Here is a 115,343-nt window from a genome sequence, read left to right as displayed (position 1 = left end):
TGTATTTTTTCTCACCATCTGTTTTATAGCGCTTCACGGCAGCTATTTTATTATAACTGCTGCTGCTAACCTGTGCATTACCCTCCAGCTTACCGTTAGGCTTAATCTCTGCGTTTATAAAAACCGATTCACGGGCCGGAACTTGCTTTGTAAGCATAATGATATCATATTTATTGTTTGCCTTATCAACCCAAAGCCCTGATGAATTAAGCAATTCCGAAGGGGTCTCATTGTACAGGTTATATTTGCCGGTGGCGTCAAGCACATACCTGGTTGCTGTGTCAACAAGCGCATATACTACACCTCTGTTAAACTGCGCTAATGACGTATAAAAGGGCTGCACTTTGCCGTGCTCACGGGTGCTCACTACCATCGGGTAAACTTCGACTCCGGATTGTTTTAGCAAATGGTATAGTATCAGGTTTATTTCGGTTGAGTTACCGGTTTTGTTTTCCCAGGCTCTGTATGTGCCTTGATCCGTATGCCAGTTATCTTCCCCGTTCCATTTCATGGCATTTCTTACTTCATTAAAAATGTAGGCTATCTTCTCGTCGGCAGTTTTCATCGCCTTGGCCTTAGCTATGATAGTCTCCTCTCCGTTTATTTTTCTTTTAAGTTGTCCGCCAAAATCCTCGTTGTCAATAAGGTGCCCGCCTACCTTCGCCCAGGTGTCCGAGTATGATTTTGCAAAGCCGCCAACCGGTTTTATTGAAACCAACTGAAACCGAATACCCTGCACATTGTCGCGGTACGATGACATGTAAGGTTCATCGGGCAGCGAATGAATATTCGCCATTCCGCGCGTTTCATTTTCAAGGCTGTACGGGTATGCCTGCCCACCATCCATAAAACTCCGGCCGTCACCTGATGTGGTGTGCTTTACCAACGGCGACCATATACGGGTGTTAGCCCTAAAATAAAAAATATCCGGAATTGCCGTAGAAAATTCGCTGTAACGCACCGGGATCTTTTCCTGGAAATCCCAATCGGGCATATCATAAAATGCCGTTGAATTTAAATCGTATTTATACTCAATAATACTGCCTGCCTTTACATTAGGAAGGGTAAAGGAAATTTCGCTATAATATTTATCAATTATTTTAGTGTAAACCAGCTTTTTGTCGAGCTTCGTTACTTCGGGCTTTCCATCAACCAAATTAACCGTTTCGGCCTGGATGCCGGTCACGTACTCCAGATGGTCGCCGCTGTAATAGCGAATATGCACATCGGCTACACTTTTCCCATTGTCATTAAAGATCTTAACCCGTTCATGAAACTCTTCGGTAATAGTCCCAAGATCCGCCCCAAAGTATACGTTTCCCTTTTCAAAAAGTACTTCGGCATTAGCGTCCTTTTCAAACTCGCAGGCTTTAAGTTCCAGGTCGGCAGTGTTAATTTTTCCGTAAGCTTGTGTAACTGTAACGTCTGCGGCTACAGGGCTTTGAGCGTTAACAGATAAGGATATGGCACATAGCGCCAATAAGGGTAAAAGTTTATTCATTGCGATAACGATTGGTTATTTTATATAATAATACGATTGTTTTTTTGAATTTTATATTTTTTTTAATACAATTTGTTCAATTAGCATTTCATACATTTTTTTATAAAAATCGCGGACCTCGGGATATTGGTCGGCTGCAAATTCCGCACGTTTAAAATCAATATAATAATGTATGGAGATGGTGTTTCCGTCAGTTACAACCATGCGTTTAAACTCAATGCTTGTATCCGGCATTATCATTGACACACCATGCGGCAACGATTCAATTTTGTACCCGGGAGGGGTTTTATAGATACTCCGGATTGACCATGCATTCAAATTTCCAAAATCTATTGTCGATTGCCTGGTCTCGCTTAAAAATGGATTAGTGTTTAGCGATGTAAGCAGTGTTGGGTTTACATAAATATAGTTTTCATCCGAGCTGGTAAGGTCCAATTTAAAATCTACGCTTTCATTTAGCTGCAGGGTGTCGTTCTGGATATTTTCGCGCTTGTAAGCAAGGATCTTTAGGTTGTTATCGTTATTCCTGAGTTCATCCTTATATTTAGCCTCGCCTAACTCTTCGTATTGCTGCAGATTATGTGTTTTATTGTTGCCGGAGGTAAGAATATTAGCTGAGCCTTCCAACTTTCCATCAGGTTTTATAAGGGCATTCACCGCAATTATTTTCCTGAGCGGCACACTGTCCTTCATCACATTAAAGGCATATTCCTTTTTACCAGGATTGAGCATGAGTGAGTAGCAATTCAGCACATCAAACGGAATGGTATTGTAGCTGTTAAATTTATTGCTGGCATCAAGCACATATGTTTTTTTTGCCGCGGTAGTTACTGTTAACACCATGGTGTTAAATCCTTCCATGCCCGGTAAACCAGGTTCCAGCTTGCCGTGCGTACGGGTGCATACATAGGTAGGGGAGCAATTAATACCCGCCATCCGCAGAAAATTATAAAGTATTAAATTTACCTGGCCGCTGCTTCCCTGCTTTTTCTCCCACGCCTTTTTCAGCCCTTCGTCCGCGCCCGGGGAGTTGTCGCCATTCCATTTAATATTGTTTTTTATTTTATTAAAGATGAACCTTATTTTTTCCTCGTCGCCGTTTAACCTGGCAACCTCGGGCAGCATCTTATACTCGTCCTTCAAGTCAACGGCCAACTCATCTTTAAACCAGTCGCTGTCCATCCTCCGGTTGGCAACAAACCCCCATGAGAACGGCATATATATTATTCGATTAGGTATTACAACGGGGTAAAACCGAAGCCATTGAATATTGTCTTCGGCACATGTTGCAAAAGGCTCATCTTTAAACGAGGGGACGTTTTTTACAGCCCACACATAATGGGTACCTATCGAGTCCTTTTTATGCCTGATCGCTTCCTGTGTTAGCTTTACATAGGGTTCTCTTATCCTTGTAAAAATTTTATATCTAAACCCGACTGGTATATTCGCGTCAAGCTCACTGTAGCGTACCGGCAAGTCGCCCTGTAAATCCCAGGGAGGTATCAGGCCCGCGTAGTCTATCTTAATTTGATAGGAATACTCAATTACAGACCCCACCTTAACGCCCGGGAAGCTTAATGTAATCGTTTTTAAAAATTTATTGGTTACCTGGTTGTAGATGAGCGTTTTATCAACAGGAGTTATTTTAGCCGTGTCATTAAGCAAGTTCATCGTTTCTGCTTCAACGTCGCTTATTTTTTCAAACCCACTTTTGCTGATATACGAAATTGTAAGATTGGCATTGCTCAAGCCCTTTTCGCTCAGAATTTTTATCCTTTTATGCCTTGTTACAAGGGTTACATAGTCTTTGTCGGTTACTTCGGTTTTATCGAACAAAACCATAGCACTTGCTCCCTTTTCAAAATCGCAGGCAGTTAGCTTTAAATCGGCAACGTCGATCTGTCCATAAGGTTGGGTTTGCCCTTTTGAAATTATCATTGCACAAAGCAGCGATAAAAGCACAAGTAATCTTTTCAACTCGTTAATTTTTGGTAATCAAACTGATTATTATGTATGGTTATGTTTTCTTTAATACAATTTGCTCATTGAGCATTTCAAACATCTTTTTATAAAAATCGCGGATAACGGGGTACTCATCTGCGGTGAAAATTGATCTGTTAAAATCAATGGTGTAGCGTATAGTTATAACGCCCTCCTCTGCGGCAACAATTCTTTTAAAGCTGATGCTCTTATCGGGCATAGCCATTGAAACTCCTTGCGGTACCGATTCTGTTTTATAACCGTCTGGCGTCTTGTAAAAACTCTTGATAGAATAGCTATTAACGTTTCCAAAATCAATTACAGCCTGCCTGTTCTCGCTTAAAAAAGGATTGCTGTTAAAGGGGGTTAATACTGTTGGATTTACATAAATGTAGTTTTCATCAGAGCTGGTTAAATCCAGCTGAAAGTCTATCGCTTCATTAAGAGGCAGGGAATCGGCTTCCATATTTTCGCGTTTTAGCGAAATGATCGTCAGGTTATTATCTTTATTCCGAAGCTCTTCTTTATACTTTGTCTCTCCCAAATTAGTATATTGCTGTAAATTATCAGCTTTATCATTGCCTGTACTAAGCACATGCACAGTACCTTCTAATTTTCCCGCAGCTTTAATTTGGGCGTTTATTAAAACAACCTTTTTTAACGGCTGCGGATCTTCTATAATTTTAATTTCATAACTTTTTACTGCCGGGTCAAAAACCAATGCATAACAGTTGAGAAGGTTAAATGGGATGTGGTTATATGTGTTGAATTTGTTGCTGGCATCAAGGATATAGGTATTTTTAGCCCTGGTGGTTACGGTTAATACCTGCGTATTAAAGTTGTCCATCCCGGGCAAATCGCTTTCCAGTTTGCCATTACCGCGCGTTGTTACATATGTAGGGTTACATTTGATGCCCGCCATCCGCAAAAAATTATAAAGTACCAGGTTAATTTCGGCGCTGTTGCCCCACTTTTTTCCCCAGGCAGTTTTTACACCATTCTCAGTATCATTATCGTATTTACCATTCCATTTAACTATGTTTTTTATCTTGTTAAACAGAAACGCTATTTTCTCTTCATCGGTGAACAACAGTTTTGCACGGGTAAGAAGTGTATCATCATCGCTTAAGTTTTTTTTCAGTTGTTCCTCGGTATCAGGGTCATTCATCCAAATCCCCGTAACCCTTGGCCAGGTTTCAGCACGTTTTGTCATGTTATCAAACGGGGTTTTAAAAAGGAAAAAACGAATGTTTTGGATATTATCTTCCCGGCAAGTGGTGTACGGCTCATCTTTAAACGACGGCACATTTTTTACCGCCCATAAATAATGCGTACCTGTGGAGTCTTCATTGCCGCCCCTTGTACGTTCCTTAATGTTTTTTTCAAGCGTGCTGAATATTCTTGGAAAGATTTTGAAAGTAAACCCCCTGGAGATCCGGGTATCCAATTCGCAGTATCGTACAGGAATATCACCCTGGAAATCCCAATCAGAAATTGCCCCAGGAAAATCAATAGTAACTTTATAAGAATATTCAATAACAGATCCGGATTGGGCCGCCGGGAAGCTCACCTTTATGGTTTTCCAGTTTTTGTCTGCAGCCTGTCGATATATAAGTGAATTATCTATCGGGGTAAATTGAAGTGAGTTATTATTAAGATTAATTGTTTGTGCCTGGAAATCACTTATGGTTTCAAGATGATCTTTACTGTAATATCCAATTGTTAGGTTAGCGGCATCAAGCCCCTTATCATTTAAGATCTTGATTCTTTTATGGCGGGTAATAATGGTTAGATCATTTTCGGTGCTAACAGTTTTTTTATCAAACAAAACCATGGCACTCGCACCCTTTTCAAAATCGCAGGCAGTAAGCTTCAAATCGGCAACGTCGATCTGTCCATAAGGTTGGGTTTGCCCTTTTAAAACTACCGCAGCACAAAGCAGCGATAAGAGCACAAATAGTCTTTTCAATCAATAAGGGTTTGACGTAACGAATATAATTATTTATTTAATTCATATTTATTTTTTTTATCGGCTTAATAATTAAACCTTTAAGCAAACTACAAGTCATAAACACTCAAATACCCCACTCATATGGATAATTTAAGGCAAATAAAACATCTGCATGCCCGCGCAGGCTTTGGGTTAAGCTTTGAAGACGAAAAAGCTGCGGGAAAACACTCCATAAAAAAGGCCATAGCTGCCATATTTAAAGCCTCTGAAAACGAGGAACCCATTAACAGCGTGCAGGTCAACACGGATTATGCCATGCTTGCCAAGGGCGATAAGGATGCCAAAAAGCAGCTTATGCAAATGCAGCGGGAAGAGGAAAAGGCCCTTAACGTTGCCTGGATAAATCGCATGAGCACAACCGATGCTGTATTACGGGAGAAAATGACGCTGTTTTGGCACAATCATTTTGCCTGCCGCAGTAAGGATTCCTTTTCGGCGCAACAACTGAACAATATTCAGCGCACAAATGCCCTCGGCAATTTTCGCGAACTGCTGCTGGAGGTTTCAAAATCACCGGCGATGCTGCAATTTTTAAATAACCAACAAAACAAAAAGGGACATCCCAATGAAAATTTCGCCCGCGAGCTGATGGAGCTGTTTACCATTGGCCGCGGCAATTATACCGAGCAGGATGTTAAGGAATCGGCACGGGCATTTACCGGCTGGGGCTTTAACAAAGATGGTGAATTTATTTTCCGACAGCCGCAGCACGACGATGGCGAAAAAACATTCCTGGGCAAAACGGGTAACTTAACCGGCGAGGATATTATTAACCGTTTACTTGAGCAAAGGCAAACTGCGGTATTCATCAGCACCAAGCTGTATAAATATCTGGTAAATGAAATTCCTGATCCCGCCCATGTAAACGCCATGGCCGATGTATTTTATAATGGCAATTACGAAATAAAGCCCTTGCTTGAATTTGTTTTTACAGCCCCATGGTTTTACCAGGAGCAGAATACGGGCAATTTGGTTAAATCGCCGGTGGAGTTTTTGGTGGGCATGAACCGGCAGTTTTTTATCACCTATCAAAAACCGGAAGTACTGCTTCAATTTCAAAAAGTGCTTGGGCAGGTTCTGTTCTATCCGCCAAATGTTGCGGGTTGGCCGGGTGGCAGAAACTGGATCGACAGTTCATCATTGATGTTCCGGCTAAAAATTCCATCAACCGTACTAAACGGTGGCTTGATTGATTTTAAGGGCAAGGCTGACCCTGAAGAGGAAGCTTATATTGCCGCTAACCGCAATCAACAAGTGACCGTAAATTCAAAAGTACAGGCACAGCCCGATTGGGACAGGTTGTTTAAGGCGATCCCTGCAGGCACAACCAATCAGCAGGTAGCCGCTTTTTTGCTGCAAACCAATTTAAGTAAAACATTAACCGGCGAGCTCAGCAACGCACCGGATATTAAAACAGCAATCATACAAACAGTTTCAACACCAGAATATCAATTGACTTAGGTGTGAATTGGCGAATTTGTGAATTAGTGATTTTCTCACCTGCGGCACTTCACTAATTCATTCCCTCACTAAATCACTAATTGTTTCTACTATGAAAAGAAGAGATTTTTTACGGAACACGGCATTGGCTTCGGGGGCGTTGATGATCCCGGCGTTTTTAAAGCCATTTGAGGCAATGGCGATGGATGGCATCACAGGCTACAAAAACCTCGTAGTTATCCAGCTATCGGGCGGCAACGACGGTCTGAATACTGTTGTTCCATACGGCAACGATATTTACTACCAGAAACGGAATACCATTGCCATAAATAAACCCGACGTTATTACACTGAATGAGATGCAGGGATTAAATCCAGCGTTATCGTCACTAAAGGAAATTTACGACCAGGGCTGGATGAGCATCATCAATTCTGTTGGGTATCCAAATCCCGACAGGTCGCACTTCCGGTCGATGGATATCTGGCAAACAGGCAGCGAGTCGAACCAGTTTTTGACCACTGGCTGGATAGGCCGTTACCTGGATGCTAATTGCGCCACCTGCAAAAATCCTTATACTGCTATTGAGGTAGATGATAGTTTGTCGCTTGCTATGAAAGGTGCGAAGATGAAGGGCATTGCCGTTGAAGATCCTTATAAGCTTTATCAAACAACCCGCGAACCATTTTTTAAGGAGTTGGTTCATGATCATACCGATGCAAATTTAAACGAGGATAATCTTGGCTATCTTTATAAAACCATGGCCGAAACTTATTCATCGGCAAGTTATATCCAGCAAACCTCCAAAACTTACCAGGTAACCGGCGAGTACCCGGCTACCCCAATGGGTAACCAATTGAAAACGGTTTCAAAATTCATCAATTCCGGTTTGCAAACACGGGTTTATTATGTGTCATTAAGTGGATTCGATACCCATGTTAACCAGCAAAATCAGCAGGAACGGGTATTAAAAATCTATGGCGACGCGGTCACTGCATTTATTAAAGATTTGAAGAAAACAGGTAAGCTTGACGATACCCTGGTGATGACTTTTTCGGAGTTTGGCCGCCGGGTTGAGCAAAACGCCAGCAATGGCACCGATCATGGTACCGCCAATAACGTAATGATCTTTGGCGGAAAGCTTAAAAAGGCCGGCTTTTATAACGATGCGCCAGACCTTGCACAATTGGATAATGGAGACCTTAAATATGCCGTAGATTTCCGGGATGTATATGCTACTCTGCTTGACAAATGGCTGGATGTAAATAACAGCCAGGTATTGGGCCAAAGCTTCAAGGGCCTGGATTTTGTATAAATAGTGTTAACTTAACTTTAGTTCGACATACAGGTTGATGGCATAGCGCCTAAAATCCGCTTAATTAACAACTGCCTAAATCTTAGCAAAAACAAACATTCTGATAATCAGCATGTTTCATAGCGTTCCGGGTGTTCCACATGTAAAAATGGAACGCTTCGCCAGCGTGGGTACATAAATTAAGATTCCGCCTCAAACAAAAAAGACGCGAAGTATCGCGTCTCTAAAAATTTTGTTGGCTCCCCTTTAGGGGTCGGGGGCATTATTTCGGCATTCTACGCATCATGTTTGCCATGGCTGCTGGATTGCTCATTTGCTTCATCACCTTACGCATATCCTCAAATTGCTTTATCAGGCGGTTTACTTCGGTTAGGTTGGTGCCCGATCCCAGCGCTATGCGGTTACGGCGGCTTTGATTAATACTATCAGGATTGCCTTTTTCATAAGGCGTCATTGACTGGATGATGGCCTCGATAGCTTTGAATGCATTGTCATCAACCTCCACATCCTTCATCATTTTGCCAACACCGGGAATCATGCCCATCAAATCCTTCATGTTACCCATTTTCTTGATCTGCTGGATCTGGCTAAAAAAGTCGTTAAAGTCGAACTTGTTTTTGCGAATTTTCTTTTGCAGCTCGGCAGCTTCCTTTTCGTCGAACTGCTGTTGTGCACGCTCAACAAGGGAGATCACGTCGCCCATGCCCAGGATCCTGGATGCCATACGATCCGGGTGGAAAACGTCAAGCGCTTCCATCTTTTCGCCGGTACCTATGAATTTTATCGGCTTGTTAACAACTGATTTAATTGAAAGTGCTGCACCACCACGGGTATCGCCATCCAGCTTGGTTAACACAACGCCGGTAAAGTCCAGCCTCTCGTTAAATACCTTGGCGGTATTCACGGCGTCCTGACCGGTCATGGAGTCAACCACGAATAAAATTTCGTGTGGTTTAACAGCGGCCTTTACGTTCTCGATCTCCACCATCATGGCCTCATCAATCGACAAACGGCCGGCGGTATCTATGATCACAACATTATTACCGTTTTGCTTTGCTAACGCAATACCTTCGCGGGCAATAGCTATCGGATCCTTTGATTCCAGGTTGGCGTAAACCGGCACATCAATCTGCTTGCCTAAAACCTGCAATTGCTCAATAGCCGCCGGGCGATAAACATCGTCTGCAACCAGCAATACTTTCTTGTTTTTGCTGGTTTTAAGGTAATTGGCCAGCTTACCGGTAAAAGTAGTTTTACCCGCACCGTTTAAGCCCGCAATTAATATAATTGTTGGATTGGTTGTTAAATTTAAATCAGCTGTACTGCCGCCCATCAACTCGGTAAGCTCATCGTTCATGATCTTGGTGAGCAACTGGCCCGGGGAGATCGAGGTCAGCACGTTTTGACCAAGGGCCTTTGTCCTTACTTCATCAGTAAAGGCCTTGGCCGTTTTATAGTTTACGTCAGCATCCAAAAGGGCCTTGCGGATCTCCTTCATGGTTTCAGCCACGTTTATTTCGGTTATAGTTCCCTGTCCCTTTAATACCTTAAAAGCCCTGTCGAGCTTGTCCGAAAGATTTTCAAACATCGTACTTATCTAATTTTGAGGATGCAAAGTTAAACTAAGATTTTTAAGATAGAAAGATTTTAGGATAACACTGCTAATTATATTGATACGATGGCATACTTATACCCACCATCAAAGCAGCGCCAACTTAAAACTGCCAACTGATTACTATTTTACGCTCCTATTTATAACATTATTAACTATATTATAATAAATTTGCGCCTTAACTGTTTAAGCTGGTAGCAAGGCGTATTTTGCTTTGTTATAAGCTTTTCGCTCAAATATCTGCTGCTTATGTTAAAAACCGGCCCCGGGTTATTTCTGTTATTGTTATTTGGCTGTATGTTATCTGCCAATGCACAAAATGCCGACTCATTAAAAGTTGATACCAACCAGTTAAACAAATACCGCATTGAACCCGGAAAAAACGCATTGCCACTCCGTTTTGTGCCGCTGCAGATTCACCGCGAACAGATCCCGGTTACCATGCTCGATTATAAGATCAGCTACTGGCATAAGACTGTTCTGTTTGGGTTAAACTTTAGCCAGAGCGCCTTTAGTAATAACTATAGCGCCGGCGGAATCAGCTCCATCGCACTGGGCTCCAACTTTGATTTTAAGGTTGAGTACAACAAAAGGCCACTCGATTTTACATCAGAACTTAACCTGATCTACGGCATCTCAAAAAACAAAGGCCAGGGGTCGCGTAAAACTAACGACCGCATCTTTTTTGATAATAAGTTAGCTTCGCAAATTTCAAAACACTGGTCCTTCTTTGGGGCGTTAACGTTCGAGTCGCAGTTTGATAAGGGATATAATTATACAACTGATTCCGTTGGACGTAATGTTTCACAGCTCATTTCAAATATCATGTCGCCGGGGTACTTAACCGAGTCAATTGGTTTCGAATATAAGCCCACCAAGTATTTTGATCTTCGCCTTGGTACAGGAACAGCGCGACAGACATTTGTTTTAGATACAACCATTTATCACTACCAGCCTACCAACTACGGTGTGCCAATCGGTAAAACCATATTGAACGAACTGGCTTTCCAGGCTGTGGCTACTTTGGATAAGGACCTATCAAAAACCACACACCTTAACGTGCGCTATGCGTTGTTTATACCTTACCAACAAGCACTGGCCTATACCAGCCACCGCGTTGACCTGTTGCTTACCTCTAAAGTTAGCCGCCTTATAGCCTTTACACTTAACGGCACAATGCTTTACGACAAAAACACCTCATCGCAAGTGCAGGGAACCGAGGGCATAGCTTTGGGAGTTATCTATCATTTCCCGTAAAGCAATAGCCCTTCAGCTTTGATAAAAAAAAGGGTTGTAAAGTTTAACCTCTACAACCCTTAAAATCTTTATAACGCTACAACTCTATATTAAGCAACCATCATCTGGTTAACCAGCATACTCATATCGGCGCGGTTACCGCTCAATTTTGATATGAAGTTGCTTAAGCCAAAGTCGATATTTTTAGCGTCTTTTGACTCCTTTACCAATTCCTCCATAACAGGTGTTATTAAGGTGTTGGCTGCCTGCATAGCAGAAGCGGGCTCAATACCGTAAAAATTGTTCAGCTTGTTAGCAAATTTATTAATGATGCTCGATACTAATGCGTTGTTGTAAATGCCTGAAAATTGAAAGAATTTTATTAAATCCTTTATCTTACCCGTCTCCAGTTGGTTTTTTAACACCTCGATAATGGAACTTGAAGCTTCATTGATTACTGCCTCATGGTATTTTGCAGGAATCGCAGGATTGTCTATAACAGCCGTCCCAGCGTTATTTTTGACAAGCATAAACAGTTTTTCGAACATGGTCAGTTAGTGTATTTAAGTAGATTAATAAATTGATAAAAATTTTCAGTTATTTTATCATTGACACAAATATATTAAATATTTATTTTGAAATTCAAAACAAGATGTAAAAATTGTTATAAATATGACAATTCACTTATTGTAAAACAAACACTAAGTATACCGTGTTGTATTAACACTATCAGTTCAGGCTTTCCGGTTAAAATAACACCATGATGTCATACTTTCCGGATTTAATTTCGCACTAAGTTTTAACTTATTACTTTTGTTTAAAATCCTTTCAATTATGTTGCCAAACACCGATTTTACCACCACCCAGTCATACAAATATTTGACTGACCATTACATTGATATCGTATCAAAAAGCCTTAAGGAATTATTTGAAGCTGATGATCAGCGGTTTGATAAATTCTCACTCCGTTTCGAGGAAATCCTGCTTGATTATTCTAAAAACCGCATTGACGAGCAAACTGTAGCTTTGTTGCTGCAACTGGCACGTGAGTGTTCACTAAATAAGGCAATCGATGCCATGTTTAGCGGCGAGGTTATTAACGTTACCGAAGGCCGCCCGGTGCTGCATATCGCCTTGCGTAACCGCAGCAATACGCCAATTTTGGTTGAAGGTAAAGACGTAATGCCTGATGTTAACCGCGTGCTTGACCACATGAAGGAATTTAGCGAAGCTATCATTTCCGGATCATGGAAGGGCTTTACAGGCAAGCCTATAACCGATGTTGTAAATATTGGTATCGGCGGATCGGACCTTGGTCCGGTGATGGTTACCGAAGCACTAAAAGCTTATAAGAACCACCTTAACATGCACTTTGTGTCCAATGTGGATGGTACACATATAGTTGAAACATTAAAAGGACTGGATCCGGAAACCACGTTGTTCCTGATCGCATCAAAAACATTTACTACCCAGGAAACCATGGGTAATGCCCATAGCGCCCGCGACTGGTTTATTGCAGGAGGCGGAAAGGACGCGGATGTGGCTAAACACTTCGCGGCATTATCAACCAACAGTGAGGGTGTTGCCAAATTTGGCATCGATACAAAAAACATGTTCGAGTTTTGGGATTGGGTAGGGGGCCGTTATTCATTATGGAGCGCGATTGGTTTATCTATCGCCCTAAGCATCGGTTATGAAAACTTTACCGAGCTTTTGGCCGGTGCACATGCTATGGATAACCACTTCAAATCAACCGAGCTGGAGCAAAATCTGCCAGTGGCATTGGCATTAGTCGGCATTTGGTACAACAACTTCTTCGAGGCTGAAACCAATGCGATTTTACCTTACGACCAATACATGCACCGCTTCGCCGCTTATTTCCAGCAAGGTGATATGGAAAGCAATGGCAAACACGTGGACCGTAACGGCAAACCTGTTGATTACCCTACCGGGCCAATCATCTGGGGCGAACCTGGCACCAATGGCCAACACGCATTTTACCAGTTAATTCACCAGGGCACCAAGTTGATCCCTGCCGACTTTATAGCGCCAGCCATATCACACAACCCTCTTGGCGAACATCATAACATGTTGCTTTCAAACTTCTTCGCACAAACCGAAGCTTTAATGAACGGCAAAACCCGCGAAGTTGTGGTTGATGAATTGAAGAAGGCCGGTAAAACTGAAGAGGAAATTGAAAAGATAGCACCGTTTAAGGAATTTGAAGGCAATCGCCCTACCAACTCTATCCTGCTTAAAAAGATCACTCCGCACAGCCTGGGTTCATTAATTGCCATGTATGAGCACAAAATCTTTGTACAGGGCATTATCTGGAACATTTACAGCTTCGACCAATGGGGTGTTGAGCTGGGCAAACAACTGGCCGGGAAGATCCTGCCGGAGCTTAAGGATAACGCCGAAGTGAATACACATGATTCATCAACCAATGGATTGATCAATCAGTATAAGGCTTGGAGATAGCCCCCTGGCCCCCTAAAGGGGGAACGTTAAGGGATATTTATAAAAAATGCCGGGCGCTTGTCCCGGCATTTTTATTTAACTCCTATTTCTTCACAAAACTTACCTGGTACAAGTGCGGCCATTTCTTGCCGGTGATGAAGATCCTTTTGGTGGCAGCATCATAAGCAATCCCGTTCAACACATCAGCGTTAGGCGCACGCTTGTCTTCTGGATACAGGCTGGTCAGATCTATCTTTTGCAATACTGCACCGGTTTTGGGATCAATTACTATGATGTTATTGGTTTTATAAACGTTGGCATACAGCTTTCCGTCTATGTATTCCAGCTCGTTTACTTCGTTTACAGCGCCTTTGTCATCGTACACATCTATGTAGCCGATCTGTCGGTAATTATTTTTATCCAGGAAGTAAATACGATTGGTTTTATCATCCATGTACAGCTTCTTGCCGTCAAAGCACATACCCCAGCCTTCAATTCCGACATTATTTGTAAAGGTGCTTAACAGTTTAAAGGTTTTTTTATCATATACGTATCCTATCTTTTCAAGGTAGGTAAGCTGGATGATCTTATCGTCTACAATCGAGATTCCCTCACCAAAAACTTTAGGATCATTCATTACCTTTTGCACCGGTTTCCCGGTGTTAAGGTCAACTTTGCGTAAGCTCGACTGCCCGGTAACTTCCTGCCCCAGGGGCGGGGTTAAATAGCCGCCGCCGCTTTCGTACAAAAAGCCATCCTCATAAAGTAGGCCCTCTGTGTAGCATGAGGTGTCGTGCGGGAAAACCTTGTCAACCTTATAAGTATATTCAACGGGTGCTTTTGCCGGCAGCAGTACAATGTTAGTAGAAACATCCTGGTTTTTGCCCGCCGTATAAACCTTCGCCGTAATCACCCTTGGGCCCAAAGGCAGCGTATCGGTTTTTAGAGCAAATACGGTTGTGTCTTTTTTTGAACCGACTTTTACAGAATCAAGCAGGTAAACAATTGAATCGGGCTTTGAACCGGCAGCATGCGCCTGGACGTTAACCACATCGCCTGTTTTATAGCTTGAGCCGGCTTCCGGGCTTATCGTTATGCCATTATCCTGCGACTTTGGGGTACAACCAAAAGCAAATAAGCAGGCTGTAGCTATTGTTATTTTAAACTTGAATTTCATTTTATTGTATTTGGCTACTGCCAGAATTCCGATTGAACGTTTTTTGTTTTTAAATATTTCTATACCAACAATTCCTTCCTGCCAAAAATAAAGATATGCTTTACTTTTTTATAAACTTTACCTGGTATAAATGCGGCCACCTTTTGCCGGTTACAAACAGCCGCTTACCTTTTTCATCCCAGGCAATCCCATTCAAAACGTTGTTACCGTTATCGTAAGTTTTTGGCCGATCAGCTAATGGATACAGGTTAGCCATATCCACCCGCTGTAATACGGCTCCCGTTTTTGGGTCGATCACTAATATTGTATCCCTCAGAAAAACATTTGAATAAAGTTTGTGGTCGATATACTCAAGCTCATTCACGCTGTCTATCCGGGTCTTATTATCATAAACATCTATATAACCGGTTTCATGGTAGTCATTCTTATCCAGGAACCAGATCCTGTTTGTGCTGTCGTCAATAAAGATCTTTTTGCCATCGTTACTTACACCCCAGCCTTCTACACCAGCGTAGTAAGGAAACGTACTCAGCCTTTTAAAGGTATTTTTATCATAAACAAAGCCAATTTTTTGCCGATAGGTAAACTGAATGATCTTGTTGCCGATCATCGTTAACCCTTCGCCAAAGTACTTGTCATCAAGTTTAATCACATGTTCGGCCTTCCCGGTTTCAAGGTTATTTTTTCTAAGTGTGGAATGCCCGGCGTTGCCCGTACTTTCATATAAATAGCCGTCATGGTATTCCAAACCTTCCGTATATGAGCTGGTGTCGTGAGGGTAAACTTTTTCAATCTTATAGGTGTATTCTTCCGGCGCCTTTGCCGGAAGCAGGAAGATGGTGGTAGATGCCTCGCTGCTGTTTCCGTTCAAGTACCATTTGGCAGTTATCAGGCGCGTACCCACCTTCATGGTGTCGGTGCCGAGCGTTATGGCTGATGAGTCCTTCACAGAAACGACCCTTACTGAATCAAGCGAATATATTACGGAATCAGGTTTTACATTTTCAGCGTTGTGGATTTTTATTACAACCTTATCACCTGTTTTATACCCGGCTCCTGCGAGGGGTGTCAGACTGACAGTGGCTTGCTTTGGTTCTTGTTTGCAGCTATATAACAGTATTATTATAAGCGCAACCGGGAATGTTTTTAGTAATTTATCCATCTTACATGGCTGTGGGCCAAAATGCGTCTTCTATGTGTTTTAGTATAAAATTGTTATTCCTGTCAAATAATATCGATATAATATCAAACCGTACTTCGCCCTGGTGGTTCATCAGGTAAATATATTCCTCCGCCGCTTCCACCAATAATCTTTGTTTGCGGGCATCTACAAAATCCTCCGGCTCGCCAAAACCGTTTCCGGTTCGGGTTTTTACCTCCGTAAATATAATTATCTTGTTTTTATACGCAATAAGGTCGACCTCTAACCGGCCATGCGTCCAGTTCTCATCCATAATCTCGTAGCCTTCCTTTTCAAGATGAGCTTTTGCGAGGGCCTCCCCGCGGCGACCAAGATCGAGATGTTGCGCCATTATTTCAAAATTACTGAACCCAAGTAATCCGAAATGGTTTTCTCCACCTTCTTCATGTGCATGTATTGATTGAGCAGGATCTCCTGGTCGGCTTCAGCGCTGGTGTTTTGCAATTCCTTACGTAACCCCTCCAATATTTTACCGACCTTTTGTTTTTTGAGATGGAAGATAGCGCCCAAAATGGTAGCCTTCATATTCACCTGTTCGTCATTCACCAGGATCTTGTGCATCTCGTACCAGTTTTCGCTGAGCGTATATTTCGTGGCGATCTGATTTACCGCAAGGTCAACAATTTCCTTGTCGGCATAATGGATAAAATATTGTTCATCTGGCAGCACGCCGTTCTCCACTTCCCTGCGATAAATTTCGACGAATACTTTGCAGGTAGTATTCTCAAACTCTACATCACTTAGCTCGGCTATCATAAACGGACCAATGTACGTGTTTGCGATGCCGTCCCAGTCTATCACTTTGTTGCCATAAAGCAACAATAACCGTATTATTTCCTTTTCCTGTGTAAACTCGTCCGCTCTTTCAATCCTTACTTCAGGCTCATCAAATTGCGGCTCATCAGCAGGCGCTGTACGAAAACCTTGCTGGCCATCCTTTTTCGCCTTCGCCGACCGCATTTTGTTCAACTCGGACAACAGCGCGCGCTCGTCTATCTGTAACTGGTAGCTGCATTCCTTTATAAATACCGATGCTTTTATTGAGTCGGGGATTTTGGCGATGCTTTCAACAATTTCCCTGATCACCTCAGCTTTTTTGATCGGATCGTTTCCGGCCTCTTTTAAAAGGATATCCGTTTTAAAGAGGATAAAGTCCTTTTTATTTTCGTCGATATGCTTCTTAAACCCGTTTGTCCCAAAGTTGCGGACAAAGGAATCCGGATCATGCCCGTCAGGAAACAGTACTACCTTTACGTTGAGACCCTCCTGTAAGATCATATCCAGGCCCCGGAGCGATGCCTTTATACCGGCTGCATCACCATCATATAAAATGGTTATGTTTTTGGTAAAGCGGCTTATCAGCCTGATCTGTTCAACAGTAAGCGAGGTGCCTGATGAAGCCACCACATTTTCAATGCCCGCCTGGTGTACCGATAGTACATCGGCGTAACCCTCCACCAAATAGCAATTATCCTCTTCACGGATGGCCTTCTTTGCAAAGAAAAGCCCGTAAAGTACATTTGATTTATGGTAAATCTCCGATTCGGGAGAGTTTACATATTTGGGAACGTTCTTATCGCTTTTTAGCGTACGCCCGCCAAAGGCTATTACCCTGCCTGTAAAGCTATGGATCGGGAACATTACACGCCCCCTGTAACGGTCATACAGCGAACCATTGTCACGTTTAACTGAGAGCCCTGTTTCCGCCAGGAATTCTTCCTGGTAGCCATCCTTTAGTGCCTGCCCGGTAAAGGCTTCCCATTGATCGGGCGAGTAACCAAGCTCGAATTTCTTTATCGTTTCGTTACTAAAGCCGCGTTCCTTAAAATAGCTCAGGCCTATACTTTGGCCCTCGTCAGTATCCAGCAGGCTTTCATGAAAAAACTTAGCTGCATACCCGCTTACGATCATCAAACTTTCGCGACGATTTTCCTCTTCGCGATTTTCCGTGCTTTCAATCGTTTCCTCAACCTCGATGCCGTATTTTTTGGCCAGCCATTTAAGCGCTTCGGGGTAGGTAAACTTCTCCAGCTCCATTAAAAAAGTAATGGCCGAGCCGCCCTTCCCCGATGAAAAATCCTTAAAGATGCCCTTCGCAGGTGATACCGTGAACGATGGCGTCCGCTCATTGGCAAACGGCGACAAGCCCACGTAATTGGCGCCGCGTTTTTTTAACTGCACAAACTCACCTATCACCTCCACAATATCTGTGGCTTCCATAATACGGTCGATGGTGGGTTTGGTGATCATTAATTAACGCAGTACCTAAAGTGTAATCACAAAAATAGCTTTTTTATGCCGCGTTAAAAAGATGATTTTGCTAAAGTGATGAGGGTGTGGAATAAAAAATTTAGCAGGGTTTTTTCAATAACGATGGGTTTAAAACTTACACCGTTTTTAGCGCAGGCCTGCGACCTACGCTGATTTGTTAGACCCCTTTGGGGTCAGGAACGGTAAAGGTTTCATTGCAATCCCAAGTTCTGAAGGGGCGAAGTTCGATAGCGCAGGTCGCAGGCCTGCCGTGTAATGCAAGATGTTGTATCCTGCCCACCCTTTTCCCTTTCCCCAAAAAAACATACCTTAGCTTGCCAACCCACAATTTTGCAATGAAAACGATTACCTGTTTATCCGCAGCTGTTTTAATTTGCAGCTTTGCTTTTGCCCAACAAATGAATAAAAAAACTATAGCTTACCCCGTTACAAAAAAGGTTGATACTGTTAACACCTATTTCGGCACCACAGTGCCCGACCCTTACCGCTGGCTGGAAGATGATCGCGCCGCCGACACGAAGGAGTGGGTTACAGAAGAGAACAAAGTTACCCAGGACTACCTGGGCCAGATTCCTTACCGCGACGCCATGCACGCGCGCCTAAAAAAGTTATGGAACTACGAAAAATACAGCGCTCCGTTTAAGGAGGGTAAATACACCTATTTTTATAAGAACGATGGCCTGCAAAGCCAGTCGGTTTTATGGCGGCAGGTGGGCGATGGAACGCCTGAGGTATTCCTTGATCCCAATAAATTTTCTGCCGATGGCACCACCTCTCTGCAGGGGATAGATTTCACCAAAGACGGCAGCATGGCCGCCTACCAGCTTTCAGAGGGTGGCAGCGACTGGCGCAAGGTGATCGTTATAAAAACCGGTGATAAAAGCATGATCGGCGATACGCTTATCGACATTAAGTTCAGCGGAATTGCCTGGAAGGGAAACGAGGGCTTTTACTACAGCAGTTACGATAAACCCAAGGCTGGTAGTCAGCTGGCAGGTATCACGCAATACCACAAACTGTTCTACCATAAGCTTGGCACACAGCAAAATACTGACGTGCTAATTTTCGGCGGCGACAAAACACCCCGGCGCTACATCGGTGCGTCACTTACTGAAGATGAGCGCTTTTTGGTGATCTCGGCTGCTAAGGAAACAACCGGCAATGAACTTTATATCCAGGATCTCAGCAACCCCAACAGCTTCATAATTAACGTAGTTGATAATTTTGACAATCAGCATGGCGTATTAGGCAATGTCGGCAGTAAGCTTTATATCCTGACTAATTTATATTCGCCTAATTTTAAAATTGTAACTGTAGATGCAGCTGATCCGAAACCAATAAACTGGAAGGACCTGATCCCCGCAACCAGCAACGTGCTGAATGCATCAACAGGCGGCGGAAAGATCTTTGCCGAATACCTGAAGGATGCAACCTCCCTTGTGTTGCAGTATAATATGGATGGCAAACTGGAGCGTACCATCACCTTACCATCAATAGGAACGGCAAGCGGTTTTGGCGCCAAACAGGAGGAAAAGGAAACCTATTATACCTTCACCAATTATGTGTATCCACCAACAATCTTTAAGTTGGATATTGCAACAGGGGCATCAACTGTGTATAAAAAATCCGGCGTTCAGTTTGATCCGGAACAATACGAAAGCAAGCAGGTCTTTTATCCATCCAAGGATGGAACAAAGATCCCGATGATCATCACCTATAAAAAAGGAACGGTGATGAATGGCAAAAATCCTTTGTTGCTTTATGCCTATGGCGGTTTCAGCATCAGCCTTACGCCAGCCTTCAGCACCTCGAACATTATTTTGCTGGAACATGGTGGTATTTACGCGGTACCCAACCTGCGTGGTGGTGGCGAGTATGGCGAAAAATGGCATAAGGCAGGTATTAAGATGAAAAAGCAAAATGTTTTTGACGACTTTATTGCTGCGGCAGAATACCTCATCAAACATAAATATACGTCTAAGGATTACCTGGCAATTTCCGGCGGATCAAACGGCGGCCTGCTTGTTGGTGCCGTAATGGCCCAGCGGCCCGACCTCTGCAAGGTAGCGTTCCCGGCGGTTGGCGTAATGGATATGTTGCGCTATAACCAATTTACCGCCGGCGCTGGCTGGAGCTATGATTACGGAACGGCAGAGGATTCGAAGGAGATGTTTGAATATCTTTATAAATATTCGCCTTATCATGCCTTAAAACCGGCCAGCTACCCTGCTACGATGGTTACCACAGCTGACCATGATGACCGCGTAGTGCCGGCACATTCGTTTAAATTTGCGGCCCGCCTGCAGGAATATCAAAAAGGTCCTGCTCCAACAATTATCCGCATCGAAACCAAAGCAGGCCACGGGGCAGGCCAAAGCACTGAGCAGGTTATAAGCGGGCAGGTTGATAAATGGGCCTTTATGTTTTGGAATATGGGAGTGGGGTTTTAGTGATTAGTTAATTGGAGATCAGAGATTAGGGGAGAATATTCTGCCGTCTACAACAACAATTATAACAAGTTAAATGAAAGTTAAAGTCTTATTTTTAATCACAGCCGTATTTTTTACCTGCTTACAGCATTCATTTGCCCAGGCTAAAAGAGACGTCAACATTGTATTTATTGGCAACAGCATTACCTATGGCGCCGGGCTGGATCCTGTAACTGAAGCGCCGCCTGCCATAGCTGTAAATTATTTAAAACAGCAGGGTAACATCGGAGACGTTGCTTTTGCAAACCAGGGGCATAGCGGCTACACCACCGTCGACTTCTTGCCTTCAACCCATGGAGTGTTTAAGGACGTGGAGCAGGCTGCACGCGCCTTTGCTAATAAACACGCTTTGTTGATATTTTCTATCAAGCTCGGCACTAATGACAGCGCCATTGAAGGACCGAGAGGCGCACCCGTGTTCCCGGAGGTTTACTACCAGAACTTGAAGGCCATTGCCGATAGCCTGTTGAAGGAATTTCCGGGATGTATCGTTATTTTTCAACATCCGATATGGTATAGCCCCAATACTTATAACGGCGCCAAATACCTGGCTGAGGGACTACAGCGACTACAAGATTATATACCCCAAATTGATCAGTTAGTTGCAGATTACGCAACAGCGTACCCAAAGCGTGTTTTTGTAGGCGACACTAAGGCATTTGATTATTTTAAGAAACATTCACTTACCGATTTGCGCCCGGAGAACGGCCATGCCGGTACGTTTTACCTGCACCCAAATAAGCAGGGCGCTGCTGCATTGGGAACATTTTGGGGCGAGGCAATAAATAAAGTGGTAAAGAAGGTTGCCAAATAGCTTCAATCGTGCCATGGATAAACAGAAGAGCCCCGATAATACCGGGGCTCTTCTGTTTTAATATAATGATATTGTTAGTCACGATCATGGCCTTTGTCACCACGATCCTTGTCGTGTCCATGTCCCTTGTCACCGTGTTCCTTTTGCTGACCATAATGATTTCCATTATCGTGCCAATGGTTACGGTAACGTTCGTCATGGCTCTCACGAATTATAGTCTGGTCATGACGGCCCCTGTAGCTGGCATATCTTGCCCTGATATCAGCATGATGCACCCACGGTGTAGGCTGATTAACAACAACCTTGTAGCTGTGATACCTGTCGAAATGATAACGTGGCGGCAATGCTACGTTACGCACCCAAACATTATTTTCATAATAAACATATTGATGAGCATTTACGTCATAGTACGCATCAACATCGGGCATGTAATAGTAGTCAGCATGATCATAACCTGTAGGGCCCCATTCGGGCTGGCTGCCTATGTTTAAGCTGATACGAATCTGCGCATCGGCTATTTTTATTGATAAACAGCTAAATATTAATGCTGCTATAAAAATTGACTTTTTCATAATATTAATTTTGTTTTTCTTTAGATACGAACTTATCATAAGCCGTTATTTTGTTTATAGCCCGATAAGTTTGTTTATAATTACGTATTGTTTAGATATAGACAGTTTTTTATCTGTTTAGTTTAGGCTGCCTCTGGCATCACACTATAACTATCTATACTTCAGCTACTTTATTTAAATCAAATAGGGTAAATCCTGTTATGCCGACTCAATTGAAAAGGGTAGAGAGCCCACCATGATAAAACTTTTCATTGTGTAATTCGCTGCTTTTTAGCTATGGGATGAAGGCACTTGACCCAGGGAAAATAAAAAAGGCCCCGTAAAACGGAGCCCATTAAAAACATTCGCTTTATTGGCGATTAAATGCCCTTATCATCATTTGGTAAGCTCGCAATCCTGTAAGCAGTGTTGCCATCAGGACCGGTTACCTTCTCGTAGTAAATATTGTTAGGCGAAACATAATATTTCTTCCCGTTCAATGTTACCTTGCGGCAATCATCGGGCAGCTGGTTTACAACGTCGCCAACCTGTGGGGCAGCAACGTCTGCGTTAGGATCGGTAACTGAATCACCCGTGTTTAAAACACCATCCTTACCGGCAACCACGTATATTTTTTTACCCTTGTCGTCAACGGTTTCTTTGTAATACACGCCGCTAAGCTCATAATACTGTACCCCGTCTATTTTTATTGGCTGTGCATCATCCGGCAGACTAGGAACGCCCGCACCAACCGGTGGTTCGGTAACCTGGTAGCCGCCATTATCATATGGGCTGTAAAACACGCCGCCATAATAATAATACAGGGATGATCCCCAGTAAAACGGATAATAACCAAACGGCAATACGCCTAAATAAAAGCCCAGGTGCGGATAACCATAATAGCCTAAGCCCGTGCGGTAAAAAGCACCGCCATGGTAACCTGTTGTGCCGCCAAGGTAGTTTCCTGTACGTCCGCGGTACGCGACAACTGCAGCGCTGGATCGTGAACTTACTGCAACATTGGCGCCAGTGGCCGGGCGTGAAACACCAATACCACTACTGCGAAAACCACCACTGAAGCCACCACCGCCGCCTGCACGGATGCCGCCACCACCACCGCCGTGGCTTGCGCCACGCTGTGCGCTGGCTGAAGCAACCGCCAACACAGAAAGCATCCCGGTTAAAAACAACCCTGATGCATATTTAAATAACCTTTTCATATTTTTATTATAATTATTTAACAGAAATTTACCGGTTTAAGTATCACTGTCTTATAAATTAAGCCGGACAGTATATTAGACAAAAAACCGGCGTAAAGGTTTAATGCCCTCTCAAAAATATTAATAAGCAAATTAAATTCCTAATTCGGCCTGTACAGGTAGTTTTTATTACACAATTTCAACAGCTCCGGGCGGAAAAACAAGCTTAAATGTGCTGCCCCGTCCCTTTTCGGATACTACTTCTATCCTAATGCTGTGAAATGCAGCTATCGATTTTACAATAGGCAACCCCAGGCCAAAGCTGTCCTGCAAAAGAGACTGCCTGAATTTCTTGAACCGGTTAAATATAAACGGCAAATCCTCGACACTAATGCCTATCCCGGTATCAGTTATGCTAACGGTAAAGGCATTATTTTCCCGTTCCGCCGTTATTCTTATCTCACCATCAGGATTGTTGTATTTTATGGCGTTGTTGATAAGGTTAAAAAACAAGTTGAACAGCAGGAACTTATTTACATTAACCAATTGCCAGTTAGTAGGCAGCGAAGTTTCATAGCTGATGTTTTTGTCCTGTAACCTGATGGAGATCTCGTCATAAACATCCTGCAAAATATCATGCAACGAAGCCCTATCTTCCTTTAAAAATTGTTCATTTTCAATCTGTGAGATCAGCAGCAATGTTTTAGTAATGCTTTTTAGGCGATTCAGTATTTTTTGCATCTCCAGCAACCGTGCCTTTACCTCGTCAACAATATCCTCCTGCTCAAACATGTTTTCGATTTTTGATTGCAGTATGGAGATGGGTGTCATCAGCTCGTGCGAGGCGTTTGATATAAACTCACGCTCCTTTTGGAACGTACTTTCAATCGTTTCTATCATTTTATGGATGCTCAGGTCAAGGTGTTGAAAATCGGAAGTGCTGGTTTTTACTTCTTTATACGAACCGAAATTCGGAAATTTTTGGCCGATGAGCTTTGTCTTGATAATCAAACCTAATGGCCGCAGTACGTAGGTAGAGTAGATCTGATCAGCCATGATGGTGAGCAATATCATCCCGACCAGTACCTGGAAGGCAAGGTTTTGCAGCGGGCGGGTGGTTTCGGTTATCGCATCAACACTGATGGCAATCTCCAGCAGGTATTTTTTATTCCCGGCTTTAAAGTTGTGGCTCAATATTCGGTATTCAATAGTATCACCCTGCAGGATCCGCTTCTCATTTTTTATGGTGTCCACATAGCCGGGAACGGAGTCGACATCCAAACTAACATAGTCCTCCTTAAGTGGCGTATACCAGCTGGCATCACTTTCGCCCGATTGAATATAGCTCTTGATCCCCTGGGTATCCACTATCTGCAGCAGCTTGTCCTTTTGTTTGCGCAGCTTATTGTCGGTATAGGTTTGGTTGATCTTTTTTATCAAACTCGGCAATAGCAAAACGAAAATGGTAACGATCACCAGTTTCGAGATGGTATTAAACAGCGTTAGTTTGGTTTTAAGCTTCATGTTTGATTAGAATCAAGATGACAAGAGTCAAGAATCAAGAAAAGTACGGTATCGATAAAAATTGCTTTATTTATTTTCATCTTGATTCCTGACTCTTAATTTCTTGCCCCTCTCTTCTCTAACTGTTTATTTTTATCTTATAGCCTAATCCGCGTACCGTCTCTAACCAGTCGGGCGGGGCAAAGGCATTCAATTTTTTGCGGATGTTTTTTATGTGCGCATCAATATAGTTCGAGTCGTAGTCATCATTAATAATGCTGCCCCAAATATGCTCACTTAATTGAGAACGTGTTAATGTGCGGTTTTTGTGCAATATTAGGTAGGCAATTAAATCAAACTCCTTTTTAGTGATGGTATTTACCTCGGCGTTAAGATAGGTAATGGTACGCTCAGTTAAGTTTATTATAAATCCGCCTAAATCAACCAAACTTTGGTTAAGGCCGAAGCGCCGCCGGGTAATAGCCTGCATCCGGCTTTGCAGCTCCAGTAGAGAGAATGGCTTAGGCAGATAATCATCAGCTCCAAGATCGAGCCCTTTGATGCGGTCATACACCTCTGCCCTGGCCGTTAATATAATACAAATAGCTTCTGAATTATTCTTCTTCGCCTCCTTAAGCAGGTCGAGCCCGTCGTAATCCGGTAGGCCAAGATCTATTAAAATAAAATCGTACAGGTTTACAGCAATCTTCTCTGAGCCCGAGACGCCGTCGTAACACACCTCACAGATGTAATTATAATTGGTCAGAAAAATCTCCAGCTCACCGGCAAGGGCCTTTTCGTCTTCAATTATTAAAACATTCATATATATGCTAGTAAAATAAGTAGTAAAATGTCATGTTAAAAAACACCTCATGTTTGTTTTTTAATTCGCCCTCCACATTTACCGGGATAGAATATTTCCAGGATGCTTCCAACGTGTAATGCGGCCTGTTATAAGCAATAGGTATTTTTACGCTGTAGTTAAGCGAATTAAAACGGCCATTGTTATATGGGTTTTGCGGTGAGCCTTCCGGAGCATGATCAATATCATAAAGCTCAAGCTTGTTAGGGTGGTCCAGTGAATATTTGTGCACAAAATTCTGCGTGCCAAATATGGCGCTGACAGATGGGTTAAACGACAAATAATCCTGGTCGTCAAAAATACTCCAGCTGGTTTCAATATATTTTGAAATATTGAATGTAACGAGGAAATCACTCGACTTACCAAAAAGATAATCGGTGGTGATGCTTGATTTGGCGATCTTCCAATCGTAGCTATTTTTGAAATTAATATCATTGGATGATGCCGACTTTATTACATTAGCGGCATCCTTATTAAAGAAAAAACGGCTGTAGCTTAAGGTTCCGGTTGCTTTTTTTGAATACTTGTAAAAATAGCCGGCGCCAAGGTCGATTTCATCAACAAGCGGATCATATCCCAACACCTTCATTGCGGAGGCATAAACAAAAACTCCCGACTTTGAGTTATAAATAACATCCGTACCCATAAAAGGATATCTAATCGGGCTTGTGCGGCCATAGAACCAAACATCATTCCCATAGTTGATCCCCACAGAAATTGACCGTTTCCTGATAGCCGAATCCGTATCTGCAACCGCGCGACTCCCCGGGCCATTGTAATGCAATGGCAAAGCCGATGCCGCGTTTACAGCAGAACCTATTACAGAAAGAAGCAATACAAAATAGTATTTCATTGGTTTTCGGTATAACGTCTGTTCGATCTGTTAATTGCCATTTCTCCTGGGTATTTCAGGCGGTCGTTCCAACCCTTCCGGCCGGCGCAGCCGTTTCGGCTTTACTTTGGGTTTGGAAGTTGCCGGATTGTCCTCAGGTTCAACCTTTTCAGGTTTCGGTTGTTTCCTAGCCTTGGCTACTTCCTTAATTTTCTTTTTTTCGTCCTGTTCCTGCTGTTTTTTAGTTTTTGCAGTATCAGTTAACGGATCTGCAAAAGGCAAACTTATCCGCAATTTATCAGAAACAAAATCAAAATGATGTTTTTTTATTTTAGCAGATGATAAACATGGTGCAAATATCAATAACAACACAATATACGCAAACCACTTTATCATTGAGGAGTAGAAAATGTTAAAATTCTTTTCAAACAGTAATTAATTAAGCATTACTTATTTAATTATTTGGCGTTAATACCATTACATAACGGTGCCGGCGTTACAAAGTTTAAATTGATCGGAATTTATATAACTGAGGTTTATTATAACAGCCATATTAGTGTTATACATACACTAATATGGAATAAAAATAGCTTTTATTTAGTCAAAAGAAAAAATAAAAGTTTAATTGATACTTACATTTTTTGATGTGTAAACGCGGTCATGATCATCAATGATCACGGCTGCCATTTGATTAAGCTGGTTAATTAAATATAAACCTGCATTAATGCCAATTGACAACACCGGGGTGGCCATTGCATCAGCAAACTCAGCAGTGGTGCTTATAATGCTTACACTTTTAATTTTACTTACCGGGAACCCTTTTTTAGGATTAAACGAGCCCAATAGTTTTTTGTCGATCACGGTAGCATACTTATCGGTATTCACCGATGTTGCTACGGCCATATTGCTGATATCGACATTTGCAAACGGCACGTTTTCCTGCGACGGATCGGCAGTTGCAACCGTCCATGGCTCGTTATCCGGTTGTGCGCCCCATGTTAGTAAATCGCCGCCTGAATTTATTACGCCGCTGCTAACTCCCTGTAATTGTAATACATATTTTGCCCTGTCGGCAGCATAACCTTTACCGTTAGCCGCAAAGCTGATGCGCATGCCCGGCTCCTTCAAAAACACTGTTTGAGCGGCGGCGTCAATTTCAACATTTTTATAGCTTACTTTAACAGCCGTTTTTACAGCAATTCCGCCATTCTGATTGTCTGAATTATTGTCTTTATCTGCGGTAAGATAGGTAATATCAAAAGCGCCGTAAGTAAGTTCTGAAATTTGCAAAGCACGATCAATCAGTTTAAAGATCTCTGCGTTTGTTTTTACCGGTTTAATACCTGCGTTGCGGTTTATTGTATTGATTGCGCTGTCTTCACTAAAAGCACTCAATAGTTTTTCAACCCTGTTAATCTCTGCCACAGCATCAGCAATCCGCTCGTCCGCCCACGATGGGTTATTTCCAACAACACTAATCTCAAACTGGTCGCCCATTAAGCGCAAAGAACGCCTGAAGATGATAGAGTTATTATGGGAGATACTTTTTACAGCCAGCATACGCGTTAATTTTTTAAACGTTAAACCATTAAATTTTAGGCCACTTTATTATTGGTTTTGTAGCCAACAATACAGAATACCGCTAAAATTTATATTGCTAAAGTAGCTGGGCTTTATGAAAATGAGATGAAAACCCCATTTCGAAATATGTAAAAGGGAACTTTCTCCATACCCGGAGCATAAAAAGACAAATGCATGACAGGGGCAAAACAATAAAAAGCAAATCACCCCCGCTTAGCGCGATGCATTGAGCACGCTCTTTATCAGCTGGGCCTTATCGTCGGTTAATGTAACCTTAAGATCGGGGAGTAAAAGGTTGTTCTTCAGGTCGCCACTTGGTCTTATCCATTGCTTTACACCAAAAAGTAGGTTTATTTTAGTGTTGGGCAATTTGGTATTGTACAATTCACCAAAGCCATTGGGGTGGCCTATCATAGGCGTTTCGCCGGCTATGATGGCTAAATGATTGTCTTTTATCCAGGTAGCCATCATCATGGCACTGCTGAAGGTGCCGTTGCCAACTATTATAAATACTTTTCCTTTAAAGCGTTTATCGTTGTGTTCAGGTGGAAAGGTAGTATCTGACGAAAAATGGAAGACTTTCCCCTCGGGCGCTTGTTTATAATAATCATCCGCCTCAACCTTCCATGATTTTAATAGGTTAATATAATCCTGGCTCCTTTTGAAATTCGAACTGAACCCCGCATAAGGCTTATTATTAAAACCATCGATCAGCATCCTGCCCACAACGGATTGCCCGCCACTATTTTTGCTAATATCGATAAAGAGGTATTGCGGATTATCCTTGTTTACCTGTTCAAATATCGCCGAGATCTTTTTTTGAATAGAATCGATTTGTTTTGGCGGGATATTGAATGAGCACGCTGTTACATAACCGGCATTACCAATTTTTTGATAGGCGATTGCTTCATTGCAGGCGTTGTCCCAGCCGGTCTGCTTGTTTAATTCATCCTTCCAGGTTTTTAGCGAAACGCCGGCCATTACAATATTCCTGCCATCCGCGGTTTTAACAACATAGCTTTTCTGAACGCCCGGCAGTGTCCAGGTATACAGATATCCAAATTGCATCAGCGCCTTTTCTAAACGCTGATCGGCGTAGCCTGAGGATAATAAGGCGCATTGATCGAGCAGCTCGGCTATCGGTTTATTATCGATTTTTGTAATGATGTCTCCAGAATTCAAGCTACTACCCGTGGATAATACCTTCTCAACCCGGTATGTGTTGCCGCGTTTTGTTAAGGTAATTGGCAAAAATACATCCTCGTGCTGATAACTTGCCCAAAGCAGCTTTTCGGGTAAATAAACCTGGGCATGCTCGTCACATAAGTGGGCAATAACCGGTTTAATCAATTTCAAAAAGGCGGTGGCGGTGAGCGAGTCGGTTAGTTTTTTATCAATAGCGCTAAAAAGCAGATCATACTGTGCCCGGCTAAATTCGGTATACGGATCAACATGAACAGTATATAACTGGTTTTGCAAATAGGCGAGGTCGCCTTTTAAAGCAGTTGCAGAAAATTTAGGCTCATTGGGCATCTGTCCATAAGTACAGATTGATGCTGTTATCATAACCAGCAGCAGAAATATCAGTCTTTTCATTTGCGTAATAGACGGGCGTTTTAATAAAAACGTTGCAGCGCAAATACCGATAAAATTACGCTACAGTACCTTCCTTCAATTTTTCAGCGTTTTCAGCAAATTGCAAAGCTTCCATTATATCCTGTAAGTCGCCGTTCATTACGCCGGTTAGGTTGTAAATGGTTAGGCCGATGCGGTGCTCGGTTAACCTACCCTGTGGATAATTGTAAGTTCGCACTTTAGCAGAACGGTCGCCGGTTGATACCATGGTTTTACGTTTTTTGGAGGTTATTTCCAGGTGCTTCTGCAGCTCCATTTCATAAACCCTCGAACGCAATACCTGTAAGGCCTTATCGTAATTTTTTAGTTGAGATTTTTGATCCTGGCACTGTGCAACAATACCTGAAGGAATGTGTGTTAAACGCACCGCCGAGTAAGTGGTATTCACTGATTGTCCACCCGGACCAGATGCGCAGAAAAGGTCCTTGCGGATATCGCTTACCTGCAAATCGATGTCAAATTCGTCAACCTCAGGCAACACAACCACGGTTGCAGCCGATGTATGTACACGGCCCTGGGTTTCGGTATCAGGCACACGCTGTACGCGGTGCACACCCGATTCATATTTTAAATTGCCATAGGCGTCCTCGGCATTAACGTTGAATACAATTTCCTTGTATCCGCCAGAAGTACCTTCGGTATAATCAACCAACTCGGTTTTCCAGCCACGGCGTTCGCAATAGCGCATGTACATACGGTAAAGGTCGCCTGCAAAAAGTGCAGCTTCGTCACCTCCGGTACCACCACGAATTTCCACGATAGCATTTTTAGAATCCTCCGGATCTTTAGGGATCAGCATCAAACGGATAGTTTCCTCCATTTCATCCTGCTTAACCAGCAATTCGTCAAGCTCCATTTTAGCCATTTCGCGGAACTCTTCGTCCTTTTCAGTAGCTAAGATTTCCTTATTGCTGTCGATATTACTCATGATGTTGCGGTAGATATTGTACTGGTCAACAACCTTGGCAAGATCTTTATATTCTTTATTTAATTGGGCAAAACGCTTCATATCAGCCATGGCATCAGGGCTGCTTAACTCGGCTTCAACATCCTTCCAGCGTTGAAATATCGCTTCTAATTTCTCTAACATAATTTTGACCGCTTATTTATTGGATGCGGCAATTCTGCTGTTTAAACCAAAATTACACATTAAACAAACAGATCTTAAAATCCATTTATCCTATAAATCTTAGTTTAAAAGCCCACAAAAGTACGAAATTTTGCGCGATTTTTTTTCATAGCGGTGTAAAGAGAATCGTTGATTTTAAGATGATTTGCCTGATTGCGTTGATTTCGATGCCAAGTGGGTAAATTCCTGTTGATGCAGACAGCCAACAAAATGTTGCTAATATTGTATTTTCTATCCGTGAACAAAACGCTATCGCTATGACCAGGAAATCCATTTTGCTCGTTCTTTTTTGTGCCGTTACCCTTTATTCTTCGGCACAACCTAAAATCGACCCAAAAACCATTGCTGATAAAATGAAGTGGTTTGCCGATGCCAAGCTGGGCATATTTATTCATGCCGGCATTTATTCGGTTAACGGCATCGACGAATCATGGAGCTTCCATAACAAAAAGATTAGCTATGCCGATTATATGAAGCAACTGAAAGGGTTTACGCTTAGCAAGTATGATCCCGCGGCGTGGGCCGACCTGATAAAGGAAAGCGGTGCACGTTACGCTGTGATCACCACCAAACATCACGACGGCGTGGCAATGTACGATACCAAGCAGGGTAACCTGAGCATAGTAAAGGCAACTCCAGCCAACAGGGATATGGTAAAGCCGCTTTTTGAGGAGTTACGCAAACGGGATATTAAATGCGGCGCCTATTTTTCGTTGATCGACTGGTCGCACCGGAATTATCCCGGATTTTTAAAGGATAGCTCCCGGTATTCATTACAAAATGATTACGACAGATGGGACAGCTTCAAAATGTATTTCCAGGGACAGATAACCGAGATTAACAATATGTTCAAGCCTGATCTGTGGTGGTTTGATGGCGATTGGGAACACAGCGCCGAAGAATGGCAAGCCGAAAAGATCAGGCATATCATCCTCTCCAAAAATCCCAATGCCATAATTAACGGCAGGCTGCAAGGCTATGGCGATTACACCACACCCGAGCAAAACTTCCCGGTTACCCGCCCGCCGTTTAATTGGTGGGAACTTTGTATGACGATAAACGACAACTGGGGCTACCAACAGGCAGATCAGAATTGGAAAACGCCAAATGAGATCATTACTATTTTTGTTGATGCTGTGGCCAATGGTGGTAACTTGCTTTTGGATATCGGCCCTAAGGAGGACGGTACCATCCCCGACCAGGAAGTTAATGTACTAAAGGAATTAGGTGCCTGGAATAAAGTGCATAGTGAAGCAATATTTAACACAGTTGCAGGTATTCCGGCGGGCCATTTTTATGGCCCGACAACGTTGTCGAAAGATTCAACTACGCTTTACCTGTTTATATCGGGCAAAACCAGCGGCCAGGTAATGCTTAAGGGGCTGGATAATAAAATTGAAGATATAACGGTTGTTGGCACCGACAAAAAGCTCACGCATAAAGTAGTCGGTAAAATATCATGGAGCCCTGTGCCCGGCCTTGTCTACGTTGATTTACCCGAAGGCATGCAGGATAAATATATGACCGTTTTAAAGCTAAAGCTTAACGGCCCGGTAAAATTATATCGTGGACAGGGTGGGTTGTAGGAAAGACGGTTCTTCGCTGCCACTAACCATAAAAAGTTATAATCAATTTTGGGTGAGGTGTCACCCTGAGGCACTCGAAGGGCGACGTGCGCAGAGGCCTATCCATTTGCTAAGCAGGGCGTAAAGGCCTTTGCCCGCATGGTTCGAGTGCCTCACCATGACATCCCGCCCATATCAATTAGCTTGCTATAGCAAATTCCAAAAAACTCAACAATTAATTTCCCTCAGCTACCGCAAACGTCGCCAGCAAATTCACATTTGGGTCGGCTTTAATTTCTGTTGGTTTTGCGGAGGTTTTAAACTGCATTACGGTAATCCTGTCTTTTAAGCTGATGGTATGTTGCTCATTGCCAATTGCAATTTCCAACGGCAATTCATACAACGTGTCCTGGTTTTGCGTAACGGTTACTTCTACTATTCCGGCATTGTATTTCCATTTAATTCCTAAATCCGGATGCCCCGTGGTGTAAAGCCATTGCTGAAAAAATTGCTTCAAATCCTTACCGCTTGCCTGCTCCATAATTTTTTGGAGTCCGCTGGTGTAGGCATTACCACCATTGTATTTGGCATAATAAGCCCTGATGCCTTTCCAAAACGCCTCGTCGCCTAATTTCCTGCGGAGCATGTGCAACACCCAGCCGCCTTTTTGGTAACTATTCGCGTTCAACAATTGCATGTAGTTGCTTTTTACCAGCGTGTCAACTATCGGCGTGTATCTCCTCTTTTCAAAGGAGAACACCGTTAGCCTGTCCTCGGCTTCCCGCTTTTTTAAAGTATCCGGGCCATATTTGCTTTCCAGGTAAAGATTGGTCATGTAAGTGGCAAAGCCCTCGCTTAACCAAACGTGACCAAAATTTCTTTCACTTGCAGCATCGCCAAACCACTGGTGCGCAATCTCGTGTGCCATTAGTTCCTCAATGCCCTTTGTAGTGGTTGAGTTTTCAAAATAGAAAATTGCGCCTGCGTTTTCCATGCCGCCAAATATGGTTTTCGACTGTACATTGGCCAGCTTTTTATAGGCATAAGGTCCAACGTTTTTCATGTAGAACGGCAGGATCTGCGTGGCTACCGCGTAGTTTTTAAAGCCGACTTCCTTGTTTTCGGGGAATACGTAGGTGTAAACAGGTACTCCATTTGCATCGCCGGGATGGTCTATGGCAAAATCGGCAACGCCGATAACCATCACTTTGGTAGGCAGTTGTGCGGTCTCCTTCCAGTGGGTTAGCTTGTAATGATTAGGTAAAACTGTTTCTTCAACCTTTAAACCGTTGGCAACAACTCCGTAATGATCGGGTGCGGTAACTACAAAATCAACCTGCGCTTTATCTACAGGGTAGTCAACGCATGGCAGCCAGTTATGTGCCCGGTTAGGCCAGTTATCGCCGAAAAAAGTACGATGACCAAATTTATTGGTCGAGATGATCAACCCATCGGCTGGAATGCCCTGGTAAATAATGGTATAGCTGTGTGTACTGTTTGCCTTGGCATCTGTTTTGATATCCAGGGTTTCAACATCCTGTGTAAAGGTTACTGCCTTATCATCTTCTGTTACTGATGACACAAGCATACCCTTACCTGCCAGGCCCGCCTTTTTATTGTTTCTAACATGCTCGCTGCCTGCATTACTGCCAGAGTCGGCCGCCGCATCTTTTTGTTTAACCAGGTCGAGCTGCAGGGAGCCTACATCCTTCAAAAATTTGATCCGCACTTTAGCCTGGCCTTTAATGGTGTCGTTTGCATCAGTTAACTGAATGGCGAAGCGGTAGTGCTGCACATCAAAGGCCGGTTCGGTGTTTTGCGCTTTTAGCGACAAACAGCAAATCAACCCAAAAACAAAACAGGAAATAGCTTTATACATGGTGATAATATTTTAGTTTTTAATGTAACTGTAACAGATGGCTTTCTGCATAGCGATGGGTTTCAAACCCATCGCTATAAAAAAACCTAACTCCCTCTTCCGGACTTTACTGACTTTCGGACTTCCCTACTCTCTCCCTACTTCCACCTAAAAGTCTTTATCATCAAATCCACATCCTTTTTTACAAACGTAAGTACGGGTTGAATAGAATCCAGCCGGGGTTCGTTGTTAAAATAAAGCGCGCCGCGGATATAATTTTTTGTACTGTCGGTAAGGAAAAACTGTACAGACGAAGCCGCATTCCCGTCGATGGCATAATAAATACCGTAAACCTTCCGGTCGGGATAATAGATTGAGCCCTGGTCGATAGACGTTGCCTTTATGGTATGCTTAAAGCTTAACTTATGGGCATCCTCAACAAGCTCGTTAAACTCCTGTTTAGATTTGATGTGCTCATAGCTCAGGTGCAGGGTTCCATTAAATTGCGGGAACTGCATATTTAACCAATAAGGTTTCGCGTCCGGATTTTTGTCCGGCTCAATCGTAGCATACTTTGGGTATTCGAAGGTAAAAGGAGCGCTGGAAGTATAAGGCTGATAGGCCTTTTCAGGAAAAACTATCCGGTAATATCCACGCGGTTTGGGCGAATAATCATGATCACCGCTGCAGGCAGCAAATAATGAAACGACCATTATAAACAATACAATTTTCCTCATGGATGTTTTTGTTTGGATGTCCAGATCTCCCAGCCTTTTTCGGCTTGTAGCAAGAGCATTTCGTAGCCGTTTTTTATGGTGGCGCCCTGTTCTTCTCCCTTTTTTAAAAATAAGGTTTTTTCGGGATTATACACCAGGTCGTATAATAAATGATCTTCGGTAATCGCCTCATATGGGATCGGCGGACATTCATCTACGTTCGGCGACGTGCCCAATGGCGTTGTATTAATAATAATGGTATGCTGTTTTATGTGGTGCGGTTTCAAATCGCTAAAAAGTATATTATCGCCATGCGGTTTACGGGTCACCACTTTATAGGCAATTCCCAGGTTTTCAAGCACGCATTTAACCGCCTTTGCCGCGCCGCCATCGCCTAAAACCAGGGCTTTATCATGGTTATCGGTCAGCAACGGCTTCAACGACATCTCGAAGCCATAGATATCGGTATTGTATCCCTCCAGCCTAAAGTCGTGCCCCTTTATCCCAAGCTCGCCTGAAAAAGCAGCCATCACCGGGCTCTCCGCGCTGATGCGGATACAGTTTACAGCACCGGCGCCGCGGGCATCCTCATCAACCCAATCAAGGTATTTTAAAATGCCTATTTTATGGGGCACGGTCACATTTAGTCCGCACAGGTCCGGGTTATCAGCCAGCAATTTCGGCAGATCATGAAGATCTTCCAGCGGGAAAAGATGGTAAACCGAATCAGTAATATGTTCACGTTCAAACTTTTCGGTGAAGTATTTTTTTGAGAATGAATGCGTAAGCGGATAGCCAATAAGCCCGTAATGTTTCATTTTTGTTAGCTATAAGATGTTAGTATAAGGAGCGAGATTTCCCGACACTTTCAAAACGTAATATTAAGAAGAAAACGGGCAAATATGTTTATTGATTTATAAAGTGATGGAAAATTGCAACGTTCCTTAGAACGTAGAATAACAATGCGCCGTTTTATTTCCCCGTTGTTTTTTAAAGCGCGTAAAATAAGGCCCTATTTAACTCACACTTTTCCTAGCCTTTAAAAAAGTAACCGCAATTCCAGCCAGTACAATTACGCTGCCGACAATCTCTTTTAACGCCAATGTCTCATGCAACATCAGCGCGGCTAAAAATCCGGCAATCACCGTTTGGCTTAACAATGCTATGGAAACTTTGGTCGACTCCAAAAAACGCAGCGTATGATTTATGGTCAACCATCCCACTAATTGACATAACAAACCCATTCCGAGGAAGCACAGCCAGGCGTTCATTGTGAAATCAGTAAGCTGGTTATGCAGGAACAGGTTAATGATGAACAAAAAAATACTTCCTGCCAGCATATTATAAAACATAAACGTGATGGTGCTTATCTTTTGCAGGATGCCTCGGGTGATTAAAATGTAGATGGCATAAAACAAACTGGCCAGCAAGGCCAGCGGGATGCCGATATTAAACTGCAGCAACATTAAATTTTGCACGCCTACCAAAATCACCATCCCGAAAATGGCTACACAGGTCCCGATCCAAAACACCCTTCCCGATTTCTTTTTAAATGCCAAATAGCTGATTAATCCAACCCAAACAGGAGCAAGATTTGCTATAAGTGTTGATACGGTGGCAGAGATCTTGATAAGCGATAAGTTCCAAACAGCAATATCTGAGGCAAAAACTATCCCGCCAATTAAGGCTACCATTAATTCTTTTCGGCCAATTTTAAGTTGCTTTTTGATGACGCAATAAGGCAGCAAACAAAGCCAGGCAATAAAAATGCGATAAAAACCCGACGCAATAGGCGAAGCCCCTGCAAGCTTTACAAAAATTGGCGAAAAAGAGATGCAGAGGATGCCAATGATTAGGCTTGCTTTTGGATTCATGTGAAGCAAACTTACTAATTGTCTGAATCAGAATTTTTCACATGTTAACTTTATTTTTTTTAAAAAGCGTTCAAGAAGGCTGCGCCGTTTCCAGAATTAGAGAATTAACAAGATGATTATTTATCGGAATAACCGCTTACCATTCTGAAAATCTTTTAATTCTGCAAATTCTGATTCAGACAACAATCAAATAATGTTATTTTTGCCCCTCAAAATATTTTATATGAGCCAGCGAATCAAGATCAAAGCATTATTAGAAAGCGAACAGACAGGTATTGAGATAATAGTTAAGGGATGGGTACGTGCATTCCGCCAGAATCGTTTTATTGCTTTGAATGATGGCTCCACCAATAACAACATCCAGGTTGTTGTTGATTTTGAAAACACCGATCCTGCTTTGCTTAAGCGCATCACGTTTGGTGCGGCTATCAGTGTTACCGGTGAGCTGATCCCATCCTTAGGACAGGGTCAAAAGGTAGAAGTTATTGCTAAGGATATTGAAATTTTAGGCGATTGCGATCCCGAAGAATATCCTTTACAACCAAAAAGGCAAACACTTGAGTTTTTGCGTGAGAAGGCGCACCTGCGCTTCCGCACGAACACCTTCGGTGCCATCTTTCGGGTGCGTAACAGCCTTGCGTTTGCAGTGCACCAGTTTTTCCAGGAGCGCGGGTTTGTTTACTTGCATACGCCAATCATCACCGCATCGGATGCGGAAGGTGCGGGCGAGACCTTTCACGTAACCAACTTCGATCTCGCAAATCCGCCAAAAACCGAAACCGGGGAGGTTGATTTTTCACAGGACTTTTTTGCAAAGGCGACTAACCTAACCGTGTCCGGCCAGCTGGAGGGGGAGCTTGGCGCAATGGCTTTAAGTGATATTTATACGTTCGGGCCAACATTCCGTGCGGAGAACTCCAATACCACCCGTCACCTTGCCGAGTTTTGGATGATCGAGCCCGAAGTTGCCTTTAACGATTTGAACGACAACATGGACCTTGCCGAGGACATGCTGAAATATGTGATAAAATATGCGCTTGATAAAAACGCAGATGATATAGAATTTTTAACACAGCGCCTAACCGAAGAGGAAAAGCAAAAGCCACAAAATGAGCGTTCAGAGTTGAGCCTTATAGACAAGTTGAAGTTTTGTTTGGATAATGATTTTGAGCGCCTTACTTATACCGAGGCTATCGACATTTTAAAGGAATCCACTCCGAACAAGAAAAAGAAATTCCAGTACCCGGTTGAGGGCTGGGGTACCGATTTGCAGTCGGAGCACGAGCGTTATTTGGTGGAGAAGCACTTTAAAAAACCGGTGATCCTTACCGATTATCCAAAAGAGATCAAAGCATTTTATATGCGCCAGAACGAGGTTGATGCCAACGGCCGCGAAACGGTTCGCGCTATGGACATCCTGTTCCCGGGCATCGGCGAAATTGTTGGCGGCTCACAACGTGAAGAACGTTTGGACAAACTAGAACAACGCATGGACGAAATGGGCATCCCTAAGGATGAGCTTTGGTGGTACCTGGACACCCGCCGGTTTGGCGCTTGTCCGCATGCCGGCTTTGGTTTAGGCTTTGAACGTTTGGTGCTGTTTGTTACCGGTATGGGCAACATCAGGGATGTAATCCCTTTCCCAAGGTATCCAAAGAACGCGGAATTTTAACCGGGAACCGGGATTACACGGATTAGGGTAGATTTCACTGATTTAAAAAAATGTCATTGCGAGGAGGAACGACGAAGCAACCTCGTCGTAATGCGTATTCGCCCTGCCTGCAACGAGGTTGCCGCGCTATCACTCGCAATGACAAACTTTGTTTAAATAACGTTTAATGACCCAAATAGAACTCTCCACCCACATCAACGCCCCAATTGGCCGCTGCTTTGATTTGGCGCGGAGCATTGAGATGCATGTGGAGTCAACCAAACAAACTGGTGAGCGGGCCATTGCCGGGTGCACCAGCGGGTTGATTGAATTGGGTGAAAGCGTAACCTGGCGGGCAAAGCATTTCGGCATCTGGCAAAACCTCACCTCGAAGATCACCGAATTTGAATACCCAAATTACTTTACTGACGAAATGGTAAGCGGCGCCTTTAAAAGTTTCCGGCACCAACACTTATTCTTTGGCGTGGGTGATCAAACGGTTATGAAGGATATTTTCACATTTGAATCTCCATTTGGCAGGCTTGGCGAATTTGCCGACTCACGTTTTTTAGGGCTGTATATGCAAAGATTACTGGAGAAGAGAAATAAAGCAATCAGGAAGGCAGCAGAATCCGGTCTTTAATCCTGTTGTTATTTAGTTGATTATCAATTATATTTACCTTTCTTATAATTATAACCCTGGGTGGCCGCATATAAAATATCCCATCCCTGTAATTATTTCTTTTTTCAACAGTCTTATGGCTTTATCACATTTATGAAAAGATCACTACTTGTAATTGTTTTTACACTCTCCGTTTTTACAAAATTATTTGCGCAGGAGCACATGCTTTGGATGCAGCAGGCTGCTATTTCACCTGATGGAAACTGGATCGCCTTTGAATATAAGGGCACTATTTTTAAGGTTGCCTCAAGCGGCGGCCAGGCAACAGCATTAACCATTAACAGCGCCTACAATGGCTACCCGGTATGGAGCCATGATGGCAAGTCCATTGCCTTCGCCTCAGACAGGTATGGCAATTTCGACGTATACGTTATGCCTGCAAACGGCGGCAATGCAAACCGGCTTACCTATAATTCAAGCAAGGACATTCCTTACGATTTCTCGGCTGATAACCAAACCGTTTACTTCGGCAGCGCACGGCATGACGTTGCCGCGTCTATCCGGTTTCCCGGCGATGGCTACTTTGTAAAACTGTATAAAGTTCCGGCTAAAGGCGGGCGAAGCCTGCTGGTAAATAATGCAGGTAGCGAGTTCGTCCATTTTAATAAAGCAGGCGATAAATTTATCTTCCAGGATAGGAAAGGCTATGAAAACAACTACCGTAAGCACCATACCTCGGCTGTAACACGCGATATCTGGATCTATGACACCAAAGCCAACAGCTATACCAAAGTATCGCCATTTGTGGGTGAGGACCGCGAACCGGTTTGGGGCGATGCCGGTAAATTTTACTACCTGAGCGAACGCAATGGCAATCAAAACCTTTTTGCTTCATCCGAAGCGGATCCCAATACAGTAACACAGTTAACCACATTCACGCAGGACCCTGTTCGTAACCTGTCGCGGGCTGATAACGGAACGTTTTCATTTACGCAGGATGGTGACCTTTATACCTTTAAAGAAGGCGGTCAACCACAAAAACTTACCATCACCGCAACGGCAGATTTTGACGGCGACCAGGTAAAAACTATCCCTGTTACCGGTGACGCTACTGAAATGGCGGTATCTCCGGATGCAAAGGAGGTTGCCTTTGTATACCGCGGCGAGATCTTTGTAACCTCGGCGGATGGGAATGCAACCAAAAGGATCACCAATACACCATACCAGGAACGCATGGTACAGTTCAGCCCGGATGGCCGCAGCATTTTATATTCTGTTGAAAACAATGGTTCGTGGGATATCTACAAGGTATCGATTGTGAACAAAAGCGAGCCTTATTTTTATGCATCAACCACGCTGAAAACTGAGCCGGTTATTGCTACCCCTAAGGATGAGTTCCAGGGGGTTTATTCGCCCGACGGGAAAAAGATCGCTTACCTTGAGGAAAGAAATACCATTAAGGTGTATGACATCGCGGCCAAAACTTCAATTACGCTAATCGCCGAAGGCGTAAACTTTTCCTACCAGGACGGTGACCAGTATTTTGCATGGTCGCCGGATAGCAAATATCTTTTGGCACAATCGAGCGAGGGCCGGTTTGGCAGTAACCAGGTGGTATTGCTGAAAGCTGATGGCAGCGGGAAGCGCATTAACCTAACACAAAGCGGCTTTAATAATGGTGAGCCACAATGGGGAATGGGCGGTAAAATGATGTACTGGCAAAACGATAAGAAGGGCATGAAGAACTTTAGCTCGGGCAGCCAGATGGATGTTTACGGTATGTTCTTCGACCAGGCTACCTGGGATAAGTACCAGCTGAGCAAGGATGACCTCACCCTAAAAAATGAGCAGGAAAAACGCGATACCCTTGAACTAAAAAAAGCGGAAGCAAAAACTAAAAAAGGAAAGGATACTGTTAAAAAGAAGGCACCTGAATTTATCCCAACTTTAGAGAACCTTGAGAACCGCACGGAAAGGTTAACCATCAGTTCGGCAGATATTGCTGACGACAAGCTTTCGTTAGACGGTGAGAAATTATTCTACCTGGCTAAATACGAAAAAGGCTACAACCTTTGGGTTACCATGCCGCGCACAAACGAGACAAAAGTGCTTGCCGACTTAAGTGCGCCAAACGGATCGCTTACCTTAAGCAATGACGGTAAAACCTTATTTGTACTAGCAGGTGGCAATATCATGAAAGTTGGTGTTGATGATGGCAAGGTGACGCCTGTACATATCAGCACAAGTATGGAGTTAAACGCGACAGCAGAAAGAAGTTACATGTTCGACCATATTTACAAGCAGGTTGAAAAACGGTTCTTCGACCCTAAACTACAGGGTGTTGACTGGAAATTCTATCACGAGGATTATGCCAAGTTTTTACCCAATATCAACAATAATTATGATTTCGAGATCCTGCTCAGCGAGTTCCTCGGCGAATTGAATGGCTCCCATACCGGCGGCGGTTATATCCCCGAATTCCCGGATCGTGATGTTACAGCTACATTGGGACTTTTGTATGATGAAAAAGCAGAAGGAAACGGATTGAAAGTAACTGAAGTTATTGCCGGCGGCCCCTTCGACATTGAAAAAACCAAAATGAAAAAGGGCGATATCGTCGACAAAATTGACGGCAATGATATTACCGCTGCTGCAGATTGGTCGAAATTATTGAACCACAAGGCGGGTAATTATACATTGATCAGCTTTCATGATCCCAAAACAAACGAGCAATACCAGGAAACTGTAAAACCAATAACAGCAGGCATGGAAGGCAATATGCTGCTTTATAACCGGTGGATCAAACGAATGGAATTCCTGACAGATAGCTTATCCGGCGGAGAAGTTGGCTACGTACACGTGCGCAGCATGGATGATCCGAGCTACCGCGTTACATTTGACAAGGTGCTGGGACGCAACGTTAATAAAAAGGCATTGATTGTTGACACCCGCTTCAACGGCGGCGGTAATCTGCACGATGAGTTGGTTACCTTTTTAAGCGGTAAACAATACCTGGAGTTTCGCCCGCAAAACAATAAGGTATTGGGTGGAGAATCCCTCACCAAATGGACCAAGCCAACCTGCGTATTGATCAGCGAGGGCAATTATTCGGATGCATTTATATTCCCTTATGTTTATAAGGAGCTGAACATTGGTAAGCTGATAGGTATGCCGGTTGCGGGCACAGGTACGGCCGTATGGTGGGAAACCCAGATCGACAATTCAATTTATTTCGGCATCCCGATGTGGTCTACGTGGGGCACCAACGAAACCCATGCAACAGAAAACCACCAGCTGGAACCAGATATTAAAGTTAACAATGACTATAACCAGGTGCTAACCGGCACAGACCAGCAATTGCAGGTTGCCGTTAAGGAGATGTTGAAGACAATTAAAGGGCAATAATTATAAACACCCAGACTTACGAAGTTTTAAAAACTTCGTAAGTCTTCAAAAATCAACGGTTATAGTCCTTCTGCACAATCAGAAAGCTCGCCCGCTCTGTTTTATGGAATGGCACATCCCAGTTGCCCTGGTAGGTTATTTTGGCAGGCAGCAATTCACCATCTACTTTATTTAGCTCGATGTTCATCTGCACATCAAAGCTGAAAAGCATATTGTGATATTTAAGATCGACGTAGCGGCCGAGGATCTGGAAGGTACGCATATCAAAAATGGTTGTCAGCTCCTTTATCACCACATCATTATCTGCTATGCTTGGTTTGCGGATCACCTTAAAACGGTATACGGGGATGGAATCAAGATACTTTCCCCTTGCAAACTGGTAGAAATAATAGTTCCGCATCTCCTTACCGAAGATCTCGGTTTTGCTGCTGAGGAATGGCAGCCCGGTTACTTTATGGCCCGGTGCAAAGATCAGCGTTTTTAACTTGGACTTATAGCTTTCGTTCTTATCGCCACCACCCTGGCGCATTGCCCCGGGCATAAAATTAGATTTATAAGCATTGGTAAAAATATAGTCGAACATCTCCACGGTGTAAAGCTGCGGCTTGCCATTATTTTTATAAACCGAACCGCTGTCGACCTTGGCGAGGTATTCAATTTTGGGTTTACCACCGATATAGCTGTGCTTTATTTTGCGATAGCTTTTACTGTCTACGCGGTTCTTTTTATCGTAGGTATAAATGCGGTTCTCGGCCATAAAGCCAAACTGTTTCATGTTTTGAAACGCCCGATAAAAGCCGGTGTCGGCCAGTACAGCATCAATAAAATCCTGTGCGTTTAATTTATGCGAAGTGATATTTATTGCAGAATCAATAACGATGGTCCGGATTGTATCAGGATTAAAACGCTTGATTTGCTGCGCTTTTAGGCTGAAAGCAAAAAGGAGAAAGCTGAAAGTAATTAAAAAGAATTTGTTCATGGTTCATGGCCAAAAGAAGGACACATAACTATTGAAATTGAAGCTGCTATGATCTATGAACCATCAACTATGAACTGCAAACTAATTCCCCAACTGCTTAACCGCCAGATAAGCCATTAAACCGGTGCTGATCTTAAACGCATCTTCTTCCACATCAAAGGTTGGCGTATGTACAGATGAAGTAATCCCGCGACTTTCATTACGGGTACCTAAACGGTAAAAACAAGAATCGGCAACCTGTGAGTAATAGGCAAAGTCTTCGGCAGCCATCCAGATATCAAGGTCGAGCACATTTTCTTTACCCAAATAATCTTCGGCATGGCCACGGGTTGCGGCAGTTAGTTTTTCTTCGTTGATCAGGAAAGGATAGCCCCTCATGATATTGAAATCGCAGCTGCCGCCCATACTTTCAGCTATGCCTTCGGCCATTTTTTTCATTTTGATATGGGCCTCATTACGCCATTTCTCATCCATGGTGCGGAAAGTACCTTCCAAATAAACTTCGTTAGGAATCACATTGGTCGCGCCATTGGCAATCACCTTTCCAAATGAAAGCACCGATGGGCTCTTCGGATCTGCAAAGCGGCTTACCACTTGTTGCAGGGCCGTTAATATGTGCGCGGTAATAATTACCGGGTCGACGTTTTGTTGTGGCTGTGCACCGTGGCCGCCTTTGCCATGTACGGTTACATAGATCTCATCTGTAGAGGCCATGTACTTACCCGCACGGAAGCCTACCTTACCCGCTTCAATCAGGGGCATTACGTGCTGTCCCAATACGGCCTGTGGTTTTGGATTTTCCAACACGCCTTCTGCAATCATCAGGCTGGCGCCACCAGGCAGTTTTTCTTCTGCCGGTTGAAAGATCAGTTTTACGGTTCCGCCAAACTCGCTTTTTAAATCGGTTAAGATTTTAGCGGTACCAAGTAAGGATGATGTATGCGCATCATGTCCGCAGGCATGCATTACACCAACGTTTTGTGATTTATAGCTTACCTCGTTTGCTTCGGTAATTGGCAACGCATCCATATCGGCACGCAGGGCAACTACACGATCTGATGGTTTTTCACCCTTAATCAACGCAACAAGTCCGTTATCAGCCATGCGCTCGTAAGTCAGTCCCAATTCATCCAATTTGCCGGCAACAAACGCGGAGGTATTTACCTCGTTAAATGAAAGCTCGGGATGCGAGTGCAAATGGCGGCGGTTAGCCACAACGTCGTTAAATATAGTTTGTGATAACTGCTGGATCTGCTCTTTAATCATTGGATGGATCTGTTTTTGGGGGATTTATTTTTTCGGAAATAATAAACAGGCTGGTAAACATGGGCCTTATTTCCTGTACTAATTTCTGTGCCTCAAGTCGCGTACGAAAATCGCCGGCACGCACTTTAAAATTGGGTTCACTGTAGCTGACATAAGTCCGCAGCTCGGGGTATTCCTCGTTAAACTTTGCCTGGGCGTTGTAGGCAGCCTGCCTGCTGGAACCAAAGAAGATCTGCACGCGGTAACCGCTGGATGATCCGTCTTCTGCACCGCCACCCGCAGCAATGTTTTTACCCAACGACGGGCGTTTGGCTATCAGCGTGTCTATCAACGGATCCTTTACCACCTGCACTGTTCCACGGGTTTGCGCCGAAGCCAGCGCGGGTAAAAGTATTGATATAAAAAAAATGCAGTATCCTATTTTGCTAAGCTTAGCGTGGTAATAAGATAGTGCATTTTTCATAATGATAATTTTCTATATCTATTGTCATTGCGAGGAGGTACGACGAAGCAACCTCGTAGCTGTGCATGGCGAACATGTATGGCTACGAGGTTGCCGCGCTTCGCTCGCAATGACAAGTTTTTTATTTCTTACGCCTGCCCAACACCGTGGCAGTTTTTAAATTTTTTACCGCTGCCACAAGGACAAGGGTCATTCCTGCCTATTTTTTGCTCAACCCTAATCGGGGTAGCTTTTTGCGGCTCGCCCATGTCCATCATCGGCACGCCGTTTGATTCGCTTACCAGCTCAGGCTTAGAGGTGCGCATTTTTTTAAGGTCGAGTTTTGGCTGAGGTTTTGCCTCACGGATCTCTTCAGCTTCCTGCTGAACCGGGATACCGCCCCTGAAAAGGAAGCTAACCAAATCCTTATTCACACTGGCCAGCATTCCGCGGAACAGGTTAAACGCTTCGAACTTGTAAACCAATAACGGGTCCTTTTGTTCATAAACGGCGTTCTGAACAGATTGTTTCAACTCATCCATTTCGCGCAAATGTTCCTTCCATGCATCGTCTATCAGGTACAGGGTAACGTTCTTCTCGAACGATTTAAATACTTCCTGTCCTTTATTAGCAATAGCCTTTTTAAGCGGAACAGACACCTGGATACCGTTAATACCATCGGTAAACGGAACAACTATGTTTTCAACATACTCGCCGCGGGTGTCAAACACATCCTTTAAAACAGGATAGGCTTGCTGAGCAATGGCTTCCTGCTTGCGTTTGTAAAACTCATTTATCTCCTGGAAGGCAATATCAACCAGCGCATTGATGTTTTTTGAAGTAAAATCATCGTGCGAAATCTCTACATCAACAGAGAACAAACGAATCAACTCCAGCGTAAAGCCTTCGTAATTGTTTGATTCCTTATACTCCGTAACCACATCCTCAACCACATCAAAAATGGTGTTGTTGATATCCACTTCCAAACGTTCGCCAAACAAGGCGTTTTTACGTTTTGAGTAGATAACGGTACGCTGTGAGTTCATTACGTCGTCATACTCCAGCAAGCGCTTACGGATGCCGAAGTTGTTTTCTTCCACCTTTTTCTGCGCACGCTCGATAGAGTTCGAGATCATGGAGTGCTGGATCACTTCGCCTTCCTCAATACCCATCCGCACCATCAGGTTGCTGATCCTTTCAGAACCGAACAAACGCATCAGGTTATCTTCAAGAGACACAAAGAATTGCGATGATCCCGGGTCACCCTGGCGGCCTGCACGACCACGCAACTGGCGGTCAACACGGCGCGACTCATGACGCTCAGTACCAACGATGGCTAAACCACCGGCTTCCTTAACGCCTGGCCCTAATTTTATATCCGTACCACGACCAGCCATGTTGGTAGCAATGGTAACGGTGCCAGCTGTACCTGCTTCAGCCACAATATCGGCTTCTTTTTGGTGCAGTTTGGCATTCAGTACGTTATGTTTAATGCCGCGCAGCTTAAGCATTCGGCTCAATAATTCTGAAATTTCAACAGATGTGGTACCCACCAGTACCGGGCGACCGGCTTTGGTTAAGGCTGCAATTTCTTCGGCAACTGCATTGTACTTTTCACGTACAGTACGGTAAACCAAATCCTCGCGGTCATCACGGCTGATATTGGTGTTGGTTGGAATTTCAACCACATCCAGTTTATAGATCTCCCAAAACTCACCGGCTTCAGTTACGGCAGTACCCGTCATACCGCAAAGCTTGTGGTACATACGGAAGTAGTTTTGCAGGGTAATAGTTGCAAAGGTTTGGGTAGCATCTTCAACCTTAACGTTTTCCTTAGCTTCAATAGCCTGGTGCAAGCCATCAGAATAGCGGCGGCCATCCAGCACACGGCCGGTTTGCTCATCCACAATCTTTACCTTGCCTTCGTCCAGGATGTATTCAGTATCCTTTTCAAACAGTGTATAAGCCTTTAATAACTGGTTAACAGAGTGGATACGTTCAGACTTGATAGAAAAATCACGCATCAGCTCATCTTTACGGCCAACTTTTTCTTCGGCCGGCAATTGTGATTTTTCGATATCTGAAATTTCAGAACCAACATCCGGCATCACGAAGAAATGCGGATCCTCGCCCGAAGCGGTGATCAGCTCAATACCTTTTTCAGCAAGCTCAACCTGGTTATTCTTTTCGTCGATAACGAAGAATAGCTCAGCATCAACCTTGTGCATTTCCTTGCTTTGGTCCTGCATGTAAAAGTTTTCGGTTTTCTGTAAAAGACTCCTGTTGCCGCCTTCGCTCAAATATTTAATCAGCGCCTTGCTTTTCGGCAAACCACGGAAGGCACGCAATAAAGCTAAACCACCTTCTTCAGGGCCGGTTTTGCCCTCGGCTATCATTTTCTTTGCTTCATTCAAAGCGCCGTTCACATAGTTTTTTTGTGCATTAACCAAACGCTCAATGCGTGGCTTCAGTTCATAAAACTCATGCTCATCACCACGCGGAATCGGGCCTGATATGATCAATGGTGTACGGGCATCGTCAATTAATACCGAGTCAACCTCATCCACCATAGCATAATGTAGCTTACCCTGTACCAGTTCTTCTGGGCTGCGTGTCATATTGTCACGCAGGTAATCAAAACCAAACTCGTTATTGGTACCAAAAATTATATCTGATTGATATGCATTACGTCTTTCTTCTGAATTTGGCTCATGTTTATCAATACAATCAACTGATAACCCGTGGAATTCATACAGCGGGCCCATCCATTCCGAGTCACGACGTGCCAGATAGTCATTCACCGTTACAATGTGAACGCCCTGGCCGGCAAGTGCATTTAAATAAGCAGGAAGGGTGGCCACTAATGTTTTACCCTCACCCGTAGCCATTTCCGAAATTTTACCCTGGTGCAATACTATACCGCCAATAAGCTGTACATCGTAATGCACCATATTCCAGGTAACTTCGTTTCCGGCAGCAAGCCAGGTGTTATGGTGTATGGCTTTATCGCCCTTTATAATTACGTTTTGTTTACGTGCAGCCAAATCACGGTCGAATTGGGTTGCAGTAACCTCAATGGTTTTATTTTCGGTAAACCTTTTGGCAGTTTCCTTTACAACGGCAAATCCTTCAGGAAGAATACGCATCAGGATCACTTCCAATTCCTTATTACGATCTTTCTCAAGCTTATCCAGTTGGGTATACAGCTCAACCTTTTCGTTCACATCCATGTCGGGCTCATTGTCGGTACGTTCCCTTATGGCAGCAATTTCCTCATCGATGGCGGCAAGGCCTTCAGCAATGGTTTCCTTGAAGCCTATGGTTTTTGCCCTGAGCTCGTCATTAGTTAAATCGCCAAGCTTGGCAAATTCAGCCTTAACTTTTTCAACAATAGGCAATATGCTTTTTACGTCTCTAACTGATTTGCTTCCGAAAAGCTTACTTATAAAATTTAACATGCTATCTGTATATGTTGCAAAACAAACTCAACAATTGCGCCACGGCAATTTTTGAGCCATTATGACAGGCAAAGTTAAGGTTTTGATTTGGATTACACCGATTGGAAGAAGATTTCACCGATTTTTGAGAAGTGATTACACCGATTTAATTTGAAAATATTTACATCCAAATAAAAAATCCATTAATCTGTTTAGCAGATTGATGGATTAAAATTATTTAACTTGAAAGCGATCCAGGCGAAAATTCGCTAACCTTTCTCAATCGGTGAAATCTGCTTCCAATCGGTGCAATTACAATTACTTGTCCTGTGCGTTCATTATTCCACCCACTATTTTACCATAGGCCAATACGGGCGCCGCAAAAATCGAGATCTTTTTCTTCCAGTTATCGTAACGGTCCTGGATAAAGTTATCCCAGTTGTGGGCATTCAGTTGTGCACGCCCTAATGAGATACATGGTTCGGTGATGCGGGTTGTGTGCCACCAGCCCGATGGAAACAAAATGGTTTCACCCTCTTCAACAGTAATTTCTATCGACTGTGCCTCTTTAAAAAGGGGGAATTTCTCATAGTCCGGCTCATGAAAATTCACCTGTGAAAATTTCGGATTATCCGGGTAAGGATACATATTGGGGGTTTGATCAGGCGGGTACATGATAAAGATCTTCGAGCCGTAGATCTGCGTTATCTGCGTGTGCATAAACAATGCATCATAGTGCAGAAACGGGAAGCTGCTGCCATTGCCTCCTAAAAATATTTCGTATACAGTCGTTCCCTGCAAAAATTTCTTAGGCATTAACGGATGGTTGATCCTGTCGATATTGCCATAAATAATCTCAGGTAAAAAGTCAGCCATCAATTCCGGAAATACTTTTTCAACATTAAAATTATAGGGATATGGGGCTTTATTATCGGCATTAGCAACCAGCATGTGGTCGATAAAATCGTCCATCCTGTAGGTAACGCCATTGATGGTTTTAGTGATGTTTGGATAATTCTTTTTAAAGAACTCCGGTGTGTATTTACCCATCGCCATCCAATCCTTCGCAGCATCGGTAAGCACTACCGGGAGCGATTTATTAACGTACTCGTTAATAAAATCTTCGTGCGACAAGTTTGTACGCTTGTCTATCGATTTGATATTCCTGTAGTTTGGTTTAGTTTGCACTTGCTCAGCAACCATATTCATCTAATTTACAATAAAATATTCAACCACGCTTCTATTTTAGCAGCGCACTGATAAACAGCCATTTTGCATTAAAATAAAAGAAGCTTCGGGTTTATACGGAAACCAGCTGGAGAGTGTTATGTTTTTTATTCCGCATTTATGCCAGGAATCTTATTAAAGTTATTTGAGCGAATACAGGCTGTTCTTTTTGTGGTACGGCTTTTTCCATACAATGATCCGCCAAACCAACTCAGCGCTCGACAGGGCGACGATTGCAAAAACTGCGGCCCAAACCGCATGTTCCTGCGATGCAAATGCCCCGGCCAGCGCAACAAAATAAACGGTTACCGGCAGCAATATCATTAGGCAAAGTCCGGGGATGCCGAGGCGGATCTTAAACGGCCGTGGTGTACTCGGTTCCGCGATACGGAGTTTTATTAAGGAGATATATTCAAGTGATAAACCTGCACCGTATACGGTAACATCGATGATCAATAGATCGCCAAAGGGCCAAAGGACCATCAAGCTTACAATAATGGAGCATACCAATATAGATATATAAGGTGTTTGAAACCGCGAATGCTGCTTGTTTAATCCTTTAGGCAAAAGATCATCGTCAGACATTACGCTCGGTACCCTGGATACGGAGAGCAATACTGCCGCATAAATCCCAAGGCTGCTGGCCATGCCCGCAAAGGCGATCAGGCGGCCCAGCCATTTACCGCTTATTAGTTCGGCAACTGCGGGGAAGCCCTTATCCTGTAACACATCGTTGCTTATGCCCGATTGCTGGGTAACAAAGATCACCAGGAAATAAAGCAATATCACCATAACAAAGGCTGTGAAAACCGAGGTAAGGTATGAGCGCACCGGTTTATCAACTTCCTCGGCATAGGTGGTTACATTATCCCAGCCAAGGCAGTTCCACATCACCGTATATAACGCCATTGCCAGCGACGGAAAGGGAAGGCCCTTAACCGACGGAGAAGGAACATTGATGTTATTTGTATGATGCGCAAAAAAAAGCACGAACATGATGATAAAAGGCGTAATCACCACAGCGCCTAAAAACAACGAAGTTTTACCAACCGGAACTATCCCTAAAATATTTATTAACGCCGAAACCCAAACAACACATAAACATAAAGCAATGCGATAGCCGGGTTCAGCAAGTACCGGGAAAAAGTAGGAGGCATACAACACGAAAAGTCCCGGATAAATGGCAAGGTCCACAAACGTGTAAAGCCAGGTCCACCAACCTTCAAAAAAACCCCATCGTGTACCAAGTGCATGCTTTACCCATTTATAATAACCACCGGTTATGGGCATCATGCTGTTCAGTTCCAGCACCGTAAAAATTGCAGGTACATCCCACAATAGTGGTGTTATCAAAAGCAACAACAAGGCGCCATGCTGGCCTGCATAAGTTAGCAATGGTTCCAAACCGTATGGGCCGCCGGATACCGTGAAAAAGATAACCGCAATAAGCTGAATTGGTCTGATCTTTCTCGATGGTAAGGATGCCGGCATAGGCCATAAAAATATTGTTTCTGCTTTTAAATGTTTAATTAATTTAAAGTTTTTCTTCAAAAAAAGTTAATCGCAATTTTTAAAAAATGGCCCACGAAGCTAATTTTTCAAAACGCATTAAACAAAGATTAATAATATGTTACGTTTCCTTCCGCCTGCTAAAGTGCCAAAAGCTAATTAGTATTTTTAGTTTTTTATAAAGCAAAAGCGATGAGGAGAAAGATATTATTTATCACTGGTTCCATCAATCAAACTACCCAGATGCACCAGATCTCAAAACACCTCTCTGACAACTACGATTGCTGGTTTAGCCAGCTGTTTCCCGACTCCGCATTTTTAAAGGCGGTAATAAAATACACCCCATTTGCTGACGGCACGGTACTTAAGGGGCAATTCAGGGCAAAATCTGAAAACTACCTGCGACAGCATGACTTGCAGATTGACTATGGCGGTGATAAAAACATATACGACCTGGTGGTTTACTGCACCGATATGGTAATAGCCAATAAATTCAGGCAAACCAAAACAATTTGGGTGCAGGAGGGAATGATTGATAAGCGCACGCTGTTAACCGGTATAATAAAAAAGCTCGGTCTGCCACCCTACTTTACAGGCGATACCTCGTTGAATGGGTCTACAAATATTTGTGACGTTTACTGCGCGGCATCCGAAGGCTACAAAAATTATTTTGCCCAAAATGGAACCGATGCCGGTAAACTGATTGTGACAGGCCTCCCCAATTATGATAACCACCTGGAATTTATAAATAATGATTTCCCGTTCCGTGATTATGTTATGGTGGCAACGTCAGACATGCGAGAAACTTACAGGTTTGAAAACCGCCCGGCCTTTATAAAACACGCTGTGAAAATAGCCGCCGGCAGGCGCTTGCTATTTAAGCTGCATCCAAACGAAAAATATGACCGGGCCGAAGCAGAGATCCGCAAATATGCGCCTGCAGGAACAATGGTTTATCACAGCGGCAATACCAACCACATGATAGCGAACTGTTGCGAGTTGGTAACGCAATACTCAACCGTGGTATATACCGGCATCGCGCTCGGCAAAAAAGTACATTCCTATTTTGACGTGGAAGAATTGAAACGCCTGGCGCCTATTCAGAACGGAGGAACCTCCGCAAGCAACATTGCACAGGTATGCAGCAGCTTCCTGGAATTTGAGGAAAACAAAGGTGAGTTTGTGAAACAGTTTATCCTCCGACCGACGCCCGTTGAACAGACTGAGGTACAATACGTTTGAGCACCCATTAAAGCAAATGCCAATGACTGAGAAAACAGTAATAGTGGTACAAGCCCGGATGTCGTCAAGCCGCCTGCCGGGTAAGGTGATGCTACCCATTTTAGGCAAAAGCCTTTTATCCCGGATGATTGAGCGACTGAAGATGGTACGTCATGATGTACAGTTGGTGGTTGCTGCGCCAATTGGAACTGAAGACGATGTGATAGAAAAGGAATCGTTAAGAATGGGGGTCGCGTGTTTTCGCGGAAGCCTGGATAACCTGCTCGATCGCCACTACCAGGCGGCAATGCTCTTTAATGCCGATCATGTGGTTAAGATCCCATCGGACTGCCCATTGATAGATCCGGTTATTTTGGACGAAATGCTCGGCTACTACTTTGCCAAAGCCGGCGAATATGATTTTGTAAGCAACCTGCACCCGGCCACTTTCCCCGACGGAAACGATGTAGAGATCATGAGCATCGGTTGCCTTGAAAAGGCATGGCGCGAAGCAAAACGCCCGCTTGAGCTGGAACACACTACCCCATATATATGGGAGAACCCCGACAAGTTCAGAATAGGAAATGTGCTTTGGAAAACGGGTGAGGACCTTTCCATGTCGCACCGTTTTACTATAGACTATGAAGCCGATTACCAGTTTATAAAAAGGGTTTATGAAGAATTGTATCCTGTTAATCCCAAGTTTTCCTGCCGGGATATTTTAAACCTGCTTGATGAAAAGCCGGATATCTATGACATAAACGCACACTACGCGGGCGTGAACTGGTACCGCAATCATTTAGATGAGTTAACCACTGTATCGTCGTCGCAAACCAAACAGACCATTAGTTAAAAAATACACCTATGCAAAGCGTAGCAACACCAACAAAAAACCTTGAGACCATAGCTTTAAAAGTAAGGGAGCATATCATAAAAATGTCGACTGACGGCGGATGTTTTGTGGGCGCCTCGCTCTCAGCTGCCGACCTGATCGTTTACCTGTATGCAGAATTCCTTAACATCAACAAACATAACCTCGACGATCCAAACCGCGACTATTTGTTCCTGTCAAAGGGGCACGACGTACCGGCATTATATGGAACATTTGCGGAGTTGGGCTTATTGGACCCCGAACGCCTAAAAAACCACTTGTCGGTAAACGACAATATCTACTGGCATCCCAATACCAAAATTCCGGGCATTGAATTTCATTCAGGTTCACTGGGCCATTTGCCGTCGGTAGCTATCGGCGTTGCGCTGGATCTCAAAATAAAGGGCAGCACCAACAAGGTCATCTGCATTATGGGCGATGGTGAATTAAACGAGGGTACCTGCTGGGAAGCCGTTTTGGTTGCCAACGCCTATAAGCTCGACAACCTGATCTTCGTGGTAGACCGTAACCAGTTCCAGGCGAACATGGCAACTGAAGACCTCATCCCGCTGGAACCTTTGCACGATAAATTTACTGCTTTTGGAGCAGCAGTAAAGCGCATAAACGGGCACGATTTTGATGCCCTGCACAATGCCTTTTCAGCTTACCCCTTTGAAACAGGTAAGCTAAACGTAGTAATTGCAGATACCGTTCGTGGTAAGGGATTACCAAGTATTGAGCGCCGTGCCGACAGGTGGTTCTGCAATTTTAACGCCTCCGAGGTCAATGACCTGCTAAAGGAACTCCACGGCGAACACCTAACCCAATTGACTTCAGAAACTTTAGTAGTGAGGTAACATGACTTACGAAGAATTATTAACAGAGATTGCCTTATCCGACGAACGCTTTATAGTGATGACGGCAGAAAACCGTGCGCTGGTGAGAAACATTCCCGGTAAACTGGGCAACCGGTTTATAGATACCGGGATAACCGAACAAACCATGATTGGCGCGGCTGCCGGCCTGGCCCTGCGTGGCCGCATCCCTGTGGTGCACGCGCTGGCCTCATTTTTATCCATGCGGGCATTTGAGTTTGTACGCACCGATGCGGGTATTCCTAACCTGCCCATTAAGCTGAGCAGCTTTATCCCGGGTTTTCTGTCAGACGGAAATGGCCCAACCCACCAGGCGCTGGAAGATATTTCACTGATGCGCGGCATCCCGAACATGACGGTTTTTGCACCTGCAGATGAGGATGATTTGGTAAAAATGCTGCCACAGATCTGGAATCATCCCGGGCCGTCATACGTGCGTATCAACACCTGCAAAACAGCACATACTCATACGCCATTTGAATTGGGAAAAGCTGAAATAATTTCAACCGGCGATGATGTAACCATTTTGACCTATGGATTGCTGTTTGAGCAGGCGCTTATCGCTGTTGAAATCCTTAAAAACGAAGGCTTATCTGTAGGCCTGGTTAACATGCGAAGTCTTAAACCTGTAGATGAGCGGGCAATATTGGAAGCTACCCGCAACAGCAGCCTTACAGTAACACTTGAGGACCACTTTTTAACCGGCGGCCTGTATAGCATAGTTGCCGAAGTGCTGCTTAAACACGGCCTAACCGCAAATGTTTTACCCTTCGCCTTAAACGAAAGATGGTTTAAGCCAACGCTGCTGCCGAATGTGCTGCAGCATGAAGGTTTTACCGGCAAGCAAATAGCTGAAAAAATATTGGGATATAAAACTTTTTATCGGCAGCCCGAAATGGCTGTACCTCAATTTTCTGAATAAATAAACGAGAATAACAATATGCCAAATTCAATAAAATTCAATACTGATTATCCGGAAATAACCGAATCAAACGCATTGTATCAACGCGCTTTAAGGGTTCAAAAACCAGTTACGCAAACCCTGGCAAAAGGCCCCGGGCAGTTTACCAATGGCGTTGCGCCAAAATATCTGCAACGCGGCGAGGGTTCGCATGTATGGGACGTTGATGGAAATGAATATATCGATTTTAACTCGGCCATTGGGCCTATCTCACTTGGCTATGCTTACCCAGCGGTTGACGAGGCGATAAAAAAACAATTGGCAAACGGCATTACGTTTTCATTAATGCACCCGCTGGAGGTTGAGCTTTCTGAGCTTATTCAACAGGTAATCCCTAATGCCGAAGCAGTAAAGATCTCTAAAACTGGTGCCGATGTTTGCTCGGCAGCTATTCGCGTAGCGAGGGCATTTACCGGGCGCGACAAAGTTTTTTGTTGCGGATATCACGGCTGGCATGATTGGTATATCGGTATCACCAGCCGCAATGCAGGTATTCCGGAAGCTATCCAGAACATGACGTATACTTTTGAGTATAACGATATCGAGTCGATAAAAGCTGCACTTGATGAAACCGTTGCAGCATTGATATTGGAGCCGTTTATTTTCCAGGCGCCCAAGCCCGGCTTTTTGAAGGAGCTTGCTGAAGTATGTAAAGCCAACGGCACCCTGTTAATCTTTGACGAAATGTGGACTGGCTTCCGGATCGCACTTGGCGGGGCACAGGAATATTTCGACGTTAAGGCCGATCTGGCTGTTTACTCCAAAGCCTGCGCCAACGGCATGCCCATAGCCTTGTTAACCGGCAGGGCTGATGTGATGGAACTATTCAATTCGGAAGTTTTTAGCTACACCACTTTTGGTGGCGAAGCATTATCCCTGGCGGCTTGCATTGCCACCATTAACGAGCTGCGCGACAAAAATGTACCGCAATATCTTGACGAAAAAGGTGCGATAATAAAGGACGGTTATAACCGAATCGCCATTGAAACCGGCATGGACATTTATACACGCTGCATCGGCTACAACTGCCGCTCAATGGTAACCTTTACGCCTGAAGCGGGTAACAGCCTGGAAGTAAAAACCCTTATGCAGCAGGAAATGATAAAACGCGGCGTGCTGTGGGCCGGTTTCCACAACATGTGCTACAGCCATACCGATAAAGACATAGCCTACACCTTATCAGCGTACCGGGATGTAATGCCCGTTTTGAAAGAGGCAATACTTAGCGGCAACATCAAACAATACCTCAAAGGAGAAGTGCTTGAAGCTGTCTTTCGCAAAATAGACAATTACAATATAAAGCCAAGATCAGTATAAATAAAGTCTATAACAAGCTTAAATTAAGTTAATATTCTTTGATAAATGAGCAATAATCAATTGTTCTCTCTTAAAAATAAAACCGCAATTGTAACCGGCGCATTGGGCCTTTTGGGTAAAAAACACTGCGAGGCATTGGCAGAGGCGGGAGCAAATGTTGTAGTAGCCGACCTTGATGAGGCAGGCGCTGAAAACTTTGCGGAAACCCTGGGCGAACAACATGGCGGTTTAAGGGTAGATGTTACCAGCGAACGATCATTAAAAGTAGCCCGCGACCAGATAATTACCCGGTATGGCTCTATCGATGTATTGGTGAACAACGCCGCTATAAACGACATGTTCGAGAATCCGGGTATGGCGAAGGAGCTTTCGGCATTTGAGAATTATCCGCTTGATGCCTTTAAAAAGTCGCTCGACGTAAATATTACCGGGGTCTTCCTGGCGTCGCAGGTTTTTGGTTCGGTAATGGCCGAACAGGGCAGTGGCAGCATCATCAACATTGCATCGACCTACGGTATTGTAGGCCCCGACCAATCGATTTACCGCAACGAATGCGGTGAGCAGACATTTTATAAATCACCGGTTTACCCGGTTACCAAGGGAGCGGTTGTAAACTTCACTCGCTTTTTGGCTGCCTATTGGGGCAATAAGGGGGTGCGGGTCAACACCCTTTCGCCAGGCGGCGTGGAGAATGCCCAGAACGAATTTTTTATTCAAAATTATTCCGCTAAAACTTTATTAGGACGCATGGCAAATCCTGCCGACTACCAGGGCGCATTGGTGTTTTTAGCCAGTGAGGCGTCCGCTTATATGACGGGCGCGAACCTTATAGTCGACGGTGGATGGACAGCCATTTAAAAATTTAAACTTAAAACATGATGAATATGTTAAACGAAAAACTTTCACGCATTAAACTGCTCCTTACAGATTGCGACGGGGTGTTAACCGACGGCGGCGTTTATTATGGCGAAGCCGGGGAAGAATTTAAAAAGTTCGACATCCGCGACGGCATGGGCGTTGAGCGCCTGCGAAATTTTGCCGGCGTTACAACAGGTATTATTACCGGTGAGCTATCCCCCTCATTAATTAAGCGTGCCGAAAAACTAAAGATCACCGAGCTGCACCTGGGGGTTAAGGATAAGCAGTCAGTGTTTAAGGAGATCATTAACCGGCTCGGGCTATTGCCTGAAGAAGTAGCCTATATTGGCGACGATACCAATGATTTAGAGGTAATGAAGCTCGCAGGAGTTACCGCCTGCCCGGCCGACGCCATCTCGTTTGTAAAAGATGTTGCAAACATAATATGCGAGGCAAAGGGCGGTCAAGGCAGCTTTAGAGAGTTTGCCGAGCTGATTATTGCCTCGCACCAAAAAACAAAAACAGTAGCGCAAGCCAATCATACCATCACCCTGAATACAGGCCATAAGATTGGTTCGGGAGAGCCTTGCTATATCATTGCGGAGATCGGCATTAACCATAATGGATCGCTTGAAATTGCCAAACAACTGATTGACGAAGCTGTTGCTGCAAAAGCAACTGCTGTTAAATTTCAGAAAAGAACCCCGGAAATTTGTGTACCGAAGGATCAATGGGATATTATGCGTGATACCCCGTGGGGCAGGATTTCCTATATCGACTACAAGCGCAAAACCGAATTTGGCATCGCAGAATATGCAACCATCGACCAATATTGTAAGAAACAGGGCATCGACTGGTTTGTATCGACCTGGGATGTTGAAGCGGTAGATTTTATGGAGCGCTTTGACACACCTTTATATAAACTTGCTTCTGCATCACTTACGGATTACCCACTGATCAGGCGGATCCTGCTAACCGGCAAACCGCTGATGCTGTCGACCGGGATGTCGACCAATAAGGAAATTGACGATGCGGTAAACCTGGTGCGGGAGTTTGATGAAAACTATCCATTGCTTATTGCACATTCAACTTCTGCTTATCCTTGCAAGCCCGAAGAATTGAATCTTAAGATGATCCATACGCTTGCTGATAAATTTCCGGGGATGCCGGTTGGTTATTCGGGCCACGAGACAGGCCTCGCTACCACGGTTGCCGCTGTATCACTAGGTGCAACTTTTGTCGAGCGTCATTTTACGCTTGACCGTGCCATGTGGGGATCAGACCACGCTGCCTCCGTTGAGCCGCAAGGCTTCCAGCGCCTGGTTCGCGATATCCGCGATGTGGAAACAGCCACCGGTGATGGGATCAAAAAAGTTTACGAATCTGAACTGGGGCCGATGAAAAGGCTGCGCGTTAATATTAGTGAGGAATATAGGGATAAATCGCTGGTGTAAAGTCTTGAGTCTGTAGTCCAAAGTCATTAGTCTTAAGTCCGTGTTTTATATAATTTAATTGAGAGAAAAGCACTTGTGAACTTTGAATTAAAAACGACTCGAGACTAATGACTTCGGACTCTGGACTTATAATAATATGACATTAATACAAATCACCACCACCATCCTAATCTGCTGTATAATATTTATCATAGCATGGGAACGGATTTCGCCCTATCGTAAGGGCTTGCCGTTTTTCAGGGAGGGGTTTTGGATTGATTTGGTCTGGTATACGCTTATCCAAAGCTTTGTGCTTAAAATAGTAATATTTGACTATATCATTGCCCCGGTCCAGCATCATATCAGCTGGCAGGGTTTTGCTTTTTTTAAAGAATGGCCGGTGGCGGCACAGGTGCTATTCTTCCTGGTAACACACGATCTATATATCTACCTTTTCCATCGCCTGCAACATTCCAGCAAAATATTATGGCGCACACATGAGGCACACCATTCGGGTAAAGAGGTAGATTTTTTGGCTGGTTCCCGCTCACATGCCTTGGAGATTATCATCAACCAGACTATTGAATTTGCACCCATAATAATACTTGGCGCCGACCCGGCTGTTGTCCCGATCAAGGCAATGCTGGATGCTATGTTCGGGATGTTTATTCATGCCAATATCAACGTGAAGCTGGGTAGGTTGAAATATATTTTCAATTCGCCCGAGCTGCATTTATGGCACCATGCCAATTATCGCGAGGTATTTCATGCCAACTTCTCCACCAAGTTTGCGATGTGGGATTATCTCTTGGGTACCGTTTACGATCCGGGGCACAAACCCGGAAATGAACCGGAAAACTGGGGGCTGTATTATGATTATCCTAAAGACTATTTTTTGCAGCACGCATTTTCGGTTAAACGGTTTGATGAAAAAAGCCTGTTGCGTTACAAATGGTTCAGGTATTATTATGAACTCAGGCCAAATCTTATTAAAAAAGCAAGACGCCTTGCAGGAGTAGAAAAGAAGGAGAATACTTTACCGCCTGAACAGGTGCGGCGAATACCTATTGAACCCGAAGTGGTAGAAAATGAATATCAAACTATCAACACTTAAAATTTAATCATTGGCCTGGATCTATCTGTTATTTGCCGCCGGCTGCGAATCAGCCTGGACATTTTGCTTAAAGTTTATGAGGTTCAGCGACCTTAAATCGTTAAGGTTTATCAACTTTTACAGGTGGCAGGGAGGATTGCCTGTGTTGATCCCCTTTGTGGGTTATATTTTGTTCGGGCTGGCAAATATCTATCTCTTCTCCCTGGCGATAAAACAGATCCCGACAGCCACCGCATTCGCGGTGTGGACAGCCATCACACTCATTTTCATAAAAATTGCAGAACTGGTGTTTTTCAATCACCGCATCTCCTGGATCGAAGTGTTTTTTATGCTGTTGATAATGGTTGGGATTCTCGGCTTAAAGATCTATGCTATCCGCGCGGAATAGCTAATAGGGTCTTGAGTCCGAAGCCCTGAGCCCTAAGTTAGAAAAGAGCCCTATTTTACTTAAGACTAGCGACTAAAGACTATTGACTTAACACTAATGCCTTGCTCTTTTCTTTAATACACCGCCAGCGGCTTCCTTAATTGTGCTGGTAAACACAAACGCCTTTGGATCGATATCAGAAATAAGGTTACGCATGCGCCTTACTTCAAGACGGGTTACCACGGTGAAGATAATATCAACCGGGTGACTGATGTCAAAGCTGTCTTTTAAAAAACCGCGCTCACCTTTATAAATGGTTATGCCGCGGCCAAGCGTCATTACCAGTTGTTTTTTAATTTCTTCGCTCTGGCCCGATATGATAGTTACGCCGGTATATTCCTCCAAACCCTCTATCACAAAGCTGATGGTTTTTGAGGCGGTGTAATAGGTTAAAATAGAATACAGGGAGGTTGGCAGTCCCAGTTTTATGGCTGCGATAAGGAAGATAACAATGTTTATCCCGAGGATGATCTCGCTGATGGTAAACGCAATCCGCTTGCCGGTGTACAACGCAAGCACTTCAATGCCGTCAAGTGCGCAGCCGCCCCTGATGGCCAGCCCCACGCCAATGCCCATGAATACCCCGCCGAAAATTGATACCAGCAATTTGTCGGATGTTATGGGCGGATACGGAAAGTATAACAGGCAAAGTCCTAAGCCTATTACTGCTGCAAATGTACGGATAGCGAAGGTCTTATTAACCTGGAACGCGCCCATGATAATAAAAGGGATGTTAGCGATAATGATAACATAGGCTATGTTAAAATGGTAAAGCTCATGTACAAGTAATGAGATCCCCGTAACGCCGCCATCAAAAAAGCTGTTGGGGACTAAAAAGCTTCGTAGTGCAAATCCGCTAAATAAAATACCAATTACAACATAAAAGGTATCACGCAGCCAATTAGGTAATAGTAAGTTTTTCATTATAAATTCACCAGTGCTTTTATGCGCCCTAAGTTAGCATCCTTTTTAGCTTGGCGCAAATTAATGGCTGTTTTAGTAAAATATTGATGATGTTCTATGAAATCGATTTGCTGAATGTCCCATTCCCTTTCATCAGTAACCTTTCCGAAAAACGAGCCTTCAAGGAATAGTTTATGAGAAACGTCGAAAAAGTCGTCGCGGCCAAGGTTATCAAGATCTGCATCGGCCAAAATTTCCTCCAAATGATTTTTGGGCGATTGGGGCAGTCGCGTGGCCATAATCATCCCGCAAATACGGTCTATTTGATCATTGTTATAACCAAAGTTTGGCAACGTATTTCGAGCTATCCGGCATGATTCCTCCTCATGGCCTGCTGCCTTAACCAGGAACCCGGCGTCATGATAATAGGCTGCAGTTAATAATAATGTCAAATCATCACCGGTAATGCCCTCGGCCTCGCCAATGCGTTTTGCCGCGTCATAAACATCAATGGCATGGCTTGAATTATGATAGATCAGATGGCCGGGAAGCTCATCATTCAGTTTGTTAATAATAAAATCACCGGCATCGCCTATCCGCATAAAAAATATTTTGCGGCTAATATATTAATTGTTTTATTTCTGCCGCCTAACGGAATTTGTTTATTCACGGTTTATTTGCTTACTTAAAGCAATTATTACGGTATAGCTCCGCCTATGAAAAAAACCTTGCTGTTTATATTGATCCTTGCCTTTTGTTTATGCGGCCAGGCTCAAACTAACCATCTGTATTTCGATAAACTGGATATTAAAAAAGGGCTGCCCGAATCATATGTTCGCGCAATAGCCGAAGATTCAGAGGGATACATTTGGATAGCGACTCAAAACGGCCTCGTAAAATATGATGGTTATAATTACAAGGTGTACTACCTTGGATCGGATAAGATAAATCTGTCGCCTGTAACCAATGTAATTACGGTTATGGCCGACACCATTAATAAAGCAGTTTGGGTAACTGTTGCCGGCAATGGAATCTTCAGGTACAACAGGGCCACCGACGCCTTTGATCAGTTTGCGTATCCCTCAACTAAGTTCTCTCAGTATTTTAATCTGAAAAAAATTGACAACGCCGGAAATTTATGGGGCGATATAAACGATAAAATTAACAAGGCGGTAAAGTTTGACGTAAAAACACACCAATACGAGTTTTTCAGCAAACAGGATAAAGGCTACAATTATATTAATGCAGAACGCGTCAATTTTTTTGTAAACAGATCCGACGGGAGTGTTTGGTTTGGTGGCACCAATGGATTATACCGTTACAACGGGAAGGGCAAGCCATTAAGCGCCAATCTAACCTCATCAGATACGTCAAAAACTATCGGTGTAAATCCATTGTATGCTACAGCATCACAACCCGGTATTATTTGGATGAACACCTTTCACGGTATCAATCATGATTTAAAAATTAGCTGTTTTGATATTAAACAGGGCAGGATAATTAAACAATACAGCGCTTCGACGCAGCCTGCTGGCCTGGCAAGTGCATCCGTAAACGATATTTATGAGGACAAAAAACATCGCTTGTGGTTTGCTACCGAAACAGGATTATCAAAACTGGATAGGCAAACCGGGTTATTTACCAATTATAAACCTGCCGATAGCCTAAAAATAAAAGCATTTGGCAGAATAGTTGAAAATCAGGACGGTAAATTCTGGGTGTCGCCGCAGAATAACCTGCTTTATTTCGACCCCGAAACCGGGAAGTTTGAATATTATAAAACGGATAAAACTAATTCGGGAGCGCTCTCTTCAGCTGATGTATCCTTTAAATTGGTCGACCATACCAATGCGCTTTGGTTAGGTTTTGGTTATGCAGGGGCAAACCGGGTAAATAAATTAAAAAGTGCTTTCCAGGTTATTAAGCAAATTCCGGGTGTTCGCAATAGTTATCCCGGCGAAGCATCTCACGTAATCTCTACACGCAACGGTTATACGGGGATAGTGAATAAAAATGGAATTTACGACTGGCAAAACGGCACCAATAATTTTAAAAGGATCTTCAGTGCAGATACCGGGCAGAAAATAATGGATGCGGTAGATGATAACCAAGTGTTTTATATTGCAACCAGCAGCGGTTTTGTAACATATAACACCGTAACCGGCAAGAAGGAGGTTTACCGGAACAACCCTAAAGACACAGCCTCGCTCACATACGACTATGTTTATACTATCTTTCGCGACCATACCGGTATAATTTGGCTTGGCCTGGCCAACAGCCAGGGGCTTTGCTCTTTTGATCCGCAAACGAAAAAAATTACCCGATACCCTTATCATACTGATTACGCCAAACTATATAACGTTAACGATGGATCGCTTGACGACGGACAGGTAATAGTAATGTACGAAGACCGGCAAAATACATTTTGGGTTGGTACTAATGCGGGCAGTCTCAATCGCTTCGATCGTAAAACAGGTAAGTTCTTCTCTTACTATTCCCTGAAAAACACCCGTATGACGTGTATCTCGGCCATCTACGAGGACCACACGGGCAGGTTCTGGGTTGGCACCTACCTTACCGGGCTATTTGAATTTGATTTGAAAACCGGGACTTATAAACGGCAAATTGATGAACGTTCGGGTTTGTTATATAACAGCATTACCGACATAAAGGAAGACAGTACCGGGCGGCTGTGGATGGCGTCAGACAGGGGCCTCACCCGGCTTGATCCTAAAACCATGGCGCTTAAAAATTATAAGCTGGCTGATATTTTACCGGATGCGGAGTCGGCTCAATTAGGGCGAACGAATATGGCCGACGGGCGATTTGTTTTGTCGATCAACAATGGGCTTGCGATTTTTAATCCTAAGGACCTGGATGGCGATCCATATCCTCCTGTCGTACACCTGGAAGGTATAACTTATAACAACCCGGGAGCCAACAGTAAATCAGCCACAAACGTTTTGGCCTTCGGGCGCAAAAGCCTGACGCTTGCCCACGATGAAAACAGCTTAACATTTAACTACATAGCGCTGCATTATGAAAACCCGGCACAAAATATATACGCCTGTAAACTGGACGGATATGACAGGCAATGGGTACAGGCAGGCACAAACCGCACCATTACCTATAACAATCTTTCGCCAGGCACCTACACGTTCAGGGTAAGGGCTGCCAATAGCTCGGGCATATGGAATACCACAGGCGACAGCTTTACAATTATCATAGATTCGCCGTGGTGGTTTAAATGGTGGGCGTGGCTGTTGTATATTGTTTTATTTGCTACCTCGATATACCTTTTCATCAACTACCGGTCGCGCCATTTAATTATGGAAAATCAGTTATTAGAAGAAAAGGTAAGCCTCCGGACCAAACAATTAAGCGAGCAGCAGGAAGAAATAATAGCCCAGCGCGACCAGCTTGCGGAAACCATTACTGATTTAAAATCCACACAAAACCAACTGATTCAGGCGGAGAAAATGGCTTCGCTTGGTGAGCTCACTGCCGGTATAGCCCACGAGATCCAAAACCCACTGAACTTTGTAAATAATTTTAGCGAGGTAAGCGTTGAGCTTACGCAGGAGCTGAAGGAAGAATTAAAGGCCGGCAATACCGAAGACGCCATTGCCATTGCAGACGACCTGGAAATCAATCTTGGAAAGATCCAGCACCATGGCAAACGGGCCGACTTTATTGTAAAAGGTATGCTGCAACACAGCCGCACGAGCACCGGTGAGCGGCAACCAACCAATATTAATACTTTGGCTGACGAGTTTTTAAAACTTTCCTACCACGGCCTAAGGGCAAAGGATAAATCCTTTAACGCCGAACTGGTAACAAATTTTGATGAAAAATTACCAAAGGCAAATGTGGTGCAGCAGGATATTGGCCGGGTATTACTAAACCTTTTCAACAATGCATTTTATGCCGTAAATCAAAAAGCAAAAACCGCAGGACCGGATTATAAACCAACAGTAACGATTACCACTTTCGCTCCCCCTTCAGGGGGCTGGGGGGCCAAAGTAAGAGATAATGGTGTCGGCATTCCCGATGCGATAAAGGATAAAATAATGCAGCCCTTTTTTACCACCAAGCCAACAGGCGAGGGCACCGGTTTAGGCTTATCATTAAGCTATGATATTGTGGTAAAAGCACACGGCGGGAAGATTGATATCAATAGCAAAGAGGGGGAATATACTGAATTTGTGGTTACATTACCGGTGAGTTAACAAACCGAATGGGCAAATGAAGTTTAAAGACATTAAAATAATTATATTTAGGATGTAAATATTAATTTTAACGCATGACTGTATTTTGTTTCGTTGCAGCTTTTTTATTGATCAGGCGTTTATCAAAACGTTATAGAACTACACATATCTATCTTAAATGGAGCACACTTTTTAACACAGCTACCTGGGTGGTAATAGTGCTTTATATAGCCGTACAAGCATTTCTTGAAGATGGGGTCGACAATATGCTCGGCGCTGCGTTATTATTAGGCTTGTTACTTTATGTGGATAAGGAACCCGACTTTAAAGGGCAAAAAAGTTATTTGCAGGCCAACTTCCCACTGGTTGGCGTAAGCTTTATAACGGGCGTGACACAGCTTATTGCCCCGGTATTTTATGACAAGCATGACAATTTCTTTGAGTTTGCTACAATAGCCTCCTTTGTGTGGATCTTCAGCAAATGGGCGAACTCAAATAAACAGGAAGAAGAACTACGCATTGCTGCCGAACGGAAAGCAGAGCTTGAGGCTTTAGTGAGTGAGCGTACCGCCGAACTGGTGAAGCAGAAGGAAAACCTGCAGGAAATAGTTGAAGAGCTGAAGGCTACACAGGACCAACTTATCCAATCAGAAAAAATGGCCTCGTTGGGTGAGCTTACCGCCGGGATTGCCCACGAGATTCAGAATCCTCTTAACTTCGTTAATAATTTCAGCGAAGTTAGTATGGAACTGATTGAAGAAATGACAGAGGAGTTAAACAATGGGGACAAGGACGAAGCCATTGCCATTGCCGCAAATATTAAACAAAACCTGGAAAAGATCCGCCATCACGGGCAACGTGCAGATGGGATAGTTAAAGGAATGCTGCAGCACAGCCGCGCCAGCAGCACCACCAAGGAACCGACTGATATTAATAAGCTTGCAGACGAATACCTGCGCCTTTCTTACCATGGGCTTAGGGCAAAGGACAAATCATTCAACGCCAACCTGGAAACGCATTTGGCCGACAATCTGCCTTTAGCCAATATGGTGCCGCAAGATATAGGCCGGGTGTTATTGAACCTGTTTAATAATGCCTTTTACGCGGTTATGCAAAGGCAAAAAGCCGATGCAGCGTTTAAACCAGTTGTTGAGGTCACCACATCGCTAAAAGGCAAGTACATGGAGATTAGGGTAAAAGACAACGGCACAGGAATCCCAGACTCGATAAAGGATAAAATAATGCAGCCATTTTTCACAACCAAACCAACTGGTGAAGGTACCGGATTGGGTCTTTCGTTAAGCTATGATATAGTGGTAAAGGCGCATGGGGGTAAACTCGACATCCGTAGTAAGGAAAACGAGTACACAGAATTTATCATTTCGCTGCCAATTTAATGGGTATTGCTTTATTAAATTAATTTCCATACTTTTTCCTTTCCTAATAACTGCTTGATTGAACCACCTGATCTGCAGCGGTTAAGAGCATTTTTTTATTTCGACCTTTATTGACCGCGCGTTTATGAAAAAATTATTATTGCTTTTTTGTGCCTTGTTTTTTTCTTTTATTTCTTACGGGCAGAATGGGCAAACCGGGCGGGGTTTTCATTTAAATAGGCTGTCGAAACAGGATACTTTAATACAGGGATGGAAATTCCACACGGGCGACAACCTGCATTGGCAAAGTGCAGCTTTTGACGACAGTAAATGGAAAACTATTGACCCCGGCCAGGATATCCAACATTTCGACGAACTTAAAAATGCGGGCATCGCATGGATACGGACGCATATCTTGGTCGACAGTTCGTTAATGGGCAAAACGCTGGCTGTGCGTGTTGCTCAATATACTGCGTCTGAGATATATTTGAACGGGAAGTTCATCGCACGGTATGGAAATGTAAGTTCCAATCCGTCTGTCGTGAGCGGTTATCTGACTTCAAAGGAGCCGTTTATTATCAAACTTGAACCCGGGAAGGACAACGTTATTGCAGTGCGGGTGGCGTATCAACCGGGGTTAAGCTATATTTCCTCGCTTTTTGAGCCGTTACCGGCTTTTGCCCTGTATGTAAATGATTATCCATCAGCATTAGCCAATTATCATATCTACCTGGATGGAATAAAAAACTTCATACTCCTATTCACCGTATTTGGTGGAGCGATTTTGATTGTCTTTTGTATTCACCTGGTATATTTCATTGTTGATCGGCGGAAAAAGGTGAATTTATATTACGCTCTTTTTTGCGCGTCCGTTTGTTTTATAACCCTGCCCAACGAGATATGGGGCATAAACCGTTTTGGAAACCTTGCTCTTCAGATGTGGATGGCTTATGGCGAAGGCTTATTCTTTGTTATCGGTATGTTGTTTCTGCTGTTAACTGTTTATGCATTGTTTAATTATCCGTACCGCAGGATTTTTTCACTTCTGTCGGTTTTAGGAGCAGGGACGGCTGTCTACATGTATTTTACCGGGGTAACAGGTTTTATTATTAATACTGATGTGATACCCTTGTTGTTTATGATGGAAGCGGTGCATGTTTGTATTTGGGCCATAAAACGTAAGATAAAGGATGCGGGTTTTGTGCTTGCAGGGATCATCTTATATGTCATATTCATAACGATAAGCAGCTTATTAAACCAGGGTACAGTTTTGGCGCAGTTACTATGGGGTGCCGGACTTATTTGGTTTCCTATAGGGATGTCTTTTTACCTGGGCGTGCAAAATTCGCTGACCAATAAAAAGCTTTTAAGCATGTTGAATGAGGTACAGCTCTTATCGGCACAAAACCTGGCACAGGAGCAGGAAAAGCAGCAAATACTGGCTAATCAGAATACATTACTTGAAACCCAGGTTAATGAACGAACGTCAGAACTTAATCAATCATTAACTCACCTGAAGCAAACACAAACGCAGCTCATCCAGGCCGAAAAAATGGCATCGCTTGGTGAACTTACTGCCGGCATTGCCCATGAGATCCAGAACCCTTTGAACTTCGTCAATAATTTTTCAGAGGTGAGCGTCGAATTATTGAGCGAATTAAAAGAAGAAGCCGAAGCCGGCAATAAAGAGGATGTGATCGCCATTGCGGATGACCTTACCCAAAACCTGCAAAAGATAAATCACCACGGCAAACGTGCTGACAGCATTGTTAAAGGCATGCTTGAACACAGCCGCATTGGTACCGGCGAGAAACAACCAACTGACCTGAATGCTTTAGCCGATGAATTTTTGAAGCTTTCGTACCATGGCTTACGATCAAAAGATAAAACCTTCAATGCCGAACTGGTTACTAATTTCGATGAAAATCTGCCGAAGGTAAATGTAGTGCAACAAGATCTAGGCAGGGTGTTATTGAACCTCTTTAATAACGCATTTTACGCGGTAAATCAAAAACAGAAAACGGCCGGAGCAGATTATAAACCAACAGTTACGATTACCACTTTTGCCCCCCCTTCAGGGGGCTGGGGGGCTAAGGTGAGCGACAATGGCATTGGTATTCCCGATGCTATTAAGGAAAAGATAATGCAACCATTTTTTACCACGAAACCTACGGGCGAAGGAACCGGATTAGGCCTATCTTTAACTTATGATATGGTGGTGAAGGGTCATGGAGGAAGTATACAGGTTAATAGTATAGCGGGTGAGGGATCAGAGTTTATAATCTCATTACCCGATCAATCATAATAAAGATGAAACGCTACGTAAATATATTACTGTTCTTGCTGATGCCTGTTTTATCCCGTGCGCAGCAAGGTACCACAGATAGTCTACAACAGGCTTTAAAAATTGCCAAAACCGACTCTGCCCGTTTTAAAGCGATGGTTGCTTTGGAGAATTATTATGCGGAAGATAAAAGGGCAATAGCAATTAATTATATTGATCAATGCCTGGCTATAGCGAGAAAAAACGGCAAAGCAATTGATGAAGCCAACGCACTGGATTCTAAAGGCTATGAATTAATGCACCTTGGTAAATATCCCGAATCATTTAAATATCTGCAGCAGGCACTCGCAATTGCATCAGACCCAAAAAACGAAGGCAAGACCTGGTCGCTTGACAAAAACACAACGCCATATAAAAACAGGATAAGTATTTTAGGAAGTATCCGCCATGATATGGGGCATCTGATGGGCTCAACAAACAACGTCGATCAGCAGATAACAGAATACCGGGAAGTTAAAAAGCTCGCGGCAGCAGCGGATGACCGCCAATTACTTGGTATGGTGAATATGAACCTAGGCCATGTTTATTTTAAACTCAACCGGGTGGATTCTGCGTTGGCATTTGAAAAGGAAGCCATTAACATACTAAACCGACGTGGTTACGATATGTACCTGAGCTGGGCCTATTATATTACCGGCGAAATTTATTTGAAGAAGGGCCAAAAGGACATAGCGCTGCAATTTTTTCATAAAAGTGCCGTCCAAAGCGTTGCAACAAATAACGTCCAGGTAACAGCTTCGGTTTATTCCGATCTGGCACGCTACTATGTTTCGGAAAAACGGCCGGACTCCAGCTTGCTTTATGCAAAGAAAACACTACGGGTGTTGAACGATATGGGGAACAAGGATCTCGGCGACGCTTATGAAAATCTTTACAAAAGCTATCGGTTAACAGCAAGTTTTGATAGCGCCTATAAATACCAGGGGCTGGCGCTGCTGGCGCGGGACAGCAGTTTTAAAACCACAATAAAAAACCTGGCCGATTTTGAACAATTATCGTTCAAAACACAGCTCCGTTTGCAGGAGCTTGAAAAGGAAAAAGCAGCGGCAAAAACCCGTAACACGACGATTATTTTATTATCAGGTATTGGTATCCTGTTGTTATTGTCCATTATATTTTACCGGAATAACCGGCAAAAACAAAAAGCCAATATGGTTTTAGAGGCTACGCTAAGCAACCTTAAATCAACCCAAACGCAACTGATCCAGGCTGAAAAAATGGCTTCACTCGGCGAACTTACTGCCGGCATTGCCCACGAGATTCAGAACCCGCTGAATTTTGTAAATAATTTTTCGGAGGTTAACCAGGAGATGATTGACGAGTTGGAAGAAGTGTTGAAAGTGGGCGATATTGAAGATGCTTTAGTTATTGCTGCCGACCTTAAGCAAAACGAGCAAAAGATAAATCACCACGGTAAACGCGCTGATAGCATAGTTAAAGGGATGCTGCAACACAGTCGCACAGGTAGTGGTGAAAAACAACCAACCAATCTCAACGCAATTGCCGAAGAGTTTTTAAAACTTTCCTATCATGGCCTGCGGGCAAAAGACAAATCGTTCAACGCAGAAATAATAACTGATTTTGCCAATGATCTGCCTAAAATAAATGTAGTACAACAGGACATTGGGCGGGTGCTGCTGAACCTATTCAACAATGCATTTTATGCGGTTAATCAAAAAAAGAAAAGCGCAGGGCCGGCTTACAAACCGGAAATTACTGTAACTACGCTAATCAAAAATGGGCAGCTAACTATTAAGGTTCGGGACAATGGTAACGGGATCCCTGACGCTATCAGGGATAAAATTATGCAGCCGTTTTTTACCACCAAACCAACCGGAGAGGGAACAGGGTTGGGATTGTCACTAAGTTATGATATTATTGTAAAAGGACATGGAGGTAAGGTGAGTGTTGATAGCATTGAAGGAAATTACACTGAGTTCACAATTTCAATTCCTGTATAAACTTTTAATAGCTATATTTAACAGCCATGAAAATACTCGTAGTCGACGACGAAGCAGACGTTCAACCGCTTTTCCTACAGCGCTTCCGTAAGGAAATTAAGAACAATGAATTTGATTTTTCGTTCGCGCTTTCGGGCGAGGAAGCGTTGACTTATTTGCACAGCGCACATTCAGAGGTCGTGCTAATCCTGTCGGACATCAATATGCCTGGCATGAGCGGGTTGGAATTGCTTACGCATATCCGTCATGATTTTCACAACCCGCCCCCACCACCGGTTGTAATGATGATAACCGCTTATGGCGATGAGGAAAACCACAGGCAGGCTATGGAAAACGGCGCCAATGATTTTTTAACAAAGCCCCTTGATTTTAATTTACTAAAGGAGAAACTTAAAACGTTTACAGAATAATGGCCAAAATACTGGTAGTGGACGACGAAGCGGACCTGGAATTACTGGTAAAGCAAAAATTTCGCCGGAAAATCCGTGAAAATATATATGAGTTTGTTTTTGCCCAAAATGGCGAAGAGGCGCTTGAACGTGTAAAGGAACATCCTGACCTGGATGTTATTTTGAGCGATATTAATATGCCCATTATGGATGGCCTGACCCTGCTTAGCCGCCTGCCCGAAGCAAATCCGATGGTCAAAGCCGTGGTGGTATCCGCCTATGGCGATATGCAAAACATTCGCACCGCCATGAATCGCGGCGCATTCGACTTTGTGTGCAAACCGGTAGACTTTGAAGATCTTGACCTTACCATGGAAAAAACCATAATACATGTAAGGCAGCTGCAGGAAACCATGAAGGCCATCAAGGAAAACAACATCCTTAAGATGTATGTGGATGAGAACGTGCTGAACTTCATGAACCACAAGGAGTTTGAAGGCAGCCTGATGAAGAATGAACTGATTGACGGCACCGTTATGTTTATTGATGTGTGCGGTTTTACTGCCATTACGGAGCAGGTTCCGGCCAATACGGTTGTAACCTTACTTAATGGTTTATTTGACAGCATTGTGAAGGAAATTTTGGCGCAGGGTGGCCATGTAGATAAGTTTATGGGCGATGCTATAATGGCGGTTTTTAGAGGTGATTATCATCTCGATAAAGCCATTGACGTGGCATTGGTAGTTAGAGAGCATTTAAAGAATATGGAAGAGATAAAGCTGGGGGATATTTCCTATAAACCGGCAGTATCAATAGGCATTAATTCGGGCGAGATGGTGTCGGGTAATATAGGATCGGTATCATTAAAACGCCTGGACTATACGGTAATTGGCGACACAGTGAACTTATCACAACGCCTGCAATCTGCAGCTAAGGCCGGACAAATTATAATTACCGAAGAAGTTTACCACAAGGCAAAGGAATCATTCAAATGCGAAAAGATAGGCGAGGTTGTGCTTAAAAACAAGGCAAAACCTGTTACTATTTACGAGGTGATTGAATAATTGCTATTACGGGATGATGTATGCAGCTCTGCAATTTTCCATCGCGCAATAGCAAATAAGGTTTGTTAGATTTTCTTAGGCAGCTTATTATAGGTGTAATAAGACACTGCCAGCACCACCAAAAATATCACAGGCATCACCCATCTCGAAACCGGATCGCCGGAGGCTGTGTGGGCGATAAATGCGGATACAAATGTGATGGTGAATCCAGCGTAAGCCCATTCCTTTATCCTTGCACTAAGCGGAGTAAGAATTAGTATCGCTCCAATCAATTTGGCAATAGCCAGTTCAACCCTAAAATACGAGGGGAAGCCAAGATGAACAAACCCCTGTGCTACAGCCGCCTGCGTTAAATAGGCATAAGCCGAATAGATCATCATTAACCCGATAATTGAAGTGGTAACCCAGTAAGTAATTTTTATAGCCTTCATTTTTCTTTTTTTATTGGAGCAAAAATAGTTACCTTTACTATTAAAAAGATAGTACTATCCAAAAGGATAGCGCTATCCTTTTGGATAGTTTAGATATATGGAAACAAGTTTTATAGATGCAGTACACACTCCGGAAGCGTGCAGTGCCAGCGTAAATGCTGTAAAGGATGCTTTATATGTGTTAAACGGCAAGTGGAAGCTGCCGCTGATCGTTTCGCTTTCAAACGGATCGAAACGTTTTAACGAGATCCAACGCACGCTTGATGGAATTACTCCAAAAATTCTCTCGAAAGAATTACGGGAATTGGAAATGAATGAATTTGTAGTCCGTAAGGTGTTCCCTACCACACCGGTTACAGTGATGTATGAGCTTACGCCCTATAGCAGATCGTTAGACAATGTGGTTAATGAGCTAAGGAACTGGGGGCTTCAGCACCGCGAGCGCATTATAAAAAGCATGCGCAATTCGCCTGCGGACTAAACCCATCAAAACAAAAAATCCCGCTTTTAAGGGCGGGACTTTAGGATTATCAATAGTTATTTATATTATGATTTTGGATGCGGCGACAAATCAAAAGGTACTACTACCTTAAAGCTGATGTTGCGCCCCATGTTGAAAATACCCGGTTGAACGCCGGCCGGAACAGTTGCGTTATCAAAATACTTCAACCTGCTCATGTTCGACTGGTAATTTACATTGCCAAGGTTTGTTCCTTCTATAAACAATTTGGCGATAGTTTTTCCGCCGCCGTCAACCAGGTCAGTACCGATGCCACCGCTTAACAGGTTGTAGCCTGCGGTGTAAGTTTCAGTGCCATATGCTGCAAAAAAGCGGTTCTGTGCGCTGAAATGGTCAAACCCAAAAAAGGCGTACACGTTCCTGAAATTGCTAAAGCCCTTGCTAAAATTAGCTTTCAACTCCGAGTGCGTGTGCAGCGGTGGGATGAATGGCAGGTATTTCAAACTATCGGGAACTTTACCACCTGTACCCAGGTTTTGTCCGTAGGTTAAGGCCAGCGAATTTTCAAAGTGCAGCCATTTAAGCGGATGGATATCCAGGCTAAACTCGCCGCCATTTATCCTGGCTTTGCTTTGCACATAGGTAAAAGTATTGTACCCTTGTGTTAGTACAGGTGAGCCGTCGGCATTTAGCTCCTGCTCCTGGAAAATGTAGTTTTGGATATTGTTGTTAAATAGCTCAACGCTGAACGATACATTTGGCAGGGTAAGGAACGCGCCAATATCCTCCTGGGTACTGAACTCCGGCTTGAAATCAGGATTACCTACATGGTAGATCTGTGAGCCTGGATCAGGGCCGTTTGCCGAGAGCTCCGCAATACTTGGTGCGCGGAAACCACGTGCAATATTCGCCTTTAACAAAAAGTGGTCGGAGAAATTGTATGCACCACCGAAGCTGCCGTTAAAGCCTGAAAAGGTTTTATTTAAAGCCGGAAATTGCGATACTACATTTGGCGCACTTTCCGGGTTAGAACCGGTGTAAAGCTGCTGATATTTCCCGGCAGTATCGATATAAGCTGCCTGTCCGTGGAAAGACCGCGTGTCGAACCTGGCACCGCCTGACAAATCAAGCTTGCCAAAGGTCTTTTTCATGATCAAAAAAGGACCGATATCAAACTGGTGATAAGCCGGAATAGGGAAATCGGTAGCATCACCAATGGTATTGTTCTGGTATTGCCCGTTTACGCCAACGGTGGTTTCATAACCCATTCCTAAATCAAAGTTGTATTTAAAGTCGTAGGTATAGGTGCTTAAATGCAGGTTTAGTCCCGCAACATCAGGATCTTCCGGGTGGGTAAATTCACGACGGTGACTAAACTGGTAACCAAGGTTCACAATTAAATTGCCACTGCCTAAGTTAAAATTGCTGTTGTTATAGATCCGGTATAACTGTACATGCTGATGTAAAACAGGAATATTGTATGAATTCAGCTCAGATGGGGAAACAATCGGCCGGAACAAATCGTCTTCAGTTACCTGCTTGGTAAACTTGCGGGTAAGCGAGTCGCGGCTACCATCAGGAATTGCCTGCTGATCATCAAATAACGATGCATTAAAAAATGAAGTTCCCCATGACTTATTCAGGCCGATCATGAAGCGGGCATCCTTTTCCTTAAAGTTGGTTGCGTATACCCTGCCGTCGTGCTGATTCTGGTAATCCTTTGCTTCCTTAGCCGACAATATGGTACCCCAAACCAATCCGTTTTGATTACCATACAATCTGAACGAGCCGTTCATTAAGCCGTTATTAGTGCCATACGTTCCCTGTACCGATCCAAGTATCTTTCCATCAGCAACAGGTGGCGGCGTAATTAAATTTACAACACCACCAATAGCGTCAGAGCCGTAGGATAAGCTGGCCGGGCCCTTTATAACTTCTACGCGGTCGATGGAGTTTTGATCAACTTCTACACCATGTTCATCTCCCCATTGCTGGCCCTCCTGGCGGATCCCGTCTTCAAGCGTCACTACGCGATTATAACCCAAACCATGGATAAATGGCTTTGAAACGTTAGGTCCGGTAGTTACCGCACTAACGCCTGGAATGTTGGCTATCATATCGATAACGTTGCCTGCGGCAGAGCGCTGGTCAATAAATGTTTTACCTACGGCAACCATCGGCACAGGATCGCGTTTTATTTCTGTAGCCTTGCTCACACCGGTAATAACTACCTCTCCTGCTTCTAGCGAAGACGGTTGTAACTGGATATCCAACGTTGTTGTTTTCGTAAAATCAACCTTTTGGTTAAAAGCGGCGTAGCCCAGGTAGGTAACCTGGACCAGGTAAACGCCTTTAGGCAGATTTTCCAGCTTGTAATGTCCGTTGGCATCGGTTATTGTTCCGCGCCTTAAATCGGGAATGTTTACGGTAGCTCCTATAATGGTTTGCCCGTTGGTTTTATCGGTTACTGTTCCTATCAGGTTTCCTACAGGGACATCGGTATTTTTTACCGCAGCAATAGCGGTAATTGCCGTGCATAATACCAGTAGTGAGAGTAAGCTTAATATTCTTATCTTAAATTTCATTATTGTTAGTCTGAATTATTAAAGAATTGGACCGGCGACCTTTGATCGATTACGGTTTAGACGTTCATCGGCCTAAAAAGTGACAATCAAATTCGATCTGTTGATCATTTGTGTTAACACAAAAAGCCTTTAGCTTTTAAACTGAATAATTGGCACAGGGCGGGGCACGGCCACCGGAGAGAATAAGCGCTAAGCTTGTGAAGTTATATACAGGTGATTTGTAAACATGATCAGTAACCGAGATGGGGCTAACAGTAACATTGCTGGTAATAACCATGCTGTTGTGATGCATAGCATCGCATAACTGGCATTTCTCGGAAACGGTTTGATGCGGCTGCGGTTTGTTAGCGGAGTAAGACTGCTCTGTTTCCTTAATCAGCTTGTGCTGGTGAGAATACACCATATACTGGCCTGCGATAAAGCAGATCAATAAAATCCATGCATGGATAATATGGCGTTTATTAGTTTTCAAGTCAGTTAGCTAATACAGCAGTAAGCTGCAAAAGTAAATAATAAAAATATCAATAAAGGTAACAATCTTGTTTAAATGCAACTAAATTGCATGAGGTTCATGGTTGATGGTTCATAGTTCATAGCCGAAAAAAGGTTAGGTGATATAATGATAGCTAAATTGCGCCATCTGCACGTTACCATGAACCATGAACTAAATGCACTTTTTACCATGAACCATCAACTATGAACCATGAACTAACTTATATTTGTTCCCGTGAAACCAGCCGAGATTAATTTAAAATGGAGTGCCTTACAGCAACGCATTGCTGATGAGTTTGATAACGAGAAGCCGGATCTGAAGGTGATGTTGTTTTTGATTGGCGTGCAGGAGCTTGGACAAGGCCCGCGTAAATTCAGCAAACGGCAAAAGGAGGAGCTGATGCATATTGCCAACTGTAAGCTATTCAGTAAAATGGGCTTTTATGAGCTGGAAGGGCTGGACCAGGACGGCTGGCCGCATTGGAAACGGGTTGACGTGATCCCTAACTATACTTTGCTTGAACAGGAAATGGTTTTGAAATCGCTGATGATTGATTATTTTGAGGAGTTAGGGATGGTGGATTAGTTTGAACCATTGATTCGCTTGATAAACAAAACATATATGAAGAAACTTTTTACTACAGCACTCCTCTTACTGGCCATCACAACAGCTTTTGCCAAAGGGCCCAAAAACCAGTATGTGCGGATAAAAACCAGCTATGGCAGCTGTATCATCCGACTGTATAACGAAACACCCAAGCACCGCGATAATTTTATAAAGCTGGCAAAGAAGGGCTTTTATAATGGCACCTTGTTTCACCGCGTTATCCAGAACTTTATGATCCAGGGTGGCGATCCTGATTCAAAAGATACCACCAAGGCAAAACCAGGGGCCGAACTTGGCAATGGCGATGTTGGGTACACCGTTCCGGCAGAATTCAGGGACAGCCTGTTTCATAAACGCGGCGTATTGGCTGCTGCGCGGGATGACAACCCCGCTAAAGCATCAAGTGGCTGCCAGTTTTATATTGTGGAAGGCAAACGGTTTAGCGCCGGCAAACTGGATACGCTTGAGCAAACCCGCCTGAAAGGACATAAAATCCCGGCATGGCAGCGCGAATATTATGAATCTGTTGGCGGAGCCCCGCATTTAGACCAGGGTTATACCGTTTATGGCGAGGTTGTTACCGGCATTGATATGGTCGACAAGATTGCTGCGGTAAAAAAAGACAAAAATGATCGCCCAGCTGTAGATGTACCAATGACCGTAGAATTGCTGAGTAAAAAAGAATGCAAACAGCTTGATAAAATACTTAGCCCCCCGGCCCCCTAAAGGGGGAGCAGATACCGGGAGGTTTCAATAATTAATTATATCAACACTAAAAATAATTCCCCCTTTAGGGGGCTAGGGGGCTTCATGAAGATCATCACCTATAATGTTAACGGCATTCGCTCGGCAATCAGCAAAAACTGGCTGGCCTGGCTGCAGGCTACCGATGCCGACGTAGTTTGCCTGCAGGAAATTAAGGCTTCGCCGGATGTAATAACTGATCTGAAATTAGTTGAGGATCTTGGCTACGAACATTACTGGTATCCTGCCGAAAAGAAGGGTTATAGTGGCACAGCCATTTTAACCAAACAAACCCCAAAGCATGTTGAGTATGGCTGCGGCATCAACGATTATGACCGGGAGGGCCGCAATATCAGGGTTGATTTTGACGAAGTATCGGTAATGAGCGTTTATTTTCCGTCAGGCTCAAGCGGTGATGACCGGCAAGCTTTTAAGTACCGTTTTTTAGATGAGTTTGGCCGTTACCTTGAGCTGCTGCAATCGCAATGCCCAAAGCTGGTAGTATCCGGCGATTATAATATCTGTCACCGTCCCATAGACATTCACAACCCGAAATCAAACGCAAATTCATCCGGTTTTTTACCTGAGGAACGCGAATGGATGGAGAATTTTTTAGAGTCTGGTTATATAGATACCTTCCGGCACATGAACAAGGAGCCGCACAATTATACATGGTGGAGCTTTAGGGCGAATTCACGGGCCAAAAACCTGGGCTGGCGTATTGATTATAACATGGCTACAAGTGCGCTGGAAGAACATATAAAAAGAGCTGCCATTTTACCGGAGGCAAAGCATTCCGACCATTGCCCGGTATTACTGGAGCTAATGTTTTAAACTTGGTTTGAATAAATAGCATTGGTTATCAGACACAAAATTTACGTTCAAAATGACCGTCAATCTCCATATCATCTTACAAAAGCCCCCTGCTGGCATTCATTTCGCACTGCAAAAGGGACATGGTAATGTAGTTGAAGCTGTGCAGGTACAAATTTCAGCTGATGGCGACCTGCATTTTGAATTAATGATTGATGTAAAGGTCGATCCGGCAAAAACTGAATTGGCGCGATTTGGAGGCCCCTATGTACAAGGCCCGCCGGTAGAAAAGTTTATTTATATAGGCATCGGCACTTTTGCTGGCCAGGTTTCACCGTGGAGCCGGCGGCTTAAAATTCCACTGAGAGACATCAGTTGGGATCTGATTAACAGGGCAAATGAAAATTCGGGGCTTGAGACAATTGTTCCCGGTACAGCAAAGGATGGCAGCCCAACCTGCGCAACTGTGAAACCCTTTGCAGGCTGGCATTTGCGGATATAGCGTAATAGTATATTGCAGTATTCGTTGCTGCTTGCCGGATCAACAGAAAAGCCCCCTTTTCCGGAGGCTTTCAATTCTATTTCTTATTCCCCTTTAGGGGGTAGGGGCCCCTTACGCTTTCACTCTTTCCACGTACGCGCCGGTAGCGGTATCAACCTTTACCTTATCGCCTATATTAATAAACAAGGGCACTTTAATTTCTGCACCGGTTTCAACTGTGGCGTTTTTCATGGCGCCGGTTGAAGTATCGCCCTTAACAGCAGGCTCGGTGTAAGTGATCTCCAATTCAGCAGATCCGGGGATAGATCCCATAATAGGCTCTTCGCTTTCAAAGGCAACAATTACGTTCATGCCTTCTTTAAGGAATTTTACAGCCGGGCCGAACAGGTTTTTAGGCACATTATGCTGATCGTAGGTTGTGTTGTCCATTATTACCAATGAGTCGCCATCTTCGTATAGATACTGGTAGTTATTGGTTTCAACACGGGCAATGGTTACATCCTCATCAGTACGGAAACGGTATTCAACCAGCTTGCCCGATTTTACGTTACGCATCCGTGCCTGGTAAAAAGCGCGCAGGTTACCCGGTGTGCGGTGCAAAAATTCTTCTACCTGCAACAGTTCGCCATTGAAACGAAGGATGTTGCCATTTTTTATTTCAGATGCTTTAGCCATAACAATTTTATTGAGGCGCAAACTTAGGGAGTTATAGGGAAAGAAACAAGGGGGTTCGGGCTGAAAGCTAAAAGACTAAAGCAGAAAGCTTTCACTTTCCGTTGGATGATTTTTAAGCGTAATTTCCTTTTTTGCTTTGGGCTTTTCGCTTTCAGCTTTTAGCTTAACTTTGCACATCAAAAATCAGCACATTAACATGAGTGTTTCTTCATTAGCCCGGAACCTGCACGGCTCCGAAATTATTAAAATTGCAGGCGAGATAAACGAACTTAAACGCCAGGGACAAAACATTGCCAATTTAACCATTGGCGATTTTGACTCAAATATTTACCCTATCCCAGCGCAGCTGAAACAAGGTATTGTTGAGGCTTATGCCGATAACCAAACCAACTACCCGCCAGCCGACGGCATGCTGAACCTGCGCGAAAGTGTATCTGCATTTTTAAAAAGCAGGTTTGACCTGGACTATGCCCCCAACCAGATCCTGGTTTCGGGCGGTTCAAGGCCGTTGATCTATTCTATATTTTTAGCAGTCGTTGATCCGGGAGATAAAGTGGTTTTCCCTGCCCCGTCCTGGAACAACAATCACTATTGCGATCTGTTAAAGGCCGAGGCTGTTATTATACCCACTCGTCCTGAGCATAATTTTATGCCCACTGCTGCCGAGCTTGCCCCGCATTTAAAGGGTGCCGCCCTGCTGGCGCTTTGCTCGCCGCTTAACCCAACAGGTACCATGTTCACCAAAAAAGACCTGGAAGAGATCTGCGATTTGGTGATTGCCGAGAACAAAACCCGTAAAGCCGGCGAAAAGCCGCTTTACTTATTATATGATCAGATCTATTCACAACTTACCTTCGGCAAACACGAGCATTTTAACCCGGTAACGCTTCGTCCCGAGTTAAAGGATGTTACCATTTTTGTTGACGGCGCCTCCAAATGTTTTGCCGCTACCGGCGTACGCGTTGGCTGGGGCTTTGGCCCAACCGAAGTTGTTAGCCACATGAAGGCCATTGTTGGCCACATGGGCGCCTGGTCGCCAAAGGCCGAGCAGGTTGCCATGGCTAAGTTTTTAAAACAGGATCACGACGTTAATACTTACCTGGCCGAATTAAAAGGCAATATTCAAAACAGCTTAAATACGCTGTACCAGGGTTTTCAACAAATGAAGGCCGATGGGTTTAATGTTGATGCTATTGAGCCGATGGGAGCCATCTACTTAACTATTAAAGTTGATTATGCCGGTAAAACCACTCCAGACGGTACTGTATTAAAAACATCGGCAGATACAAATTTCTATTTAATTAAGGAAGCGAAGGTTGCATTCGTGCCATTCGCCGCGTTTGGAACAGATGACGACACCCCATGGTTCAGGGCATCGGTAGGTGCAAGTACCTTACAAGATATTGAACAACTGATACCAAGGGTGAGAGCAGCGCTTACTAAGCTGGTTTAACACGCACCCTTTTTCGCTATAAAAGGCTTCCGATTTCCGGGAGCCTTTTCTTTTATAATCCTATCCGCAAAATTGCGTAATTACCGCATACAGATACCGTATTTTCCCCGTATAAACTCTGGCCCCGGCGCTATACTTTTGACATTATAAAACTAACCAATGATTTGCAGGGGCTCAGAAAATGGTTTTAGTTTTTTTGATAAATTATGGAATAAGAGTAAGTTGATAAATTAGGGATAGTTAACTGAAGCGGCCGTTCACAGCAATTGTGACGGCTGTTTTTTTGTTTGACAAATCTTACGCCATTAGTAACAACCGCCACACTTATCAGTCTCATTATCACTTACCTTTACTATCAAACCCAACTCCATGAAAAAATTATACTTTATTATACTACTTACCATAATCAGCGCAAGTGTAGCGAATGCCCAACCTGCAACTCAACCGGATTCCATAGTTTACGTTTGCGGCCCGTGTAACGGCGATTGCGACAAACTGCAATTTGATAAGCCGGGTGTTTGCCCGCATTGCGGCATGACGCTAATTAAAATGAAGTTGGGCGATTTTAAAAAACAACTGGCCGCCGAAAAGCCTACCATTTGCTTTTACCTGCAGGATGGCGTTGAGGTGCTGGACTTCGCCGGGCCGATGGAAGTATTTATTGCCGCAGGATTCAATGTATTCACTGTATCAAAAAGCTATAAACCACTCCGGGCGCAGACCGTGCTTTTTGTAACGCCCGATTATACCATTAACGACGCTCCGCCTGCCGACATCCTTGCTGTTTTTGGAGGTGATACCGGCCCCGGAGTTATTACCGATTCGGTTATCACATGGATCAAAACGCAAAAATTTAAATCATATTTTTCTGTTTGTACCGGGGCATTTATATTGGGCAAAGCCGGATTGCTGGATAATTTGACAGCAACTACTTATCACCTACAAATTGATAACCTTGCTAAAACATTCCCCAAAACTAAAGTTTTGGCTAACACCCGATTTGTTGATAACGGCAACGTGATTACTACAGCCGGAATTTCTGCCGGAATAGATGGGGCTTTGCATCTTGTTGAAAAACTACGCAGCCGCGCATACGCCGAAGGGGTTGCCAAAACTATTGAATATAATAAATGGGTACCGGAGAATGGATTGGTGTTGGCGAAGTAGTTCATGGATGATGGTTCATAGTTCATAGCCAGAAACGAAAAGTCCGGGTTTCTAAGAAACCAATGCGAGGCTAATATTGACATTAAAGTAATTTTGGGTTTTAATAAATTCCTTTAACTTTATGCAGTAAACCAAACCTCTAAATCTATGAAAATCCCATCTGAACCAATTGGAAGCATTCCACGGTCGCCTGAATTAGTAGCGGCTATTACAAATCCTTCAGGTAACGCTGATCTGCAAAAGCTTTATGCCGATGCCATCACCGATACCTTAAAACACCTTGAAAAAACAGGTTCGCCGGTCATAACCGACGGTGAGCAAACCAAATCAAGTTTTGCCACTTACCCGTTGGAGGGGTTAACAAATCTGACCGCCGAAGGAATGCGGATAGATTTTGAAGACGGACATTCCCGCCAGCTGCCGCTTTTAACTTCGGGGCCGTTCAGGTATGGTAATTATGCAGTTAAATACCTTACAGCGGCACAAAAGCTGACGTCGTTACCGGTTAAACAGGCCGTTATATCTGCTTCCGCACTAAGCTTAATATATCCTGCTGCCGGAATTGAAGGCTATTCACAAGCTGAATTTATTGCCGACCTTATTAACGAATGTGAAAAGGATATAAGAAGTTGCCTGGAACAGGGAGCATACAAAGTCCAAATGGATTTTACGGAAGGCCGGCTTTCGCTTAAACTCGATCCATCCGGCGGAGTTTTAAAACATTTCATCGACCTCAATAACCAGGTATTTGATCGCTTCACCAAAGAAGAGCAGCAAAAATTGGGCGTGCACGTTTGCCCGGGCGGCGATCATGACTCTACCCACAGCGCAGATATTGACTATGCTGGCCTGATCCCGGCCCTGTTCACCTTAAACGTTGGCAGCTTTTATCTACAGCTTGCAAGCGAGCCAGACAGGCCAAAGGTGCTGCAAATTATAAAGCAACACCTTAAACCTAGCCAGAAAGCATTTGTAGGAGTTATTGATGTGCTTAATCCTGTAATTGAAAGTAAAGAGGAGGTCAGAGACAGGGTACTGGAGGCGGCTGAATTTATCCCGCTGAACCAATTAGGCACAACTGACGATTGTGGATTTTCTCCATTTTGTGACGATGTATCCACCACCCGCGAAACTGCCTTTGCGAAAATTAAAGCAAGGATTGAAGGAACGGCGCTTGCAGAAAAAGAGTTGTTGGCGTAGGTAAATCGTCCTATCGTTCCTACTCATGACATTTATATTCAACTTGTGAAGGGGTGTCACCCTGAGGCACTCGAAGGGCGACGTGCGCAGAGGCCAATCCGCGTGCTAAGCATGGTGCAGAGGCCTTTGCCCACATGCTTCGAGTGCCTCAACATGACAGCCTTCCCTTGTCAGTTTACTTTCGCAATAACGCATTTATTTACGCTGCATTTGAAATATACTTCACCAAACTCCTTTTCGCCACGGGCAGCAACGTTTGCTCCAGCGGAAAGGTAATATCGCTTTGCACGTAATAAACGGCTGGATTAGGCAGGTATTTATTTCTGCGGATGAGATCGAGTTTTAGGGCCTCGGGGGTATTTATAATGCTTTGCTCCCAGGTATCGATGAAGCTGATATTGATACCCCGGTATTTGTCATCCTTGTTTTCAAATAGGGTGATCTGGTATTCGTAAATAAAGTTGGTACGCTCGCTGCCGTTTTTTAATGAGAAATAGCCATGGTAAGGTAACAGTGGTACAATGCCAACAGGATCGATATTCAACCGGCTCTCAACAAAATCATAGATCTCCCTGCCGGTTTGAATAGCGGGGTCCATTTTTTGCAGGGCGAAAGTGATGATTTGTTCGATTTGCTGCATGGTGCTGTCGTCATCCACAATTTTTTGATAGGTAAGCTTCACCGCGTCTATATCAGCTTTTGTTAGCCGTTGCGGAAAGGATTGCTGCATCATGCTTTTATTCTTCTTAAAATACAGCAGGTTATTGAAATGAAATACCAGGTCGGCAAGATTAGGGTACAATTTGCTCTTGTCAAAATGCCGGTTTATTTCCTGCAGATAGTCGAGCAGGATGTACTTTTTATACTCAAAATCGATAGAACCCTCAATAAACCAGTTAATGCCTAATGACTTCATTTTTTCAATCTCCTTTCGATAGCTTAAATTAAACAAAAAACAGCAATTTTGCAATATGCCTTTAGGAACCCTTTATTTGATCCCCGTACCCCTTGCCGACGAAGCCGCCGCAAAATCATTTACGCCATATCTTGTTGATACCATAAACAGTATCAAGGAGTATATTGTAGAGAATGAAAAAACTGCGCGCCGCTTTTTAAAGGAGGCCGGTTTGAAAACGCCGCAAAGCGAATTGCTGATCCACGACTATGGCAAACATAACCGTGCAGACGGCACTGCCGAATTCTTCAAAGGATTGCAGGGTGGTACCGATGTGGGGATCATGAGTGAAGCCGGTTGCCCGGGCATTGCCGATCCGGGTGCGGAGCTGGTGGAAAAGGCCCATCGAATGGGCATAAAGGTGGTGCCGCTGGTTGGGCCAAGTTCAATTTTGATGGCGCTGATGGCGTCCGGCTTTAGCGGGCAAAGTTTTACCTTTCACGGGTACTTGCCAATTGATAAAGCGGCTCGCAGCAAAAAAATAAAGGAACTCGAAATGCTTTCGGAAAAGAACGACCAAACGCAGCTGTTTATCGAAACGCCTTTCCGCAACAATCCCATGCTGGAAGAGATTTTGAAAACCGCACACCCAAAAACACGTTTATGTATAGCGTGCGACATAACCGCACCAACAGAATTTATTCAAACTAAAACCATCGCCGACTGGCAAAAGAAGGTCCCGGAGTTGCATAAGCGGCCCACTATCTTTTTAATCTTCCATAAACTGTAAGTGATAATTACCGAAACCCATACCAAAGTATTGATAGTCGGCGCAGGCCCATCAGGATTGATGATGGCGGCGCAATTACTGCGGCATGGGGTTCAGCCTGTAATAATAGATATTAAACAGGGGCCGACTGATGAGTCAAAGGCGCTGGCGGTTCAGGCGCGTTCGCTGGAGATCTACGCACAAATGGGCGTTATCGATAAGGTTATTGCGAACGGAAAGCAGGCAGGTGGTGTGGTTTTTAACACGGATGGCGCTGAAGTGGCAAATCTAACATTTGGCGATGCCGGCGAGGGTCAAACACCATTTCCTTATATTCTTTTATATCAGCAAAGTAAAAACGAGCGCTTATTGCTTGATTACCTTACCGTAAATTGCTGTCCGGTTTACTGGGAAACCAAGTTAACTTCCTTAACGCAAACCGAATCACAGGTTCAGGTTCAGTTACAAAATGGCGATCATTTTACCAACCTTACCTGCGATTGGGTGGTTGGGGCTGATGGCGCACACAGCGTAGTCCGTAAGCAATCGAAGATCCCGTTTAATGGCGAAACATATAGCCATAATTTTTACCTGGCGGATCTTGAAGTTGATAACCCGGTATTAAACGATGGTAAAGTGCACCTTTATCTCGCAAAAAAAGGCTTCTCTGCATTTTTCCCCATGCCGGAGCCAAACCGGTATCGAGCATTAGGCAATTTGCCTGAAGAACTGGAAAATAAAACAGACCTGGCACTTGAAGACATTTTGCCGGCACTTGATAAAACGAGCGGTTTATCTGTAAATGTTGTGAAAAACTATTGGTTCACCACTTACAGGCTGCACCACCGTATGGCCGATAACTTTAGGGCGCAGCGTTGCTTTTTGGTGGGCGATGCCGCGCATATCCACTCCCCGGTTGGCGGGCAGGGCATGAATACAGGCTTGCAGGATGCTTATAACCTGGCATGGAAACTGGCAGGTGTGGCTAATGGCCTGTTTAATATAAAGATCCTTGAAAGCTACGCTGCCGAACGCATGCCGGTGGCAAAAAGATTGCTGAGTACAACTGATAGAATTTTTGCTGTCATCATGTCGGGTAGCTGGTTCAGCGGATTGATCAAGCGCTTTGTAATACCAGCCGTTTTAAAAATTGCCTGGGGTAATACTAACATCAGGAGAGCTTTTTTTAAACAGGTATCGCAAACCGGGATCAGCTATCGCGATAGCGCAATAAATCTTCACGGTAGCCAATCAACCCAAATAAAAGCGGGCGACAGGCTGCCCTACTTAAAAGTTTTCGACGAAAAAAAACAACAGGAAACCGACCTGCACGAATGGTGCAGTAAACCGGGTTTTACGCTCATTATATTAGGTAAGGTTGCCGAAATGGATCTTTTCGCTATGGCTAAATGGATCACCAACAAATACCCGGGTATGCTTAACTTCTTCTACCTGCCCAAATCAGCCAAAAACCAACCCATATTTGATACGTTCGAGGTAAATGAAAAAGTGGGCAAGTCCATCATTGTAAGGCCCGATATGTATATCGGCTTTTTGAATGATAAGATAGATATGGTGCTGATGGATAATTATTTTAAGAATGTGGTGGGAGTGGTTGATGGTTCATAGATGATGGTTCATGGTCGGAAGGAAATTGTGAATGGGCATAGCAAGTTTGTGAAGCGGCCATGAACTATCAACCATGATCTATGAACTGAATTACCTCACCAGCAACACCCATCCAGAAAACTTCTTCCCGTTTTTCAGATCTATCAGGTAATAATAAGTCCCTGTTGGCACGTTTTTATTGTGATAGGTTCCATCCCAGGGAATAGCGTATCCTATACTTTTGAAAACTATACCACCGTAGCGGTCAAACACCTGCGTTAACGATTCGGGATAGGTGTCCAGCGCTTTGATGTTCCAGGTATCATTGGTGCCGTCACTATTTGGCGTAAAGGTATTGGGGATAGTGATAGTTTTATAAACCCGCACAAAAACGTCATCCGTAGCCTCGGTGCCACAGCCAACGCCAGATGTTACATGCAGTGTGTATGTTATATCTTCGGTAGGCGTAGCAACCGGGTGAAGCACGGTATTATCACTTAAATAAGTATTCGGCGTCCAGTAGTAGGATACATCCGTTCCTTTCGCGCTGCCGCTGAGGGTGGTGCTTTGACCTTGTGTAATTTCCTTGTCGGCACCGGCATTGGCCACCGGCTTCTTTAGCACATTTACTGTTACTGAAGCTGTTGATGTACATGCATTACTATTGCTTACGGTAACTGTATAGGTGGTTGTGTCTGTAGGGCTTGCAACGGGGTTTGCAATACCTGGATCCGATAGCCCCGTGGTTGGCTGCCAGCTATAACTTAGCCCACCGCTTGCAGTTAATGGGGTGCTATCACCTTCACAAATAGTAACATCGCTGCCTGCACTGGCAACAGGTTGTTCGTATACTTTAACGGCAGTGGTTGAGCTTGCCGAGCAGGTGCCATTTGTTACAGTTACAGTATAGTCCCCGGCAGCGGCAGTGGTGATGGCAGCGATTGTAGGGTTTTGAAGTTTTGAAGTGAAACCATTAGGTCCCGTCCAACTGTAGCTTGTCCCGCTGGTTGCGGTAAGGTTTAACGTGTTGCCACTGCACAATGGTGAATTTGCCCCGGCCGTAATTACAAGTGCGCTATTTACTGTTAACGTAAGCACATTAGATGCCACCCTGCAGCTTTCCGAGCTAATGTTTGCCGATTCAGCTGTCGTTATTCTATACTCGTAAGTGCCTGCGGCGGTTGGGTTGACTTTATACGACAATGTGGTTGCTCCCGCAATATCAACCCAGGTGGTACCTGTTTTTACCTGCCACTGGTAAGCCGGGCTTGTGTAGCCCGAAGCAGGCTGTGCCGTTAACGTATATGCTTGTGTTTGCCCCGCACATTCGGTAGCGGTTGTTGTTGCTGATGTTGTACTAAAGCTGGCAACCATCGATGGGCCATAAGGGCTGAAGGTAATATCGTCAAGCGCCAGATCATTGGCAGGAGCGCCGCCATTGCTGTTGTTGCTCATTTTTATGATGATGTTGGACGTACCCGCCGGTAAGGTAAAATTAAATGCGTACTGGATCCATTTAAAACCAGCGGTTTGCAGGGCAACGGTTCCCGTGTTATAACTTTGAATAACAGCGCCAGCTGTAGTTTCAATAGAAAAGGTAATATTCGGCGGACTAATGTCCCTGCTCCTTAAAAGATTGCCAATCCATGCGGAGAACTGGTACGTGGTCCCGCTGCAAAGTCCATCAACCTCTCGCTTATAAAAATAATCGGTTTTTGAGACGCTGGCATTTACTACCATCATGTAACCGCCGGTGTTGCCGGTATGGTCGGTAGTGGTCCACCATATATTAGGACTGTTGGTTGTATTCTCAATAGTATATGAGCCATCACTTGGGAAATCAGCAGAAGTATACGTATAGCTGGTGGAGCCGGAATCAGCGGGCAAGGCTCCGGCATGTGTGGTGGTACCAGAGCCAAAGGTAATGTGAACCACCGGGTCGCCAAGGCTTTGGGCATTACTGATTTGGAGGCTTCCTATTATCATGACTCCGCCAAAAAGGACGACGTAAAAAAAGCGCCTGCACACTCCTATGCAGACGCTTAAACAACAATCTATTATGAAAAACGGGGTATTATTAATCACTGATATTAGCTGATTTGTATGATTTGGCAAAATTCTTATTGTACATATTAGCTGATCTTTTATCCTCCGTGCACCTCATTACCCACAAACCGAACTGCATCCTTAGCACAAATATTTTATAAGATTTTTCCGCTCCATCGTACAAAAATTAAAGTGATTAATAAATCCATTAACTGATGTAAAACTATGATAGAGAAAGGCCTGGCGCCATAATGTGTCGCTAAACGAGGGTTTTTTGTCGATAAATAAAGTTCCTGTCGGAATGGGGTGAGAAGAAAGGGGTAGTTTACCCGTGGATGGTTTCGGTTTTGCCGTAGTTTTTAACAACTTCCGCTTCATAAGCCAAAAATTCCGTCCAGCGTTTTTCAACGTCTATGCCATCAGCATATTTTCTGGCCAGGCGGATGAACATGGCATAGTGGGTGGCCTCGCTGATCATCAGTTCATGATAGAATACTGAAAGCTGTTCATCATTTATATTTTCAGACAATACTTTGAAGCGTTCGCAGCTGCGCGCCTCAATCATTGCCGAGAAAAGTAACCGATCAATCAGCTGCACTGTACGGCCGCCACCGATGATAATGAATTTACGCAGTTCATTCACGTAGTTGTCCTTGCGTTCACGGCCAAGCACAAAGCCGCGCTGCAGGATAATATCATGTACCCGTTTAAAGTGATCCATTTCCTCCTGTACCAGCATGGTCATTTCCTGCACCAGGTCTGACAAATTGGGGTTCTGTACGATAAGCGTAATGGCGTTGCTGGCAGCTTTTTGTTCGCAAAAGGCATGATCGGTTAAAAGCTCTTCGATATTGCTTTCAACAACGTTCTTAACCCAAAGCGGGTCGGTAGGTAATTGCAGCTTAAGAATGGTTTTTTCGCTCACAGGAGCAAATTTAGTTAATAGTTGATTGAGTTGGATTAGGTTGATAAAGTTAATTTCCTCGTACGGCTTTTAACCCGATCAACCACTCACTTAATCAACCAATCAACCTTTAAGCTACTTCCCGTAAAGATTCTTGCTCTCTATAAAATTCAAAACTGAATCTGGAACAAAGTATTGCACATTCTTTTTCTCGGATAATGATTTCCGGATGAATGTAGCTGATAACTCCATAAGTGGAGTCATAGTAATGGTTACCGACGGGTGGGTTGCCAGGTCGGTGTTTTCATAGCCCGGGCGGGGGTAAACGTAGATCTGGTAATCACGAAGAATTAGCTTGTAATTTTTCCATTTGGGCAATGATACCAGGTTGTCGGACCCCATTATCAATGCAAATTCGTGTTGAGGATATTTTTCTTTTAGATGGGCGAGGGTATCAATGGTATAAGACGGTTGTGGGAGCTTTAATTCCACGTCACTTACTTCGATATTTTTTGAATTATCTGTAGCAAGCTTGCACATCTCCAGGCGATCATAGGTATTGATTAGATCGCCATATTTTTTGAGCGGATTTTGCGGGGAAACTACAAGCCACACCTTATCGAGTGCAGTGTAATTCGCCATGTAATTAGCGATGATAAGGTGACCAACATGTACAGGATTAAATGAACCGAATAGCAAGCCTATTTTCATCAGTGGGCAGTTTTTAGTTGGCAGTTGGCAGTAACTTATTTTGCGCCAAACTTACCTGGGTTATCTATCATATATTGAATAAGTCTACCTATCTCTGCGGATAAGTTATTTAGCCTGTCATAAATTTCCTTCGAAACATAATTACATGCTAAGGCAAACTCCAACCAACCCTGTGTTTCACTATTTTCCATATCAGCATCTGTTAATTTGCTTATAAAGTGATTAGGGTATATGCGTTTACGGTAAGCCTCAATGGTACAGATATTTGTTGAGCGTGATGATCGCCTAATTTGGTCAGTTAAAGAATATGTCTCTTCTTTTGGAAATTGTTTAGCGACAATGAAAATCTCCATCGAAAGTGAAAAGCTCTTTTGATACACTAATAAATCTTTATACGAACCCATAAAAAATTGACTGCCAACTGCCAACCGAATACTGCCAACTAACTCTGCGAGATAAAAGCGCTCACCAAATCCTCTGCCTCTTTGCACGCAGTCTCAAGATCGTAATTTTTAAGGATAATATCAAATTGAGGGGCGTAATTCAATTCTTTTTCGGCTTTTATGAAGCGCTCGGCCAGTTTTTCCTTACTATCAGTGCCGCGACCTGTTAAACGTTCCTTTAAAACCTCCAGCGAAGGTGGCTGAACAAATATAGCCAGCGCCTGCTCTTCGTATTTGCGTTTAAGGTGCAAGCCGCCTTCCACGTCGATATCAAAGATCACTGTTTTGCCGTCCTTCCAGATGCGTTCAATTTCTGTGCGAAGCGTACCATAGAAGGTACCGCTGTAAACTTCCTCAAACTCCACGAATTGTTTTTTGGCAATCCTGTGCAAAAACTCTTCCTTGCTTATAAAGTAGTAGTCCTTGCCGTTCACCTCGTCGCCGCGCGACTTACGCGTAGTAGCTGATATGGAAAACTCAAGATCGGGGATTTTACTAAGCAAGTGATGTACTATGGTAGTTTTACCCGCTCCCGATGGCGCTGAAAATATGATGAGTTTACCTTCTTTGGTCATTTATGTTGTAAAAGTTGTAAGCGTTGTAGATGTTGTAAAGGTTATAATTTGAAATAGTTTTTACTACTACAACTTTTGCAACCTCTTTAACAATTACAACACATTAAGTAACTGTTCTTTAATTTTTTCAAGCTCTTCCTTCATGCCTACTACCAGTTTCTGCATGTTGGCATCGTTTGCCTTTGAGCCTAGGGTATTTATTTCGCGCCCAATTTCCTGCGAGATAAAATTTAGCTTTTTGCCATTGGCATCTGCATTTTTCAGGGTCTCGATAAAATAATCGCAATGTGTTTTTAAACGGATCTTTTCTTCCGTAATATCCAGCTTATCTATAAAGTAGATTAGTTCTTGCTCGAACCTGTTTTGATCGATGTTCTCACGGCCAACAGCTTCAGTCAAAAATTGATTAAGCCTTTCCCTGATCACCGGTACACGTTTAGGTTCTTCTATTTCAACCAGCTCCAGGTTTTTCATGATGATGCCGATCCGGTATTTTACATCCTGTTCCAGCACGTTACCTTCGTCACTCCTGAATTGCTGAAATGCGGCCAATGCCTGCTGATATGCTTTTTCGGCAACCTTCCATTCTTCTTCTGACGCTGTTTCTTCTTCGTATTTTACTACTTCTGGCAGGCCCAGGGCAAGCTGCAACAAGTTGGTAGCCGGCTCGTTCAAATCAATGCTGACAGCCTTTAATTGCTCATAATAATGTTTAAGCAGATCTTTATCAATACCCGCGGCACTAACAGTGGTGCTTGCCTTTTCAACGTTGATTGACAGGTTTACTTTTCCACGTTCAATTTGCTTGCTGCAATCGTTCCGTAACTGGAACTCCTTCTCGGCAAAAGTTTTGGGCAGGCGAAGCGAAAGCTCCAGGAATTTACTGTTAAGGGATTTTATTTCAACAGTATATTTTGCCCCTTCGGAATCGATACTGGCAATACCATAGCCTGTCATGGATTTTATCATGCGCAAAGATAGTGAATTTAGTGATTAGAGGCTAGAGGTCAGAGGTTAGTTTTCGAGGGGAATGCCACTTACCTTGAATTCCGATTCCTGTATTTCCCAGCCTCTATTAACTAGTCTCTAATCACTAGCCCCCACCTTTAACACTTTTTTACATTTACTCTGGCTTACAATCTTTAACTTTGCGTCGATGCGCTTTAAAATTTTTATAATATTGATGCTTTGTCTTGGGTGTCTGCTCCAGGCAAATGCGCAGGAAACATTTATTGTGCGGGGCGTAATATCCAGGAGCGTAAGTGTTGTAAGAATTGCACAGGTGCAAATCACCAACCTGCGCAGTCGCGATATGGGCATGAGCGATCAGCTGGGGTGGTTTTCTATAAATGCAGCTGTAGGCGATACCCTGTTGTTCAGCAAGTTGAATTTTACCGATCAAAGAGTTGTGATCACAGCAAAGGGTGATATCCCCGTTTACATGCAGCCTGTTATCCTGCTGGACCAGGTAACCATAAAAGGGCAAACAAAAAAACAGGAACTAAACGAGGTAATGGGCGATTATCGCAAACAAGGTATTTACTACAATGGCAAGCCGCCGGTCCTTTCATTTTTATCATCGCCGCTTACAGGATTGTATGAGCTTTTTGGTAAGGGCCCGGGCCAGGCACGCCGCTTTGCTGCCTATTCTAAAGAGGAATTGAAATATGCTGAAGTAAGGCGAAGATATAATCTGGCCATGGTTATGCGGGTAACCAACACTACAGACACGGCTCTCGCCAAAGGGTTTATGGATTACTATACACCATCTTATGAAGACCTAAAAGAATGGAATGATTATGAGTTGGTCAAGCAGGTTAAAAAATCGTTTGACTATTATGATAAATCCGCAGATAAGAAGAAGTTGCAGGAGTTAAACCAACCAACGTTTATTAAGCCAGACCAGGCACATCCGCAATTGAAGGAATAATGTCGATAAGCAATACCTGAAGTATTAGATCCCCAGCGCTTCACAAGCTTTTTCAGCAGCAAGCTTTTCTGCATTCTTCTTACTGAACTCTTTCCCTTGCCCCATTACTTCGCCATCAATAATAGCTTGTACGGTAAACAGCTTGGTATTTTCGCCTTCCAGGTTGCCAACAAGGTAAAATATGATGTCCTTGCCGTGACGCTGACACCATTCAATAAGCTTGCTCTTAAAATTGGTTTCGGTTTGTTCAAGTGTGTGGATGTCCACGTGGGCCTTGATGATGTGGTTCACCAGGAAATTACGGGTGAAATCGTACCCTTTGTCAAGATAAACAGCGCCAATCAACGCTTCAAATGCATCACCTAACAATGACCCCTGCCGTGATGAGTTGAGCATGCGGCTATCATACTCTATCAGCTTATCAAAACCCAGCTTGCGGGCCAACTGGTTAAGGTTATTACGGCTTACAATTTTTGAGCGCAATTCGGTTAAGAAGCCTTCGTCTTCGTAAGGATAAAGTTTAAACAGAACTTCGGCAACAACGCTACCCAGCACTGCATCCCCCAAAAACTCCAGGCGTTCATTGCTGTTCTTAACACCCTTTTTTATGTTTTGCGCTACCGACTTGTGCCTAAAAGCCAGTTTATATAACGACAAATTGCCCGGTACGAAACCGAGCAAATTTTTTAAAACCTTTACGTATTTTCTGTTTGGAGATAGGTATAACTTATAAAAACGACTTATAGGCATCCAGTATAATTATTCTTCGTACTTTTTAAATATCACAGAAGCATTGTGTCCGCCAAAACCAAAACCGTTGCTTTGTGCTATGCGCACCACGCGTTTCTGTGGCTTATTGAAGGTAAAATTAATATTTGGATCAAAAGCCGGATCGTCGGTAAAATGATTGATTGTTGGAGGAACAATATCATTCTTTAAGGCTAAGATAGCAGCAATGGCCTCAACAGCGCCGGCAGCACCAAGCAGGTGTCCGGTCATTGATTTGGTTGAGCTGATATTTATCCTGTAAATCTCATCACCATAAACATCCTGGATAGCTTTTACTTCCTGTGGATCGCCTATTGGTGTTGATGTGCCGTGCACGTTTACATAATCTATATCTGCCGGTGTGATGCCTGCATCTTCTAAAGCATGCCTCATAACAAGCGCAGCGCCTAATCCCTCAGGATGGGGAGCTGTCATGTGATAAGCATCGGCACTCATACCGCCACCAATCATTTCAGCATAAATTTTTGCACCGCGTTTTTTAGCGTGCTCCAATTCTTCCAAAATAATGGTCCCTGCACCTTCGCCAGCCACAAAACCATCCCTATCCAAATCAAACGGACGCGATGCCGTTGCCGGATCATCGTTACGGGTTGATAAGGCGTGCATGGCATTAAATCCACCGATGCCGGCTTCATTAATAATGGCTTCAGATCCGCCACTTATAAACATATTAGCTTTACCCAAACGGATATAGTTAAATGAATCAATAAGCGAATTATTGGATGAGGCACAAGCCGATACGGTCGAGAAGTTTGGTCCGCGTAACCCATATTTTATGGAAATATGGCCCGGGGCAATGTCGGCAATCATTTTTGGGATAAAGAACGGATTAAACCGGGGAGTTCCATCGCCTTTGGCAAAGTTCACAACCTCATCTAAAAACGTTTTTAAACCTCCGATACCCGATCCCCAGATAACACCAATGCGATTGGTATCCAGCAAGTCAAAATTTAATCCGGCGTCCTTTATGGCCTCTTCGGTTGAGAATAAAGCATATTGAACAAACGGATCAAGCTTACGTGCGTCTTTACGGCCTAAAAAGCCGTCCGCATCAAAGCCTTTCACTTCGCAAGCAAATTTGGTTTTGAACTTTTCGGTATCAAAACTCTTAATTAAGGCAGCGCCACTCACACCATTAAGCAATGAGTCCCAATATTCAGGAACGGTATTACCAATTGGGGTGAGTGCTCCAAGCCCGGTTACAACAACTCTTTTAAACTCCATTTAATAGCGTTGGGGAGTTCTTACTTAACGTTTTTTTCAAGGTAAGCAACAGCCTGACCTACAGTACCGATAGTTTCGGCCTGATCGTCAGGAATAGCTACGTTAAATTCTTTTTCGAACTCCATGATTAATTCCACGGTGTCTAACGAGTCAGCACCAAGATCATTGGTGAAGCTAGCTTCGGGTGTAACTTCACTTTCGTCAACACCTAATTTTTCTACGATAATAGCTTTTACTCTTGAAGCGATATCAGACATAGTCTTATAGTTTAAATGATTAAATAAAAATTCTGTGCAAAGAAAAATAAATTCTGTTAAATATCAAATCTAAAAACTTTTGCATTATATGCAACAATATTTTATTGCATCTGTTTCGATTTTGTATTTTTACCGGTGCAAAAGTAATGATTTTGAACAGGAAATTTTTAAAGTTTGAGATCGATCTTGATTTTGTTCTCATTGCAGTTACAACTTCGTTAAAGGACTATCGCGTTTGTTATCTGATTAACAAGGCCTTAAGCTTCAATTTAATAAAAAATCCCGACCTCGAAGTTGACATTCATCATGGGGCTGAACCCGTATTATTCTCAATTTACCACTATAATTGGGAGGCCAGCGAGACAGATTTCTATTTTATTTCTAATAAAGGATCGGATGGATACCTGATTCCGGAGATGCGAAAGGCAGATTATTTTTTATTAATCAGGAATTATATCGACGAGAATGACCTGGATAACCTGATTTCGGCTTTAAACAGGATCCCCGAAATTGTTGCAGCAGTAAAGATTGATCCTAAAAAAATAAAATCACGCGAAAATCTCTTATTTTAGCGCCGAATTTTAAAAGTGTTACCGGTACACTCAACACAATCGGATAAGCCTGTTTAACCAGATAAGTATGAAATTATATTATAACCGAACTAAAATTGTTGCCACAATGGGGCCCGCTTCGGCAAAAAAAGAAGTTTTGTTAGCCATGATAAGGGCCGGCGTTAACATTTGCCGTTTGAATTTTTCGCATGGAAAAGCCCAGGATCATAAAGCAGTTATTGACACCATTCGCGAAATAAACGCCGAATATAAAACCAATGTTGGCATATTAGCCGATTTACAGGGACCGAAAATCCGCATCGGATTGGTAAAGGACGGCGGCATCCACCTTATTAACGGCACCCGCATAAACATTACCACACACGAGTTAATAGGTGATGATAACCAGATCTATATCACCTACGATACCTTTCCACAGGATGTACAGCCCGATGAAATAATTTTGCTGGATGACGGTAAGATTCAAATGAAGGTTATTGAAACCAATAAGATTGATACTGTAGTTTGCGAAATTGTACATGGAGGCATCCTTACTTCGCGCAAAGGTGTGAACCTGCCAAATACCAAAGTATCAATTCCAAGCTTAACTGAAGAGGATCTTGAAAACCTTAAATACGCGCTGGATTGGGATGTTGATTGGGTAGGCCTTTCATTTGTACGCACCGGTCAGGATATATTGGAACTAAAGAAAATAATTGCCGACAGCGGTAAGGCAGCCAAGGTAATTGCCAAGGTTGAAAAGCCTGAAGCTATAGATAATATAGATGAAATTATTGCCGCAACTGATGGCGTAATGGTTGCCCGTGGCGACCTTGGTGTTGAAATGCCACTGGAAGAGGTTCCATTGCTACAGAAAATGATCGCCCGCAAGTGCCGCGAAGCTTCAAAACCAGTAATTGTAGCTACTCAAATGCTTGAATCAATGATCACTACCCCGCGCCCAACCCGCGCCGAGGTTAATGACGTTGCAAACTCAGTATTGGATGGTGCTGATGCGGTAATGCTAAGCGGCGAGACTTCAGTTGGGGAATTCCCGGTAATAGTTATTGAAACAATGGCGAAAATCATCCGCAATGTTGAGGAGCTAGGATATCCATATAACTCAAACAAAGTTGATAACACTGATACATCGTCGGCAAATTATTTGAGCGACGCGGTTTGCGGATCAGCCGTTTACCTGGCGGAGCACACCAACGCTGTAGGGATAGTATCAATGACGACATCGGGCTATACTGCCTTCCAAATCTCAAGCTATCGCCCTAAAGCAAGCACTTATATATTTACTTCAAACAAACACTTACTTAACGCATTGAGCCTGTTGTGGGGAGTGCGTACGTTTTACTATGACAAAGAGGAAAGTACCGATAATACCATTGCTGATGTAAACAATATGCTGAAGGTAGCAAGCCTGGTACAGGAAGGTGATGTAGTAATAAATACAGCATCAGTGCCAATCTCAAAAAAGGCAAAGACCAATATGTTAAAGGTTACTGTTATAGATTAGTCTTGAGTCGGGAGTCTTAAGTCAATAGTCAAAAATTTAAACAGACTAATGACTTAAGACTTCGGACTATCGACTCAATAAACCTCCGCCTTGCAGGCTTTTTTCTTAAGCTTGTCTATATTGGCGAAGTAATAATCCCAGCAAATTCTTAAAGTTTTCATATTGTAACTTTTTTGATATATAGAATTAAGACTACAATAACGGAGCCAAAGTTTAATTAGTATTATCTTTTTGTAAAGTTGTGCGCAACAAAGAGGCGATGGGTTTAAACTCATCGCCTCTTTGTTGGATTGAATAATTATTATTTGGTCTTTTCGTAACTTTTTGGGTCAATAGCAGCCGGGGACCAATCCTTAAAAAACTCCATCACTTTTGCCTTGCTGTGGCCTTTACCTTCTTCCAGGTAACTGGAGTTTTCCGTATTCAACCGATTGCCTTTGTCATCCAGCACCACAAATACCGGGAAACCGAAGCGTTGCGGGTAGCCCAGGTCGGCAAGCAGCTTTTCGTTCATATTCTCTTTACTGTAATTTACGTGTACAATAACATAATTGTCGCGTACGTATTTGTCCAGGTCTGGGTCGTGTGTAACCAGATCGTTGAAGCGGATACACCAAATGCACCAATTACCACCAATTTGCAGCAATACATTTTTATGCCCGGCGGAAGCCTTTTTAACAGCAGCAGCAATATCGGCTTTGGCATCTGCTTCAGGGTGGTAAAGCTTGGCAGTATCGGTTAGTTTAACTGCCGGGGTAGCTGGCGCAGTCTGTGCCTTTACGCCCAGGCCCAATGCGATGAACGATGCTATAAATAATATCCTTTTCATGTTTTATTTATGTTGATGTAATGATTTACTAAAGTCCGTAATTTTGGTGAGTTGTGCAAACATCGATAATTGGTGTAGGGACGTATAGGATACGCCCTTTGCAACGATGAGGGCGTATCCTATACGCCCCTACATGACCAATGACCTTTTCCGTGATCAAACAATGTTTTCAACAGGCTCCATTTCCTGTAATCTAACAAAATAGCCAATTCCACGCTATAGCCGGTTGGCTTGTGCACAGGGTGTGGAAAACTCTGAATTGAAATCCATTATAACGAATAATAGATTTACGTAAAACACCCTAAGGTTTTTAAACTGAGTTTTAATTTTTCTACACCGGTACTGATATGGGAGACGACACTTACAAAAAAACATCTGAGAAAAACGAAAAGGGACTAAAGGTAAACAGGTATTTTACCAAAGAAGGTACGAGTGTTTACGACCTGTTTAAGTATGAAAAGCGCTCGTCGGTTATCCGCAACCCATCAGGCGATGCCGTTTTTGAAATGAACGACGTGGAGGTGCCCGCTTCATGGAGCCAGGTTGCTACCGATATACTGGCACAAAAGTATTTCCGCAAGGCAGGCGTTCCGCAGGCTGACGGTTCAACCGGATCTGAAAAAAGCATCAAGCAGGTTGCTCACCGCATGGCTGATTGTTGGAAGAGCTGGGGTATGCGTTATGGCTACTTCGCCTCAAAGGCTGACGCCGATATTTTTTATGATGAGATAGTGTACACCATTACCGGGCAACTGGCAGCGCCAAACTCGCCGCAATGGTTTAACACCGGGCTTTATAGCTCATATAATATTACAGGTAAACCGCAGGGGCATTATTATGTCGATCCTATCAGTGAGGAACTAAGCAAATCAACATCAGCCTATGAGCGCCCGCAACCGCATGCCTGCTTTATCCTTTCTGTTGATGATGATTTAGTGAACGAGGGCGGCATCATGGATCTTTGGGTTCGCGAGGCACGCATCTTTAAATATGGATCAGGTGTTGGAACCAACTTTTCCAAGATCCGCGGTGATAATGAGAAATTGGCGGGCGGCGGCTATTCATCGGGATTAATGTCTTTCCTGAAAATAGGCGACAGGGCAGCCGGCGCCATCAAATCTGGCGGGACAACCCGCAGGGCGGCTAAAATGGTTTGCCTTGATTTGGATCACCCCGAAATAGAAAGCTTTGTAAACTGGAAGGTTGAAGAAGAGAAAAAAGTAGCCGCATTAATTGCTGCCGGCTATTCTTCAGATTACGAAGGCGAAGCTTATAAAACTGTAGCAGGGCAAAATTCAAATAACTCGGTGCGCATCTCTAACAGCTTTTTTAAGGCTTTAAAGGGTGGCAAACAATGGGATTTAACCAGCCGCATGTCTGGCAAGGCCATAAAATCAATCCCGGCGCAAAAGCTTTGGGACGATATTGCATTTGCAGCATGGGCCTGCGCTGATCCGGGTGTACAGTTTGACAGCACCATAAACGAATGGCATACCTGCCCCGAAGGCGGAAGGATCAACGCGTCCAACCCGTGTTCGGAATATATGTTTTTGGATAACACGGCCTGTAACCTGGCATCTATCAACCTTGCACATTTCTTCGATCCTAAAACAAGGGTATTTGATGTAAAGGGATTTGAACATGCCTGCCGCATCTGGACCATCGTGTTGGAAATCTCGGTATTGATGGCACAGTTCCCATCAAAGGAAGTAGCGCAATTATCTTATGACTACCGCACCTTAGGCCTGGGATACGCTAACCTTGGTTCGGCATTAATGGTAAACAGTATCCCTTACGACAGCAAAAAGGCCCGTGCAATTGGTGGCGCTATTACCGCTATCATGACCGGCACAGCTTACGCAACCTCGGCCGAGATGGCAAGGGAGCTAGGCACATTTAAACGTTATGAAGATAATAAGCAGCACATGCTGCGTGTAATGCGCAACCACAGGTATGCCGCCTATAATTCAACCGGCAACTATGAGGGCTTAGAAATTCTTCCACCGGGGATTGAGCAGGCCGATTGCCCTGATTATTTATTATCAGCCGCCTGCAACGCATGGGATAAGGCTGTTGAAATGGGTGAGCAATACGGCTATCGTAACGCGCAAACCACTGTTATTGCCCCAACCGGCACAATAGGCCTGGTAATGGATTGCGATACAACCGGCATTGAGCCTGATTTCGCCTTGGTGAAATTTAAAAAATTATCCGGCGGCGGCTACTTCAAGATCATTAACCAGGCTGTGCCTGAAGCATTGAGCAATCTTGGTTATACCGAACACGAGGTTACTACCATTGTAAATTATGCAAAGGGTGCCGCAACCCTAAAGGGCGCTCCGCATATCAACACAGATACCCTAAAAGCAAAAGGATTAACAGACGATGAACTGGATAAACTGGATAAGGGCCTTGTTGCTGCCTTTGAGATCAGCTTTGCGTTTAATATCTGGTCGCTGGGTGAAGATTGCTTAAAACGATTAGGTTTTAAGCCGGAGCAATACAATGCGGCAGACTTTAACGTGCTGCGCGGACTAGGCTTTAGCCGCAAGGAAATTGCCGAAGCCAACGAATACGTCTGCGGCACCATGACCATTGAGGGCGCACCATACTTAAAAACAGAACATTACCCGATATTTGATTGCGCCAACAAGTGCGGCGCAAAGGGCGAGCGTTATATCCATTCGAATGGCCACATTAAAATGATGGCGGCGGCACAGCCGTTCCTGTCGGGCGCTATTTCAAAAACCATCAACCTGCCAAATGAGGCTAATGTTGATGAGATAAAGGATTGTTATGAGCTTTCATGGGCCCTGGGCTTAAAAGCCAACGCGCTATACCGCGATGGTTGTAAATTATCGCAGCCGCTTTCAACAAAATCGGATACCAAAGAAGAAAAAGAAGAGGTTAGCCTAGAAAAACTGGACACCGTTGAAGAGGTATTGGGGCAGGCAGCTAACGTGAAACTGAGCGATTTGACAAGTGAGCAGGTGATAGAGGCCGCAATGGCGATCATGGAAAAGTCAAAGGACACCAACTTTATGCGCCAGCTTTCACGTGTGGTGCAAAAGAAGAGCCTGCCATTTAAACGCCGCGGCTATACCCAAAAAGCAAGTATAGACGGGCAAACGGTTTTTGTGCGCACCGGCGAATATGAAGATGGAACCCTGGGCGAAATCTTTGTTGATATGCACAAGGAGGGCGCAACCTTCCGCTCATTGATGAACTGCTTTGCTATTGCTGTTTCGGTTGGTTTGCAGTATGGGGTACCATTGGAGGAATATGTAGAAAAGTTCACCTTTACCCGCTTTGAGCCTGCCGGAATGGTGGTAGGGCATGCAAATATTAAAAGTGCTACCAGCATCATCGATTACATCTTCAGGATGCTGGGATACGAATACCAGGACCGTACGGACCTTGTTCATGTTATAACGGAACAAAAGGGCATTACCGGCAACCCGCAAATGGATGACGGCGATTTTAATACCGATGAAAGCAATGTTTACCAACCCGTGAATACAGTAGCAGTTGATAGTGGCAGTAGCAGTAAAAGGCAGTTTAATGTTGACCTAAGCATGGGGGTACAAAGTGACGCCCCGGCCTGCAGCACCTGCGGACATACAACCATCCGCTCGGGCACTTGTTACAAATGCTTAAACTGCGGGAATTCAATGGGATGCAGTTAAGGAGATGAAAGCAGAAAGGTAAAAGCAGAAAGCTAAAAGCAGAAAGCTAAAAGCAGAAAGGTAAAAGCAGAAAGGTAAAAGCAGAAAGCTAAAAGCAATCAGCTAAAAGCAATCAGCAATCTGGTTAAAGAATATTTTACCTAATATATAATATTAAAGCTGAAGGATGATGTGCGATAGAGGAAAATTAAAGCAAAAGCTTTATGCTTTGGTCTTTTAGCTTTATGCTCAATCAGGCGTTTTGTGTTCAGTTTTATAGTTTACTTTTAGTTAGCCCCGGAGTAGTTTACCGGGGCTTTTTTTGACCGCTGATTTTGGGGTGATTGTTTTGATTTCGTTGATTTAGGATGGAGGCCCATGTGAATTCCGATAAACTTCGCTATACTTGATTAATAAACCTGTTAAATCTTGATGACCAACAACCTTTATAATAAACTGCATGCTGAAGGGCTGATAAGCGATGAGTCGTTTGAAAAGATCAGGCAGAAGGAAGCGGAGCCTGTGCTTTTTTCACTGCATTGGGAAATTAAAACGCTGCTCTATATTGGCGTCCTAATGCTTACCGGTGGCTTGGGCTTATTAATCTACGAAAACATCGACACTATTGGGCACGAATTTGTTTTGATGCTGATAGCAGCTATTTGCCTGGGTTGTTTTTATTACTGTTTTAACAATAAACGTCCTTTTAGTAAGGATAGGGTACAATCGCCAAATTCGTATTTCGACTATATATTGCTGCTGGCGTGTACGAGCCTCCTGATCTTTGTGGGATACCTGCAATTTGAATATAAGGTATTTGGCACCCACTATGGTATGGCCACGTTTATACCCATGCTGGCGCTCTTTTTCGTAGCTTATTGTTTCGACCACCTTGGCATCCTGAGCATGGCTATTGCCAATCTTGCGGTTTGGATGGGTGTATCGGTAACGCCAAAACAACTGCTATTAGAGAGCGACTTTAACAGCGAAACCATTATTTATACCTACCTGGTTTTAGGCATTATACTGATAGCTGCTGCCTATATTACACAATCAACGGCATTCAAAAAACACTTTAAGTTTAGTTACCAGCATTATGGAATTCATGTTGCGTATATCGCCATGTTAGCTGGATATTTTCATTATTACGATTCTGGTATAGCGGCAGTATGGATGCTAGGCATTTTCGCATTATCATACTTTATTTATAAAGATGCCTTTAAAGAAAAGTCGTTTTACTTTTTGTTGCTGGTGGTGCTGTATAGTTATATTGCTGTAAGCAGTCTTTTTGTGCGGATGTGTATAGGCATCAGGGATGTGGCGGCATTTTATATTATCGCGCTATATTTTATGGGAACAGCTGCTTACCTTATTGTGTTACTCATCAACCTAAACAGAAAAATTAAAGCCTCATGATAGCATATAACAAAACCTGGCTGGCAAACCTGCGCCTGCAGGATGAAGTTGAAATTGACGTGCAGCAGGGCAACATCACCCCGGACGAATTTATAGCTATCCAACCCAAATACCTGGTTGGTTTTTATACGCCTAATTTGTTTGTACGAATTGGTTTATTCCTGCTCACCTGTGTAATCGTTTTATTTGGTGATGGCATGTTAAGCCTGATGGCCGCAAGTGGGCATATAGTTGACGGGTTTGGCTGGTTGTTTTTCCTTGGCTTACTAAGTTATGCGGGGTTGGAGATTATAGTTAATAATAATAACCATTATCGCTCCGGAGTTGATGATGCTTCATTGTTTATTACCCAATGTTTATTTATCGCCGGATTTGCAATAATGCTTTCAAAAAATGATGGCGACAGTCATTATCTTTCCTTATCCGGCTTAATCTTTCTGCTTACGCTTTACTTCAGTATTCGTTTTACTGATATGCTTTCCGCAGCGATTGCCTGCATTTCATTTTTTGCATTAATATTCTTTACGTGGACAAAAATTGTACCTGGCCTGTCAACCGTTCCGTTTGTGATGATGCTGGTTACCGGGGGTGTTTATTGGCTTGCGCAGATCTGTGGTAATCGAAAGGAGTTGATTAATTATAATACCAGCCTCACGATAGTTAAGTTGGTTAGCCTGCTTGCTTTTTATGCATCGGGCAATTACTATATCATTCAAACACTCAGCGCCGAAATGACAGGCAAAACCGACCCCGTTCCATTTGGGATGATTTTTTGGATCTGGACCATCCTATTGCCTTTTGCATACATCGCTTTCGGCATAAAAAAGAAGGATGCCGTCCTGCTGCGGGTAGGATTGTTATTGATTGCAACTGCTGTTATAACATTTCGCACCTACTACCATGTGCTGCCTGTAGATACGGCCCTTACCATTGCAGGTACGCTGGTTTTAGGAATAGTTTATGGGGTGACAAAATATTTAAAAACGCCCAAACACGGCTTTACCCGTGCTGAACCGGATACCATAAATTCATTAGACCATCTTAAAATTGAATCGTTAATAGTTGCCGAAACAATTTCACATGCACCAACAGCGCCGGTAAACGATGGTGTAAAGTTCGGTGGCGGCGATTTTGGCGGCGGCGGATCCAGCGGGGATTTTTGAGGGGTTAGTCATTGGAATGGACTTAACATGACTTCGACCTAAGCAAACAGTCAACTCACCCCAAAACCTTCTCCAACCCCGTTGAAGCGAAGCGCAAATTTGCCGACAAAGCGTTCCACTTTTGCACATGGAACAGGTGGAACACTATGAAACACGCTGATTATCAGAGATTTTATCTTTTGTCAAGAATTAAATAGCGGTAAATTTTGATAATCAAGCGCTATGCCACCAACCTCTATATCGACCTCAAGTTGACTTAATCAACTAAACCAACAACTTATCCGGTGTAATAGGTAAATCTCTCACCCGCTTTCCTGTGGCGTTATAAACAGCATTGGCTACGGCTGCAGCTACGCCTACGGTGGCAATTTCGCCCATGCCCTTTGCACCTATTGGGTTTATGATCAGGTCGGGTTTGTTTACAAAATAGGCTTCAACCTGCGGGATATCCGCTTGAACAGGTACATGATAATCGGCGAAGTTGTTGTTTACCAGTCGCCCGTACCGGTGATCTATGATCGCCTCTTCCATCAGCGCCATGCCGGTGCCCATAATGGTACCGCCAATCATCTGGCTGCGGGCGGTTTTTGCACTGATGATAGTACCTGCATCGGCAACAGAAATTGCCTTATCAATTTTTACAACGCCGGTTGCAGGATGCACCAGCACTTTCATGAAATGCACCGACCAGGAGTACATGGAATATTTTCCCTGTTCCTCGCCGCCCTTTGATGCGGTTGTTACTTCCAGCTTATCAAGGTTTTGTTGCTTCAGGATCTGGGTATAGTTTGTAGCATCGCCATTACCGGCAAGGGCTTTAAACTTTTCCTTAAGGGCAACACAGGCGTCATGCACTGCGGAGCCCACGGTCGACATTACCTGCGAACCGCCTTGTGTTGGCGACGGCGGCAGCGACGAATCGCCCAAATCAAACCTGATCTTATCCGCAGGAATTCCCATTGTTTCGGCGGCCACTGTTACCATACCGGTGCCAGTTCCAGGCCCAATGTCAGTAACTGCTGTTTGCAATATCAAAGTACCATCAGCCATCATTCGCGCCAATACTGTTGCCGAGCTGCGGTGCGCGCCAAACATACCGGCAGCCATTCCGTATCCTGCCAGCCAGCCGTTCTCGGTTACAGCACCGGGCTTTTGATTGCGGTTAGTCCACCCTATCTTATCTGCACCTATTTTATACGCATCACTTAAAAATTTGCTCGAATAAGGTTTATTGTTCGACGGATCTGTTTCTGCGTAATTGCGCATCCGCAGTTCTATCGGATCGATATTGAGTTGATAGGAAAGCTCATCCATGGCACACTCCAGCGCAAATGCGCCCGTGGCCTCACCCGGGCCGCGCATTGGTGTCGGCACATTAACATTAAGCGACACAATTTTGTACCGGGTGTTCACATTGGGGCAAGCATACATCAGCTGACTGATATTAACCACTCCCTCTGTAAAATCCTCGTAAACCGAAGTTTGCCCGGTAGCTTCATGGGTTATCCCCGCTAATTTCCCATCGGCACTGGCGCCTATCCCAACTTTTTGCCAGGTATAAGGCCTGTAGCCCACCGAAGTGAACATATCTGCACGGCTTAAAACCAGTTTAACAGGTTTTCCCACTGCCTTTGCGGCAAGTACGGCGGCAATTTCATGGGGCCAAGTACGCAACGCTGCACCAAAGGCGCCACCAACAAACGGCGCGTTCACCTGCACATTATCGGGCGGAAGTTTAAACGCCTGGGCAATGCTGCGCTGGGTTCCCTTTACGCCTTGCGTTTTATCCCAAACGGTAACTTTATCATCAGCATCCCAGCGGGCAATAATGGCATGCAGTTCCATCGGGTTATGTACTTCCGTAGGGATCGTATATTCCTGTTCAATTTTTATGGGTGCTGTTTTCCAGGCATCCTCCTGCCCCTTTAAGTAGTCTTTCCCTCTGCCGGGTATTTGACCATTGGCAATGTTGGCCTTTAAATCTGTTTGATGGGTATCAACGTTATAAGTTGCGTTCACCAATGACGCCGCAAATAATGCCCGTTCAAAGCTATCGGCAACCACCAGTGCAATTGGTTGCCCGTTAAAATAAACCTGGTTGTTATTGAATATTTTTAAGGGGCCCTTTGGAGGAGGGCTATCTGTTTGATAACCCGGAATTTTTGGAGCATTCAAATAAGTGAGTACTGAAAGTACACCCGGCGCGCCTTCTGCTTTTTTTGTGTCGATGTTTTTGATACTGCCTTTGGTAACCGTGCTGCCAACCAGCACACCATATACCAGGCCCTTTACATCATATTCGGCAGCATATTTTGCCTTGCCGGTAACTTTTAAACGTCCATCAACCCTGCTTAGGCCGGGTTTGTCATTAGTTATATCGGTGCCCATCATAATCTATTTTCAACCTTCTTAACTCAATAAACCTAATCCAACTTAATCAACCTAATCAACTCTCTTATCTAACTCAATTCCAACTCCATCCCTACCAGTTTATCTGGAGTAATTGGTAATTCCCTTACCCGCTTCCCGGTGGCATTGTAAACTGCGTTGGCAACCGCACCTGCCATGCCTATTAAAGCAATCTCGCCCATGCCTTTTGCGCCCATGGGGTTGATATACGGATCAGGCTTGTTTACAAACAGTGCCTCTATTTGCGGGATGTCCGCATTTACAGGAACATGGTAATCTGCAAAATTATTATTTACCAGCTTTCCGTAGCGATCGTCAATAATTACCTCCTCCATCAATGCCATGCCGATGCCACCTATCGCCCCGCCTACAATTTGGCTACGGGCGGTTTTAGGGCTCACAATATGGCCGGAATCAGCCACACAAACTACCTTATCAACCTTAACAACACCTGTAGTTGGATGCACCAGCACCCTTACAAAATGTACGGACCACGAATACATGGCGTATTTATCCCTTTCAGGACCACCGCTTGAGTCGACAGTGATCTCCAGTTTTGGCAGGTTGTGTTGTTTTAATACAGCGGCGTAATCAGGTTTGTCAGTTCCGCCATTACCTATCAGCTTTTGGAAATTCTCCTTCAGATCTGTACATGCCTGGTATACCGCCGAGCCCACCGTTGCGGTGGTAGACGAGCCTCCCTGGCTTGGCGCAAGCGGCAACGATGAATCGCCCATATCAAACCTGATCTTATCTGCAGGGATACCCATAACGTCGGAAGCTATGGTAACCATTGCGGTACCAGTACCGGGGCCAATATCACTTACAGCAGTTTGGATAATTAGCGTTCCATCCGCCATCATTATTGCTTTTGCAGCAGCCTTGTCGCGGTAAGCGCCAAACATGCCGCCGCCCATTCCGTAGCCAACCATCCAGCCGTTTTTTGAAACCGATGCAGGTTTTTGTTTGCGATCATCCCAGCCAATTCCGTCGGCGCCTAATTTGTAGGCTTCGTTCAAATATTTGCTGGAGAATGGCTTGCCGCTTTCCGGGTCGGTTTCCGCATAATTTATTAGGCGCAGTTTTATTGGGTCGATGTTGAGCGCGTAGGATAATTCATCCAGTGCCGACTCCAGTGCAAAGGCGCCGGTTGCTTCACCCGGTCCGCGCATCCACGTTGGCGAACCGATATCCAGCGGGTTTATCTTGTAAATGGTATTTACATTGGGGCAGGCGTATGTTGAACGGCTTACACCTATCGGTTCTTCGTTAAAATCCTCGTAGGTGGATGTCTGCCCGACGGCCTCGTGGGTTATACCGACAAGTTTTCCATCAGCAGTAGCGCCTATTCCAATCTTTTGCCAGGTGTACGGGCGATAACCTACAGAAGTGAACATATCGGCCCTGCCGAGCAACAATTTAACAGGGCGCTTAACTACCTTTGCTGATAAAATTGCGGCAACCTCGTGCGGCCAAACCTGTAATGCGCTGCCAAATGCACCACCTACAAATTTTGAATTCACCTGTACGTTTTCTTTCGGCAGCTTAAATATGCTGACAATACCATCGCGGGTATCCTGCACACCCTGGGTTTTGGTCCAAACAGTTAACTTGTCCTCCGCATCCCATTTTGCGATAATGGCATGCAGTTCCATGGCGCTGTGCACTTCTGATGGAATAATATACTCCTGCTCCAATTTAAATGGGGCGGTCTTCCAGGCATCAACCGTTCCTCTTTTTGTTGTACCGTCTCCACCAGGAGCAAAAGCTCCTGTATTATCCTGCATACTGGTGTGATGCGGATCGGTATTATATTGTGCTTTTACCAGCGAGGCGGCAAACAAAGCGCGCTCAAACGAGTCTGCCACCACAACAGCTATCGGCTGCCCGTTAAACAGCACCTTATTATTATAAAAAAGCTTATACGTTCCCTTGGCGGGCTCCGGCTTGCCCGGTTCAACCTGGTAGCCTGCAATTTTTGGCGCATTTAAATGGGTGATCACCTTTAGTACACCCGGCGCTCTTTCAGCTGCTTTGGTATCTATTGATTTGATAGTACCCTTAGTTATGGTGCTGCCTACCAATACGCCATAAACCATACCCGCGGGGGTAAACTCGCCCGAGTACCTGGCAGCCCCGGTAACCTTTAACCGGCCGTCTATCCGGCTCATGCCTGTGGATGAAGATGGCTTATTTAATTGATCGTTCATTTGTTCAATGGTTCATTAGTTCATTGGTAGCAGTTTGATAATCGTATCCACTACATTAATCCATTACAACTTTTACAACAATTACAACCCTTATAACTCACACTAAACCAACCCCGCCGCATGTTTCAGCGCTTCGGTTATGGTAGCCGGGGCAAGCTTTAACTTAAATGAATTGTACTGATAGGCCTTCGCGCCCTGCATGGCTATTTGCGCAGCCTGTTTAAAGCTTTCTTCAGTTGCCGGTTTGCCTATCAACGCCTTTTCAGCATCAAACAAACGCCATGGTTTATGTGCCACACCGCCCATTGCAAGCCGTGCATTTTTTATGACCCCGTTGCTGATCTCCAGCGCCGCAGCTACTGATACCAGCGCAAAGGCGTATGATTGCCTGTCGCGCACCTTTAAATAATAGCTGTTCTTCGCAAAATTATTATCGGGAATTTCTACACCGACTATCATCTCACCCGTTGCCAAATGGTTGTCCATTTCCGGGTGATCGCCTGGCAGACGATGAAACTCAGTGAACGGAATTCTTCTCTCTCCCTTTTTGCCGGCGATGATCGCCACTGCGTCCAGAGCAGCCAGGCCCACACACATGTCGCTTGGGTTTACGGCAATGCATTGATCGCTTGCGCCAAAAATAGCGTGCATCCGGTTAATACCTTCCATTGCGCCACAGCCGGTGCCGGGAGCGCGTTTGTTGCAAGGCATAGTGGTGTCGTAAAAATAAGTACAACGGGTTCGCTGCATCATATTGCCGCCTACGGTAGCCATGTTACGTAACTGCGGCGATGCGCCTGCTTTTAGCGCCATGCTTAACAAGGGTTGTTTTTCAAGCACTAAACTATTTTCAGATACCACGCTGTTTAAGGCCAGCGCACCGATATGTAAACCGGTTTTGGTAGCGACTATATTTTTTAGGGGGAGGTGATTGATATCCACCAGCTTATCAGGCGCGGTAACACCCCGTTTCATCAGGTCGATGAGGTTGGTGCCTCCGGCTATGATTTTTGTGCCGGGCTTTGCAATGGCGTCAATAGCGCTTTGTTGCGTTAATGCACGGGTGTATTGAAACTGTTTCATACGGCTTGCCCTCCTGCTTTTACTTCCTGTATGGCGTTAACTATATTTGGATAAGCTCCGCATCGGCAAATGTTCCCGCTCATATACTCGCGAATCTCCATTTCCGAATTGGCATGTCCCTCGCGAATACAAGCCACTGCCGACATGATCTGCCCAGGTGTGCAATAGCCGCATTGAAAGCCGTCGTGCTTCAAAAAAGCTTCCTGCATAGGGTGCAGGTCATCGCCCTTGGCAAGCCCCTCAATGGTGGTTATCTTTTTACCGCTGGCCATAACGCCAAGCGTAAGGCAGCTGTTTACCCGGTGCCCATCCACGTGAACGGTACACGCGCCGCATTGGCCATGGTCGCACCCCTTTTTGGTGCCGGTTAGGTCAAGCTGTTCGCGGAGAATATCAAGTAAGGTGGCACGCGGTTCAACCGAGAGGCTGTGTGCAACACCGTTAACCTCCATTTTTATCGGCATCTTTTCAAAAGCTTCCGCTATTTTTTCACCCACGCCCATTTCGGCAGCTTTAACGGCTGTTCCGGGCGTTAGGGCAATGGCTGTTAACAGGGTGCTCTGTTTTAAGAAGTTACGGCGTGAATTATCCTTTGCCTCCGCTTCAAATCCGGGCAAAGCATGGTCTTTTTCGTCTTCCATAAATAAATGCTTTATTGAAGTACAAGTTAGGCAAAAATTTGTTTAGGAAAAGCGGGCTGAATAAAGAAGTTACAAAAAACCGTTATGTTTTATTTTATATAATGCTTTTATACAGGTCATTATGAAAATAAACCAGAAATAACAGGTGCGCTTTGATGAGCTTTCTAAAATTTTAAATTGGCTTTCAGCCAGGCCTGAACTTCTTCCTGTTTGGTGATTTCAACCGGCATTTTATCGTGAATAAGTTTTTCCATTTTGTTGCCGGTGTTGGCAAAGCGGTAGTCCCAGAAGATCATTAGTTTGTTTATCAGGTAAACAACCTCGTTACCTTCTTCCTTGTTAAAAATGGTGTCGTCCGGCTTGCCGTTAACCCGCGGATCGTTCTGCACATAGGCGGTCCATTTATAATCGGAATAATGTAAGTTTCTTCTTGAGAACAAGATCATAAGAAAGGTGATTTCTATAAAGGTACTCATAATAAGTTGGATTAAGTTGAAGAGGTTGTAAGTGTTGTAAAAGTTGGAAGTGTTTTGCCCGGCTTAACTACTGTAACAACTAATAAGTTGAATAGGTTGTAATAGTTGAAAGCGTTTAATCGCTACAACAATTACAACGTCTACAACCAAAAATAATCACACAGATTTTCTCCAACATATTCTCAATCTTTATACAGAATGGTTTTCTATCATTGGTCAAAAGCATTAATTAATATGAAAAAGAGATTTTTATTAGCAGCACTTATTGCAGTGGTAAGCGGTACTGTTAGCGCACAGGATTTAAAAAGCTCAATTGTGCCCGCTGTGGTAAAGGAAGCATTGGCAAAGAAATATCCCGAAGCAACCAAGGTTACCTGGGAAAAGGAAAAGGGTAACTATGAGGCAAACTGGGGCGGTAAGTCAGGCGAGGAAAACTCTGTCCAATTTACTCCCTCAGGTACATTTATTGAAATTGTAAAGGCTATCCCCGTTGCCGATCTGCCTAAAGGTATTGTACCCTATGTTAAGGAACATTATAAGGGTGCAAAAATAAAGGAAGCCGGCAAGGTTACAGACGCAGCGGGCAAAACCATGTACGAGGCTGAAATAAAAGGCAAGGACCTCATTTTTGACGAGAACGGAAATTTTATTAAAAAGGATTGATCCCGGTAGAGACGCAAAGTATTGCGTCTCTAAATTAAACATTGCGTCTCTACCATCCCTTTACCTGCTTAATATACGCCGTTAATTCGTCCGCAATAAGCTTGTGCTCATCTATATCAGGGTGACCGCCGCAGCCATTGTGGTATTGCCTGGAGAAAAAGTATTTGTATACGTTTTTGTCGCCCTGCGAATTTGCATAGCTGGTGATGCCAGTAAGAAAACGTTTTAATACGGCGGTTAAAGTGGTATCCCCCATGGGGCTGGTGAGGCAAATAATACTGGCTTTGGGATAGTGCATCCGCAGTGAGGAAATCAGCTTAACATAAGTACCGCAATATAAAGTCGAGTCCTGCTGCGGGCCATCATTTTGCCCGATGCAAATGGTTACCACGTCAGGCTGGTAGTTGTCAAAGTTCCATTTAATTGAATCGTCCGCAAGGATAACCTTGTCATAGATCTGCGGCAGCACAACCTTCATGTTGCAGCAGCTATGCAGCAGGCCAACACCTGCCAGCGCCGATAGCTGCCAGTCGGCATTTAAATTACGGGCGGTGCGCGCACCGTAGCTCATATAGGCGTTATGCTGATCGTACCATTGCCCCTTGTCGCAGGCAACTACCGATTGATCCATACCAGTGCCGCTGGTAATGGAATCGCCAAAATATTCAATTTTGCGGGTTGGTTGTGCGGGCAGTGGCAAAAGCGCCTTGCACCTGAAGCCAATAAAATCAATATAACCGATATTTGATTCCGTGTCCTTACAAATAAGAATGGTATGTTCTGAGTCAGATAATCCGGCAGGTACGTTTATTACATTTTCCTTGCCGGTGGTTTGGATGCGGTACGGTTTATTATCGTCGATAACTATCTCCAGGTAATTGAGGTTATGACCGCCCTGGTTCTCATCATTCAAAATTATTTCACATTTTGAGCCTTTAAACCTGGCCTTTATGTAAACCCCCGGTGCCCAGATTCGGGGCTTTAACTTGTCAGAAAAATCAATCCTTCCAACATAACGAATCCTGCTGTTGTTTGCGCTGAAAAACTTAAGGTCGTCTTTTTTGTGGGGTGATGAAATGGCAACAGCGGTTGTTGTGAGCAGGATGCAAAAGAGGCAGATGAATTGCTTTATCATAAATTAAAGGTAGCAAGAAAAACGCTCCCGCCACTAACTTACCGGGCGGAATGTATAAGCACATTCCAACAAAATATACGCAGAATTTATCCCTATAAAAAATGATCGAACGTATCGCTCCTGATCCCAAGACGAAGTGTTTCCAGCGGGATCACATCTGCGGGGGCAATATTCCCCAAACTTACATTAGCGCCGATAAGCTTGATAAACCAAACCTGCTGTGCTTTTTGAGGGGCTTCCCAAATAATAGTTTCTTCAGGAATCTGTGTCAGGATCTCATCAACCAACCCCTGCCTTACCTCTCCCGAATCGCGGTAAATGCCCACATTGCCGCTTTCGCGCGCTTCGGCTATTACTTTCCATGAGCCGGCTTCAATTTCGGCACGCATCAGGTTGATCCACTTGTAAGGCGCAAAGATCTTTTGCACATCCTTTGAGCCAACTTCGGAGATTACAGTTGTTATTTTAGATAGCTTTTGGATATAGTCGCACTTGATGTCGTGCTCCAGGGTGATGGAGCCATCTGATACTTCGGCATAATCCATTTGAAACTTATCCAGCAGGCGGCAGTAATCGTCAAACTGGTTTCGTACTATCATCGCCTCAAATAAGGTTCCGCCAAAATAAACAGGAATGCCTGCATCGCGGTAAAGTTTTAGTTTTTCAGCAAGGTTCGGCGTAACATACGATGTTGCCCAGCCCAGTTTAACCATATCGGTATACGCACCACCGACCTCAATAAAATCCTCCGCCTGGCGCAGGCTAAGCCCCTTATCCATCACCATGGTGATGCCGCTGTTACGTGGTTTGGCTACACGTTCGGGGAGATTATTGATCTGGTAATTCATAGATGATGTAAAATGGTTATAGACTATAACTAAAAGTTCTAATGGCTCAAAGGTCGTAAAAAAAGCCAAAACTGGTAGAAGTTTTGGCTTTTTTTAGAGATTAGAGATCGGTGAATAGAGATTAGTTGGATGGTCGCAAAGTTTTTCCTAATCTCTGATTAACTAACCTCTAATCACCTCACTTAGTATACCTATTAATAATATCCACAATCACTTTGTTTTTCTGCAGCTGTGGCAAATAATCAAACAGGATGTAATGTTTTTCCGGATCGGACGAAAGCGCCGTTTCCAGGTAAGTCAGGGCTTCGTTGTATTCGCCTTTGGCAAATAGGTAGGCTACCATCCGGTAATACAGCTCAGCTGCATCCGGGTTGTTCTTTATAGCCTGTGAGATTATTTCGATGGCATCAACCAGCCTTTGTTGCTCGTATAATATAGACGAGTAATCCAGCCAGGCATCCACATCCATCGGGTTCAGCTCAACAACCTTATCATAGGCATTCTCTGCCTCGGTCATATGGCCAAGCTTGTATTCTGCATCGGCAATAGCAAACCAGTAGTCGGCATTGGCAATATCCAGATCAAGCGCCTTTTTGTAGAAATGAAGCGCCTCAAAATAGCGTTCCTCAAAATCAAGCGTAACACCAATTCCAAACCAGGCATCGGCCAGCTTAGGATCCATCTTAACCGATTTTTTGTAGAATGCGCGGGCATCATCCATCTGCTCCAGCTTTTCATAGCATTCGCCAATGGCGCAATAAGTATCGGCATTGGGCTGCT

Annotated in this window: 95 protein-coding genes (2 of these 95 cut by a window edge); 42 read left to right on the top strand and 53 right to left on the bottom strand. The window is 44.0% G+C overall.

All coding sequences use genetic code 11. The features are described 5' to 3' along the window. The 3 genes in view from KXD93_RS07820 to KXD93_RS07810 are tightly spaced (at most 51 nt apart) and all read right to left on the bottom strand, a layout consistent with a single transcriptional unit that may run on beyond the window. On the bottom strand, window positions 1-1,501 hold the 5' portion of the coding sequence (locus KXD93_RS07820; protein WP_258136427.1) for a DUF3858 domain-containing protein. Its footprint begins 488 nt before the window's first position; 1,501 of the gene's 1,989 nt are visible here — the first part of the coding sequence; the start codon lies at window positions 1,499-1,501; its stop codon lies beyond the left edge, outside the window. A gap of 51 nt (window positions 1,502-1,552) precedes the next feature. Continuing rightward, window positions 1,553-3,478: a DUF3857 domain-containing protein gene (locus KXD93_RS07815; protein ID WP_258136426.1), complete on the bottom strand. Its 1,926-nt coding sequence runs from the start codon at window positions 3,476-3,478 to the stop codon at window positions 1,553-1,555. Window positions 3,479-3,518: 40 nt separating this feature from the next. After that, window positions 3,519-5,450 carry a DUF3858 domain-containing protein gene (locus KXD93_RS07810; protein ID WP_258136425.1) on the bottom strand — a complete coding sequence of 644 codons (1,932 nt, stop codon included), beginning with the start codon at window positions 5,448-5,450 and terminating at the stop codon, window positions 3,519-3,521. 123 nt (window positions 5,451-5,573) lie between these two features. Between KXD93_RS07810 and KXD93_RS07805 the strand changes: the two genes are divergently transcribed. Together KXD93_RS07805 and KXD93_RS07800 are read left to right on the top strand one after the other, a co-directional pair. Then, window positions 5,574-6,953, top strand: a complete 1,380-nt coding sequence (locus KXD93_RS07805) for a DUF1800 domain-containing protein (RefSeq protein WP_258136424.1) — start codon at window positions 5,574-5,576, stop codon at window positions 6,951-6,953. Between the two features lie 91 nt (window positions 6,954-7,044). Continuing rightward, window positions 7,045-8,244: a DUF1501 domain-containing protein gene (locus tag KXD93_RS07800; RefSeq protein ID WP_258136423.1), complete on the top strand. Its 1,200-nt coding sequence runs from the start codon at window positions 7,045-7,047 to the stop codon at window positions 8,242-8,244. A 262-nt stretch (window positions 8,245-8,506) separates the two neighbouring features. Here the strand turns inward: KXD93_RS07800 and ffh are convergent, their stop codons facing one another. Next, on the bottom strand, window positions 8,507-9,832 hold the full coding sequence (ffh, locus tag KXD93_RS07795) for a signal recognition particle protein (RefSeq protein ID WP_258136422.1): 1,326 nt from the start codon (window positions 9,830-9,832) through the stop codon (window positions 8,507-8,509). A gap of 273 nt (window positions 9,833-10,105) precedes the next feature. Between ffh and KXD93_RS07790 the strand changes: the two genes are divergently transcribed. After that, on the top strand, window positions 10,106-11,113 hold the full coding sequence (locus tag KXD93_RS07790) for a DUF3078 domain-containing protein (protein WP_258136421.1): 1,008 nt from the start codon (window positions 10,106-10,108) through the stop codon (window positions 11,111-11,113). An 89-nt stretch (window positions 11,114-11,202) separates the two neighbouring features. On the opposite strand, the gene KXD93_RS07785 is transcribed toward KXD93_RS07790, so the two are convergent. Then, window positions 11,203-11,640 carry a hypothetical protein gene (locus KXD93_RS07785; RefSeq protein WP_258136420.1) on the bottom strand — a complete coding sequence of 146 codons (438 nt, stop codon included), beginning with the start codon at window positions 11,638-11,640 and terminating at the stop codon, window positions 11,203-11,205. A 286-nt stretch (window positions 11,641-11,926) separates the two neighbouring features. Between KXD93_RS07785 and pgi the strand changes: the two genes are divergently transcribed. Then, entirely contained in the window at window positions 11,927-13,573 is a 1,647-nt protein-coding gene (gene pgi, locus KXD93_RS07780; RefSeq protein WP_258136419.1) for a glucose-6-phosphate isomerase, read from the top strand. Window positions 13,574-13,655: 82 nt separating this feature from the next. Here the strand turns inward: pgi and KXD93_RS07775 are convergent, their stop codons facing one another. The 4 genes from KXD93_RS07775 to dnaG all read right to left on the bottom strand — a co-directional run bounded on the left by KXD93_RS07775 (window position 13,656) and on the right by dnaG (window position 18,180). After that, the gene (locus KXD93_RS07775) at window positions 13,656-14,729 is read right to left on the bottom strand and encodes a glutaminyl-peptide cyclotransferase (RefSeq protein WP_258136418.1); all 1,074 of its coding nucleotides are present in this window, start codon (window positions 14,727-14,729) and stop codon (window positions 13,656-13,658) included. Window positions 14,730-14,829: 100 nt separating this feature from the next. Continuing rightward, window positions 14,830-15,891, bottom strand: coding sequence for a glutaminyl-peptide cyclotransferase (locus KXD93_RS07770; protein WP_258136417.1), 1,062 nt, complete (start codon window positions 15,889-15,891; stop codon window positions 14,830-14,832). 1 nt (window position 15,892) lies between these two features. After that, the gene (locus tag KXD93_RS07765; protein ID WP_258136416.1) at window positions 15,893-16,261 is read right to left on the bottom strand and encodes a YraN family protein; all 369 of its coding nucleotides are present in this window, start codon (window positions 16,259-16,261) and stop codon (window positions 15,893-15,895) included. Further along, window positions 16,261-18,180, bottom strand: a complete 1,920-nt coding sequence (dnaG, locus tag KXD93_RS07760) for a DNA primase (RefSeq protein WP_258136415.1) — start codon at window positions 18,178-18,180, stop codon at window positions 16,261-16,263. Before dnaG ends, KXD93_RS07765 begins: the two co-directional genes overlap by 1 nt. Before the next feature lie 356 nt (window positions 18,181-18,536). On the opposite strand from dnaG, the gene KXD93_RS07755 reads away from it, so the two are divergent. Further along, the gene (locus tag KXD93_RS07755; RefSeq protein ID WP_373417349.1) at window positions 18,537-20,651 is read left to right on the top strand and encodes a prolyl oligopeptidase family serine peptidase; all 2,115 of its coding nucleotides are present in this window, start codon (window positions 18,537-18,539) and stop codon (window positions 20,649-20,651) included. Between the two features lie 73 nt (window positions 20,652-20,724). Further along, window positions 20,725-21,504 carry an SGNH/GDSL hydrolase family protein gene (locus KXD93_RS07750; protein ID WP_258136414.1) on the top strand — a complete coding sequence of 260 codons (780 nt, stop codon included), beginning with the start codon at window positions 20,725-20,727 and terminating at the stop codon, window positions 21,502-21,504. Window positions 21,505-21,578: 74 nt separating this feature from the next. Here the strand turns inward: KXD93_RS07750 and KXD93_RS07745 are convergent, their stop codons facing one another. The 9 genes from KXD93_RS07745 to prfA form a co-directional block, all read right to left on the bottom strand. After that, window positions 21,579-22,076 (bottom strand): hypothetical protein, encoded by a 498-nt coding sequence (locus KXD93_RS07745; RefSeq protein ID WP_258136413.1) that lies wholly within the window; start codon window positions 22,074-22,076, stop codon window positions 21,579-21,581. A 359-nt stretch (window positions 22,077-22,435) separates the two neighbouring features. Further along, window positions 22,436-23,275 (bottom strand): DUF6515 family protein, encoded by an 840-nt coding sequence (locus KXD93_RS07740; RefSeq protein WP_258136412.1) that lies wholly within the window; start codon window positions 23,273-23,275, stop codon window positions 22,436-22,438. Window positions 23,276-23,443: 168 nt separating this feature from the next. Further along, window positions 23,444-24,778: a sensor histidine kinase gene (locus KXD93_RS07735; RefSeq protein WP_258136411.1), complete on the bottom strand. Its 1,335-nt coding sequence runs from the start codon at window positions 24,776-24,778 to the stop codon at window positions 23,444-23,446. A gap of 118 nt (window positions 24,779-24,896) precedes the next feature. Beyond that, window positions 24,897-25,580: a response regulator transcription factor gene (locus tag KXD93_RS07730; protein WP_258136410.1), complete on the bottom strand. Its 684-nt coding sequence runs from the start codon at window positions 25,578-25,580 to the stop codon at window positions 24,897-24,899. Window positions 25,581-25,587: 7 nt separating this feature from the next. Continuing rightward, window positions 25,588-26,472: a hypothetical protein gene (locus KXD93_RS07725; RefSeq protein ID WP_258136408.1), complete on the bottom strand. Its 885-nt coding sequence runs from the start codon at window positions 26,470-26,472 to the stop codon at window positions 25,588-25,590. Between the two features lie 30 nt (window positions 26,473-26,502). After that, window positions 26,503-26,847 (bottom strand): hypothetical protein, encoded by a 345-nt coding sequence (locus tag KXD93_RS07720; RefSeq protein ID WP_258136407.1) that lies wholly within the window; start codon window positions 26,845-26,847, stop codon window positions 26,503-26,505. A 225-nt stretch (window positions 26,848-27,072) separates the two neighbouring features. After that, window positions 27,073-28,011 carry an FAD:protein FMN transferase gene (locus KXD93_RS07715; RefSeq protein WP_258136405.1) on the bottom strand — a complete coding sequence of 313 codons (939 nt, stop codon included), beginning with the start codon at window positions 28,009-28,011 and terminating at the stop codon, window positions 27,073-27,075. 234 nt (window positions 28,012-28,245) lie between these two features. Next, the gene (locus tag KXD93_RS07710; RefSeq protein ID WP_258136404.1) at window positions 28,246-29,628 is read right to left on the bottom strand and encodes a S41 family peptidase; all 1,383 of its coding nucleotides are present in this window, start codon (window positions 29,626-29,628) and stop codon (window positions 28,246-28,248) included. A 55-nt stretch (window positions 29,629-29,683) separates the two neighbouring features. Further along, window positions 29,684-30,757 carry a peptide chain release factor 1 gene (gene prfA, locus KXD93_RS07705; RefSeq protein WP_258136403.1) on the bottom strand — a complete coding sequence of 358 codons (1,074 nt, stop codon included), beginning with the start codon at window positions 30,755-30,757 and terminating at the stop codon, window positions 29,684-29,686. A 296-nt stretch (window positions 30,758-31,053) separates the two neighbouring features. Here prfA and KXD93_RS07700 point away from each other — a divergent pair, with 296 nt between their 5' ends. After that, window positions 31,054-32,382 (top strand): alpha-L-fucosidase, encoded by a 1,329-nt coding sequence (locus KXD93_RS07700; protein WP_258136402.1) that lies wholly within the window; start codon window positions 31,054-31,056, stop codon window positions 32,380-32,382. 214 nt (window positions 32,383-32,596) lie between these two features. Here the strand turns inward: KXD93_RS07700 and KXD93_RS07695 are convergent, their stop codons facing one another. The 4 genes from KXD93_RS07695 to KXD93_RS07680 all read right to left on the bottom strand — a co-directional run bounded on the left by KXD93_RS07695 (window position 32,597) and on the right by KXD93_RS07680 (window position 36,809). Next, window positions 32,597-34,240 carry a M1 family metallopeptidase gene (locus KXD93_RS07695; protein ID WP_258136401.1) on the bottom strand — a complete coding sequence of 548 codons (1,644 nt, stop codon included), beginning with the start codon at window positions 34,238-34,240 and terminating at the stop codon, window positions 32,597-32,599. Between the two features lie 137 nt (window positions 34,241-34,377). Beyond that, entirely contained in the window at window positions 34,378-34,956 is a 579-nt protein-coding gene (gene gldD / locus KXD93_RS07690; protein WP_258136400.1) for a gliding motility lipoprotein GldD, read from the bottom strand. Beyond that, window positions 34,953-35,753 (bottom strand): shikimate dehydrogenase family protein, encoded by an 801-nt coding sequence (locus KXD93_RS07685; RefSeq protein ID WP_258136399.1) that lies wholly within the window; start codon window positions 35,751-35,753, stop codon window positions 34,953-34,955. Before KXD93_RS07685 ends, gldD begins: the two co-directional genes overlap by 4 nt. Before the next feature lie 198 nt (window positions 35,754-35,951). Next, window positions 35,952-36,809 carry a DMT family transporter gene (locus KXD93_RS07680; RefSeq protein WP_258136398.1) on the bottom strand — a complete coding sequence of 286 codons (858 nt, stop codon included), beginning with the start codon at window positions 36,807-36,809 and terminating at the stop codon, window positions 35,952-35,954. Between the two features lie 223 nt (window positions 36,810-37,032). Here KXD93_RS07680 and asnS point away from each other — a divergent pair, with 223 nt between their 5' ends. From asnS to KXD93_RS07665, 3 genes are all read left to right on the top strand, one after another. Continuing rightward, window positions 37,033-38,481, top strand: a complete 1,449-nt coding sequence (gene asnS / locus KXD93_RS07675) for an asparagine--tRNA ligase (protein ID WP_258136397.1) — start codon at window positions 37,033-37,035, stop codon at window positions 38,479-38,481. A 166-nt stretch (window positions 38,482-38,647) separates the two neighbouring features. Next, window positions 38,648-39,103, top strand: a complete 456-nt coding sequence (locus tag KXD93_RS07670; protein ID WP_258136396.1) for an SRPBCC family protein — start codon at window positions 38,648-38,650, stop codon at window positions 39,101-39,103. A gap of 132 nt (window positions 39,104-39,235) precedes the next feature. Further along, on the top strand, window positions 39,236-42,487 hold the full coding sequence (locus KXD93_RS07665; protein WP_258136395.1) for a S41 family peptidase: 3,252 nt from the start codon (window positions 39,236-39,238) through the stop codon (window positions 42,485-42,487). Window positions 42,488-42,539: 52 nt separating this feature from the next. Here the strand turns inward: KXD93_RS07665 and KXD93_RS07660 are convergent, their stop codons facing one another. The 6 genes from KXD93_RS07660 to KXD93_RS07635 all read right to left on the bottom strand — a co-directional run bounded on the left by KXD93_RS07660 (window position 42,540) and on the right by KXD93_RS07635 (window position 51,329). Further along, a complete protein-coding gene (locus KXD93_RS07660) occupies window positions 42,540-43,466 on the bottom strand; it encodes a hypothetical protein (RefSeq protein WP_258136393.1) in 927 nt (308 codons plus the stop codon). Window positions 43,467-43,547: 81 nt separating this feature from the next. Next, window positions 43,548-44,732, bottom strand: coding sequence for a M20 metallopeptidase family protein (locus tag KXD93_RS07655; protein WP_258136392.1), 1,185 nt, complete (start codon window positions 44,730-44,732; stop codon window positions 43,548-43,550). After that, window positions 44,725-45,195 carry an SPOR domain-containing protein gene (locus tag KXD93_RS07650; RefSeq protein ID WP_258136391.1) on the bottom strand — a complete coding sequence of 157 codons (471 nt, stop codon included), beginning with the start codon at window positions 45,193-45,195 and terminating at the stop codon, window positions 44,725-44,727. Before KXD93_RS07650 ends, KXD93_RS07655 begins: the two co-directional genes overlap by 8 nt. A gap of 128 nt (window positions 45,196-45,323) precedes the next feature. Beyond that, window positions 45,324-48,632, bottom strand: coding sequence for a preprotein translocase subunit SecA (gene secA / locus KXD93_RS07645; RefSeq protein ID WP_258136390.1), 3,309 nt, complete (start codon window positions 48,630-48,632; stop codon window positions 45,324-45,326). A gap of 297 nt (window positions 48,633-48,929) precedes the next feature. Then, window positions 48,930-49,814, bottom strand: coding sequence for a cupin-like domain-containing protein (locus KXD93_RS07640; protein WP_258136389.1), 885 nt, complete (start codon window positions 49,812-49,814; stop codon window positions 48,930-48,932). 165 nt (window positions 49,815-49,979) lie between these two features. Then, window positions 49,980-51,329, bottom strand: a complete 1,350-nt coding sequence (locus tag KXD93_RS07635; protein ID WP_258136388.1) for an APC family permease — start codon at window positions 51,327-51,329, stop codon at window positions 49,980-49,982. A 210-nt stretch (window positions 51,330-51,539) separates the two neighbouring features. Here KXD93_RS07635 and KXD93_RS07630 point away from each other — a divergent pair, with 210 nt between their 5' ends. From KXD93_RS07630 to KXD93_RS07590, 9 genes are all read left to right on the top strand, one after another. Continuing rightward, complete coding sequence (locus KXD93_RS07630; protein ID WP_258136387.1) at window positions 51,540-52,589, top strand: CDP-glycerol glycerophosphotransferase family protein; 1,050 nt, start codon at window positions 51,540-51,542, stop codon at window positions 52,587-52,589. Between the two features lie 22 nt (window positions 52,590-52,611). Then, a complete protein-coding gene (locus KXD93_RS07625) occupies window positions 52,612-53,421 on the top strand; it encodes a cytidylyltransferase domain-containing protein (protein ID WP_258136386.1) in 810 nt (269 codons plus the stop codon). Between the two features lie 11 nt (window positions 53,422-53,432). Next, complete coding sequence (locus KXD93_RS07620; RefSeq protein ID WP_258136385.1) at window positions 53,433-54,296, top strand: transketolase; 864 nt, start codon at window positions 53,433-53,435, stop codon at window positions 54,294-54,296. Window position 54,297: 1 nt separating this feature from the next. Next, window positions 54,298-55,236 carry a transketolase family protein gene (locus KXD93_RS07615; protein WP_258136384.1) on the top strand — a complete coding sequence of 313 codons (939 nt, stop codon included), beginning with the start codon at window positions 54,298-54,300 and terminating at the stop codon, window positions 55,234-55,236. An 18-nt stretch (window positions 55,237-55,254) separates the two neighbouring features. After that, the gene (locus KXD93_RS07610) at window positions 55,255-56,592 is read left to right on the top strand and encodes an aminotransferase class III-fold pyridoxal phosphate-dependent enzyme (protein WP_258136383.1); all 1,338 of its coding nucleotides are present in this window, start codon (window positions 55,255-55,257) and stop codon (window positions 56,590-56,592) included. A gap of 45 nt (window positions 56,593-56,637) precedes the next feature. After that, the gene (locus tag KXD93_RS07605; RefSeq protein ID WP_258136382.1) at window positions 56,638-57,450 is read left to right on the top strand and encodes an SDR family oxidoreductase; all 813 of its coding nucleotides are present in this window, start codon (window positions 56,638-56,640) and stop codon (window positions 57,448-57,450) included. Between the two features lie 17 nt (window positions 57,451-57,467). Further along, the gene (locus KXD93_RS07600) at window positions 57,468-58,904 is read left to right on the top strand and encodes an N-acetylneuraminate synthase family protein (RefSeq protein ID WP_258136381.1); all 1,437 of its coding nucleotides are present in this window, start codon (window positions 57,468-57,470) and stop codon (window positions 58,902-58,904) included. Window positions 58,905-59,040: 136 nt separating this feature from the next. Beyond that, complete coding sequence (locus tag KXD93_RS07595; protein WP_258136380.1) at window positions 59,041-59,997, top strand: sterol desaturase family protein; 957 nt, start codon at window positions 59,041-59,043, stop codon at window positions 59,995-59,997. A 10-nt stretch (window positions 59,998-60,007) separates the two neighbouring features. Next, window positions 60,008-60,385 (top strand): DMT family transporter, encoded by a 378-nt coding sequence (locus KXD93_RS07590; protein ID WP_258136379.1) that lies wholly within the window; start codon window positions 60,008-60,010, stop codon window positions 60,383-60,385. Between the two features lie 93 nt (window positions 60,386-60,478). On the opposite strand, the gene KXD93_RS07585 is transcribed toward KXD93_RS07590, so the two are convergent. Further along, complete coding sequence (locus tag KXD93_RS07585) at window positions 60,479-61,348, bottom strand: YitT family protein (RefSeq protein ID WP_258136378.1); 870 nt, start codon at window positions 61,346-61,348, stop codon at window positions 60,479-60,481. Beyond that, window positions 61,348-61,929 (bottom strand): HD domain-containing protein, encoded by a 582-nt coding sequence (locus KXD93_RS07580; RefSeq protein ID WP_258136377.1) that lies wholly within the window; start codon window positions 61,927-61,929, stop codon window positions 61,348-61,350. The genes KXD93_RS07585 and KXD93_RS07580 overlap by 1 nt, the downstream gene beginning before the upstream one ends. Before the next feature lie 114 nt (window positions 61,930-62,043). On the opposite strand from KXD93_RS07580, the gene KXD93_RS07575 reads away from it, so the two are divergent. The 6 genes from KXD93_RS07575 (at window position 62,044) to KXD93_RS07550 (ending at window position 72,669) form a co-directional block, all read left to right on the top strand. Beyond that, window positions 62,044-65,556: a sensor histidine kinase gene (locus tag KXD93_RS07575; protein ID WP_258136376.1), complete on the top strand. Its 3,513-nt coding sequence runs from the start codon at window positions 62,044-62,046 to the stop codon at window positions 65,554-65,556. Window positions 65,557-65,630: 74 nt separating this feature from the next. Further along, the gene (locus tag KXD93_RS07570; protein WP_258136375.1) at window positions 65,631-66,932 is read left to right on the top strand and encodes a sensor histidine kinase; all 1,302 of its coding nucleotides are present in this window, start codon (window positions 65,631-65,633) and stop codon (window positions 66,930-66,932) included. A gap of 124 nt (window positions 66,933-67,056) precedes the next feature. Next, complete coding sequence (locus KXD93_RS07565) at window positions 67,057-69,216, top strand: sensor histidine kinase (RefSeq protein WP_258136374.1); 2,160 nt, start codon at window positions 67,057-67,059, stop codon at window positions 69,214-69,216. Between the two features lie 5 nt (window positions 69,217-69,221). Further along, window positions 69,222-71,216, top strand: a complete 1,995-nt coding sequence (locus tag KXD93_RS07560) for an ATP-binding protein (RefSeq protein ID WP_258136373.1) — start codon at window positions 69,222-69,224, stop codon at window positions 71,214-71,216. 26 nt (window positions 71,217-71,242) lie between these two features. After that, window positions 71,243-71,626 (top strand): response regulator, encoded by a 384-nt coding sequence (locus tag KXD93_RS07555; RefSeq protein WP_258136372.1) that lies wholly within the window; start codon window positions 71,243-71,245, stop codon window positions 71,624-71,626. Next, complete coding sequence (locus KXD93_RS07550) at window positions 71,626-72,669, top strand: adenylate/guanylate cyclase domain-containing protein (RefSeq protein ID WP_258136371.1); 1,044 nt, start codon at window positions 71,626-71,628, stop codon at window positions 72,667-72,669. Before KXD93_RS07555 ends, KXD93_RS07550 begins: the two co-directional genes overlap by 1 nt. 65 nt (window positions 72,670-72,734) lie before the next feature. Here KXD93_RS07550 and KXD93_RS07545 read toward each other — a convergent pair whose 3' ends face one another. Then, the gene (locus KXD93_RS07545) at window positions 72,735-73,100 is read right to left on the bottom strand and encodes a DoxX family protein (protein WP_258136370.1); all 366 of its coding nucleotides are present in this window, start codon (window positions 73,098-73,100) and stop codon (window positions 72,735-72,737) included. A gap of 97 nt (window positions 73,101-73,197) precedes the next feature. Between KXD93_RS07545 and KXD93_RS07540 the strand changes: the two genes are divergently transcribed. Further along, a complete protein-coding gene (locus KXD93_RS07540; RefSeq protein WP_258136369.1) occupies window positions 73,198-73,581 on the top strand; it encodes a winged helix-turn-helix transcriptional regulator in 384 nt (127 codons plus the stop codon). Window positions 73,582-73,646: 65 nt separating this feature from the next. On the opposite strand, the gene KXD93_RS07535 is transcribed toward KXD93_RS07540, so the two are convergent. Beyond that, window positions 73,647-76,145, bottom strand: a complete 2,499-nt coding sequence (locus KXD93_RS07535; protein ID WP_258136368.1) for a TonB-dependent receptor — start codon at window positions 76,143-76,145, stop codon at window positions 73,647-73,649. Window positions 76,146-76,281: 136 nt separating this feature from the next. Then, window positions 76,282-76,617 carry a hypothetical protein gene (locus KXD93_RS07530; RefSeq protein WP_258136367.1) on the bottom strand — a complete coding sequence of 112 codons (336 nt, stop codon included), beginning with the start codon at window positions 76,615-76,617 and terminating at the stop codon, window positions 76,282-76,284. 255 nt (window positions 76,618-76,872) lie between these two features. Between KXD93_RS07530 and KXD93_RS07525 the strand changes: the two genes are divergently transcribed. The 4 genes from KXD93_RS07525 (at window position 76,873) to KXD93_RS07510 (ending at window position 79,303) form a co-directional block, all read left to right on the top strand. Continuing rightward, window positions 76,873-77,223, top strand: a complete 351-nt coding sequence (locus tag KXD93_RS07525) for a hypothetical protein (protein WP_258136366.1) — start codon at window positions 76,873-76,875, stop codon at window positions 77,221-77,223. Between the two features lie 36 nt (window positions 77,224-77,259). Continuing rightward, window positions 77,260-77,970, top strand: coding sequence for a peptidylprolyl isomerase (locus KXD93_RS07520; RefSeq protein WP_258136365.1), 711 nt, complete (start codon window positions 77,260-77,262; stop codon window positions 77,968-77,970). Between the two features lie 84 nt (window positions 77,971-78,054). Next, window positions 78,055-78,822, top strand: a complete 768-nt coding sequence (locus KXD93_RS07515; RefSeq protein WP_258136364.1) for an exodeoxyribonuclease III — start codon at window positions 78,055-78,057, stop codon at window positions 78,820-78,822. Between the two features lie 52 nt (window positions 78,823-78,874). Beyond that, a complete protein-coding gene (locus tag KXD93_RS07510) occupies window positions 78,875-79,303 on the top strand; it encodes a DUF5990 family protein (protein WP_258136362.1) in 429 nt (142 codons plus the stop codon). A 111-nt stretch (window positions 79,304-79,414) separates the two neighbouring features. On the opposite strand, the gene efp is transcribed toward KXD93_RS07510, so the two are convergent. Continuing rightward, a complete protein-coding gene (gene efp, locus KXD93_RS07505) occupies window positions 79,415-79,978 on the bottom strand; it encodes an elongation factor P (RefSeq protein ID WP_258136360.1) in 564 nt (187 codons plus the stop codon). Window positions 79,979-80,174: 196 nt separating this feature from the next. Between efp and KXD93_RS07500 the strand changes: the two genes are divergently transcribed. The 3 genes from KXD93_RS07500 to KXD93_RS07490 all read left to right on the top strand — a co-directional run bounded on the left by KXD93_RS07500 (window position 80,175) and on the right by KXD93_RS07490 (window position 83,798). Next, window positions 80,175-81,431 (top strand): pyridoxal phosphate-dependent aminotransferase, encoded by a 1,257-nt coding sequence (locus tag KXD93_RS07500; protein WP_258136359.1) that lies wholly within the window; start codon window positions 80,175-80,177, stop codon window positions 81,429-81,431. A 369-nt stretch (window positions 81,432-81,800) separates the two neighbouring features. Further along, complete coding sequence (locus tag KXD93_RS07495; protein WP_258136358.1) at window positions 81,801-82,598, top strand: DJ-1/PfpI family protein; 798 nt, start codon at window positions 81,801-81,803, stop codon at window positions 82,596-82,598. 147 nt (window positions 82,599-82,745) lie between these two features. Further along, on the top strand, window positions 82,746-83,798 hold the full coding sequence (locus tag KXD93_RS07490; RefSeq protein WP_258136357.1) for a cobalamin-independent methionine synthase II family protein: 1,053 nt from the start codon (window positions 82,746-82,748) through the stop codon (window positions 83,796-83,798). 199 nt (window positions 83,799-83,997) lie between these two features. Here KXD93_RS07490 and KXD93_RS07485 read toward each other — a convergent pair whose 3' ends face one another. Further along, window positions 83,998-84,714: a hypothetical protein gene (locus KXD93_RS07485; protein ID WP_258136356.1), complete on the bottom strand. Its 717-nt coding sequence runs from the start codon at window positions 84,712-84,714 to the stop codon at window positions 83,998-84,000. A 55-nt stretch (window positions 84,715-84,769) separates the two neighbouring features. Between KXD93_RS07485 and KXD93_RS07480 the strand changes: the two genes are divergently transcribed. Both KXD93_RS07480 and KXD93_RS07475 read left to right on the top strand, forming a co-directional pair. Next, window positions 84,770-85,483, top strand: a complete 714-nt coding sequence (locus KXD93_RS07480; protein WP_258136355.1) for an SAM-dependent methyltransferase — start codon at window positions 84,770-84,772, stop codon at window positions 85,481-85,483. Then, a complete protein-coding gene (locus KXD93_RS07475; protein ID WP_258136354.1) occupies window positions 85,484-87,091 on the top strand; it encodes an FAD-dependent oxidoreductase in 1,608 nt (535 codons plus the stop codon). A 90-nt stretch (window positions 87,092-87,181) separates the two neighbouring features. Here the strand turns inward: KXD93_RS07475 and KXD93_RS07470 are convergent, their stop codons facing one another. The 6 genes from KXD93_RS07470 to KXD93_RS07445 form a co-directional block, all read right to left on the bottom strand. After that, a complete protein-coding gene (locus KXD93_RS07470) occupies window positions 87,182-89,056 on the bottom strand; it encodes a T9SS type B sorting domain-containing protein (protein WP_258136353.1) in 1,875 nt (624 codons plus the stop codon). A gap of 385 nt (window positions 89,057-89,441) precedes the next feature. Continuing rightward, window positions 89,442-90,041 (bottom strand): MiaE family protein, encoded by a 600-nt coding sequence (locus KXD93_RS07465; RefSeq protein WP_258136352.1) that lies wholly within the window; start codon window positions 90,039-90,041, stop codon window positions 89,442-89,444. Window positions 90,042-90,155: 114 nt separating this feature from the next. Further along, the gene (nadD, locus tag KXD93_RS07460) at window positions 90,156-90,731 is read right to left on the bottom strand and encodes a nicotinate (nicotinamide) nucleotide adenylyltransferase (RefSeq protein WP_258136351.1); all 576 of its coding nucleotides are present in this window, start codon (window positions 90,729-90,731) and stop codon (window positions 90,156-90,158) included. Window positions 90,732-90,766: 35 nt separating this feature from the next. Further along, the gene (locus tag KXD93_RS07455; RefSeq protein ID WP_258136350.1) at window positions 90,767-91,135 is read right to left on the bottom strand and encodes a four helix bundle protein; all 369 of its coding nucleotides are present in this window, start codon (window positions 91,133-91,135) and stop codon (window positions 90,767-90,769) included. A 38-nt stretch (window positions 91,136-91,173) separates the two neighbouring features. Then, on the bottom strand, window positions 91,174-91,749 hold the full coding sequence (gmk, locus tag KXD93_RS07450) for a guanylate kinase (protein ID WP_258136348.1): 576 nt from the start codon (window positions 91,747-91,749) through the stop codon (window positions 91,174-91,176). A gap of 93 nt (window positions 91,750-91,842) precedes the next feature. Continuing rightward, window positions 91,843-92,718, bottom strand: a complete 876-nt coding sequence (locus KXD93_RS07445; protein WP_258136347.1) for a YicC/YloC family endoribonuclease — start codon at window positions 92,716-92,718, stop codon at window positions 91,843-91,845. 187 nt (window positions 92,719-92,905) lie between these two features. Here KXD93_RS07445 and KXD93_RS07440 point away from each other — a divergent pair, with 187 nt between their 5' ends. Then, window positions 92,906-93,679: a hypothetical protein gene (locus KXD93_RS07440; RefSeq protein ID WP_258136345.1), complete on the top strand. Its 774-nt coding sequence runs from the start codon at window positions 92,906-92,908 to the stop codon at window positions 93,677-93,679. Window positions 93,680-93,703: 24 nt separating this feature from the next. Here the strand turns inward: KXD93_RS07440 and rnc are convergent, their stop codons facing one another. Genes rnc through KXD93_RS07425 form a run of 3 tightly spaced genes read right to left on the bottom strand, consistent with a single transcriptional unit; the run spans window position 93,704 to window position 95,949 of the window. After that, complete coding sequence (gene rnc / locus KXD93_RS07435; RefSeq protein ID WP_258136344.1) at window positions 93,704-94,429, bottom strand: ribonuclease III; 726 nt, start codon at window positions 94,427-94,429, stop codon at window positions 93,704-93,706. A gap of 9 nt (window positions 94,430-94,438) precedes the next feature. Then, window positions 94,439-95,692, bottom strand: coding sequence for a beta-ketoacyl-ACP synthase II (gene fabF, locus KXD93_RS07430; protein ID WP_258136342.1), 1,254 nt, complete (start codon window positions 95,690-95,692; stop codon window positions 94,439-94,441). A gap of 20 nt (window positions 95,693-95,712) precedes the next feature. Next, window positions 95,713-95,949: an acyl carrier protein gene (locus KXD93_RS07425; protein ID WP_031266521.1), complete on the bottom strand. Its 237-nt coding sequence runs from the start codon at window positions 95,947-95,949 to the stop codon at window positions 95,713-95,715. Window positions 95,950-96,101: 152 nt separating this feature from the next. On the opposite strand from KXD93_RS07425, the gene KXD93_RS07420 reads away from it, so the two are divergent. Then, window positions 96,102-96,521 (top strand): IPExxxVDY family protein, encoded by a 420-nt coding sequence (locus KXD93_RS07420; RefSeq protein ID WP_258136337.1) that lies wholly within the window; start codon window positions 96,102-96,104, stop codon window positions 96,519-96,521. A 67-nt stretch (window positions 96,522-96,588) separates the two neighbouring features. Beyond that, complete coding sequence (pyk, locus tag KXD93_RS07415) at window positions 96,589-98,025, top strand: pyruvate kinase (RefSeq protein WP_258136336.1); 1,437 nt, start codon at window positions 96,589-96,591, stop codon at window positions 98,023-98,025. 301 nt (window positions 98,026-98,326) lie between these two features. Here pyk and KXD93_RS07410 read toward each other — a convergent pair whose 3' ends face one another. Next, on the bottom strand, window positions 98,327-98,854 hold the full coding sequence (locus tag KXD93_RS07410; RefSeq protein ID WP_258136335.1) for a thioredoxin family protein: 528 nt from the start codon (window positions 98,852-98,854) through the stop codon (window positions 98,327-98,329). Between the two features lie 347 nt (window positions 98,855-99,201). Between KXD93_RS07410 and KXD93_RS07405 the strand changes: the two genes are divergently transcribed. The 3 genes from KXD93_RS07405 (at window position 99,202) to KXD93_RS07395 (ending at window position 105,098) form a co-directional block, all read left to right on the top strand. Beyond that, the gene (locus tag KXD93_RS07405) at window positions 99,202-102,540 is read left to right on the top strand and encodes a vitamin B12-dependent ribonucleotide reductase (RefSeq protein WP_258136334.1); all 3,339 of its coding nucleotides are present in this window, start codon (window positions 99,202-99,204) and stop codon (window positions 102,538-102,540) included. A gap of 411 nt (window positions 102,541-102,951) precedes the next feature. Beyond that, window positions 102,952-103,935, top strand: coding sequence for a DUF2157 domain-containing protein (locus tag KXD93_RS07400; RefSeq protein WP_258136333.1), 984 nt, complete (start codon window positions 102,952-102,954; stop codon window positions 103,933-103,935). After that, window positions 103,932-105,098, top strand: a complete 1,167-nt coding sequence (locus tag KXD93_RS07395) for a hypothetical protein (RefSeq protein ID WP_258136332.1) — start codon at window positions 103,932-103,934, stop codon at window positions 105,096-105,098. Before KXD93_RS07400 ends, KXD93_RS07395 begins: the two co-directional genes overlap by 4 nt. Window positions 105,099-105,362: 264 nt before the next feature. Here KXD93_RS07395 and KXD93_RS07390 read toward each other — a convergent pair whose 3' ends face one another. From KXD93_RS07390 to KXD93_RS07370, 5 genes are all read right to left on the bottom strand, one after another. Next, window positions 105,363-107,489 (bottom strand): xanthine dehydrogenase family protein molybdopterin-binding subunit, encoded by a 2,127-nt coding sequence (locus KXD93_RS07390; protein WP_258136331.1) that lies wholly within the window; start codon window positions 107,487-107,489, stop codon window positions 105,363-105,365. Between the two features lie 68 nt (window positions 107,490-107,557). Further along, a complete protein-coding gene (locus KXD93_RS07385) occupies window positions 107,558-109,717 on the bottom strand; it encodes a xanthine dehydrogenase family protein molybdopterin-binding subunit (protein WP_258136330.1) in 2,160 nt (719 codons plus the stop codon). Window positions 109,718-109,819: 102 nt separating this feature from the next. Continuing rightward, window positions 109,820-110,800 carry an FAD binding domain-containing protein gene (locus KXD93_RS07380; protein WP_258136329.1) on the bottom strand — a complete coding sequence of 327 codons (981 nt, stop codon included), beginning with the start codon at window positions 110,798-110,800 and terminating at the stop codon, window positions 109,820-109,822. After that, window positions 110,797-111,441 carry a (2Fe-2S)-binding protein gene (locus KXD93_RS07375; protein ID WP_258136327.1) on the bottom strand — a complete coding sequence of 215 codons (645 nt, stop codon included), beginning with the start codon at window positions 111,439-111,441 and terminating at the stop codon, window positions 110,797-110,799. Before KXD93_RS07375 ends, KXD93_RS07380 begins: the two co-directional genes overlap by 4 nt. A 164-nt stretch (window positions 111,442-111,605) precedes the next feature. Next, window positions 111,606-111,917, bottom strand: a complete 312-nt coding sequence (locus KXD93_RS07370) for a hypothetical protein (protein WP_258136326.1) — start codon at window positions 111,915-111,917, stop codon at window positions 111,606-111,608. 234 nt (window positions 111,918-112,151) lie between these two features. On the opposite strand from KXD93_RS07370, the gene KXD93_RS07365 reads away from it, so the two are divergent. Continuing rightward, a complete protein-coding gene (locus tag KXD93_RS07365; protein WP_258136325.1) occupies window positions 112,152-112,580 on the top strand; it encodes a PepSY-like domain-containing protein in 429 nt (142 codons plus the stop codon). A gap of 49 nt (window positions 112,581-112,629) precedes the next feature. Here KXD93_RS07365 and KXD93_RS07360 read toward each other — a convergent pair whose 3' ends face one another. From KXD93_RS07360 to KXD93_RS07350, 3 genes are all read right to left on the bottom strand, one after another. After that, entirely contained in the window at window positions 112,630-113,715 is a 1,086-nt protein-coding gene (locus tag KXD93_RS07360; RefSeq protein WP_258136324.1) for an SGNH/GDSL hydrolase family protein, read from the bottom strand. 92 nt (window positions 113,716-113,807) lie between these two features. Beyond that, a complete protein-coding gene (locus tag KXD93_RS07355) occupies window positions 113,808-114,563 on the bottom strand; it encodes a phosphosulfolactate synthase (protein ID WP_258136323.1) in 756 nt (251 codons plus the stop codon). A gap of 178 nt (window positions 114,564-114,741) precedes the next feature. Continuing rightward, window positions 114,742-115,343 carry the final stretch of a tetratricopeptide repeat protein gene (locus KXD93_RS07350; protein ID WP_258136322.1) on the bottom strand. 802 nt of this gene lie beyond the right edge of the window, so 602 of the gene's 1,404 nt are visible here — the last part of the coding sequence; the start codon falls outside the window, past its right edge; the stop codon is at window positions 114,742-114,744.

The organism is Mucilaginibacter phenanthrenivorans, from assembly GCF_024721155.1.
GTDB lineage: Bacteria > Bacteroidota > Bacteroidia > Sphingobacteriales > Sphingobacteriaceae > Mucilaginibacter > Mucilaginibacter phenanthrenivorans.
The sequence above is the reverse complement of the archived record's forward strand: the minus strand, read 5'-3'. Positions and strand labels throughout refer to the sequence as shown.

What these genes read in the sequence shown, in the direction of transcription:
- KXD93_RS07710 (WP_258136404.1), bottom strand. Translation starts at nt 29,628, where the DNA reads ATGAAAAGACTGATATTTCTGCTGCTGGTTATGATAACAGCATCAATC.
- KXD93_RS07790 (WP_258136421.1), top strand. Translation starts at nt 10,106, where the DNA reads ATGTTAAAAACCGGCCCCGGGTTATTTCTGTTATTGTTATTTGGCTGT.
- KXD93_RS07740 (WP_258136412.1), bottom strand. Translation starts at nt 23,275, where the DNA reads ATGAAAAGGTTATTTAAATATGCATCAGGGTTGTTTTTAACCGGGATG.
- KXD93_RS07425 (WP_031266521.1), bottom strand. Translation starts at nt 95,949, where the DNA reads ATGTCTGATATCGCTTCAAGAGTAAAAGCTATTATCGTAGAAAAATTA.
- KXD93_RS07595 (WP_258136380.1), top strand. Translation starts at nt 59,041, where the DNA reads ATGACATTAATACAAATCACCACCACCATCCTAATCTGCTGTATAATA.
- KXD93_RS07730 (WP_258136410.1), bottom strand. Translation starts at nt 25,580, where the DNA reads ATGAATGTTTTAATAATTGAAGACGAAAAGGCCCTTGCCGGTGAGCTG.
- fabF (WP_258136342.1), bottom strand. Translation starts at nt 95,692, where the DNA reads ATGGAGTTTAAAAGAGTTGTTGTAACCGGGCTTGGAGCACTCACCCCA.
- KXD93_RS07755 (WP_373417349.1), top strand. Translation starts at nt 18,537, where the DNA reads ATGAAAACGATTACCTGTTTATCCGCAGCTGTTTTAATTTGCAGCTTT.
- KXD93_RS07510 (WP_258136362.1), top strand. Translation starts at nt 78,875, where the DNA reads ATGACCGTCAATCTCCATATCATCTTACAAAAGCCCCCTGCTGGCATT.
- KXD93_RS07670 (WP_258136396.1), top strand. Translation starts at nt 38,648, where the DNA reads ATGACCCAAATAGAACTCTCCACCCACATCAACGCCCCAATTGGCCGC.
- rnc (WP_258136344.1), bottom strand. Translation starts at nt 94,429, where the DNA reads ATGCCTATAAGTCGTTTTTATAAGTTATACCTATCTCCAAACAGAAAA.
- KXD93_RS07745 (WP_258136413.1), bottom strand. Translation starts at nt 22,076, where the DNA reads ATGAAAAAGTCAATTTTTATAGCAGCATTAATATTTAGCTGTTTATCA.
- KXD93_RS07770 (WP_258136417.1), bottom strand. Translation starts at nt 15,891, where the DNA reads ATGGATAAATTACTAAAAACATTCCCGGTTGCGCTTATAATAATACTG.
- KXD93_RS07370 (WP_258136326.1), bottom strand. Translation starts at nt 111,917, where the DNA reads ATGAGTACCTTTATAGAAATCACCTTTCTTATGATCTTGTTCTCAAGA.
- KXD93_RS07480 (WP_258136355.1), top strand. Translation starts at nt 84,770, where the DNA reads ATGCCTTTAGGAACCCTTTATTTGATCCCCGTACCCCTTGCCGACGAA.
- KXD93_RS07725 (WP_258136408.1), bottom strand. Translation starts at nt 26,472, where the DNA reads ATGAAATACTATTTTGTATTGCTTCTTTCTGTAATAGGTTCTGCTGTA.
- gmk (WP_258136348.1), bottom strand. Translation starts at nt 91,749, where the DNA reads ATGACCAAAGAAGGTAAACTCATCATATTTTCAGCGCCATCGGGAGCG.
- KXD93_RS07445 (WP_258136347.1), bottom strand. Translation starts at nt 92,718, where the DNA reads ATGATAAAATCCATGACAGGCTATGGTATTGCCAGTATCGATTCCGAA.
- dnaG (WP_258136415.1), bottom strand. Translation starts at nt 18,180, where the DNA reads ATGATCACCAAACCCACCATCGACCGTATTATGGAAGCCACAGATATT.
- ffh (WP_258136422.1), bottom strand. Translation starts at nt 9,832, where the DNA reads ATGTTTGAAAATCTTTCGGACAAGCTCGACAGGGCTTTTAAGGTATTA.
- KXD93_RS07355 (WP_258136323.1), bottom strand. Translation starts at nt 114,563, where the DNA reads ATGAATTACCAGATCAATAATCTCCCCGAACGTGTAGCCAAACCACGT.
- KXD93_RS07650 (WP_258136391.1), bottom strand. Translation starts at nt 45,195, where the DNA reads ATGAAAAATGCACTATCTTATTACCACGCTAAGCTTAGCAAAATAGGA.
- KXD93_RS07410 (WP_258136335.1), bottom strand. Translation starts at nt 98,854, where the DNA reads ATGAAAAGGATATTATTTATAGCATCGTTCATCGCATTGGGCCTGGGC.
- secA (WP_258136390.1), bottom strand. Translation starts at nt 48,632, where the DNA reads ATGTTAAATTTTATAAGTAAGCTTTTCGGAAGCAAATCAGTTAGAGAC.
- KXD93_RS07700 (WP_258136402.1), top strand. Translation starts at nt 31,054, where the DNA reads ATGACCAGGAAATCCATTTTGCTCGTTCTTTTTTGTGCCGTTACCCTT.
- KXD93_RS07720 (WP_258136407.1), bottom strand. Translation starts at nt 26,847, where the DNA reads ATGATAAAGTGGTTTGCGTATATTGTGTTGTTATTGATATTTGCACCA.
- KXD93_RS07610 (WP_258136383.1), top strand. Translation starts at nt 55,255, where the DNA reads ATGCCAAATTCAATAAAATTCAATACTGATTATCCGGAAATAACCGAA.
- KXD93_RS07660 (WP_258136393.1), bottom strand. Translation starts at nt 43,466, where the DNA reads ATGAACAAATTCTTTTTAATTACTTTCAGCTTTCTCCTTTTTGCTTTC.
- KXD93_RS07455 (WP_258136350.1), bottom strand. Translation starts at nt 91,135, where the DNA reads ATGGGTTCGTATAAAGATTTATTAGTGTATCAAAAGAGCTTTTCACTT.
- KXD93_RS07555 (WP_258136372.1), top strand. Translation starts at nt 71,243, where the DNA reads ATGAAAATACTCGTAGTCGACGACGAAGCAGACGTTCAACCGCTTTTC.
- KXD93_RS07775 (WP_258136418.1), bottom strand. Translation starts at nt 14,729, where the DNA reads ATGAAATTCAAGTTTAAAATAACAATAGCTACAGCCTGCTTATTTGCT.
- KXD93_RS07565 (WP_258136374.1), top strand. Translation starts at nt 67,057, where the DNA reads ATGAAAAAATTATTATTGCTTTTTTGTGCCTTGTTTTTTTCTTTTATT.
- KXD93_RS07550 (WP_258136371.1), top strand. Translation starts at nt 71,626, where the DNA reads ATGGCCAAAATACTGGTAGTGGACGACGAAGCGGACCTGGAATTACTG.
- nadD (WP_258136351.1), bottom strand. Translation starts at nt 90,731, where the DNA reads ATGAAAATAGGCTTGCTATTCGGTTCATTTAATCCTGTACATGTTGGT.
- efp (WP_258136360.1), bottom strand. Translation starts at nt 79,978, where the DNA reads ATGGCTAAAGCATCTGAAATAAAAAATGGCAACATCCTTCGTTTCAAT.
- KXD93_RS07515 (WP_258136364.1), top strand. Translation starts at nt 78,055, where the DNA reads ATGAAGATCATCACCTATAATGTTAACGGCATTCGCTCGGCAATCAGC.
- KXD93_RS07395 (WP_258136332.1), top strand. Translation starts at nt 103,932, where the DNA reads ATGATAGCATATAACAAAACCTGGCTGGCAAACCTGCGCCTGCAGGAT.
- KXD93_RS07535 (WP_258136368.1), bottom strand. Translation starts at nt 76,145, where the DNA reads ATGAAATTTAAGATAAGAATATTAAGCTTACTCTCACTACTGGTATTA.
- KXD93_RS07440 (WP_258136345.1), top strand. Translation starts at nt 92,906, where the DNA reads ATGCGCTTTAAAATTTTTATAATATTGATGCTTTGTCTTGGGTGTCTG.
- KXD93_RS07695 (WP_258136401.1), bottom strand. Translation starts at nt 34,240, where the DNA reads ATGTATAAAGCTATTTCCTGTTTTGTTTTTGGGTTGATTTGCTGTTTG.
- KXD93_RS07655 (WP_258136392.1), bottom strand. Translation starts at nt 44,732, where the DNA reads ATGATTAAAGAGCAGATCCAGCAGTTATCACAAACTATATTTAACGAC.
- KXD93_RS07630 (WP_258136387.1), top strand. Translation starts at nt 51,540, where the DNA reads ATGAGGAGAAAGATATTATTTATCACTGGTTCCATCAATCAAACTACC.
- KXD93_RS07680 (WP_258136398.1), bottom strand. Translation starts at nt 36,809, where the DNA reads ATGAATCCAAAAGCAAGCCTAATCATTGGCATCCTCTGCATCTCTTTT.
- KXD93_RS07585 (WP_258136378.1), bottom strand. Translation starts at nt 61,348, where the DNA reads ATGAAAAACTTACTATTACCTAATTGGCTGCGTGATACCTTTTATGTT.
- KXD93_RS07490 (WP_258136357.1), top strand. Translation starts at nt 82,746, where the DNA reads ATGAAAATCCCATCTGAACCAATTGGAAGCATTCCACGGTCGCCTGAA.
- KXD93_RS07360 (WP_258136324.1), bottom strand. Translation starts at nt 113,715, where the DNA reads ATGATAAAGCAATTCATCTGCCTCTTTTGCATCCTGCTCACAACAACC.
- KXD93_RS07715 (WP_258136405.1), bottom strand. Translation starts at nt 28,011, where the DNA reads ATGCTGGCTGTAAAAAGTATCTCCCATAATAACTCTATCATCTTCAGG.
- KXD93_RS07685 (WP_258136399.1), bottom strand. Translation starts at nt 35,753, where the DNA reads ATGAAACATTACGGGCTTATTGGCTATCCGCTTACGCATTCATTCTCA.
- KXD93_RS07375 (WP_258136327.1), bottom strand. Translation starts at nt 111,441, where the DNA reads ATGGAAGACGAAAAAGACCATGCTTTGCCCGGATTTGAAGCGGAGGCA.
- KXD93_RS07665 (WP_258136395.1), top strand. Translation starts at nt 39,236, where the DNA reads ATGAAAAGATCACTACTTGTAATTGTTTTTACACTCTCCGTTTTTACA.
- KXD93_RS07640 (WP_258136389.1), bottom strand. Translation starts at nt 49,814, where the DNA reads ATGGTTGCTGAGCAAGTGCAAACTAAACCAAACTACAGGAATATCAAA.
- KXD93_RS07600 (WP_258136381.1), top strand. Translation starts at nt 57,468, where the DNA reads ATGATGAATATGTTAAACGAAAAACTTTCACGCATTAAACTGCTCCTT.
- KXD93_RS07785 (WP_258136420.1), bottom strand. Translation starts at nt 11,640, where the DNA reads ATGTTCGAAAAACTGTTTATGCTTGTCAAAAATAACGCTGGGACGGCT.
- KXD93_RS07405 (WP_258136334.1), top strand. Translation starts at nt 99,202, where the DNA reads ATGGGAGACGACACTTACAAAAAAACATCTGAGAAAAACGAAAAGGGA.
- KXD93_RS07380 (WP_258136329.1), bottom strand. Translation starts at nt 110,800, where the DNA reads ATGAAACAGTTTCAATACACCCGTGCATTAACGCAACAAAGCGCTATT.
- KXD93_RS07365 (WP_258136325.1), top strand. Translation starts at nt 112,152, where the DNA reads ATGAAAAAGAGATTTTTATTAGCAGCACTTATTGCAGTGGTAAGCGGT.
- KXD93_RS07580 (WP_258136377.1), bottom strand. Translation starts at nt 61,929, where the DNA reads ATGCGGATAGGCGATGCCGGTGATTTTATTATTAACAAACTGAATGAT.
- pgi (WP_258136419.1), top strand. Translation starts at nt 11,927, where the DNA reads ATGTTGCCAAACACCGATTTTACCACCACCCAGTCATACAAATATTTG.
- KXD93_RS07400 (WP_258136333.1), top strand. Translation starts at nt 102,952, where the DNA reads ATGACCAACAACCTTTATAATAAACTGCATGCTGAAGGGCTGATAAGC.
- KXD93_RS07805 (WP_258136424.1), top strand. Translation starts at nt 5,574, where the DNA reads ATGGATAATTTAAGGCAAATAAAACATCTGCATGCCCGCGCAGGCTTT.
- gldD (WP_258136400.1), bottom strand. Translation starts at nt 34,956, where the DNA reads ATGAGGAAAATTGTATTGTTTATAATGGTCGTTTCATTATTTGCTGCC.
- KXD93_RS07545 (WP_258136370.1), bottom strand. Translation starts at nt 73,100, where the DNA reads ATGAAGGCTATAAAAATTACTTACTGGGTTACCACTTCAATTATCGGG.
- KXD93_RS07765 (WP_258136416.1), bottom strand. Translation starts at nt 16,261, where the DNA reads ATGGCGCAACATCTCGATCTTGGTCGCCGCGGGGAGGCCCTCGCAAAA.
- prfA (WP_258136403.1), bottom strand. Translation starts at nt 30,757, where the DNA reads ATGTTAGAGAAATTAGAAGCGATATTTCAACGCTGGAAGGATGTTGAA.
- KXD93_RS07500 (WP_258136359.1), top strand. Translation starts at nt 80,175, where the DNA reads ATGAGTGTTTCTTCATTAGCCCGGAACCTGCACGGCTCCGAAATTATT.
- pyk (WP_258136336.1), top strand. Translation starts at nt 96,589, where the DNA reads ATGAAATTATATTATAACCGAACTAAAATTGTTGCCACAATGGGGCCC.
- KXD93_RS07520 (WP_258136365.1), top strand. Translation starts at nt 77,260, where the DNA reads ATGAAGAAACTTTTTACTACAGCACTCCTCTTACTGGCCATCACAACA.
- KXD93_RS07485 (WP_258136356.1), bottom strand. Translation starts at nt 84,714, where the DNA reads ATGAAGTCATTAGGCATTAACTGGTTTATTGAGGGTTCTATCGATTTT.
- asnS (WP_258136397.1), top strand. Translation starts at nt 37,033, where the DNA reads ATGAGCCAGCGAATCAAGATCAAAGCATTATTAGAAAGCGAACAGACA.
- KXD93_RS07620 (WP_258136385.1), top strand. Translation starts at nt 53,433, where the DNA reads ATGCAAAGCGTAGCAACACCAACAAAAAACCTTGAGACCATAGCTTTA.
- KXD93_RS07470 (WP_258136353.1), bottom strand. Translation starts at nt 89,056, where the DNA reads ATGATAATAGGAAGCCTCCAAATCAGTAATGCCCAAAGCCTTGGCGAC.
- KXD93_RS07390 (WP_258136331.1), bottom strand. Translation starts at nt 107,489, where the DNA reads ATGATGGGCACCGATATAACTAATGACAAACCCGGCCTAAGCAGGGTT.
- KXD93_RS07750 (WP_258136414.1), top strand. Translation starts at nt 20,725, where the DNA reads ATGAAAGTTAAAGTCTTATTTTTAATCACAGCCGTATTTTTTACCTGC.
- KXD93_RS07735 (WP_258136411.1), bottom strand. Translation starts at nt 24,778, where the DNA reads ATGAAGCTTAAAACCAAACTAACGCTGTTTAATACCATCTCGAAACTG.
- KXD93_RS07495 (WP_258136358.1), top strand. Translation starts at nt 81,801, where the DNA reads ATGAAAAAATTATACTTTATTATACTACTTACCATAATCAGCGCAAGT.
- KXD93_RS07635 (WP_258136388.1), bottom strand. Translation starts at nt 51,329, where the DNA reads ATGCCGGCATCCTTACCATCGAGAAAGATCAGACCAATTCAGCTTATT.
- KXD93_RS07625 (WP_258136386.1), top strand. Translation starts at nt 52,612, where the DNA reads ATGACTGAGAAAACAGTAATAGTGGTACAAGCCCGGATGTCGTCAAGC.
- KXD93_RS07540 (WP_258136369.1), top strand. Translation starts at nt 73,198, where the DNA reads ATGGAAACAAGTTTTATAGATGCAGTACACACTCCGGAAGCGTGCAGT.
- KXD93_RS07615 (WP_258136384.1), top strand. Translation starts at nt 54,298, where the DNA reads ATGACTTACGAAGAATTATTAACAGAGATTGCCTTATCCGACGAACGC.
- KXD93_RS07560 (WP_258136373.1), top strand. Translation starts at nt 69,222, where the DNA reads ATGAAACGCTACGTAAATATATTACTGTTCTTGCTGATGCCTGTTTTA.
- KXD93_RS07605 (WP_258136382.1), top strand. Translation starts at nt 56,638, where the DNA reads ATGAGCAATAATCAATTGTTCTCTCTTAAAAATAAAACCGCAATTGTA.
- KXD93_RS07800 (WP_258136423.1), top strand. Translation starts at nt 7,045, where the DNA reads ATGAAAAGAAGAGATTTTTTACGGAACACGGCATTGGCTTCGGGGGCG.
- KXD93_RS07385 (WP_258136330.1), bottom strand. Translation starts at nt 109,717, where the DNA reads ATGAACGATCAATTAAATAAGCCATCTTCATCCACAGGCATGAGCCGG.
- KXD93_RS07575 (WP_258136376.1), top strand. Translation starts at nt 62,044, where the DNA reads ATGAAAAAAACCTTGCTGTTTATATTGATCCTTGCCTTTTGTTTATGC.
- KXD93_RS07570 (WP_258136375.1), top strand. Translation starts at nt 65,631, where the DNA reads ATGACTGTATTTTGTTTCGTTGCAGCTTTTTTATTGATCAGGCGTTTA.